At 72.2% G+C, this 112,229-nt stretch carries 114 protein-coding genes and 1 pseudogene; 58 read left to right on the plus strand and 57 right to left on the minus strand.

Annotated features, from left to right (window positions below; genetic code table 11):
- The coding region (locus LNK82_RS16595) for a hypothetical protein (RefSeq protein ID WP_230567888.1) at positions 1-184 on the plus strand (184 nt) is incomplete at its 5' end.
- A gap of 58 nt (positions 185-242) precedes the next feature.
- Here LNK82_RS16595 and LNK82_RS16600 read toward each other — a convergent pair.
- From LNK82_RS16600 to LNK82_RS16610, 3 genes are all read right to left on the minus strand, one after another.
- Positions 243-1,679, minus strand: a complete 1,437-nt coding sequence (locus LNK82_RS16600; RefSeq protein ID WP_230567889.1) for an aldehyde dehydrogenase family protein — start codon at positions 1,677-1,679, stop codon at positions 243-245.
- A 120-nt stretch (positions 1,680-1,799) separates the two neighbouring features.
- Complete coding sequence (locus tag LNK82_RS16605) at positions 1,800-3,242, minus strand: DHA2 family efflux MFS transporter permease subunit (RefSeq protein ID WP_230567890.1); 1,443 nt, start codon at positions 3,240-3,242, stop codon at positions 1,800-1,802.
- Between the two features lie 67 nt (positions 3,243-3,309).
- A complete protein-coding gene (locus LNK82_RS16610) occupies positions 3,310-3,969 on the minus strand; it encodes a DUF899 domain-containing protein (RefSeq protein WP_230567891.1) in 660 nt (219 codons plus the stop codon).
- Positions 3,970-4,102: 133 nt separating this feature from the next.
- Between LNK82_RS16610 and LNK82_RS16615 the strand changes: the two genes are divergently transcribed.
- The 6 genes from LNK82_RS16615 (at position 4,103) to LNK82_RS16640 (ending at position 8,908) form a co-directional block, all read left to right on the plus strand.
- Entirely contained in the window at positions 4,103-4,765 is a 663-nt protein-coding gene (locus tag LNK82_RS16615) for a winged helix-turn-helix transcriptional regulator (protein ID WP_230567892.1), read from the plus strand.
- 97 nt (positions 4,766-4,862) lie between these two features.
- Positions 4,863-6,041, plus strand: a complete 1,179-nt coding sequence (locus LNK82_RS16620; protein ID WP_230567893.1) for an acyl-CoA dehydrogenase family protein — start codon at positions 4,863-4,865, stop codon at positions 6,039-6,041.
- Positions 6,042-6,076: 35 nt separating this feature from the next.
- Positions 6,077-7,234: an epoxide hydrolase family protein gene (locus LNK82_RS16625; RefSeq protein WP_230567894.1), complete on the plus strand. Its 1,158-nt coding sequence runs from the start codon at positions 6,077-6,079 to the stop codon at positions 7,232-7,234.
- A gap of 186 nt (positions 7,235-7,420) precedes the next feature.
- The gene (locus LNK82_RS16630) at positions 7,421-7,897 is read left to right on the plus strand and encodes an SgcJ/EcaC family oxidoreductase (RefSeq protein ID WP_230567895.1); all 477 of its coding nucleotides are present in this window, start codon (positions 7,421-7,423) and stop codon (positions 7,895-7,897) included.
- A 38-nt stretch (positions 7,898-7,935) separates the two neighbouring features.
- Complete coding sequence (locus LNK82_RS16635) at positions 7,936-8,418, plus strand: SgcJ/EcaC family oxidoreductase (protein WP_230567896.1); 483 nt, start codon at positions 7,936-7,938, stop codon at positions 8,416-8,418.
- 25 nt (positions 8,419-8,443) lie between these two features.
- Positions 8,444-8,908 (plus strand): peroxiredoxin, encoded by a 465-nt coding sequence (locus LNK82_RS16640; RefSeq protein ID WP_230567897.1) that lies wholly within the window; start codon positions 8,444-8,446, stop codon positions 8,906-8,908.
- A 252-nt stretch (positions 8,909-9,160) separates the two neighbouring features.
- Here LNK82_RS16640 and LNK82_RS16645 read toward each other — a convergent pair whose 3' ends face one another.
- Both LNK82_RS16645 and LNK82_RS16650 read right to left on the minus strand, forming a co-directional pair.
- Positions 9,161-9,616, minus strand: a complete 456-nt coding sequence (locus LNK82_RS16645; RefSeq protein ID WP_230567898.1) for an SgcJ/EcaC family oxidoreductase — start codon at positions 9,614-9,616, stop codon at positions 9,161-9,163.
- Between the two features lie 94 nt (positions 9,617-9,710).
- Complete coding sequence (locus tag LNK82_RS16650; protein ID WP_372470505.1) at positions 9,711-10,892, minus strand: acyl-CoA dehydrogenase family protein; 1,182 nt, start codon at positions 10,890-10,892, stop codon at positions 9,711-9,713.
- Positions 10,893-11,111: 219 nt separating this feature from the next.
- On the opposite strand from LNK82_RS16650, the gene LNK82_RS16655 reads away from it, so the two are divergent.
- The 4 genes from LNK82_RS16655 to LNK82_RS16670 all read left to right on the plus strand — a co-directional run bounded on the left by LNK82_RS16655 (position 11,112) and on the right by LNK82_RS16670 (position 16,919).
- Positions 11,112-12,476 carry an FAD-dependent oxidoreductase gene (locus tag LNK82_RS16655; RefSeq protein WP_230567899.1) on the plus strand — a complete coding sequence of 455 codons (1,365 nt, stop codon included), beginning with the start codon at positions 11,112-11,114 and terminating at the stop codon, positions 12,474-12,476.
- A 133-nt stretch (positions 12,477-12,609) separates the two neighbouring features.
- Positions 12,610-14,187, plus strand: coding sequence for a GMC family oxidoreductase (locus LNK82_RS16660; RefSeq protein WP_230567900.1), 1,578 nt, complete (start codon positions 12,610-12,612; stop codon positions 14,185-14,187).
- A gap of 34 nt (positions 14,188-14,221) precedes the next feature.
- A complete protein-coding gene (locus LNK82_RS16665; RefSeq protein WP_230567901.1) occupies positions 14,222-15,601 on the plus strand; it encodes an aminotransferase family protein in 1,380 nt (459 codons plus the stop codon).
- Positions 15,602-15,740: 139 nt separating this feature from the next.
- Positions 15,741-16,919 (plus strand): coiled-coil domain-containing protein, encoded by a 1,179-nt coding sequence (locus LNK82_RS16670; RefSeq protein WP_230567902.1) that lies wholly within the window; start codon positions 15,741-15,743, stop codon positions 16,917-16,919.
- A gap of 310 nt (positions 16,920-17,229) precedes the next feature.
- Here LNK82_RS16670 and LNK82_RS16675 read toward each other — a convergent pair whose 3' ends face one another.
- The 5 genes from LNK82_RS16675 to glyA are packed head-to-tail and all read right to left on the minus strand — an operon-like array spanning position 17,230 to position 21,562.
- Positions 17,230-18,357 carry an FAD-dependent monooxygenase gene (locus LNK82_RS16675; RefSeq protein WP_230567903.1) on the minus strand — a complete coding sequence of 376 codons (1,128 nt, stop codon included), beginning with the start codon at positions 18,355-18,357 and terminating at the stop codon, positions 17,230-17,232.
- Positions 18,354-18,875: a TetR/AcrR family transcriptional regulator gene (locus LNK82_RS16680; protein ID WP_230567904.1), complete on the minus strand. Its 522-nt coding sequence runs from the start codon at positions 18,873-18,875 to the stop codon at positions 18,354-18,356. Before LNK82_RS16680 ends, LNK82_RS16675 begins: the two co-directional genes overlap by 4 nt.
- Positions 18,876-18,918: 43 nt before the next feature.
- Positions 18,919-19,974, minus strand: coding sequence for a winged helix DNA-binding domain-containing protein (locus LNK82_RS16685; RefSeq protein WP_230567905.1), 1,056 nt, complete (start codon positions 19,972-19,974; stop codon positions 18,919-18,921).
- 29 nt (positions 19,975-20,003) lie between these two features.
- Positions 20,004-20,249, minus strand: coding sequence for a P-loop nucleotide/nucleoside kinase family protein (locus tag LNK82_RS16690; RefSeq protein ID WP_230567906.1), 246 nt, complete (start codon positions 20,247-20,249; stop codon positions 20,004-20,006).
- The gene (gene glyA / locus LNK82_RS16695) at positions 20,246-21,562 is read right to left on the minus strand and encodes a serine hydroxymethyltransferase (protein WP_230567907.1); all 1,317 of its coding nucleotides are present in this window, start codon (positions 21,560-21,562) and stop codon (positions 20,246-20,248) included. Before glyA ends, LNK82_RS16690 begins: the two co-directional genes overlap by 4 nt.
- A gap of 75 nt (positions 21,563-21,637) precedes the next feature.
- Between glyA and LNK82_RS16700 the strand changes: the two genes are divergently transcribed.
- The 4 genes from LNK82_RS16700 to LNK82_RS16715 all read left to right on the plus strand — a co-directional run bounded on the left by LNK82_RS16700 (position 21,638) and on the right by LNK82_RS16715 (position 24,755).
- A complete protein-coding gene (locus tag LNK82_RS16700; protein ID WP_230567908.1) occupies positions 21,638-22,480 on the plus strand; it encodes a helix-turn-helix domain-containing protein in 843 nt (280 codons plus the stop codon).
- 10 nt (positions 22,481-22,490) lie between these two features.
- Complete coding sequence (locus LNK82_RS16705) at positions 22,491-23,123, plus strand: AAA family ATPase (protein ID WP_230567909.1); 633 nt, start codon at positions 22,491-22,493, stop codon at positions 23,121-23,123.
- A 153-nt stretch (positions 23,124-23,276) separates the two neighbouring features.
- Positions 23,277-24,269 (plus strand): trypsin-like serine peptidase, encoded by a 993-nt coding sequence (locus LNK82_RS16710; RefSeq protein ID WP_230567910.1) that lies wholly within the window; start codon positions 23,277-23,279, stop codon positions 24,267-24,269.
- Between the two features lie 45 nt (positions 24,270-24,314).
- On the plus strand, positions 24,315-24,755 hold the full coding sequence (locus tag LNK82_RS16715; RefSeq protein ID WP_230567911.1) for a MarR family winged helix-turn-helix transcriptional regulator: 441 nt from the start codon (positions 24,315-24,317) through the stop codon (positions 24,753-24,755).
- 731 nt (positions 24,756-25,486) lie between these two features.
- Here the strand turns inward: LNK82_RS16715 and LNK82_RS16720 are convergent.
- The 3 genes from LNK82_RS16720 to LNK82_RS16730 all read right to left on the minus strand — a co-directional run bounded on the left by LNK82_RS16720 (position 25,487) and on the right by LNK82_RS16730 (position 28,157).
- Positions 25,487-25,813 carry a hypothetical protein gene (locus LNK82_RS16720; protein ID WP_230567912.1) on the minus strand — a complete coding sequence of 109 codons (327 nt, stop codon included), beginning with the start codon at positions 25,811-25,813 and terminating at the stop codon, positions 25,487-25,489.
- 237 nt (positions 25,814-26,050) lie between these two features.
- Complete coding sequence (locus LNK82_RS16725; protein WP_230567913.1) at positions 26,051-27,337, minus strand: M20/M25/M40 family metallo-hydrolase; 1,287 nt, start codon at positions 27,335-27,337, stop codon at positions 26,051-26,053.
- Positions 27,330-28,157 (minus strand): M55 family metallopeptidase, encoded by an 828-nt coding sequence (locus LNK82_RS16730; protein WP_230567914.1) that lies wholly within the window; start codon positions 28,155-28,157, stop codon positions 27,330-27,332. Before LNK82_RS16730 ends, LNK82_RS16725 begins: the two co-directional genes overlap by 8 nt.
- A 131-nt stretch (positions 28,158-28,288) precedes the next feature.
- On the opposite strand from LNK82_RS16730, the gene LNK82_RS16735 reads away from it, so the two are divergent.
- The 4 genes and pseudogenes from LNK82_RS16735 to nikE all read left to right on the plus strand — a co-directional run bounded on the left by LNK82_RS16735 (position 28,289) and on the right by nikE (position 33,453).
- Positions 28,289-30,034 (plus strand): ABC transporter substrate-binding protein, encoded by a 1,746-nt coding sequence (locus LNK82_RS16735; RefSeq protein ID WP_230567915.1) that lies wholly within the window; start codon positions 28,289-28,291, stop codon positions 30,032-30,034.
- Positions 29,986-30,986: pseudogene (locus tag LNK82_RS16740) on the plus strand (ABC transporter permease). Before LNK82_RS16735 ends, LNK82_RS16740 begins: the two are co-directional and overlap by 49 nt.
- A complete protein-coding gene (locus LNK82_RS16745) occupies positions 30,983-31,867 on the plus strand; it encodes an ABC transporter permease (protein ID WP_230567916.1) in 885 nt (294 codons plus the stop codon). The pseudogene LNK82_RS16740 and the gene LNK82_RS16745 overlap by 4 nt, the downstream one beginning before the upstream one ends.
- Positions 31,864-33,453 (plus strand): nickel ABC transporter ATP-binding protein NikE, encoded by a 1,590-nt coding sequence (gene nikE / locus LNK82_RS16750; protein ID WP_230567917.1) that lies wholly within the window; start codon positions 31,864-31,866, stop codon positions 33,451-33,453. The genes LNK82_RS16745 and nikE overlap by 4 nt, the downstream gene beginning before the upstream one ends.
- On the opposite strand, the gene LNK82_RS16755 is transcribed toward nikE, so the two are convergent.
- The 7 genes from LNK82_RS16755 to LNK82_RS16785 form a co-directional block, all read right to left on the minus strand.
- Positions 33,408-34,229, minus strand: coding sequence for an SDR family NAD(P)-dependent oxidoreductase (locus LNK82_RS16755; RefSeq protein WP_230567918.1), 822 nt, complete (start codon positions 34,227-34,229; stop codon positions 33,408-33,410). The genes nikE and LNK82_RS16755 overlap by 46 nt on opposite strands.
- Positions 34,230-34,842: 613 nt before the next feature.
- On the minus strand, positions 34,843-35,253 hold the full coding sequence (locus tag LNK82_RS16760) for a winged helix-turn-helix transcriptional regulator (protein WP_230567919.1): 411 nt from the start codon (positions 35,251-35,253) through the stop codon (positions 34,843-34,845).
- A gap of 3 nt (positions 35,254-35,256) precedes the next feature.
- A complete protein-coding gene (locus tag LNK82_RS16765) occupies positions 35,257-36,468 on the minus strand; it encodes an acyl-CoA dehydrogenase family protein (protein WP_230567920.1) in 1,212 nt (403 codons plus the stop codon).
- Positions 36,468-37,475, minus strand: coding sequence for a phosphotransferase family protein (locus LNK82_RS16770; RefSeq protein WP_230567921.1), 1,008 nt, complete (start codon positions 37,473-37,475; stop codon positions 36,468-36,470). Before LNK82_RS16770 ends, LNK82_RS16765 begins: the two co-directional genes overlap by 1 nt.
- Positions 37,472-38,113 carry an HAD family hydrolase gene (locus LNK82_RS16775; RefSeq protein ID WP_230567922.1) on the minus strand — a complete coding sequence of 214 codons (642 nt, stop codon included), beginning with the start codon at positions 38,111-38,113 and terminating at the stop codon, positions 37,472-37,474. The genes LNK82_RS16770 and LNK82_RS16775 overlap by 4 nt, the downstream gene beginning before the upstream one ends.
- A 333-nt stretch (positions 38,114-38,446) precedes the next feature.
- Entirely contained in the window at positions 38,447-38,971 is a 525-nt protein-coding gene (locus LNK82_RS16780; RefSeq protein WP_230567923.1) for a DUF6886 family protein, read from the minus strand.
- A 213-nt stretch (positions 38,972-39,184) separates the two neighbouring features.
- On the minus strand, positions 39,185-39,619 hold the full coding sequence (locus tag LNK82_RS16785; RefSeq protein ID WP_230567924.1) for an Hsp20/alpha crystallin family protein: 435 nt from the start codon (positions 39,617-39,619) through the stop codon (positions 39,185-39,187).
- Between the two features lie 112 nt (positions 39,620-39,731).
- Between LNK82_RS16785 and LNK82_RS16790 the strand changes: the two genes are divergently transcribed.
- Positions 39,732-40,301: a hypothetical protein gene (locus tag LNK82_RS16790; protein WP_230567925.1), complete on the plus strand. Its 570-nt coding sequence runs from the start codon at positions 39,732-39,734 to the stop codon at positions 40,299-40,301.
- Between the two features lie 580 nt (positions 40,302-40,881).
- A complete protein-coding gene (locus tag LNK82_RS16795) occupies positions 40,882-42,492 on the plus strand; it encodes an outer membrane protein assembly factor BamB family protein (protein ID WP_230567926.1) in 1,611 nt (536 codons plus the stop codon).
- A gap of 47 nt (positions 42,493-42,539) precedes the next feature.
- Here the strand turns inward: LNK82_RS16795 and LNK82_RS16800 are convergent, their stop codons facing one another.
- The gene (locus LNK82_RS16800) at positions 42,540-43,421 is read right to left on the minus strand and encodes a S66 peptidase family protein (RefSeq protein WP_230567927.1); all 882 of its coding nucleotides are present in this window, start codon (positions 43,419-43,421) and stop codon (positions 42,540-42,542) included.
- Entirely contained in the window at positions 43,418-45,331 is a 1,914-nt protein-coding gene (locus LNK82_RS16805; protein WP_230567928.1) for a S9 family peptidase, read from the minus strand. The genes LNK82_RS16800 and LNK82_RS16805 overlap by 4 nt, the downstream gene beginning before the upstream one ends.
- Positions 45,332-45,459: 128 nt before the next feature.
- Between LNK82_RS16805 and LNK82_RS16810 the strand changes: the two genes are divergently transcribed.
- From LNK82_RS16810 to LNK82_RS16845, 8 genes are all read left to right on the plus strand, one after another.
- Complete coding sequence (locus LNK82_RS16810) at positions 45,460-46,026, plus strand: DUF3090 domain-containing protein (RefSeq protein WP_230567929.1); 567 nt, start codon at positions 45,460-45,462, stop codon at positions 46,024-46,026.
- 8 nt (positions 46,027-46,034) lie between these two features.
- Positions 46,035-46,829: an SCO1664 family protein gene (locus LNK82_RS16815; RefSeq protein WP_230567930.1), complete on the plus strand. Its 795-nt coding sequence runs from the start codon at positions 46,035-46,037 to the stop codon at positions 46,827-46,829.
- Positions 46,830-46,903: 74 nt separating this feature from the next.
- The gene (locus LNK82_RS16820) at positions 46,904-47,377 is read left to right on the plus strand and encodes a GNAT family N-acetyltransferase (RefSeq protein ID WP_230567931.1); all 474 of its coding nucleotides are present in this window, start codon (positions 46,904-46,906) and stop codon (positions 47,375-47,377) included.
- Positions 47,378-48,139, plus strand: a complete 762-nt coding sequence (locus LNK82_RS16825; RefSeq protein ID WP_230567932.1) for an aminoglycoside phosphotransferase family protein — start codon at positions 47,378-47,380, stop codon at positions 48,137-48,139.
- An 11-nt stretch (positions 48,140-48,150) separates the two neighbouring features.
- Entirely contained in the window at positions 48,151-48,957 is an 807-nt protein-coding gene (locus LNK82_RS16830) for a DUF3097 domain-containing protein (protein ID WP_230567933.1), read from the plus strand.
- Positions 48,958-48,997: 40 nt separating this feature from the next.
- Positions 48,998-49,423: an NfeD family protein gene (locus LNK82_RS16835; protein ID WP_230567934.1), complete on the plus strand. Its 426-nt coding sequence runs from the start codon at positions 48,998-49,000 to the stop codon at positions 49,421-49,423.
- Positions 49,424-49,439: 16 nt separating this feature from the next.
- Entirely contained in the window at positions 49,440-50,651 is a 1,212-nt protein-coding gene (locus LNK82_RS16840) for an SPFH domain-containing protein (RefSeq protein WP_230567935.1), read from the plus strand.
- A 145-nt stretch (positions 50,652-50,796) separates the two neighbouring features.
- The gene (locus tag LNK82_RS16845; RefSeq protein WP_230567936.1) at positions 50,797-51,762 is read left to right on the plus strand and encodes a hypothetical protein; all 966 of its coding nucleotides are present in this window, start codon (positions 50,797-50,799) and stop codon (positions 51,760-51,762) included.
- A 97-nt stretch (positions 51,763-51,859) separates the two neighbouring features.
- On the opposite strand, the gene LNK82_RS16850 is transcribed toward LNK82_RS16845, so the two are convergent.
- Both LNK82_RS16850 and LNK82_RS46770 read right to left on the minus strand, forming a co-directional pair.
- On the minus strand, positions 51,860-53,239 hold the full coding sequence (locus LNK82_RS16850; protein ID WP_230567937.1) for an amidase family protein: 1,380 nt from the start codon (positions 53,237-53,239) through the stop codon (positions 51,860-51,862).
- 36 nt (positions 53,240-53,275) lie between these two features.
- On the minus strand, positions 53,276-53,653 hold the full coding sequence (locus tag LNK82_RS46770) for a DUF1707 SHOCT-like domain-containing protein (protein WP_268996550.1): 378 nt from the start codon (positions 53,651-53,653) through the stop codon (positions 53,276-53,278).
- A 100-nt stretch (positions 53,654-53,753) separates the two neighbouring features.
- Here LNK82_RS46770 and LNK82_RS16860 point away from each other — a divergent pair, with 100 nt between their 5' ends.
- Complete coding sequence (locus tag LNK82_RS16860; RefSeq protein WP_230567938.1) at positions 53,754-54,638, plus strand: pentapeptide repeat-containing protein; 885 nt, start codon at positions 53,754-53,756, stop codon at positions 54,636-54,638.
- Between the two features lie 26 nt (positions 54,639-54,664).
- Here LNK82_RS16860 and LNK82_RS16865 read toward each other — a convergent pair whose 3' ends face one another.
- Positions 54,665-55,177 carry a CGNR zinc finger domain-containing protein gene (locus LNK82_RS16865; protein WP_230567939.1) on the minus strand — a complete coding sequence of 171 codons (513 nt, stop codon included), beginning with the start codon at positions 55,175-55,177 and terminating at the stop codon, positions 54,665-54,667.
- 198 nt (positions 55,178-55,375) lie between these two features.
- Here LNK82_RS16865 and LNK82_RS16870 point away from each other — a divergent pair, with 198 nt between their 5' ends.
- Positions 55,376-56,050 carry a TetR/AcrR family transcriptional regulator gene (locus LNK82_RS16870; protein WP_230567940.1) on the plus strand — a complete coding sequence of 225 codons (675 nt, stop codon included), beginning with the start codon at positions 55,376-55,378 and terminating at the stop codon, positions 56,048-56,050.
- On the opposite strand, the gene LNK82_RS47705 is transcribed toward LNK82_RS16870, so the two are convergent.
- Positions 55,955-56,842, minus strand: coding sequence for a ferredoxin family protein (locus tag LNK82_RS47705; RefSeq protein ID WP_230567941.1), 888 nt, complete (start codon positions 56,840-56,842; stop codon positions 55,955-55,957). The two genes, LNK82_RS16870 and LNK82_RS47705, sit on opposite strands and share 96 nt — an antisense overlap.
- A 143-nt stretch (positions 56,843-56,985) precedes the next feature.
- Between LNK82_RS47705 and LNK82_RS16880 the strand changes: the two genes are divergently transcribed.
- From LNK82_RS16880 to LNK82_RS16890, 3 genes are all read left to right on the plus strand, one after another.
- Positions 56,986-57,684 (plus strand): alpha/beta fold hydrolase, encoded by a 699-nt coding sequence (locus LNK82_RS16880; RefSeq protein ID WP_230567942.1) that lies wholly within the window; start codon positions 56,986-56,988, stop codon positions 57,682-57,684.
- Positions 57,672-58,385: an SDR family oxidoreductase gene (locus tag LNK82_RS16885; RefSeq protein ID WP_230567943.1), complete on the plus strand. Its 714-nt coding sequence runs from the start codon at positions 57,672-57,674 to the stop codon at positions 58,383-58,385. The genes LNK82_RS16880 and LNK82_RS16885 overlap by 13 nt, the downstream gene beginning before the upstream one ends.
- Before the next feature lie 170 nt (positions 58,386-58,555).
- On the plus strand, positions 58,556-59,176 hold the full coding sequence (locus tag LNK82_RS16890) for a class I SAM-dependent methyltransferase (RefSeq protein WP_230567944.1): 621 nt from the start codon (positions 58,556-58,558) through the stop codon (positions 59,174-59,176).
- Between the two features lie 197 nt (positions 59,177-59,373).
- On the opposite strand, the gene pip is transcribed toward LNK82_RS16890, so the two are convergent.
- Positions 59,374-60,318, minus strand: coding sequence for a prolyl aminopeptidase (gene pip / locus LNK82_RS16895; RefSeq protein WP_230567945.1), 945 nt, complete (start codon positions 60,316-60,318; stop codon positions 59,374-59,376).
- Positions 60,319-60,361: 43 nt separating this feature from the next.
- Here pip and LNK82_RS16900 point away from each other — a divergent pair, with 43 nt between their 5' ends.
- Positions 60,362-60,829, plus strand: coding sequence for a MarR family winged helix-turn-helix transcriptional regulator (locus LNK82_RS16900; protein ID WP_230567946.1), 468 nt, complete (start codon positions 60,362-60,364; stop codon positions 60,827-60,829).
- Between the two features lie 30 nt (positions 60,830-60,859).
- Here LNK82_RS16900 and LNK82_RS16905 read toward each other — a convergent pair whose 3' ends face one another.
- Positions 60,860-61,804, minus strand: coding sequence for a helix-turn-helix transcriptional regulator (locus LNK82_RS16905; RefSeq protein WP_230567947.1), 945 nt, complete (start codon positions 61,802-61,804; stop codon positions 60,860-60,862).
- A gap of 91 nt (positions 61,805-61,895) precedes the next feature.
- Here LNK82_RS16905 and LNK82_RS16910 point away from each other — a divergent pair, with 91 nt between their 5' ends.
- The gene (locus LNK82_RS16910; RefSeq protein WP_230567948.1) at positions 61,896-62,309 is read left to right on the plus strand and encodes a VOC family protein; all 414 of its coding nucleotides are present in this window, start codon (positions 61,896-61,898) and stop codon (positions 62,307-62,309) included.
- 96 nt (positions 62,310-62,405) lie between these two features.
- Entirely contained in the window at positions 62,406-63,617 is a 1,212-nt protein-coding gene (locus tag LNK82_RS16915) for a glycosyltransferase family 2 protein (RefSeq protein WP_230567949.1), read from the plus strand.
- A 776-nt stretch (positions 63,618-64,393) separates the two neighbouring features.
- Here the strand turns inward: LNK82_RS16915 and LNK82_RS48595 are convergent.
- Positions 64,394-64,807, minus strand: a complete 414-nt coding sequence (locus LNK82_RS48595; RefSeq protein ID WP_443706259.1) for a CysS/YqeB C-terminal domain-containing protein — start codon at positions 64,805-64,807, stop codon at positions 64,394-64,396.
- 49 nt (positions 64,808-64,856) lie between these two features.
- On the minus strand, positions 64,857-65,462 hold the full coding sequence (locus LNK82_RS16920; RefSeq protein WP_230567950.1) for a TetR/AcrR family transcriptional regulator: 606 nt from the start codon (positions 65,460-65,462) through the stop codon (positions 64,857-64,859).
- A gap of 92 nt (positions 65,463-65,554) precedes the next feature.
- Between LNK82_RS16920 and LNK82_RS16925 the strand changes: the two genes are divergently transcribed.
- Positions 65,555-66,526 (plus strand): tyrosine-type recombinase/integrase, encoded by a 972-nt coding sequence (locus LNK82_RS16925; RefSeq protein ID WP_230567951.1) that lies wholly within the window; start codon positions 65,555-65,557, stop codon positions 66,524-66,526.
- Here LNK82_RS16925 and LNK82_RS16930 read toward each other — a convergent pair.
- Complete coding sequence (locus LNK82_RS16930) at positions 66,436-66,909, minus strand: hypothetical protein (RefSeq protein WP_230567952.1); 474 nt, start codon at positions 66,907-66,909, stop codon at positions 66,436-66,438. The genes LNK82_RS16925 and LNK82_RS16930 overlap by 91 nt on opposite strands.
- Before the next feature lie 533 nt (positions 66,910-67,442).
- Here LNK82_RS16930 and ku (LNK82_RS16935) point away from each other — a divergent pair.
- The 6 genes from ku (LNK82_RS16935) (at position 67,443) to LNK82_RS16960 (ending at position 75,255) form a co-directional block, all read left to right on the plus strand.
- Positions 67,443-68,234, plus strand: a complete 792-nt coding sequence (ku, locus tag LNK82_RS16935; RefSeq protein ID WP_230567953.1) for a non-homologous end joining protein Ku — start codon at positions 67,443-67,445, stop codon at positions 68,232-68,234.
- Positions 68,235-68,328: 94 nt separating this feature from the next.
- Positions 68,329-69,210 carry a non-homologous end joining protein Ku gene (gene ku, locus LNK82_RS16940; protein WP_268996552.1) on the plus strand — a complete coding sequence of 294 codons (882 nt, stop codon included), beginning with the start codon at positions 68,329-68,331 and terminating at the stop codon, positions 69,208-69,210.
- 16 nt (positions 69,211-69,226) lie between these two features.
- Positions 69,227-70,693: a non-homologous end-joining DNA ligase gene (gene ligD, locus LNK82_RS16945; protein WP_230567955.1), complete on the plus strand. Its 1,467-nt coding sequence runs from the start codon at positions 69,227-69,229 to the stop codon at positions 70,691-70,693.
- On the plus strand, positions 70,683-71,588 hold the full coding sequence (gene ligD, locus LNK82_RS16950) for a non-homologous end-joining DNA ligase (protein ID WP_230567956.1): 906 nt from the start codon (positions 70,683-70,685) through the stop codon (positions 71,586-71,588). The genes ligD (LNK82_RS16945) and ligD (LNK82_RS16950) overlap by 11 nt, the downstream gene beginning before the upstream one ends.
- A 35-nt stretch (positions 71,589-71,623) precedes the next feature.
- Entirely contained in the window at positions 71,624-74,623 is a 3,000-nt protein-coding gene (locus LNK82_RS16955) for an AfsR/SARP family transcriptional regulator (RefSeq protein WP_230567957.1), read from the plus strand.
- A gap of 170 nt (positions 74,624-74,793) precedes the next feature.
- Positions 74,794-75,255: a PPOX class F420-dependent oxidoreductase gene (locus LNK82_RS16960; RefSeq protein WP_230567958.1), complete on the plus strand. Its 462-nt coding sequence runs from the start codon at positions 74,794-74,796 to the stop codon at positions 75,253-75,255.
- Between the two features lie 55 nt (positions 75,256-75,310).
- Here the strand turns inward: LNK82_RS16960 and LNK82_RS16965 are convergent, their stop codons facing one another.
- The 4 genes from LNK82_RS16965 to LNK82_RS16980 form a co-directional block, all read right to left on the minus strand.
- Positions 75,311-75,805, minus strand: a complete 495-nt coding sequence (locus LNK82_RS16965; RefSeq protein ID WP_230567959.1) for a GNAT family N-acetyltransferase — start codon at positions 75,803-75,805, stop codon at positions 75,311-75,313.
- Positions 75,806-75,830: 25 nt separating this feature from the next.
- Positions 75,831-76,499: a VOC family protein gene (locus tag LNK82_RS16970; protein WP_230567960.1), complete on the minus strand. Its 669-nt coding sequence runs from the start codon at positions 76,497-76,499 to the stop codon at positions 75,831-75,833.
- Between the two features lie 37 nt (positions 76,500-76,536).
- Positions 76,537-78,588, minus strand: a complete 2,052-nt coding sequence (locus LNK82_RS16975; protein ID WP_230567961.1) for a putative bifunctional diguanylate cyclase/phosphodiesterase — start codon at positions 78,586-78,588, stop codon at positions 76,537-76,539.
- A gap of 68 nt (positions 78,589-78,656) precedes the next feature.
- Positions 78,657-79,013: a hypothetical protein gene (locus LNK82_RS16980; protein WP_053722362.1), complete on the minus strand. Its 357-nt coding sequence runs from the start codon at positions 79,011-79,013 to the stop codon at positions 78,657-78,659.
- 67 nt (positions 79,014-79,080) lie between these two features.
- Here LNK82_RS16980 and LNK82_RS16985 point away from each other — a divergent pair, with 67 nt between their 5' ends.
- Both LNK82_RS16985 and LNK82_RS16990 read left to right on the plus strand, forming a co-directional pair.
- Positions 79,081-79,857, plus strand: a complete 777-nt coding sequence (locus LNK82_RS16985; RefSeq protein ID WP_230567962.1) for a glycerophosphodiester phosphodiesterase family protein — start codon at positions 79,081-79,083, stop codon at positions 79,855-79,857.
- A gap of 88 nt (positions 79,858-79,945) precedes the next feature.
- Positions 79,946-81,343, plus strand: coding sequence for an MFS transporter (locus LNK82_RS16990; protein WP_230567963.1), 1,398 nt, complete (start codon positions 79,946-79,948; stop codon positions 81,341-81,343).
- 45 nt (positions 81,344-81,388) lie between these two features.
- Here the strand turns inward: LNK82_RS16990 and LNK82_RS16995 are convergent, their stop codons facing one another.
- Positions 81,389-82,120, minus strand: a complete 732-nt coding sequence (locus LNK82_RS16995) for a hypothetical protein (RefSeq protein ID WP_230567964.1) — start codon at positions 82,118-82,120, stop codon at positions 81,389-81,391.
- On the minus strand, positions 82,117-82,431 hold the full coding sequence (locus tag LNK82_RS17000; protein ID WP_184929076.1) for a PadR family transcriptional regulator: 315 nt from the start codon (positions 82,429-82,431) through the stop codon (positions 82,117-82,119). The genes LNK82_RS16995 and LNK82_RS17000 overlap by 4 nt, the downstream gene beginning before the upstream one ends.
- A 91-nt stretch (positions 82,432-82,522) precedes the next feature.
- Here LNK82_RS17000 and LNK82_RS17005 point away from each other — a divergent pair, with 91 nt between their 5' ends.
- Both LNK82_RS17005 and LNK82_RS17010 read left to right on the plus strand, forming a co-directional pair.
- Entirely contained in the window at positions 82,523-82,972 is a 450-nt protein-coding gene (locus LNK82_RS17005; protein ID WP_230567965.1) for an RrF2 family transcriptional regulator, read from the plus strand.
- 37 nt (positions 82,973-83,009) lie between these two features.
- Complete coding sequence (locus LNK82_RS17010) at positions 83,010-83,402, plus strand: RidA family protein (RefSeq protein WP_230567966.1); 393 nt, start codon at positions 83,010-83,012, stop codon at positions 83,400-83,402.
- Positions 83,403-83,435: 33 nt separating this feature from the next.
- Here the strand turns inward: LNK82_RS17010 and LNK82_RS17015 are convergent, their stop codons facing one another.
- Positions 83,436-83,957, minus strand: a complete 522-nt coding sequence (locus tag LNK82_RS17015) for a hypothetical protein (RefSeq protein ID WP_230567967.1) — start codon at positions 83,955-83,957, stop codon at positions 83,436-83,438.
- A 139-nt stretch (positions 83,958-84,096) separates the two neighbouring features.
- On the opposite strand from LNK82_RS17015, the gene LNK82_RS17020 reads away from it, so the two are divergent.
- The 4 genes from LNK82_RS17020 to LNK82_RS17035 all read left to right on the plus strand — a co-directional run bounded on the left by LNK82_RS17020 (position 84,097) and on the right by LNK82_RS17035 (position 86,755).
- Positions 84,097-84,816, plus strand: a complete 720-nt coding sequence (locus LNK82_RS17020) for a thymidine kinase (RefSeq protein ID WP_230567968.1) — start codon at positions 84,097-84,099, stop codon at positions 84,814-84,816.
- Positions 84,817-84,885: 69 nt separating this feature from the next.
- Positions 84,886-85,473 (plus strand): helix-turn-helix domain-containing protein, encoded by a 588-nt coding sequence (locus LNK82_RS17025; RefSeq protein WP_230567969.1) that lies wholly within the window; start codon positions 84,886-84,888, stop codon positions 85,471-85,473.
- The gene (locus tag LNK82_RS17030; protein WP_230567970.1) at positions 85,470-85,940 is read left to right on the plus strand and encodes an NUDIX hydrolase; all 471 of its coding nucleotides are present in this window, start codon (positions 85,470-85,472) and stop codon (positions 85,938-85,940) included. The genes LNK82_RS17025 and LNK82_RS17030 overlap by 4 nt, the downstream gene beginning before the upstream one ends.
- A gap of 470 nt (positions 85,941-86,410) precedes the next feature.
- Entirely contained in the window at positions 86,411-86,755 is a 345-nt protein-coding gene (locus LNK82_RS17035) for an RNA polymerase-binding protein RbpA (protein ID WP_053722354.1), read from the plus strand.
- An 81-nt stretch (positions 86,756-86,836) separates the two neighbouring features.
- Here the strand turns inward: LNK82_RS17035 and LNK82_RS17040 are convergent, their stop codons facing one another.
- The 3 genes from LNK82_RS17040 to LNK82_RS17050 form a co-directional block, all read right to left on the minus strand.
- Positions 86,837-87,631 (minus strand): polyprenol monophosphomannose synthase, encoded by a 795-nt coding sequence (locus LNK82_RS17040; protein ID WP_230567971.1) that lies wholly within the window; start codon positions 87,629-87,631, stop codon positions 86,837-86,839.
- On the minus strand, positions 87,606-89,213 hold the full coding sequence (lnt, locus tag LNK82_RS17045) for an apolipoprotein N-acyltransferase (protein WP_230567972.1): 1,608 nt from the start codon (positions 89,211-89,213) through the stop codon (positions 87,606-87,608). The genes LNK82_RS17040 and lnt overlap by 26 nt, the downstream gene beginning before the upstream one ends.
- Before the next feature lie 66 nt (positions 89,214-89,279).
- A complete protein-coding gene (locus LNK82_RS17050; protein ID WP_230567973.1) occupies positions 89,280-90,362 on the minus strand; it encodes an MrcB family domain-containing protein in 1,083 nt (360 codons plus the stop codon).
- Positions 90,363-90,514: 152 nt separating this feature from the next.
- Between LNK82_RS17050 and LNK82_RS17055 the strand changes: the two genes are divergently transcribed.
- The gene (locus tag LNK82_RS17055) at positions 90,515-90,700 is read left to right on the plus strand and encodes a PspC domain-containing protein (protein WP_230567974.1); all 186 of its coding nucleotides are present in this window, start codon (positions 90,515-90,517) and stop codon (positions 90,698-90,700) included.
- Here the strand turns inward: LNK82_RS17055 and LNK82_RS17060 are convergent.
- Complete coding sequence (locus LNK82_RS17060) at positions 90,694-91,440, minus strand: TetR/AcrR family transcriptional regulator (RefSeq protein ID WP_230567975.1); 747 nt, start codon at positions 91,438-91,440, stop codon at positions 90,694-90,696. The two genes, LNK82_RS17055 and LNK82_RS17060, sit on opposite strands and share 7 nt — an antisense overlap.
- Positions 91,441-91,450: 10 nt before the next feature.
- Complete coding sequence (locus tag LNK82_RS17065; protein ID WP_123741469.1) at positions 91,451-91,816, minus strand: GntR family transcriptional regulator; 366 nt, start codon at positions 91,814-91,816, stop codon at positions 91,451-91,453.
- Positions 91,817-91,911: 95 nt separating this feature from the next.
- On the opposite strand from LNK82_RS17065, the gene LNK82_RS17070 reads away from it, so the two are divergent.
- Positions 91,912-92,340: a hypothetical protein gene (locus LNK82_RS17070; protein WP_230567976.1), complete on the plus strand. Its 429-nt coding sequence runs from the start codon at positions 91,912-91,914 to the stop codon at positions 92,338-92,340.
- 34 nt (positions 92,341-92,374) lie between these two features.
- Here LNK82_RS17070 and kal read toward each other — a convergent pair whose 3' ends face one another.
- The 9 genes from kal to LNK82_RS17115 form a co-directional block, all read right to left on the minus strand.
- Positions 92,375-92,779 (minus strand): 3-aminobutyryl-CoA ammonia lyase, encoded by a 405-nt coding sequence (gene kal / locus LNK82_RS17075; protein ID WP_230567977.1) that lies wholly within the window; start codon positions 92,777-92,779, stop codon positions 92,375-92,377.
- Complete coding sequence (gene kamE / locus LNK82_RS17080) at positions 92,776-93,558, minus strand: lysine 5,6-aminomutase subunit beta (RefSeq protein WP_230567978.1); 783 nt, start codon at positions 93,556-93,558, stop codon at positions 92,776-92,778. Before kamE ends, kal begins: the two co-directional genes overlap by 4 nt.
- Positions 93,555-95,123, minus strand: coding sequence for a lysine 5,6-aminomutase subunit alpha (gene kamD, locus LNK82_RS17085; RefSeq protein WP_230567979.1), 1,569 nt, complete (start codon positions 95,121-95,123; stop codon positions 93,555-93,557). The genes kamE and kamD overlap by 4 nt, the downstream gene beginning before the upstream one ends.
- 5 nt (positions 95,124-95,128) lie before the next feature.
- A complete protein-coding gene (locus LNK82_RS47710; RefSeq protein WP_230567980.1) occupies positions 95,129-95,932 on the minus strand; it encodes a sigma factor-like helix-turn-helix DNA-binding protein in 804 nt (267 codons plus the stop codon).
- Position 95,933: 1 nt separating this feature from the next.
- On the minus strand, positions 95,934-97,523 hold the full coding sequence (locus LNK82_RS17095; RefSeq protein WP_230567981.1) for an amidohydrolase: 1,590 nt from the start codon (positions 97,521-97,523) through the stop codon (positions 95,934-95,936).
- Complete coding sequence (kdd, locus tag LNK82_RS17100; protein WP_230567982.1) at positions 97,520-98,536, minus strand: L-erythro-3,5-diaminohexanoate dehydrogenase; 1,017 nt, start codon at positions 98,534-98,536, stop codon at positions 97,520-97,522. Before kdd ends, LNK82_RS17095 begins: the two co-directional genes overlap by 4 nt.
- A 143-nt stretch (positions 98,537-98,679) precedes the next feature.
- Positions 98,680-100,161, minus strand: coding sequence for a tripartite tricarboxylate transporter permease (locus tag LNK82_RS17105; protein WP_230567983.1), 1,482 nt, complete (start codon positions 100,159-100,161; stop codon positions 98,680-98,682).
- Positions 100,154-100,684 carry a tripartite tricarboxylate transporter TctB family protein gene (locus LNK82_RS17110; protein WP_230567984.1) on the minus strand — a complete coding sequence of 177 codons (531 nt, stop codon included), beginning with the start codon at positions 100,682-100,684 and terminating at the stop codon, positions 100,154-100,156. The genes LNK82_RS17105 and LNK82_RS17110 overlap by 8 nt, the downstream gene beginning before the upstream one ends.
- Positions 100,681-101,655, minus strand: coding sequence for a Bug family tripartite tricarboxylate transporter substrate binding protein (locus tag LNK82_RS17115; RefSeq protein WP_230567985.1), 975 nt, complete (start codon positions 101,653-101,655; stop codon positions 100,681-100,683). Before LNK82_RS17115 ends, LNK82_RS17110 begins: the two co-directional genes overlap by 4 nt.
- Before the next feature lie 125 nt (positions 101,656-101,780).
- On the opposite strand from LNK82_RS17115, the gene LNK82_RS17120 reads away from it, so the two are divergent.
- Positions 101,781-103,391, plus strand: a complete 1,611-nt coding sequence (locus LNK82_RS17120) for an ATP-binding protein (protein WP_230567986.1) — start codon at positions 101,781-101,783, stop codon at positions 103,389-103,391.
- Positions 103,388-104,056, plus strand: a complete 669-nt coding sequence (locus LNK82_RS17125) for a response regulator (protein ID WP_230567987.1) — start codon at positions 103,388-103,390, stop codon at positions 104,054-104,056. The genes LNK82_RS17120 and LNK82_RS17125 overlap by 4 nt, the downstream gene beginning before the upstream one ends.
- On the opposite strand, the gene LNK82_RS17130 is transcribed toward LNK82_RS17125, so the two are convergent.
- From LNK82_RS17130 to LNK82_RS17155, 4 genes are all read right to left on the minus strand, one after another.
- Complete coding sequence (locus tag LNK82_RS17130) at positions 104,041-105,588, minus strand: alpha-amylase family protein (RefSeq protein WP_230567988.1); 1,548 nt, start codon at positions 105,586-105,588, stop codon at positions 104,041-104,043. The two genes, LNK82_RS17125 and LNK82_RS17130, sit on opposite strands and share 16 nt — an antisense overlap.
- The gene (locus LNK82_RS17135) at positions 105,585-106,544 is read right to left on the minus strand and encodes a TIGR03885 family FMN-dependent LLM class oxidoreductase (RefSeq protein WP_230567989.1); all 960 of its coding nucleotides are present in this window, start codon (positions 106,542-106,544) and stop codon (positions 105,585-105,587) included. Before LNK82_RS17135 ends, LNK82_RS17130 begins: the two co-directional genes overlap by 4 nt.
- Before the next feature lie 50 nt (positions 106,545-106,594).
- The gene (locus tag LNK82_RS46795; protein ID WP_268996555.1) at positions 106,595-107,140 is read right to left on the minus strand and encodes an EF-hand domain-containing protein; all 546 of its coding nucleotides are present in this window, start codon (positions 107,138-107,140) and stop codon (positions 106,595-106,597) included.
- Between the two features lie 89 nt (positions 107,141-107,229).
- Positions 107,230-107,718 (minus strand): FxsA family protein, encoded by a 489-nt coding sequence (locus tag LNK82_RS17155; protein WP_230567990.1) that lies wholly within the window; start codon positions 107,716-107,718, stop codon positions 107,230-107,232.
- Between the two features lie 108 nt (positions 107,719-107,826).
- Here LNK82_RS17155 and LNK82_RS17160 point away from each other — a divergent pair, with 108 nt between their 5' ends.
- Both LNK82_RS17160 and LNK82_RS17165 read left to right on the plus strand, forming a co-directional pair.
- Positions 107,827-109,215: a KamA family radical SAM protein gene (locus LNK82_RS17160; protein WP_230567991.1), complete on the plus strand. Its 1,389-nt coding sequence runs from the start codon at positions 107,827-107,829 to the stop codon at positions 109,213-109,215.
- Between the two features lie 210 nt (positions 109,216-109,425).
- Positions 109,426-110,643, plus strand: a complete 1,218-nt coding sequence (locus LNK82_RS17165; RefSeq protein ID WP_230567992.1) for a cytochrome P450 — start codon at positions 109,426-109,428, stop codon at positions 110,641-110,643.
- 52 nt (positions 110,644-110,695) lie between these two features.
- Here the strand turns inward: LNK82_RS17165 and LNK82_RS46800 are convergent, their stop codons facing one another.
- The gene (locus LNK82_RS46800; RefSeq protein WP_308257225.1) at positions 110,696-112,015 is read right to left on the minus strand and encodes a hypothetical protein; all 1,320 of its coding nucleotides are present in this window, start codon (positions 112,013-112,015) and stop codon (positions 110,696-110,698) included.
- Positions 112,016-112,229 lie beyond the last annotated feature (214 nt).

The raw sequence follows: 112,229 nt of genomic DNA on the forward strand, positions 1-112,229 counted from the left end.
GGCGCGGGGGGCCCCCCACGCCGGCTGGTACCTCGCCAAGGGGCTGCTCACGGCCGAGCAGGTGCTCGACCTGCCCGAACGGGCCAACGGCATCTGCCGCCGCCTGGCCGGGCACACCGACGCCCTGACCCGGCTGCTGGAGGTCCCCGACGGCCTGCTGGGCGACTTCCCCGACACGGCCTGATCACCGGGTGTCCCGCCGTGCGCGGCGCGCACGACGGGACCGTCCCGATCGGACCGGCTCAGCGGCGGGGCAGGAAGATCGACTTGAAGGTCGAGTAGGACGCGAAGCCCTCCGGGCCCAGGTCGTAGCCGAGGCCGCTGGCGGACAGCCCGCCGAACGGCGCGCCCAGGTCCAGGTCGACGAAGTTGACGCCCATCGCTCCCGTTCGGACGGTCCGCGCCACCTCCAGGCCCCGGTCCACGTCGGAGGTCCAGACGGTGCCGCTGAGCCCGTACTCCGAGTCCTCCGCGATCGCCACCGCCTCCTCCAACGAGCGGTACGGGGTCACGGTCAGGACCGGGCCCAGGATCTCCTCGCGGGCGATCGGCGACGAGCCCTCCACGTCACCGAACACCGCGGGGCTGACGTACCAGCCGCCGTCCAGGTCGGGGCGGTCGCCGCCGGCCGCCAGGGTCGCGCCGGACGCCCGGCCCGCGGACACGAAGGACTCCACGCGGGCGCGGTGGGCCTGCGACACCATCGGGCCCATCTGGGTCGTCGGGTCCGCGGGGTCGCCGATCTTCAACGACGACGCCACCCCCGCCAGGGCCTCCACCAGCTCGTCGTGGTGACGCGCCGGGACCAGCACGCGGGTGCCGGCGTAGCAGGTGTAGCCGTTGGTCATGAAGATCGAGCCGCCCAGCGACCGGCCGACCGACGCGATGTCGGCGTCGTCCAGGACGAGGGCCGCCGAACGGCTGCTCAGCGCGAGGGACACCCGGCGCAGCAGCCGCCCGCACACCTCGCCCACCTCGCGGCCCACGGGTGTCGAACCGGTGAACGCCACGCGGTCCACCCCGGGGTGTGCGACGAGGTGGCGGCCGATGTCGGCGCCGCCGGTGACGACGTTCAGCGCGCCCGCCAGGCCGGCGCGCTCCGCGGCGGCCGCCAGTTCCAAGGCGCCCAGCGGTGTCTGCTCGGCGGGTTTGAGGACCACGGCGCAGCCCGCCGCCAACGCGGCGGCGACCTTGAACATGGCCAGGGGCTGGGGGAAGTTCCACGGGACGACGACGGCCACGACGCCGATCGGCTCGCGCCGCACCACGGTCTCGCCCTCGCCGTCGACCCGGGGTCGGCGGTCCTCCACGGGCGTCGTCGCGGCCAGACCGGCGTGGTAGCGCACGATGGCGACCGGGGCGAAACCCTCGGCCATCGTGGCCACGGTGATCGGGAGACCGTTCTGCGCGCTGGTCAACGCCGCGCGGTCGTGGGCGTTCTTCTCCAGCTCGTCCGCGAAGCGCAAGAGAAGTTCGGCCCGCTCCTCGGGGGTGATGCCACCCCACTCCGGGGAGCGCAGCGCGCGCCGCGCCGCGGCGACCGCGGCGTCCACATCGGACGCCGTTGACACGGGTGCGGCGCCGACCGGTTCACCGGTGGCGGGGGAGACCACCGCCGCCGTGCCCCCGCCGGACCGGACCCATTCCCCTCCGATGTACAGGGAATCCCTCGTCGCCATGCCGCGCCTCCGCAGTCCGTCGCGATCGGAAGCACAGTCTCCCCAGGACTCCGAGCGGAAGCTTCTTCGGGAATGCGGTGGTTCCGCGCGACCGCGGAACCACCGCACGCACCGTCGTTCTTACTTGGCGGTCTCCACGCCGACGGGCTCGGCCGCCGGCGTGGCGGACTGGCCGGCGGGGTTCTTGCCCGGGGCGAACACCGCGGCGATCATGCCGACCACCGAGGCGATCGCGCCGACCACGAAGGCGGCCTGGAAGCCGTCCATGGCCGTGGACGGATCACCGTAGCCGCCGTAGGTGGCGAAGGCCGCGCCGAGGACCACGACACCGAACACGCCGCCGATCTCGCGCACCGAGCTGTTCACGCCCGACGCGACACCGACGTCGTTCTGCGGCACGGACGCGAACACCAGGTTGATCGTCGTCGGCAGGCACATCGCGATGCCGATACCGCCGAGGATCAGCGGCACGATGAACGCGCCGTACCCGGTGTCCGGCGCCGCCACCGCGGCGATCCACGCGAGGCCGACACCCTGCAGCAGCAAGCCGCCGACCATGAACGGCCGGTTGCCCAGCTTGTCGGCGAACCCACCCGCGATCGGGGCGACCAGCAGCGGCATGGCCGTCCACGCGAGCAGCCGCAGACCGGTGCCCATCGGGCCGTTGCCCAGGCCCTCCTGGAACATCTGCCCCAGCATGAACAGCGCGCCGATCAGGGCGAAGTGCTGGAAGAACGCCGAGACGTTGGCGATGGTGAAACCGCGGATGCGGAAGTACTCCATCGGCAGCAGCGGGTGCTCGACGCGCTTCTCCCAGAACACGAACGCGACGAGCAGCGCCAGGCCGATGATGATCGACAGGAGCACCTCGGCGTTGCCCCAGCCCAGGGCGGGCTGCCGGACCGCGGCCCACACCAGCCCGAACAAACCGACCGACGCCAGCGCCAGGCCGACGAGGTCCAGCTTGGGACGCGGGCCGTAGCTCTCCCGCAGCAGCACCGCGGACAGCACGGTGGCGGCGATGCCGAACGGCACATTCAGCCAGAAGATCCAGTGCCAGGACAGGCCCTCGGTGATGAGACCGCCGACCACGGGACCGGCCGCGACGGCCAGACCCGAGACACTGCCCCAGATGCCCATCGCCATGCCCCGCTTCTCCGGCGGGTAGGCGTCGGACAGCAGCGTCAGGCTCACCGGGATCGCGATGCCCGCCGCCACGCCCTGCAGGACGCGGGCGACGATCAGGATGCCGACCGTCGGCGCCACGGCGGCCATCGCCGAGGCGATGGTGAACACCGCCAGGCCGATCACGTAGACCCTCATCCGGCCGTACCGGTCGCCCAGGGCCGCACCGGTCAGCATCAGACAGCCGAACGCCAGGTTGTAGGCGTTGATGGTCCACTCGAGATCGGCGAGGCTGGCGTTCAGGTCCTGCCGGATCGTCGGGATGGCCGTCACCACCACCATCACGTCCAGCGACGTGAGGAAGGCGGCCACCGCGACGAGCGCCAGCGTCCAGCCCGGGCGGGCCGGGCGCTGCGTTGCGGCTGAATCAGACCTCATGGCGTAACTCCCGGCTGTGGTAAGACGCGGTCCGCGTCATCGGAACTCCGTTTCTCAGGTACTGCGGTCAGGCGTCGTACTGGTCGTGGAGCCGCCACCACTGGTAGGGGGGCGTCTGCGGCCAGCCCTCGGGCGAGTCCTCCCAGGTCTCCTGCCGCCCGTAGGGCGTCAGGTCCAGCAGGACGAGGTCGTTGCGGAGGTTGTCGATACCCCGGGCCGCAGTGAAGTAGGTGCGGAACACGCGGTCGTCGTCGGTGCGCAGGAAGACGCTCAGGCCCGCGCCGCCGTGCACGCCGCAGGCGGCGTCGAAGCCGCTGCCCATGGTCGAGTACCAGGGGATGTCCCAGCCCATGCGCACGCGGTAGGGCTCGAACTGCGACACCGGCGCCGGCGAGGTCTGCACGTACGTGGTGTCGCGGGCGTGCAGGTGGGCCAGGTGGGGAGTGCTGTCGGCGGTGGCCGAGCAGCCGGGGCAGCGGTGGTCCGAACCCGGCTCCATCATGAAGTGGTAGACGATGAGCTGGCGGCGCCCGTCGAACAGCTCGACGAGGTTCTTCTTCCCGTCGACGCCTTCGAAGACGTAGTCCGTGTCGAACTCCACCATCGGCATCCGACGCCTGCGCGCGGCGAGGGCGTCCAGCGCGCGGGTCATCTTCTTCTCTTCGACGAGCAGCTCCTCCCGAGCTGCTTCCCACTCCCGCGCGGAGACGATCGGCGGCAGCTTCATGAGCACTCCTGTGGTTCGGCTTTCTTCGACTGGCGCACGCCGGCGAGGCGTGGACGGGGACACAGTAGCAGCTACTCCTAAATAAGGAGTAGCTACACTCCCACTCAGGAGTGAACGGGGTACACTCGGCCGTGTGGCAACCAGGCGCAGGTACGGTGACCGGTGTGGTGTCGCGCACGCGTTGGACGTGCTGGGTGAGCGGTGGGCGCTGCTGATCGTCCGTGACCTGCTGCTGGGTCCGAAGCGGTTCACCGACATCCAGACCGGCCTCACCGGCGCGGGACCCAACGTCCTGACGACCCGCCTCAACGCCCTCCTGGCGGCGGGCGTGGTCCGCAAGCGGACGCTGCCCCCGCCGGCGGGCTCGCGGGTCTACGAGCTGACCGAGTGGGGCGCCGAGCTGGAGCCCATCGTCATAGCGCTGGGCATGTGGGGCGCGCGGTCGCCCGTGCTGCGGCCCGAGGGCGAGCTGCGCGCGGACTCGCTCATGCTGTCGGTGCTCGGCGCGCTCGACCCCGCCTCCGCAGGGCCCGCCGGCGGCGTCTTCGAGGTCCACCTCGGCCAGGACGCCTTCACCGTCACGGTTCGTGACGCCGTACGCGTCACCCGCGGCCAGGCGACCGGTCCGCTGGACGCCACCGTCCACACCGACAGCAACACCCTGGGCGCGCTGATGGCCGGCGAAGTGGACGTGGCCTCGGCGATCACCGCGGGACAGGTCGTCCTGAGCGGTGACGAGGCCGCCGGACGCGCACTGCTGGCCGCCGTCTCCGGGATCGACGTCTCCGTGGCGTGACCAACGATCCCCGCAATTTGGGAGATGCATTATAGACCCCTTGCGGCACATGCTCCTATGCGTCACCGGCTGGTCGGGCCGAGGCACTCGGGAGGACATGGTGTTGCAGACCAAGACGCCGTCGCGCGTCGAACTCGTCAAGCGGGCGGCCGACGTCGTGCCACTGCTGCGAGAGCGATCGCTGTGGATCGACGAGAACCGTCGGCTCCCCGACGACGTCATCGCCGCCCTGGAGGACTCGGGCCTGCTGAAGATGCAGCTCCCCACCCAGTACGGCGGCTACGAGAGCGACGCCCGCAGCCTGGTCGACGTCCACGCCGAACTGGCCAAGGGCGACAACTCCGCCGCGTTCTGCGTCTCGGTGTGGGCCCTGCTGAACTGGATGGCCGGCCTGTGGCCCGACTCGGTCCAGGAAGAGGTCTTCGGCGCCAACCCCAACGCCCGCGTGTGCGGCACCCTCGCCCTGGGCGGCACGGCGGCCCGGGTCGACGGCGGCTGGCTGTTCAACGGCAGCTGGCGCTTCAACAGCGCCGTCCTGCACAGCCACTGGAAGATCACCGCCGCCATGGCCGACGACGGCAGCGGCCCGGTCACCGCCCTCATCCCGGTGCCGGACTTCCGCATCGTCGACGACTGGCACACCAACGGCCTGCCGGGCTCGGGCAGCGTCACCACCGTCGCCGAGAACGTGTTCGTGCCCGCCGAGCGGGTCATCGCGACCATGGACTTCTTCACCGACCAGTGCAAGTCCGAGACGAACAAGGTGAAGCCCGGCTACCAGGTGCCCATGCTCGTCACCTCCACGGCCGCCACCGCCGGCCAGCTGATCGGCTCCGCGAAGTACGTCCTCGAGACCTTCCTCGACCGCCTCGACGGCCGCTCGATCACCTACACGGACTACACCAGCCAGCGCGAGGCCCCGGTCACCCACCTCCAGGTCGGCGAGGCGGCGTTGCTGATCGAGGAAGCCGAGACCCGCGCGCACCTGTTCGCCGACCTCATCACCGAGAAGATGCGCACCAACGAGGAGTGGACGCAGCAGGAGCGCGTGCGCTCTCGCGTGCAGCTCGGCCGGGTGGCCCAGCTCTGCAAGCAGGCCGTCGACATCATCGCGATGGCGAGCGGCGGCTCGTCGATCTTCCGCGAGGTGCCGATCACGCGCGTCCAGCGCGACGTGCACGCGGTCTCCATCCACGCGCTGACCCACCCCGGGACCAACATCGAGCTGTACGGCCGCGTCCTGTGCGGTTTGGAACCCAACACTCCCTACCTGTGATCGACCCGTCGACAACGAACCGCTGTGGAGCAGGTATGAAGCCGTTTCGGATCGATGTACCGCAGAGTGCCCTCGACGACCTGAAAGCCAGGATCGCCAACACCCGGTGGCCGGTCGGGCTGCCCGAGGCGGGCTGGGACCGCGGTGTCCCCGTGGACTACCTCAAAGACCTCGCCGAGTACTGGCGCACCCAGTACGACTGGCGGCGCATCGAGGAGCGCTTGAACTCCACCCCGATGTTCACCACCACGATCGACGGGGCGAACATCCACTTCCTGCACGTCCGCTCGCCCGAGCCCGACGCCGTGCCGATGATCATCACGCACGGCTGGCCCGGCTCGGTCGTGGAGTTCGTCGACGTCCTCGGCCCCCTCACCGACCCGCGCGCGCACGGCGGCGACCCCGCCGACGCCTTCCACCTCGTCATCCCCTCGATGCCGGGCTTCGGCTTCTCCGGCCCCGCCGAGGCGGGCTGGAACACGCAGCGCGTCGGCGCCGCGTGGGCGCAGCTGATGAGCGAGCTGGGCTACGAGCAGTACATCGCGCAGGGCGCGGACTTCGGTTCCGGCGTCGCCCTGGTGCAGGGCCTGCAGGACTCCGAGCACGTGCTCGGAGTGCACGTGAACACCCTCGTGACCGCACCGAGCGACGACCCCGCCGACCTGGAGGGGCTGACCGACGAGGACCGCCGCCGGATGGCGCGCTCCCAGCGGTTCGTCGACATCCTGTCCGGGTCGATGAAGCTGCAGGCGACGCGACCCCACACGGTCGCCTACAGCATCACCGACTCCGCCGTCGGGCAGCTCGCGTGGATCGTCGAGAAGTACATGGACTGGGCGGACACCACCACCGCACCCGAGGACGCCGTCGACCGCGACCGCATCCTCGACATCGTCACGATCTACTGGCTCACCGGGACCGGCGGCTCGTCCGCCCAGTTCTACTACGAGAGCTTCGACTTCCTGCCCATCGGGCCCAACGCGGGCCGGTACTTCCCGCTGTCGGTGCCCGTCGGCGTGGCGGTGTTCCCGGAGCCCCCGTTCGTCCCGGTGCGCCGGTTCGCCGAGCGCGAGTTCGCCACCATCGTGCACTGGAACGAATATGACCGCGGCGGCAACTTCGCCGCGATGGAGGAACCCGACCTGTTCATCGGGGACCTGCGGGAATTCCGCCGCAAGCTGAAGCAAGGTTGAGGTCTGCGCAAGCGTGGAGATGGCAGTCCACAAGGATGCGGAGATGATTGACAGGGCGGCTGCCGAACTGGCACGGACGGTCGTGAACCAGCGGCGTGTCGCTCTTTCCACCCTCGTGGGCGGCAGGTCCCGCCCCAGTTCGGGACCTGTTCCTTCCGCCGTCCACCTAGCAACAAGGAGTCACCGATGACCAGCACGGCATCGAGTGTCGTCGATCGCGAGGCGATGCTGAACTCGTACTACGGTCCGTTCACCAGCGAGAAGGAGAAGGAAGTCCTCGGTGTTCCGCTGCGCCTCGTCGGCGCGTGGGCGAAGAACGACGCCGCCGGCGTGGCGGACACCTTCACCGAGGACGGCATCCTCATCCTGCCGGGCGACGTGTTGAAGAAGGGGCGCGAGGAAATCCGCGCCTTCATGCAGGCGGCCTACTCGGGCCCGTTCAAGGGCACCGGCGTCACCGGCAACCCGGTCGACGTCCGCTTCGTCTCCGACGACGTCGCGCTGCTGCGCACGCACGGCGGCATCCTCGCCCCCGGCGAGACCGAGATCGCGCCCGAGCTCGCGGTGCGGTCGACGTGGGTGTGCGTGAAGCAGGATGGCGAGTGGCGGCTCGCGGGCTACCAGAACAGCCCTCGGGGCGACGGCGCGACCCTGCGCTGGTAACCAGCCGGTAGTTCGGAGCGAACCAAGGAGTGCCAGAAATGCCCACAGCGACCAAGGGGTGGGGCAACGCCTCACAGCTCCTCGCCGAGGCGGGGATCAACGAGGACACGTCCTACTACCGGGGCTTCACCGCCGAGGACGAGAAGGCGGTGCTGACCGTGCCGATGCGCATCCAGGAGGCCTGGGAGCGCAACGACGCCGACATGTTCGCGGACACGTTCGCCGAGAACGGGAGCCTGCTGATGCAGGACACCCAGCTCACCAGTCGTGAGGAGATCCGCCAGTACATGGCGGAGGGCTTCCGCGGTGGTCTCAAGGGAGCCCGGGTCCGCGGTGGCCCACTGGAGATCAAGTTCCTCAGTGACACCACCGCGATGGTGATCAGCGAGGGCGGCATCCAGCTCGCCGGCGAGTCGACGACCGCACCGGAGCGCGCCGTGCGCGTCACCTGGGTGATCGTCAAGCAGGCCGACGGCGGCCTGAAGCTGTTCTCCCACCAGAGCAGCCCCCTCAAGGGCTGACGACCCGCACGACGAGAGGTGAGCCATGGCGGTCGAGGTCGGTTCGCCGGCGCCCGATTTCACCCTGAGCGACCACAACCGCGAAGTGGTGACGGCGTCGTCGCTGTGGCGGGAGAAGAACGTGCTCCTGGTCTTCTACCCGTTCGCGTTCAGCACGATCTGCCAGGACGAGATGTGCCGGGTCAGGGATGACATCGGCGAGTACGCCAACAACGACGTGCAGGTGATCGGTGTCTCCACCGACACACCGTTCGCGCTGAAGGCGTGGGCCGAGCAGCAGGGGTACGACTTCCCCCTGCTGTCGGACTTCTGGCCACACGGCGAGGTCGCCAGGAAGTACGGCGTCCTCATCGAGGAAGCCGGGATCGCGATGCGCGGCACGTTCCTGGTGGACACATCGGGTGTCGTGCGCTTCGCGGAGATCAACGGTCCCCGCGAGGTGCGCGACCAGGCCAAGTGGAAGAAGGCGGTGGCGGAACTGACCGCCTGATCCCACGTCCTGCTTCCCGACGCGTCGCCGGCCACCGGAAGGTGGTCGGCGACGCGTTTTGCGTGCCGCGGGACCACCCGGACCCCCGAGGTGGTCGGCGAACCGTCCCGCACCAACGAAAACCGCACAAGCGAAACCGCGTGGCCCGCTGCACGAGCGACACCGCGCCAGTGCCGGCGGAGACGCACCGTCCCCACACAAGCGAAACCGCGCCGCCCCCACCGAGGGGGACAGCGCGGTCGCGGTCCGGCATCAGCCCCGCATCGGGCTCGTCTGCTGGTTGAGCAGCTTCCACTCGTCGTTCCGGCGCACCGCCACGTACGTGGAGCGCATCACCCGCTCCGGCGCGACCTCCGTCTCACCGGGCAGCAGCACGCCGCCCTCCAGCACCGCCAACCCGACACCGGGCGCGATGATGCGCACCTCGACCGGCTGCTCGACCAGCGTGCTGCCCTTGTAACCGCCGGCGAACACCTCCTCCAGGTACGCGGCGATGTCCTTCGGGCCGGCCAGCGCCAGGTCGCCGATGACCATCACGCCGTCCTCGGCGAAGACCTCGGCCACGGCCGCGGGGTCGTTCGAGTCCCACGCGCCGCGGAAGCGCAGCGCCACCGTGAGCGCCGTCCCCTCCTCACCGAGCGTGTAGTCGCCGTAGTTGGTCGCCCACTGCTTGGCCTGGGCGACCAGTAACGATGCCTTCTCCGTCATAGCTGTGCCTTTCTGCGTAGAGGTGGGACTGGTCAGGCGACCTGACGGACGCGAGGCGGGGACACCCGGCCGAACATCGGCTCACCCCGGCGGATCAGACGTACAGGGTGTTGGGCTCGAGGCCGCTGAGGATCCGGCCGTACAGCTCGTAGGCGGTCGGCGGGTAGACCAGGGCGTGCAGGCCCACCGCGTGGATGTCGCGCGCGATCTTCTGCACCGGGACCTCGTCGTAGATCGACGAGCCGCCACCCGCGCGGGACAGCACGTCGACCGCTTCGGTGGCGAGGTCGCACGCCGCGCTGACGTCCACACGGCACTGCGCGCGCTCCTCCATCGTCCACGGCTCGCCGCCGGCGCCCTTGGAATCGACGAGGTCCGCCACCCGCCGGGCGTGGAACTCCGCCTGGTCGGCCTTCAGCACGGCCTTCGCCAGCTGCAGGTGGGTGATCGGGGCCTCTCGCATGCTCTCGTAGTCGGAATAGGTGATGCGGCGGCCGGGCAAGCGGTCCAGGAACACCTCGATCGCCGCACGCGCCAGACCGATCAGGACACCCACCGTCGACGCGGCGGCCACCGCGTTCAACGGGGCCTTCCACACCGGCGACGAGGCGTTCGCCACGGAGGCGTGCTCGAGCGTCACGGCCGCCGACAGCGGGAGCACCCGGTCCGCGGGCACGAAGACGTCCTCGACCGCGGTCGACACGCTGCCGGTACCGCGAAGTCCCGAAGTCTTCCAGTCGTCGATGATCCGCACGTCCCGCATCGGGACCAGCGCCAGCATCGGCTGCATACCGCCGTCCGGCGTCGGCGCCAGCGCGATCAGCTCCTGCCAGTGGCTGTGCAGCGCGCCGCTGATGAAGCTCCACTGGCCGTTGACCCGGTAGCCGCCGTCGACGGGCGTCAGCATGCCGCTCGGGCTGAGCGTCCCGCACACCCGCACGTTCTCGGTGGCGAACACCTCGTCCTGGACGTGGTCGGGGAACAAACCGACCATCCAGAGAGGAATCCACCACACCTGGGCATTCCAGGCCACCGCGGCGTCACCGCGGGCGAGCTCGGTGGAGACGGCGACCAAGGTCCGCGCCGGCGACTCGAACCCGCCGAGGCGGACCGGCCTGCGCAGCTTGAAGAACTCCGCCTCCTCGAGCCCCGCGATGACGTCGTCGTGCAGCCTGCGGTTCTCCTCGGACCACCGGGAATGCTTGCGCAGCAACGGAACCAGGTCGGTGGCGCGTTGGACCAGTTCGGTGTGAGTAGGTGTTTGCACGATGGTCACCCTGTCCTCCTCGATAAGACCCCGCATAGGCGCATCGTGAGTCCGCCATCGACGGACAGGCGACGGTCGACGACCATCCTGGCCTCGGGGACGAACCGGACGCATCTCTCGAATTGCCCTCTTCTCCGGGTCCGGCCTCCGCAACGTCGAAGATGCGCAGGTCACGCCCCCACTGTGAGCATGTTGTCGTCCCGCCCCCTGACGAGGAGCGATGTCCACATGGGCAACTACATCGGTGGTCGCGCGGTCGTGCTGGGCGGAAGCATCGCGGGCATGCTCGCCGCGAGAGTCTTGTCCGACGCGTACGAGAACGTCGTCATCGTCGACCGCGACGAGCTGTCCGACGTGCGAGACCCTCGGCGCGGTGTGCCGCAGGGACGCCACGCCCACGGCCTCCTCGCCAGGGGCCAGGAAATCCTGGAAGAGCTGTTCCCCGGCTTCCTCGCCGGCCTCGTCGACGACGGCATCCCCGTCGGCGACCTCTGCGGCGACGTCCGGTGGTCCTTCAACGGCTACCGCATCAAGGCCGCGCCGACCGGCCTGCGACTCGTCGGCATCGCCCGCCCGGTCCTCGAACACCACGTGCGGCAACGCGTCGAGGCGATCCCGAACGTCTCCTTCCGCGAAGGCCACGACGTCGTCGGCCTGGTCGCCGAAGGCGGCGTCGTCCGCGCGGCACGCGTGCAGCGCCGCCAACCCGGCGCCGAGGCCGAGCAGATCGACGCCGACCTCGTCGTCGATGCGACCGGCCGCGGCTCACGCGCGCCGGCGTGGCTGGAATCGATGGGCTACCCGCGCGTGCCCGAGGACCGCGTGAAGGTCGGACTGGCCTACACCAGCCGGAAGTACCGCTGGCACACCGACCCGCTGCGCGGCGATATGTCCATCAACCCGGTCGCCACCCCGAAGCACCCGCGCGGCGCGTTCCTGCACACCCTCGGCGGGGACCTCGGCCTGCTGTCCCTGACCGGCACCCTCGGCGACCACCCGCCGACCGACCCGGCCGGGATGCTCGCCTTCGCGAAGTCCCTGCCTGTGCCCGACATCTACGACGCGATCCGGGACGCCGAACCCCTCAGCGACCCCGTGATGTTCCAGTTCCCGGCGAGCCAGCGCCGCCGCTACGAGCGGATGGAGCGCTTCCCCGAGGGCTTCCTCGTCCTCGGCGACGCGGTGTGCTCGTTCAACCCCGTCTACGGGCAGGGCATGGCGGTGGCCGCGCTCCAGGCGCTGGTGCTCGCCGAGCACCTGTCGGCGGGCCGGGCGCCGAACCCGCTGAAGTACTTCGGCGACATCAAGTCCGTCGTCGACGTGCCGTGGGAGATCGCGGCCGGCGGCGACCTCGCGTTCCCCGGAGTGGCGGGCAAGCGCACGCTGAAAGTCCGCATGAGCAACGCCTTCATGGCCCGCCTCCAAGTGGCCGCGACGCACGACCCCGGGCTCTCGGAGGCGTTCCTGCGCGTGGCGGGCCTGGTTGACCCACCGCAGGCGTTGATGAAACCCGCGATGGTGCTGCGGGTGCTGCGCACACCGCGCACCCCCGCGCTCGACTCCGCTCCTTCTTCCCTGGAGCGGTTGCGCTAGGGCGTGACCGCGCAAGCAGGTACGTCCACATCGGCCGTTCGGACGTGAGCCGGGCCGAACTCTCCGAGGATCACCGCGCCTGGACGACCCTCGCACACCCAAGCCGCCGCAAGGCGGATATCAGGAGGACCGGATGTACGATTACGTGATTGTCGGAGCGGGGTCGGCGGGCTGCGTGCTCGCCGCCCGGCTGTCCGAAGACCCCGATGTCACCGTCTGCCTGATCGAGGCCGGTCCCACGGACGACCTGGAGACCATCCACGTCCCCGTAGCCTTCGGCGACCTGTTCCGGACCTCAGTGGACTGGGACTACGACTCGCACGAGGAGCCCCAGCTCAACCGGCGGCGCATCTTCCTGCCCCGCGGCAAGGTCCTGGGCGGCACCAGCTCGATCAACGCCATGCTGTACCTGCGCGGCAACAAGCTCGACTACGACGGCTGGGGCCAGCCCGGCTGGAGCTACGACGAACTGCTGCCGTACTTCAAGCGCTCCGAGGACAACGAGCGCGGCGCCTCGTACTACCACGGCGCCGGCGGCCCGATGAGCGTGTCGGACGGGCGCAGCAAGAACACCCAGTCCGAGGCGTTCCTCGAGTCCGCGGCCCAAGCCGGGTTCGCGTCGAACGACGACTTCAACGGCGAGTCGCAGGACGGCTTCGGCTACTTCCAGCTCACCCAGCGCAACGGCCGCCGGTGCTCGACCGCGGTCGCCTACCTGCACCCGGCCATGGACCGGCCGAACCTGACCGTGCAGACGAACTTCCAGGTGCACCGCATCGTCATCGAGAACGGCCGCGCGGTGGGTGTCGCCGGCCGCCGGTACGACGAGAACCTCACCGTCCACGCCAACCGCGAGGTGATCCTCTCGGCCGGCACGTACAACTCGCCGTTCCTGCTGATGCACTCCGGCATCGGGCCCGCCGACCACCTCGGGCTGCTCGGCATCCCGGTCGTGCACGCCAACGACCAGGTCGGGGCCAACCTCCAGGACCACCCGCTGGTCCCGCTGATCTTCGCCCACGACGAGCCGGTCAGCACCCTGATCGCCGAGCAGCCGCAGTACGTCAAGCAGTTCGAGGAGGAGGGCACCGGGCCGATGACCTCCAACGGCCCCGAAGCGGGCGGCTACGTCCGCACCCGCTCCGGCCTCGCCGCCCCGGACGCGGTGTTCTTCTCCGGTCCCATGATGTTCGCCGACAGCGGTCTCGGCCTGCCCACCGGGCACGCCATCACCTACGGGCCCGTGCTGCTGACGCAACAGGCCAGGGGCGCGGTGACGCTGGACTCCAGCAACCCCACCACGAAACCCAAGATCCAGCACAACTACTACCAGACCGAGGACGACCTCGTCACGGCCGTGGCGGCGACGCGGATCGGCATGGAGATCGCGCGGCAGAAGGCCCTGGCCCGGTTCACCAAGGACTGGTACCACGCCCCGGAGTCCGACTCCGAAGCCGACGTGCGCGCGTACGTCCGCGGCTACACCCACTCCATCTTCCACGGCTCCGGCACCTGCGCCATCGGCAAGGTCGTCGACGCCGAGCTGAAGGTGATCGGCGTCGAGGGCCTTCGCGTGGCCGACGTGTCGGTCATGCCGACCGTCGGCCGCGGCGCCCCCAACGCGTCGGCCATCGCGATCGGCGAGAAGGCCGCGGACCTCGTGCTGGGCAAGGCGCCGCTGACCGAGGGCCAGGCATTCGCCACGGCGTGACTCGGCATCCGCCGACCGGAGTTGAGGAGGAGTGTTGACCATTACCCCCGAGGTCCCGACGTTGACCGACGTGGCGACCGAACTGGAAGATCTCGACCGCAGGCACCTGTTCCGCTCCATGCAGCGAGGCGACATCACCGACCGGGTGGTGATCGTCCGCGGCCAGGGCTGCACCGTCTGGGACGCCAAGGGCAACGAGATGCTGGACGCCGCGGGCGGCGGCGTGTGGCACTCGCACCTCGGCCACGGGCGCCGCGAGCTCGGTGAGGTCGCCGCCCAGCAGATGGGCGAGATCGAGTACTTCACCAGCCTGCTGGAGTTCACCAACGACAAGGCGATCAGGCTCGCGTCCCGCATCGCGAACCTGGCACCCGAGGGCCTCAACCGGGTGTTCTTCACCAGCGGCGGCTCGGAGGCGGTGGAGACGGCGATCAAGGCCGCACGGCTCTACCACCACCGGCGGGGCGACACGGACCGCACGTGGATCATCTCGCGCCACTACTCGTTCCACGGGACCGCCTACGGCAGCGGCTCGGCCACCGGCTTCCCGCCCGTGCACATCGGGGTGGGGCCGAACCTGCCGCACGTCGAACACGTGTCGCCGCCCCACCCCTACCGGGCAGCGGAGCTCTACGGCGGCCGGGACACCACCGACTTCCTGATCGACGAGCTGGAGCAGACGATCCAGCGCCTCGGCCCGACCAACGTGGCCGCGATGATCGGGGAGCCGGTGATGGCGGCCGGCGGCGTGCTCGAACCGCCCGCGGACTACTGGCCGCGGGTGCGGGAGCTGCTGACGCGGCACGGCATCCTGCTGATCGCCGACGAGGTGGTCACCGGGTACGGCCGCATCGGCTCGTGGTTCGACTCGCCGGGGCGGGGCATGCAGGCCGACATGATCACGTTGGCCAAGGGCATCGCCGGCGGGTACGTGCCGCTGGGTGCGACGGTCATGTCGGACGAGGTGTCGGAGACGCTGCTGAGCACCGGCGGCTTCTTCCACGGCTACACCTACCAGGGCCACCCGGTGGCCTGCGCGGTCGGCTTGGCGACGATCGACATCATCGAGCGCGAGAACCTGCTGTCCAAGGCGGGCATGATCGCCGACTGGGCCCGCACCGGCCTGGCGCCCGTGGTCGACCTGCCCGCGGTCGGCGACCTGCGGATCGTGGGGTCGCTGGCGGGTCTGGAGCTCGTGGCCGACCGCACCACCCGCGAGCCGATGGCGTGGGGACCGGTCGAGCAGGTGGCCTTCGAGATCCGCAAGCGGCACGGCGTCATCGCCCGCCCCTACGGCTCGATGCTGGTCATGGCGCCGCCGTTGGTGATCAGCGAGGCCGAGATGGCCCGCGCCACCGCCGCGGTGGTCGACGTGGTGACCCACCTCCGTCCGGACGGCACCATCGCCGGCTGAGCCGGGGTGGACGGTGACAACGGTCCGAAATCCTGGCTTCCGATAAGGTTCACTTATCGGAAGCCAGGATTTCTCCGTTAGTAGCGTTGCGTTGCGACCTATAACGTTTGCTCAAACGGAATAGTGCTACGCTATTGCGGTGACGACGACGGAGACCTCCGCGCTGACCTGCAACTACCCCGGCTGCACGCGACCGGTGTTCCGGGGTACCGGGCCGGGGCGGCCTGCCGAGTACTGCGACCTGCCGGAACACACCCGGTGGCGGGCGTGGCGGGAACGGCAGCGGCTCGCGCAGGCGGCGCAGGGCGAGCAGGAGGTCGTCACCGTGACGAAAGGCCCGCAGGGGATCACCGCGGGCAAGATCAGGGCCGAGGAACTGCTGGAGCGGTTCCGGGTGTTGACCGAGCAGCTGTCGACGACGTTGACCGGGGCCGTGGCGGAGCTGTCCGCGATCGCCGACCCGAGCGTGGCCGAAAGCCAGGTGCAGGCGGTCGAGGCCGAGGCCGCACGGCGGGTCGCCGAGGCGGAGGCCGCCGTCGCGAAGGCGGAACGGCGGCGGCGCGACGCCGAACAGGCCCGACAGGCCGCCGAAGCCACCACCGAGGACGCGGTGCGCGCCGCCGAACAAGCCGAACAGGACGCCGAAGCCGCCTACGCCCAACGTGACGCCGCACGCGCCGAAGCCGACGCCGCCGTGCAACGGGCCGAGGACGAGATCGCCACCATCCGCGTGGAAGCCGCGGCAGCCGTGGACGAGATCCGACGCGACGCCCAGACCCAGGTCGACCAGGCGAAGGCCGACGCGGTCACCCACGCCGAACAGGCACGGCGGCAAGCGGTGCGGGAAGTCGAGCAGGTCCGCGCGGACGCCCAAGCCCAGGTCGACCAAGCCCGGCACGACGCGCAAGCCCAGGTCGACCGCGTCCACGCCGAAGCCCGGACCCAGGTCGAGCAAGCACGAGCGGACGCGCAGAGCCGCGTCGACCAAGCCGTCGCCGAGGCCAGGACGAGCGTCGAGCAGGCCCGAGCCGCCGCACGCGCCGAAGCCGACGCCGCGAACGAGGCGCGGATCAAGGCCGAACGCGCCGAGCAGTCCGCCCACGACGCCCGCGCCGAACTGGACCGCGCCCGAGCCGAGCTGACCGACCAGCGCGAAACCCACCGCGCCCAACTCGACCAGGCCGAACGCGCCGCCCGCGAACGCCTCGCCGCCCTGGAGGAAGCCCGCACCCAGACGCTCGTCCGGGCCGAACGCGCGGAAACCCAACTCGACCGCCTGCAAGCCGAACTGGACGCGCTGCGAGCGCAACGACCCTGAGGCGGGTCAGTGGACGACGGCCCAGGCGCGGGTGGCCGGGTCCACGTCGTCCGACCGCTCGACCCGTTCGGCGTGACGAGACGGCCATGCCCACGACGACGAGAACCGCCACCGCGCCGCACACGGCGATGATCACGGACAGCCGCCAGGAGCCGCTCACCACGACCCCGTAGACGACGAGCCCGGCCATGGCCAGGGCGGACAGCACGCCGACGACCTTCGCGGCCGTCCCCGACCGGCGACTGGTCCGGGGTGTCCGTCGTGTCGCGATCGTAGGCGCGGTGTCGCGGTGTTGTCCCGGCCTTTCGGCTCAGCCGAGGGTGACCGGTTTGCCCACCAGGGTCGTCGCCACCACCCGGTCGACGCCGGGTAGGCCGGACAGCCTCATCGCCACCCGACGGGCCCGCAGCCGCCACGGCGACGCGGGCAGGAACCAGCGGGCGCCCGACCGTGCCACCTGCTGCTTCGCCGCCACGACCGGCCGCCACGCGCGTTCGTACGCGGCGAGGTCGTGCAGGTGCTCGGCCAGTACGTACGCCCCGCCGATCCCGAGCGACGCGCCCTGCCCGGCCAGCAACGACACCGCGCCGCACGCGTCACCCACCAGCACCACGCGCCCGGACGACCACTTCGGCAGCTCCACCTGGGCGACCTGGTCGTAGTAGACGTCCTCCGGGCACCGGTCCAACGCCCGCGGCACGACCCACCCCAGCGACCCGTACACCCGGACGACCTCGGCGCGCGGGTCGGCGGGCAGGTCGGGTGCAGGCGTGCGGTGCACGGTGAACGCCGCCACCCGTCCGTCGCGCAACCCGTAGAACCCGACCTGGCGGCTCGTGGTGTCGGTGACGCAGAACCGCCCGGCGACCAGTTCGTGCACCGACGGGTCGTCGAACGTGAACGCCGCCGTGTGGAACCCCAGGTACCGCACGTGCCCGTCGCCGAACACGAGCCGCCGCACCGCCGAGTGCACGCCGTCCGCGCCGACCAGCAGGTCACCGGACGCCGTGGACCCGTCGGCCAGCCGCACGTGCACCCCGGTCGGGCCGTCCTCGACGCCGACGACGCGGGCGCCGAACCGCAGCGTCACGCCGGCGGGCAGGTCTTCGCGGAACGCGCGCTCGACGTCCGGTCGCATGATGCTCACCAGCCGTCCGTTCACCGCCCGTGCCATGCGGTCGAACCGCAGCCCCGCCACCCGCCGTCCCCGCGCGTCGACGTACGCGGCCTCCTGCACCCGGTAGCCGAGGTCGAGCAGGCGCGGCAGCACGCCCATCCGCTCGGCCGCGTCGTAGCCCGGCCCGAAGAAGTCGATCATGTACCCGGACGTGCGGGGCCCGGCGGCCTGCTCCAGCACGACGACCTCGTGCCCGAGCGTCCCCAACCGGTGCGCGAGCGCCAGTCCGGCGATCCCGGCCCCGCTGATCAGGACCTTCATCGCAGCACCCTCCCCAGCACGGGCACGACGACGTCCGCCGACAGGTCGGGTGACAGGGCGCGGTGCAGCAGCACGCCGTCCACGGCCGCCGCCAGCACCGCGGCGGTGGCCTCCGGTGTCGGCACGTCGCGCGATTCCAGCCACGCGGCGAGCGTGCGGCGGAAGTCCACCAGCACCTCGCCGACGGCGTGGCGGAGTTCGTCGTTGCGGGTCGCGGCGAGGAACGTCTCGGTGAACAGTTCCTGCCCGCCGTGTCCGTCCAACGCGCCCAGCAGCAGCGCCAAGGCGTCCGACGGTGTCGAAGCGCGTTCCAGCACCGACGCGAGACCGTCCACGGCGGACCGCAGGGCGCCGACGGCGGCCTGCACCAGCACGGCCTGCGTGGAGTCGAAGTGGTAGTGCACGACGCCGGATCCGACGCCGGCGCGTTCGGCGAGCACCCGGGTGCTCACCGCACCCCAGCCCTTCTCGGCGATGAGTTCCGCGGCCGCGCGCAGCAGCCGTTCCCGAACCGTCATTGGACGATCGTACTGGACGATCGTACTGGACGATCGTCCAAATCTAGAGTCGGACGTCGCCGCTCACGCCCGCGAACGCCAGCAGCCGGGCGCCTTCGGCCTGCACGTCGGCCTTCTGCGCACGGGTCAGCGGCCGGAACACCTCGATGTCGAGCCCGTCGGCGGCCTGCTTCCAGGTGCCGTGCACGAAGCCGTCCACCAGCAGGGTCGGCTTGCCGCCGATGACGATCCCGCGCCGGTAGTCCTCGTCGGAGATGACGCGGGTGCGGTCGTCGTGGCCGAGCAGCACGTTGTCGAACTCGGGCAGGAACCGCGCCGGCGCGGGCGTGTCGGGGTCGGGCAGGGGCGCGTCCGGCACGTCGTAGAGCGTCCGGCCGCGTTCGTCGGTGAAGACCCGCAGGTCCATCGCCTCGACCACGGGCTTGAGGCGGCTCATGCCGGCCCAGGTCTGCACGTCCTTGACCGAGGCCGGGCCGAACGCGGCGAGGTAGCGGCGCACGAACTCCTCGATCGGCGCGGCCGGCCCGGCGGGGCCGAGCCACCGGGCGGCGGTCGTCCACTTCGCCGCCCCGGACCTGCCCCAGACCGCGCGTGGCGTCGCCTGCACGGTCGGCACCAGGAAGCTGCCCGCGTAACCGAGCGCGTTGGCGTCGCGGTCGGGCCACCGCGGGGCGAGCAGGTCGCCGATCTCGCGCCGGGTGCGCGGCTCTTCGAGCAGCGGGGTGACGGCCTCGGCGAACTCCTCGACGTCGAGCCCGTCCATAACGAACCCGAACGGCGAGGACGCGAACCGTCGGTGCAGGAACGGCCGCAGCAGCGGTTCGAACCGGCCGTGGTCGGCGGCGGTGACCAGGTGGATCGTGCCACGCTGTAGCGACGCCCGGACGACCCGCCGGTCCAGCAGCAACGACCCCAGCTCGTCGGCCTGGAACGACCGGATCCGCGACCACAGGCCGTAGTAGGGCGAGAACGGCTCCTGCGCCTGCATGCCGACCAGGTGCTCCACCACGTCGCACGCGGTCCGGTCCACCCGGTCCAGCAGCAGCTGCCGCTGCAGGGTCGCCCGGTTCAACGCCCGGGTCGTCAGCTTCTCGATCACGACACCAGGCTAGGCGCTATCGCGGACGATTACGGTCCTCGATAGCTGCGGTCGTAGAGGCGCATCTCCGCGTCGTCCGGACAGCCCGTCGGGCGGCGGCTCGAGGTGCACCAGTTCCACCGACGCGCCCAGCTGTCGACGCCCAACGCGGCCGTCCACTCGTCGGGTGAGAGCCGGACGCCGTGCCGTTCCGCGGCCAGTCGCCGCGCGTGGGTGGTCTTGCCGCTGCCGGGAAGCCCGCAGACGATGACGAGGCAGCCGGGCCGGCCGGTCATGGGGACCCGTTGACCTCACGGCGCAGCGCGATGGCGTCCGCCCGGATCCGGTCGGGTGCCTCGCGGTCGATCAGGGCGCGGCGCATCAGGGCGGCGATGCCGGGCTGGTGTTCGGGGGTGAAGCCGCGGCGGGTGATCTCCTGGGTGCCGATGCGCAGGCCGCGCAGCCCTTCGTCGATGCGCTGCCACGGCAGGCTGATGCCGCTGAGGTAGACGCCGGCCTCGCCGAGCAGCACGGCCGCCGCGTCGCCGCCGCCGAGGGTGAGGGCGTCGATCGCGAGGTGGTGGGAGCGGGTGTGGACGCCGTCGTGGCGGGCCACGTCGAAGCCGTTGTCGGCCAGTGCCGCGCCGAGCGCCTGGGCGTTGGCGATGCACGCGCGCGCGTAGTCGGGGCCGTGTTCGGCCAGTTCGGCGGCGGTGACGGCGAGGGCGCCGAGGCGTCCGGCGTCGTAGTTGGCGAGCATGCCGGGGTAGGCGACGTTCGAGACGCGTTCGGCGAGCTCGGGGTCGCGGGTGACGACGCAGCCGCCGGACGGTCCGCCGAACGACTTGTAGGTGGAGAACGTCATCAGGTGCGCGCCCTCGTGCAGTGGCCGCTGGAACTCCTTGCCCGCGACGAGCCCGGCCATGTGGGAGGCGTCGTAGACGAGGATCGCGCCGACCTCGTCGGCCGCCGCCCGGACCGCGGCGACGTCGTGCGGGAACAGCATCAGGCTCGCGCCGATCACCACGATCCGCGGCCGGTGCACCCGGAGGAACCCGGGCAGCGTCCCGTAGTCGAGGTCGAGTTCGTCGGGCAGGTAGGGCAGGTCGACGACGGTGAGGCCGCGGATCGCCGGCACGCCCTGCGCGTGGTGGCTGGCGTGGCCGCCGGCGAACTCGGGCAGCACGGCGATCTTGTCGCCGGCGCGGGCGAACGCAGTGTAGACGGCGAGGTTGGCCAGGGTGGCGCTCTGCAGCCGGACCTCGGCGAACCGGCCTTCCATGAGGGACGCGACGAGCATCGGCGCGAGGACTTCGAGGGTGTCCAGGTGGTCGAGGCCGACCTGGTACTTCTCGCCGGGCCAGCCCATGCTCGGCCTGCTGGACACGGTGGCCCGCACGGCCGCCGCGGCGGTGGGGCTGAGCACGTTGGTGCCCGCGTAGAGCACGATCCCGTCGTCGTCGACCTGGGTGGCGTGCGCTTCGAGGGCCTTGCGGACGGTGGCCGCGACGCCGGCGGCGGTCAGGTCGGCGGAGACGGCGGCCTCGACCTCGGCGAGCCTGCGTTGCGCCTGCGGGGAGGCCCAGGGTGCGATCCTGCTGTTCGTCACGGTCGATCACGCTAGGGCGTGGGCGTCGGGTGGGGCGACCGTCCGGGGACTGGAGTTGTTCCTACAGTTGTCGGAATGCAGGAGCTGCTGGACGAGCTGTCCCGGGTGCTGGGACGCGGGGTGTCGGTGGACGACGTGGCGGGCCGGGTGGTCGCGCACAGCGCCCAGACCGACGACGTGGACCAGGCGCGGGTGCGGGCGATCCTGGCCCGGCGGGTGCCGGCGGACGTCGCGGCGTGGCAGGAGCAGCACGGCCTGGCGACCGCGACCGGGCCGGTGCGGGTGCCGGGGAACGCGGCGTTGGGGTTCGGGCAGCGGGTGGGTTTCCCGTTGCGGCACAACGGGGTGCTGGTCGGCTACCTGTGGGTGCTCGGCGACGTGCCGGAGCTGGACCTGGGTGAGCGGTTGGCGGCGTTGGCGGCGCAGGTGCCGGTCGGTGATCGGACGCCGGTGCGGGTGGTGGTGGCGTTGGAGCCGCGGGTGGTGCGCACGGTGCCGGCCGCCGAGGCGCTGCCGGACCTGCCGGGGCACGTCGGGGTGAGCGACCCGCACCCGCCCGACCGGACCGCCGCGGCCTACCAGCAGGCGTTGGCGGCGGCGGAGCTGGCGCGGCTGGACCCCGCGTTGCCGGATCGGGTGCGGTGGTCCGAACTCGGCGCGTACCGGCTGCTGCTGGGCGCGTCGCCGGACGAGGTGGTGGCGGGGTTGTCGGACGTGCTGCTGCGGACGTTGGAGGTGTACCTGGACTGCGGTTGCGAGGTGCGTGCCGCGGCGGAACGCCTGCACCTGCACCGCACCAGCCTGTACTACCGGCTGGGTCGGATCGCCGAGCTGACCGGCCGCGACCTGGCCGACGGCGGCGCCCGGCTGGAGCTGCACCTGGCGCTCAAGCTCGTCCGGTTGGCGCGGCGTCAGTAGGGTCGGTCTCGTGCTCCTGTGGATCAACGGCCCGTTCGGCGGCGGCAAGACCCAGACCGCGCACGAGATCCGGCGGCGGCTGCCGGGCAGCTTCCTCAGCGATCCCGAGCACGTCGGGTTCGCCCTGCACCGGATGACGCCGCGGGCGCTGCGCGGCGACTTCCAGGACCTGGTGTCGTGGCGGCGGGGCGTGGTCGAGGTGCTGGACCGGGTGGCGACCGGGCACGACGGGGTGATCGTGGTGCCGATGACGGTGGTGGAGCCCGCGTACTTCCGGGAGATCGTCGGCGGGCTGCGCGACCGGGGGCACGACGTGCGGCACTTCGCGTTGCTGGCCGAGCGGGAGACGGTGGTGCGGCGGCTGTGGGAACGCGGGTTCGGGCACGCGGCGCGGGTGGTGCTCGGCAAGGACGCGCCGCTGCGGCGGGAGAGCTTCGCGATGCGGGTGCTGGACCGCTGCCTGGAACGGCTCCGCGAGCCGGAGTTCGCCGAGCACGTGTGGACCGATCACCTCACGGTGGCGCAGGTGGCGGACCGCGTCGCGGCGTCGGCCGGGCTCACGTTGGCGCCGAACACCGACGGCAGGCTGCGCGGCCGGGTGCGGCGGACGTGGACTTCGGTGAAGCACATCCGCTTCGACTAGGGGTGTGCGGAACGTCGCGGTCGGTGGCCGCGCCGCTCGCTCAGTCGAGGACAGCGTCACTCGTTCGTGTCATTTTCCCTCGTCACCGACACGCCTCCCGTCACGGCGACGACGTCATCTACATCCGCGATGACACGAGAGGGGAGCACCGTGATGAACGAGCCGCAACGAGGATCGCCCGAGTACCCGGAACGCTGGGAGGACCTGGTCCGCCGACCGCGCCGGCAGGCGACCGCCCGGCCACCGGATGAGTTCCGCGAACTGTTCGAGGGTTCGCCGCGGCACACCCGCGAGGTCCGCCGCGTCGACCGGGCGCAGGAGTCGTGGGCCCGGCTCGGCACGGACCCGGTGGAGTCCTACCGCCCGGACTGGGTCGAGGCGGCGGGCAAGCCGCGACGGGCCAAGGTGCCGCCGCCTCCGCGGGTGCGCCACCGGGGCGGGGCCGAGCTGGAGCCGCTCGTCATCTGGCACCCCGACGACCGCAAGACCTACAACGACCACGCCTTCCCGTGGGGCTGCGTCTGCCTCATCACGACCGCGTTCGGTTCCCGGGGTTCGGGCGTGATCATCGGTCCCCGTCACGTCCTCACCGCCAGCCACGTCGTCGAGTGGTCCACCGACCAGGCCGAGACCATCGAGGTCCACCGCCACGGGAACGGCTTCCGCGCCCGCACCCACGCGACGTTCGCGATGGCGTTCACCCAGATCGGTGACGTGGGGGCGACCACGCTCGACGAGGACTACGCGGTGCTGGTGACCGAGCAGCGCATCGGCGACGCGTTCGGCTTCCTGGGCACGAGGGAGTACGACAGCGGCTGGGACGACGATCACCTGTGGAACACGATGGGCTACGCGGGCGACTTCCCGCAGGGCTCCGGTCAGGGGCTGATCCCCACGTTCCAGCAGCGGGTGGCGCTGGACGAGGACGAGTTCGACCTCGGCTCCGGACGGGCGATGACCACCACCGCCGATGCCATGCCGCGGCAGTCGGGCTCGCCGATGTTCGGCACGTGGGGAGACCAGACGCAGGTCGTCGCCGTCATCTCCGCGACGGGCCAGGTCTTCCTGTCCGGCACCGAGAACTGGTGCTCGGGCGGCTCCGACCTGAACCGGCTCGTCCGCAAGGCGCGCACCGACTTCCCGTGACCGCCGAGGGGCGCGACACGATAGGGTGATCAACTTCTCTGACCGATGTCAAGGAGTGACGTGCCCGACCTCGGCTTGTTGCTGTACTTACCGCACCGCGAGCTCGAGAACCGGGTGTTCGCCGCCCTGGCGGAGGCTGGGTTCGACGACGTGACGCCCGCGCAGGCGCGGGTGTTCCACCGGATCGCCCCGGACGGGTCGCGGCTGACGGAGCTCGCGGAGGCTGCCCGGATCACCAAGCAGACCGCCGGTTTCCTGGTCGACCAGCTCGAACGCGCCGGTTACGTGGAGCGCGGCCCGGATCCGACCGACGCGCGGGCCAGGCTGATCCGGGTGGCCGAACGCGGGCGCGCCGCGATCCCGGTCTGCCTGGCCGCGATCGCCGAGGTGCAGCGGGAGTGGACCGCGCACCTGGGCCGGCCGCGGATGGTGGCGCTGCTCGACGCGCTGGCCAGGTTGCGGGAGATCACCGACCCGGACCTGTAGCGGCCGGGCAGCCCGGTGGGCGCGCCTGCTCGCCGTGGCCCAGTTCGACACGGGCAGGGGTTCCTCGCAGGCGCCTGGCGCGGTGATGTGCAGGCGTTCCCTGGCGTAGACGACGACGGCGGTCTGCCCGTGCAGGTCGGCGGCGTAGGCGCGGGCGAGGTCGACGCCCCGGACCTCGGCGTAGTTGCCCGCCGACCAGAACAGCGAGAGCGACACGACGGCGAAGACCAGCACCCTGGTCCACGTGGGGTGCGCGTCGGGGCGGCGCAGGCGGCTCGCGTACAGCGACAGCAGGATCCCGCCGCCGACCGCGAGCGGGAACGCGTAGAAGCTGGTGACCGGGAACAGCAGCCCGAGCGCCACGGTGAGGGCGGGCAGGATCAGCCAGGCCAGCGACAGCAGTGCCGACAGCGCCCGTGCGCGGTTGCCCGGTCGGTCGCCCGCCGCGCGGACGCGGGGTTCCAGCCACCGGCAGAGCAGGGCGATCCCCACGACGACCGCCAGCAGCAGGAACACCGGTCCGACGCTGCGCAGCACGTAGTCGGTGGTGGTCATGCCCAGCACGGAGCTGTCGATGCCCAGTTCCCGGGCTTGCACGTCGCTGCGTCGCCAGCCGAAGTACACCAGCAGGCCGGTGAGGACGGTGACGTTGGCCAGCGCCTCGCCGACGCGTTGCACCGCGTCCGGCTGGTCGGAGCCCTTGCCGGGCGCGTCCCGGTCGGCCGGCGAAGTCATGACGTGGTCGTGAGGGTGGTGGTGCCCGTCCGTGTGATCGCGGTGGTGGTGGTGTTGGTGCGAGGGTCGTCGCGGTCGGTGTCGGTCGGCCACGTCGGCGGCCTGCCCTCGGCGCACGCGAAGGTCTCGGACGCCTGCTGCTCCAGGACGCTGCGCACGGCCCGGTAGGTCGCGCAGTCGACCTCGCCGCTGCCGTCGGCGCCGGTGTTCGTCGCCCAGCCGTACCGGGAGGCGCGGTCGTACATCCCGCGGCCGGCCGATCCCTCGCCGCGGCACAGGTGGACCCCGGCTTGGTAGAGCAGCACGTTGCGCGGGCTCGTCATCGAGCTCCACTGCCCGTCCAGGGTGGACTGGGCCTCCGCGCAGGCTGGGACTTCAGCGGCCGGTACAACACCCCGCTCTGGCACGAGGTGACGCCCACGACGACCGCCACCGCCACCGCTCCTCTGGTGATTCGCGCCCACACGTTCCGGCCTCCTCCACCATCACTCCGCGAGCTGGGAGGCTGACGGGAAGGGTGGGGATACGCGGGCCTGTGCACCCGATCGTGTGAAGGGGTGTTACGAGGACAGGAACCGGTCGAGGACGCGGGCGCCGAAGCGGAGCCCGTCCACGGGCACGCGCTCGTCCACGCCGTGCGGCATGGCGCGGTAGTCGTAGCCGGCCGGCAGCGACAGCGGGGCGAAGCCGTAGCAGTCGATGCCCAGCCGGCTGAACGCCTTGGCGTCCGTGCCGCCGCCCATGCAGTAGGGCACGACCACGGCCTCGGGGTCCTCCGCGCGCAGCGCCGCGGCCATCGCGTCGAACCACGGGGAGTCGATCGGCGCCTGCACGGGCGGTTCGTCGGCGATGAACTCGCGCCGCACGTCCGGGCCGAGGGCGACGTCGATCGAGGCCAGCAGCTCGTCGACGGCGCCGGGCAGGGTGCGCACGTCCAGTTCGGCGGTGGCGCTGCCGGGGATGACGTTCACCTTGTACCCGGCTCGCAGCACGGTGGGCGTGACGCTGTTGCGGACGGTGTTCTCGACCAGTTTCGCGGCGGTGCCGAACCGGGCGATGGTGGCGTCGACGTCGGACAGGTCCACCGGCACGTCGAGCGCGGCGCCGACCCGTTCGACGAACGCCCGCACGGTGGGTGTGAGCCGCACGGGGTGCCGGATGGCGGCGACGCGGGCGAGCGCGGCGAGGAGCGTGGCCACGGCGTTGTCGTCGTTGCGGCGTGAGCCGTGCCCGGCGCGCCCGGTGGCGGTGAGCCGCAGGTGGGAGGTGCCGCGCTCGGCCGTCCCGATGGGGTAGACGCGCCGGTGCCCGACGGGGTGGGCGTAGCCGCCGGACTCTCCGATCGCCGTGGCGCAGCCGGCGAAGAAGTCGGCGTGGTGGTCGACCAGCCAGTGCGCGCCGAACTCGCCGCGGTCCTCCTCGTCGGCGACGAACGCGAGCACGATGTCGCGACGCGGCCGTCGCCCTTCGCGGGACCAGGCGCCCAGCACGGCCAGCACCATGGCGATCATGTCCTTCATGTCGACCGCGCCGCGGCCCCACAGGTAGCCGTCGCGCTGGATCCCGGCGAACGGCGGCACGCTCCACTCGGCCGGGTCGGCGGGCACCACGTCCAGGTGCGCCTGCACGAGCAGCGCGGGCAGGTCGGGTTCGGCGCCGGGGACGCGGGCCAGCACGTTGGCGCGGCGTGGCGCGGGTTCGAGCACGGTGGCCCGCACGCCGACGGCGTCCAGGTGGGCGGCGACGAACTCGGCGGCCTCCCGTTCGCCGGCGGACTCGCCGCCGCCGCGGTTGGTGGTGTCGAAGCGCAGCAGCGCGGCGCACAGGTCGACGACGTCCTCAGCCATAGATTCCCTCCACCGCCCCCGCGGCGATCGCGGTGACGACCTTGAACGCCTGCATCGCCAGGGTCATGGACGCCGCGTCGAACCCGACCCGGCGTGCTCCGACCTGCTCCACCGTAGGGATCACCGCCGCGGCGGCGGCCAGGTGGGTGGCGTCGAACTCCACTTCGACCCGGTGCGGCGCGACCGCGCCCGGCCCCCGCCCGGCGCGGCCCATGGCCGTGCGGGCGGCCGCGGTGATCAGCTCGGAGGTCACCTGCGGGGGTGAGCAGACGGCGGCGTAGCGGCTGACGCACTCCTTGACGGCGACGAGTTCGGCGTCGGGCGCGTAGTCACGGGCGTCGTCGCACGCCTTGTCGTCACCGGTCACGAGCAGCACGGGGACGCCGTGCTCGGCGGCCAGCGCGGCGTTGAGCCTGCCCTCGCTCGCGGGCACGCCGTCCAGCCACACGCCGGTGATGGAGTTCTCCAGGTAGGTGTGCGCGAGGACGCCCTCCTGGCCCGCGCCCGCGTGGTAGCCGAGGAACACCACGCCGTCCACGCCGGAGTCGACGCCCTGCATCATCGACAGCGGCTTGTGCCGCCCGGTGAGCAGCCGCGCCCGGGTGTCGAGGTCCTCCAGCAGCAGGTTGCGCTGAGAGGAGTGGGCCTCGTTGACGAGCACGTCGGTCGCGCCGCCCGCGTGCACGCCCGCGACGCAGGCGTTGACGTCGCCGGTGAACAGCCGGCGGAACCGCTGCCACTGCTCGGTCTGCGGGACGACGTCGGCGGTCCAGGTGACCCCCGTCGCCCCTTCCATGTCGGCCGAGATCAAGATCCGCATGCCGTTCACCGTACCGAGCCGATGTCGGTTCTTGACGCATGCCACGACGGAGTGGTTACTTCTTGACTTCCACTCACGGGCGGGAGGCGGTCACTGTGGGTATCCGACGGTTCGGTGCGATCACGGCGGCGATGACGATGGTGGCGGTGCTGGCGCCGACACCGGCGCAGGCGCAACAGGCGGTGACGTTGAGGGTGGCGATCACCCAGCAGGTGGATTCGCTCAACCCGTTCCTGTCGGTCTTCCAGGCGGGCACCGAGGTCGGCAGGCTGATGTACGACTACCTGACCGCCTACGACGTGAAGGACCAGCGCCCGGTGGAGGGCCTGGCCGACCGGTGGGAGTCCTCGGAGGACCGGCTGACGTGGACGTTCCACGTGCCCGAGGGCAAGAAGTGGTCCGACGGGCAGCCGATCACCGCGCGGGACGCGGCGTTCACCTACGACCTGATGATGCGCGACGAGACCGCCGCCACGGCCAACGGCAGCTTCACCGCCGACTTCGAGTCCGTCACCGCGACCGACGACCGCACGCTGGTGATCAAGACCAGGCAGCCGCAGGCGACGATGCTGGCGCTGGACGTGCCGATCGTGCCCGAGCACGTGTGGTCGAAGGTCACCGACATCGGCGAGTACCGCAACGACCAGACCCCGGTGGTGGGCAGCGGGCCGTTCATCCTGACCGAGTACCGGGCCAACGAGTTCATCAAGTTCAAGGCGAACAAGGACTACTGGCGCGGCGCGCCCAAGTACGACGAGCTGACGTTCACCTACTACAAGACCTCGGACGCCGCGGTTCAGGCGTTGGGCAAGGGCGAGGTCGACCTGGTCAACCGGATGGGTCCGGCGCAGTTCGACTCGCTCAAGGACAAGGACGGGATCACGCGCAACCAGGCGCAGGGCCGTCGCTTCAACGAGATCGTGATCAACTCGGGTGCGGCGACGCGCACCGGCGAGCCGATCGGCGACGGCCACCCGGCGCTGAAGGACGTCGTGGTGCGCCGGGCGATCGCCAAGTCGCTGGATCTGGACGGGATCATCGCCAAGGTCAACGGCGGTTACGCGCAGCGCGGCACGGGCCCGATCCCGCCGGTGTTCGGCGACTACCACTTCACGCCGCAACAGGCGCACCCCTACGACCCGGCGGCGGCCAACGCCGACCTGGACCGGGCGGGCTACGCGCGTGGCGCGGACGGCATCCGCGTCTCGCCGGAGGGCAGGCGGCTGGAGCTGCGGCTGCTGGGGCACGCGAGCCGCGCCTACGACGAGCAGACCGGCGAGTTCGTCAAGCGGTCGCTGGCCGACCTGGGCATCGTGGTCGACGTGCAGATCGTCTCGGACAACCAGCTCAACGAGTCCAGCACGGCCGGGACGTTCGACCTGGTGTTCTCCGGGTGGGGCACCAACCCGGACCCGGACTTCATCCTGTCGCTGCACACGTGCGGCCAGCGGCCCAACGCCGACGGCAAGGGCGGCACCACCGACACGTTCTTCTGCGACCCGGAGTACGACGCCCTCTACGCCCGGCAGCGCGCCGAGTTCGACCCGGCGAAGCGGCGCGAGCTGGTGCTGAAGATGCAGCAGCGGTTCTACGACCAGGTGCCGGCCGTGGTCCTGGGCTACGACAACGCGCTGGAGGCCTACCGCAGCGACAAGTTCGCCTCGTTCCCCGTGCAGCCCGACCCGGGCGGCGTGATCATGGCCCAGAACGGCGTGTGGGGCTACTACGGCGCGACACCGGTCGCGTCGGCGGGCGCGGACACGGGCTCGAACACCGGTCTGGTGCTCGGCGTGGTCGGCGGCGCGCTGATCGTGCTGGTCGGCGGCGCGTGGCTGATCGGCCGGCGGCGCGGGCTGCGCGCGGAGGACCGCGAGTGATCCGGCACCTGGCGGGCAAGGTCGGCGGCGCGCTGGTCAGCCTGCTGTTCGTGGTGGCGCTGGGGTTCCTGCTGTTCCGGGTGATCCCCGGCGACCCGGTGGTCGCGATGACCCGCGGCCGGCCGGTGACCGGGACCAGCTCGCCGAGCTGCGCGCGCGGCTGGGCGTGGACAAGCCGTTGGACGAGCAGTTCGTCGACTACCTGACCGCGGCGCTGCGCGGTGACTTCGGCACGTCCTACGTCTACAGCAGGCCGGTGCTGGAGCTGATCGGCGAACGGCTGTGGCCGACCGTGCTGCTGACCGGCACGTCGACGGTGCTGGCCGTGGTGATCGGGCTGTGGCTGGGGATCCGGGGCGCGTGGCGGCGCGGGTCGCGGTCGGACCGGATCTCCACCGGGCTGGCGCTGGCGCAGTGGGCGATGCCGACGTTCTGGCTGGGCATGCTGCTGTCGCTGGCGACCGGCGACCTGTTCCCCAGCGGCGGCATGCGCTACCCGGACACGCCGCCGGACTTCCTGTCGCAGGCGGTGGACGTGGCGCACCACATGGTGCTGCCGTGCCTGACCATGATCGCCGTGGTCTACGCGCAGTACCTGCTGGTGATGCGGTCGTCGTTGCTGGAGGAGATGCACGCCGACTACCTGACCACGGCGCGGGCGAAGGGGTTGCGCGACGACCTGGTGCGCCGGCGGCACGCGGTGCCCAACGCGCTGCTGCCCACCGTGACGCTGGTGTTCCTGCACCTGGGGCTGGTGGTGTCGGGCGCGATCACGGTGGAGACGGTGTTCTCCTGGCCCGGGCTGGGCCTGTTGACCTACGAGGCGCTGACCGGGCCGGACCTGCCGCTGCTGCAGGGCACGTTCGTGGTGCTGGCGGGAGCGGTGATCACCATGAACGTGTTCGCGGACCTGCTGTACCGGGTCCTGGACCCGCGGGTGCGTGCGTCGTGACGGCGATCGCGTGGCAGCGGCGGCGGGCCGCGGCGCGGGCGACGTGGCGGGAGTTCGCCTCCCAGCGCGGCGGCCTGGTCGGGCTGATCGGGTTGGCGGTGATCGCGGTGCTGGCGGTGCTGGCGCCGGTGGTGACCGACGCGTCGGGGTTGGACGTGACGCGGGTGACCGCGCGGCCGTGGGAGCCGCCGTCGGCTTCGCACTGGCTCGGCACGGACCACAACGGGCGGTCGGTGCTGCTGCTGACGTGGTGGGGCACCCGGATCTCGCTGGTCGTGGGCCTCGCGGCCACGGTGTTGTCGGTGCTGATCGGTACCGTGGTCGGGATCGCGGCGGCGCACTTCGGCGGGTGGGTGTCGGCGGTGCTGATGCGGTTCACCGACTTCTTCCTGGTGCTGCCGTCGCTGGTGCTGGCGATCGCGCTGTCGACCGTGCTGCCGCGCGGGCTGGGCACGATCGTGCTGGCGATCGGGGTGACGTCGTGGCCGGCGACGGCGCGGCTGGTGCGGGCGCAGACGCTGGCGGTGGAGGCGCGTCCGTTCATCGAGCGGTCGCGCGCGTTGGGCGGCGGGCACGGGCACGTGATCGGGCGGCACGTGCTGCCCGCCGTGCTGCCGCTGGTGTTCGTGAACACGACGTTGACGGTGGCGAGCGCGATCGTGGCGGAGTCGACCCTGTCGTTCCTGGGGTTGGGCGACCCGACGCGGGTGTCGTGGGGGTCGCTGCTGCACGCGGCGAACATGCACGGCGCCGTGTCGCAGCGGGCGTGGTGGTTCCTGGTGCCGCCGGGGCTGGGCGTGGTGTGCGTGGTGCTGGCGTTCACGCTGTGCGGGCGGGCCCTGGAGACGGTGCTCAACCCGCGGCTGAAGGGGGAGCGGTGAGCAGCCTGCTGGAGTTGCGCGACCTGAGCGTGCACTACCGGACCGCGCGTGGCGAGGCGACCGCGGTGCGGTCGGTGTCGCTGGCGTTGGAGGCGGGGCGGACGCTGGGGTTGGCGGGGGAGTCGGGGTGCGGGAAGTCGACCGTGGCGATGTCGGTGCTGCGGTTGCTGCCGCGCAACGCCCGCGTCGAGGGCCAGGTGCTGCTCGACGGCGAGGACGTGCAGGGCATGTCGTGGGGCCGGCTGCGGGCGGTGCGGTGGGCGGCGGCGTCGGTGGTGTTCCAGGGCGCGATGCACGCGTTGAACCCGGTGCACCGGGTCGGCGAGCAGATCGCCGAGCCGATGCGGCTGCACGGCGTGACCGGGTCGGTGTCGGCGCTGCTGGACCAGGTGGAGCTGCCGGCGCGGGCGGCGCGGGCCTATCCGCACGAGCTGTCGGGTGGGCAGAAGCAGCGGGTGATGATCGCGATGGCGTTGGCGTGCGAGCCGCGCCTGGTGATCGCGGACGAGCCGACCACGGCGCTGGACGTGGTGGTGCAGGCGCAGGTGCTCGACGTGCTCAAGCGGCTGGTGGCCGAGCGCGGGATCGGGCTGGTGATGATCAGCCACGACCTGTCCGTGCTGGCCTCCACGTGCGACCGGCTGGCCGTGATGCGGCACGGGCAGGTGGTGGAGGAAGGGCCGGCGCGGGAGGTGATCGCGTCGCCGACCCACCCGCACACGCAGGCGTTGGCGGCGGCGTTCCCGACCGTGGGCGATCCGGCGTCGCGGCACGTGACGCCGTCCGAGGTCGCGCCGGGCGGGCCGGTGCTGCTGCGGGCGGAGGGCGTGCGGGTGTCGTTCGGCGCGACGGAGGCCGTCGCCGGGGTGGACCTGGAGGTGCGGGCCGGGGAGATCGTCGCGCTGGTCGGCCAGTCCGGCTCGGGCAAGACCACGTTGGCCCGCACGGTGCTGGGACTGCAGAAGCCGACCGCGGGCCGGGTGCTGTTCGAGGACGTCGAACTCCCCCGGTCGGCGGCGGGCCTGCGCGCGTACCGGCGGCAGGTGCAACTGGTGCTGCAGGACCCGACGAGCGCGCTCAACCCGCGGCACTCGGTGTACGAGGCGGTCGCGGAGGGTCTGCGGATCCACCGGGTGCCCGGCGACGAGTCCGCGCGGGTCGCCGAGGCGTTGTCGCAGGCAGAGCTGCGTCCGCCGGAGCTGTTCTTCCCGTCGTTGCCGCACGAGCTGTCCGGCGGCCAGCGCCAACGCGTGGTGATCGCGGGCGCGTTGGCACTGGGTCCGCGGCTGCTGGTCGCCGACGAGCCGGTCGCGTCGCTGGACGCCTCCGTGCGAGGGGAGATCCTGGCGCTGCTGCTGCGGCTGCGCCGTGAGCTGGGCCTGGCGGCGCTGGTGATCACCCACGACCTCGGTCTGGCGTGGACGATCGCCGACCGGGTCGCGGTGATGTACCAGGGGGAGCTGGTGGAGCAGGGCACGGTGGAGCAGGTGCTGCTGTCACCGCGGCACGACTACACGCGCACCCTGCTCGCGGCCGTGCCTCACGACCAGCGCAACACCCGGCCGAACTGGACCAGCTCGCCGTAGTGCTCCGGGCGGCGCGCCCCGAGCGCCAGGTCGAGCACCGGCTTCGCCGCCTCGGCCGGACTGGCCGCGCCGCTCATGTCGGAGAACCACGGGCGGGAGGCGTCGGTGTCGACCAGGCCGGGGCAGACGGCGGCGATCAGCGTGCCGGTGGCGGCGTCGGCGTCACGGCGTTCGGCGGCGACCGCGCGCACGGCGGCGACCTGGCCGACCTTGGAGGGGATGTTGATCCAGTCCGGCCAGCCCTGGTCGGTCGCGGTGCCGTCGAGCACGGCGTCGCGCCAGGCGAGCATCGTGGCGTCGACGTCGTCCAGCGATCGTGCGGCGAAGCGCTCGTGCAGGTGGTGGGGCAGTTGGCGCACGGTGCCGAAGGAGCTGGCCACGACCAGCAGCGCGCCGCCGGGGCGCAGCAGTGGGGTGAACGCGCGCAGCACGTGGGTGGTGCCGAGGTTGTTGGTGGCGACGAAGGGGCCGACCTGGTCGCTCCACGGCGCGCCCGGGGTGAGCCGTGCGGCGGCGTTGGAGAGCACCACGTCCACCCCGCCGTGCCGTTCGCGCAGGTCGTCGGCGAAGGAGGCGACGGAGTGCGCGTCGCTGACGTCGAGCACGTGGGTGCGGATGGCGTCGTGGTCGATGCGGGCCGCGGCGTCGGCGACCCGACCGGCGTCGCGGCCGGTGAGGTAGACGACGTCGGACGGTGCGGCGCGGTGCGCGAGGCCTTCGGCGAGGGCGAAACCCAGGCCCTGGTTGGCGCCGGTGACGACGGAGATGCGGGTCATGTCGGCCATGATCGCGCAGGTCCAGGAACCGATCGGTTCCTCCGGCGACGCCCTGACCAGCGGTTTCTCGCCGGGCGCGTCCACGAACGGGTGATCCTGCCGGCGGCTTTCAAAGAATACGGCGTTATCATTGAACTCGAACGTCGGTTGAAACAACGAGGCCGGCAACCAACCCGTGGCCCCTGAACCCCACCGGAGGCCCCCGGACAGTCACCCCGCGAACATCCCCTGAGGACCGCCACCCCGAGATCCCGACCCCGGATCTCGGCTCCCGACCTCGCTCCGGGATCTCGCCCGAGGATCTCCGCGCCAGGACCTACCCCCGCGCCAGGACCTACCCTCAGCACCTCCGCCCCGGGACGGTTGCACCAGAGCGGTTGCCCGCGGATCGCCGCCCGGGACGTCGGGCGGTCGGGCCGTCCGCCGCCCTACCCGCCGACCCCGGCCGACCGTGCCCCCGCCGATCCTGCCGCCCGCCGTCCAGCACGTGGCCGCGGATCGCGTCGTGCCCATCGATCCGCTTCGCGCGCCGCCCGCCCGCGGCCGACCTAACCGGCAGCGCTCGAGCGCGCCCACGTGCCATGTCGTCACGTGCTGCCGCGTCGCCCGCGGCCTATCCCACCGCGTGCCGCCGGATGTCGAGCGGTTCGTCCCGAGGCTCGACCTGACGTCCCGCGTGGAGCACGTCGGTGTCCACGTCGGCGTCCCGCCGGGCGTCGAGCAGCTCGCCGGTGTGCTCCTCGGCCCACGCGGCGAGCGCGCGGACGGGCGTGAGCAGCGACCGGCCGAGGTCGGTCAACTCGTGCCACCCGTCCACGCTCGTCAGCAGGCCGTTGCCCCGCAGCCGGGCCAGGGTCTGGGTGAGCATCTTGTTGCTGATGCCGCCGATCCGGTCCAGCAGCTCCCCGTACCGCAGCGGCCCGTCGCCGAGGGCGACGACGACCACCACCGACCAGGTGTGCCCGACGACCTCCAGGGTCGTGCGGGCGGGGCAGTCGGCGAGGAACACGTCGAAGTCGCTCACCAGTCACAAATACCGCTTGAGCTCCCGCTTCGCCAACGACATCCGGTGCACCTCGTCGGGGCCGTCGGCCAGGCGCAGGGTCCGCGCCGCCGCCCACAGCTCGGCCAGCGGGAAGTCCTGGCTCACGCCGCCCGCGCCGTGCGCCTGGATCGCCTTGTCCAGCACCCACTCGGCCATGAGCGGCGTGCCGATCTTGATGGCCTGGATCTCGGTGTGCGCGCCCTTGTTGCCGACGGTGTCCATCAGCCACGCCGTCTTGAGCACCAGCAGCCTGGCCTGCTCGATCCGCACCCGCGACTCGGCGATCCACTCCTGCACGACACCCTGGCGCGCGATCGGCTGCCCGAACGCGACGCGCGAGATCGCGCGGCGGCACATCAGCTCCAGCGCGCGTTCGGCGATGCCGATCAGCCGCATGCAGTGGTGGATGCGGCCGGGGCCGAGGCGGGCCTGGGCGATCGCGAAGCCCTCGCCCTCGCCGGCGATCAGGTTGTCGGCGGGCACGCGGACGTTGTCGAAGACGATCTCGGCGTGCCCGCCGTGGGAGGCGTCCGTGTAGCCGAACACGTGCATGCCGCGCTTGACGTGCACGCCCGGCGTGTCGCGCGGCACCAGGATCATCGCCTGCTGGCGGTGCCGTTCGGCGTCGGGGTCGGTCTTGCCCATCACGATGAAGATCGCGCAGTCGGGGTTCATCGCGCCCGACGACCACCACTTGCGGCCGTTGACGACGTACTCGTCGCCGTCGCGGGTGATGCTGGTGGCGATGTTGGTGGCGTCGGAGGACGCCACGTCCGGCTCGGTCATGCAGAACGCCGACCGGATCTCGCCGTCCAGCAGGGGCCGCAGCCACTGCTTCTTCTGCTGCTCGGTGCCGAACATCGCCAGCACCTCCATGTTCCCGGTGTCCGGCGCGGCGCAGTTGAGCGCCTCGGGCGCCAGGTGCGGGCTGCGGCCGGTGATCTCGGCCAGCGGCGCGTACTGCAGGTTCGTCAGGCCACCGCCGTGCTCGGGGTCGGGCAGGAACAGGTTCCACAGACCCTGCCGGCGCGCCTCGGCCTTCAGCTCCTGCAGCACCGCCGGGCGCGCCCACGGGTCCTCGGCGTCGGCCAGCTGCTGTTCGGCGACCGACTCGGCCGGGTAGACGAACTCGTCCATGAACCGCAGCAGCCGGTCGCGCAGGTCCTCGGTCTTGGCGTCGTAGGCGAAGTCCATCAGTGCTCCCCTGAGCTCGCGGCGAGTCCCTGTCGCACCAGCGGCAGGGTGAGTTGGCCGATCTGGTCGAACCCCGCTCCCACGGTCTGGCCGCGGGTGAAGCGGAAGTGGATGCCTTCGAGGATCACGGCGAGCTTGAAGTAGGCGAACGCCGTGTACCAGGCCAGGCCGCCGGTGTCGGCGCCGCTGCGCTCGGCGTAGCGGCGCACCAGCTCGTCGGTGCCCGCGAACCCGGGCAGTGTCGGCACGGTGCCGGTGATCGGATCGTCGTCGCGCGCGCCGATGCCGTTCCAGTACACGCACAGCAGGCCGACGTCGGCGAGCGGATCGCCCAGCGTGGCCATCTCCCAGTCCAGCACCGCGCTGATGTCCAGCGGGTCCTCGGTGACCAGGACGTTGTCCAGCCGGTAGTCGCCGTGCACGATCGTGGCACGGGCGGAGTCGGGGACGCTGTCGGCGAGCCGGTCGCGCAGCTCGTCGATACCGGGCAGCTCACGGCTGCGGGAGGCGTCGAGCTGCTTGCCCCAGCGGGCGACCTGGCGCTTGAGGAAGCCGTCCGGTCGGCCGAAGTCGGTCAGGCCGACCTCCTCCGGGTCGACGGCGTGCAGGTCGGCGAGCACGTCGACCAGCCGTTCGGACAGGGCGCGTGCCTTGTCCGGGGTGAGCCACGGGCACTGGTCGCGGTGCCGCAGCGCCACGCCCGGCACCTCTTCCATCAGGTAGAACGGCGCGCCGATGACGTCGGTGTCCTCGCACAGCAGCTCGACCCGCGGCACCGGCACGGCGGTGTCCGCCAGGGCCTTGATCACGCGGTGCTCGCGGGACATGTCGTGCGCGGTGGCCAGCACGTGGCCCAGCGGCGGTCGGCGCAGCACCCAGCGGTGTTCGCCGTCGGTGACGCGGTAGGTCAGGTTGGACCGTCCGCCGGGGATCAGTTCGCCGGTCAACGGGCCGGCGCCGAGGTGCGCGGCGAGCCGGTCGAGGTCCAGGCCGGGTAGTTCGGTCATGCGGCGACTCCCCTGAGCTGGGCGATCACCGCGCGGGTCGTGTCGGCGTCGGTGTGCCGGTGGGCGTGCAGGCCGACAGCCTGCGCCGCTTCGACGTTGACCGGCGCGTCGTCGAAGAACACGCACCGGTGGGCGGGCAGGCCGATCTGGTCGAGGGTGTGCTGGAAGATGCGCGGGTCGGGCTTGCGCAGTCCGATCCGTCCGCTGATCACGATCGTGTCGAACAGCTCGAGCAGCAGCTCTTCGGGGTAGCCCTCGCCCCAGCTGTTGGACAGCAGCGCGGTCCGCAGGCCGTCGGCGCGCAGTTCGCGGACCAGGTCGACCATCCTCGGGTCGGGATGGGCGCTGCCGAACATGCGGCGCAGCAGGCCCTTCGACGCCACCTCGCGTCCGTCGAGGGTGACCAGTTCGGCGGCCAGAAGCGCTTCGAACTCGGCGGTTCCGAGTTCGCCGGTCTCCAGGCGGGCCACCGGGTTGCCGGGGACCGCGTCACGGCCCATCCAGGTCCGCATGGTCCGGCCGTAGTGGTCCCGGTCGATGTTCTCCGAAGTCAGCCAGTCCTCGATGAAGGCGGGCACGGAGACCGTGAGCACGCCGCCCCAGTCCAACACCACCGCGTCGATGCGCCGTTCGTCCACGTCGCGAGGGTACCGACCGGTCGGTATGTCGGCAACCCCGGTCGTTCGCCCCTTCCTCACCAGGGTCGATGAGTCGTGCTTTCTTGTCCGCCTTGGAGGAAGCGATGCCGATTCCGGTCACCGGTGCGACCGGCGCCGTCGGACCGAGGTGGGCGCCGGGGTGCGGCGGGTGACGCATCCCGGGCGCAACGCCCGAGCCGGTCCGACGACGATCCACTGGAGTCGCGGCTGCGGGTGTACCACTGGGCGATCGGGTCGTCCGGGATGGAGTGGACGTACCTGTTCCCGGGCGAGTTCACGGCCAACACGCGGGAGTGGACGGCTGTGGGTTTGTCAGGCCGGGTCGGGCAGGGCGTTGCGCAGCCGGATCCCGCTGAACCCGAGCGTGCTCGCGACCACCCGTCGCCAGAACGGCCACAGGTTGGCCATCAGCCGCAGCTCGATGCCCGCGTCCTCGTGCAACGCCAGCAGGTCGCCGACAGCTTCAGGTGCGCCGAGGGGTTCGACCGGTTCGGTGGCCACGTGGGCGTTGGTCGGTTCGCCGAACGGCCGGAACGCCCGCGCGTCGAACCGGTAGGCGTACAGGCGCGCGGTCTGCATCCGGCGCAACCAGCCGAACTCGATCGCGTGAACCCGTTCGACACCCAGCCACGCCCGGTCCTCGGCGCTGGTGGTGGGTTCGACCCACGTCAGCGCGCGGGGGCACTGGCGCGGGAACCAGTAGTCGGGCGACCGTGCGTAGTCCACGGCCCACACGTACGCCTCGGGTTGCCGGGCGGTGGCGGCGACGTGCGGCTCGAACCGGGTGATCGTGGGGTCTTCGGAGAAGTGCAGGACTTCCCCCTGCGCCGGTCGCATGGTCGGCGATCCTGTCGGATGCCGGCCGGCGCGATCCACCGATTTCCGCTCCTGCCACGCCGGTGACCGACCGCGTCGCGACGGCACCGCGTCGATGGAACCGTGGTCGGCGTAGCGGAGCTGCGGCGGCGCAGTCGTGGTCGGTGGACGATGTGCACCGGGCCTACCTGCCGTAGACCCGGTGCACATCCGGTATCCGACGGCGTCGATGTGTCAGGCGTTGATCTCCTTCGGGGCGTCGTCGGTGTGGCCGATGGCGATCTTGCGCGGCTTCGCCTTCTCCGCGATCGGGATGCGCAGCGTCAGCACGCCGGAGTCGTAGTCGGCCTTGATCCGCTCGACGTCGAGCGAGTCACCGAGGAACAACTGGCGCGAGAACACGCCCAGCGGTCGCTCCGACAGCTGCATCTCGACGTCGTCGGTGCGGTTGGGGCGACGCTCGGCCTTGACGGTGAGCACGTTGCGCTCGACATCGAGATCGATGGCGTCCGGCGTGACACCCGGCAGGTCGAACTCCACGACGAACTGGTCCCCGGCGCGGTAGGCGTCCATCGGCATGGGTGTGGGCCGCGACCAAGTGCCCGGTCCGCTGAAGAACTGCTGCGCCAGCCGGTCCAGCTCCCGGAACGGGTCCGTGCGCATCAACATCGGGAACACCTCCTGGTCTACGTGGTCAATGCGCTGGTGATTGCGCTGCGATTCAGTTCTACCATGTCGTCATGTGGTTGACAAGACCGAATGTCGTCGGTAAGTTGACGTCATGGCGATCGGGGATTACGAGACCGTCCGAGCGGCGGCGACCGGGGAAGACCTCAGTGCGGGGCAGGTGCTGTCCGCACTGGTCCTCCTGCGGCACTTGCGCGACGAGCTGGCCGGATGGGAACCACAGCTGATCGCCGCAGCGCGCGGGTTGGGCACGAGCTGGGCCGAGCTCGCGCCCGCGCTGGGGGTGGCCAGCAGACAGGCGGCGGAGCGCCGGTACCTGCGGCTGCGCCCGTCGAACCTGGGTGCGACGGCCGAGGGCCGGGTGCGTGCCGAACGGGACAGACGGGCGGCCGACCGCGCGGTGTCGCAGTGGGCGCGCGACAACGCCGCGTCGCTGCGCAGCCTGGCCGGTCAGGTCGGCCGGATGGACGTCGTGGTGCGCGAGGCGCTGGCGGCGGACGACGCCGTGGCGCTGCTGGAGCCGTTGATGGCGGCGCTGGGCAGGATGCGGGCCAGCCACCCGGAGCTGGCCGAGGAGATCCAGGCCGTCGGCGACCGAGCGGAGGAGGTGCGACGCGACACCCAAACATTGCGGGACAACCAGATGCTCCGCGACAACCCCTGACCACGACCTGGCCGCCAGGTCGCAACCACCTCACCGCAACTGACCACCACGTGGCAACCACCGGCCATCACCTGATGCCGGCGGACGATCCTGACGTCCGCTGACGACCTGCCGCCACCTGTAGCGCCCGTGCCGCCCGCTCGACGACGTGACGGGTCCGCTCACGCCACGGCAGGCGGCCGACCTCCTGACAGGCCCGTTGCAGTGGCCGCTCGGACGACCCCGTCAGGTGCACCGGGAACCTCGCGGGTCGCACTCGCCGAGCGACCTGGTCGACCGTCGGGGTGAGCGGCCAGGTCAGCTGCAACGGCGGTCGGAGCTGTCGGTCCGGTCGGGGATCAGGTCGTGGGGCGGTGGGGGTGCGGGGCCGTGCTTCGGCAGGCGGGCGCGGTGCGCACGGTGCCGGTGTCGGCCGTGATGACGCCGGAGGAGGGTAGTCCTTCGCGGGGTGGGTCGGGATCAACCGATCGGCTCGGTCGGGGTGGACCTTCTCCCGATGGGATCCGGTCCTTTCGTGGCTCGTGGTCGTCGGTTTCCGCTGTCACGGTGGAAAGGCTTTCCACAATGGCAGGGGGATGGGATGCCGATCTCTGAACGGGCAGTGGCGTTGGTGGCGGCGGCTTCGGCGGTGGCGTTGGTCGGGGCGGGGGTCACGTCGGCCTCGCCGGGGCGGCCGGACCGGTCGGGTGACTGGGCCACGTGGTCGAAGGACGCGGCCGGGTCGCGGTACGCGGCGGCGGAGTGGCGGATCACGCCTCGCACCGTGTCGAAGCTGAAGGTGAAGTGGGCGTTCGCGTTCCCGAAATCGACGGCTCCGGTGCGGAGCCAGCCCGCCGTGGTCGGCGGGGTGGCGTTCTTCGGCGGCCCGGACGGGAAGTTCTACGCGCGGGACGCCGAGACCGGCGCGGAGGTGTGGACGACGGACCTCTCCGGCATCGCTCCGGGGGCGCGTCCGGCGATCCCGTGGGACAGCCCGTCGGTGTCGGGCGGGCGGGTGTACTTCGGCGACATCCGGGGCTTCGTCTACTCGCTGGACCAGGCCACGGGTCGGGTGGTGTGGGCCGAGCAGGTGGACGCGCACCCGGCGGCGACGGTGACCAGTTCACCGATGGTGCACGACGGGAAGGTGTACGTCGGTACGTCGAGCGGTGAGAACGCGGCCACCGGCCCGGACGGGACCGACGATCCGAACTACCCGTGCTGCACGTTCCGCGGCCACATCGACGCCTTGGACGCGCGCACGGGAGAGCTGGTGTGGCGGCACTACACCGTGCCGGAACCGCAGGCGGTCGGGACGTGGCCCAGTGGCGCGACCAGGTACGAGCCGTCGGGCGCCGGGGTGTGGAGCTCGCCGGTGGTCGACCCGCGCAGCGGCACGGTGTACGTCGGCACTGGCCAGAACTACACGGGCAGCGCGGGCGACTTCGACACGTTGCTGGCGCTGGACCACCGCACGGGCGTGGTGAAGTGGCGCAACCAGGTCACGAAGGCCGACACGTGGCGCGGGTTGTGCAACAGCCCCGACCCGGAGGGCTACTGCCCCGGTCTGAAGGACGGATCGGCGTTGGACTACGACATCGGCGCGACTCCGAACCTGTTCACCGTCGGCGGGCGTCACCTGGTCGGGGTGGGGCAGAAGGTGGGCGTGTACCACGTGTTCGACGCGTCGACCGGCGAGGTGGTGTGGCGTCGGCAGCTGGGTGTGCCGCTGCCCGGCGGCGGCATCTCGGGCATCCAGTGGGGCACGAGCTACGACGGGCACCGGCTCTACATCGCGACCTACTTCGCCGACCCGGGCAAGGTGTTCGCGGTGGACCCGGCCACGGGCCGCGTGCTGTGGGAGACGCCCAACCCGGCGGACGGCTGCACGACCGGCGGCGCGGCGGCCCACCCGGAGATCTGCTCGCTGGGCCACGGCCCGGCGGTGACGAGCAGCCCAGGTCTGGTGTGGGAGGGCGGCAACGACGGCAAGCTGCGGGCGTACTCGGCGCGTGACGGCCGGGTGCTGTGGACCTACGACACGATCCGGGACTTCACCGGGGTGAACGGCCTGCCGGGTCGCGGCGGCACGATCTCCGGCGGCGGCGGTGGCGCGGTCGTGGCCGACGGGATGGTGTACGTGCAGGCGGGCTACTCGCCGGAGTACCCGAACCCGGACGGCGGTGACGTGCTGCTCGCGTTCGGCCTGTGACCGTCGGAGCCTGCGACAAACCTGGTGCCGGCCGGGCGCCGGGGTGGTCACGTCACGACGGTGACCACCCCGGCGCCGCCGTCGATCTCGACCGGCACGCCGAGCGGCACGGTGAGCTGGCCTTCGCAGTGCCCGAACCCGGCGTCGGCGACGATCGGCACACCGAGCCCGCCGAGCCGGTCGGCGAGCACGGCGGACGGGTCGCCGCACCCCGTCCACGAGCCGAGCACGAGCCCGGCGACCTGGTCGAACCACCCGGACCGCAGCAGGTCGGTGAGCATCCGGTCGAGCCGGTAGGGCTCTTCGTTGACGTCTTCGAGCAGCACGACCGCGCCGGGGGGCGGCGGCGCGTCGAGCAGGCTGAGGTTGCCGCCGACGGCGACCCCCCGCGCGACCCCGGGCGCCATGCCGACACCCCGGTAGGACGTCACGCCGCCGAACAGGGCGGCGCGGAGCCGTTCACGGGCGGCGGTGTCCTCGACGAACGCCCTGGTGCCGATCATCGGCCCGAACCACGTGGGCACGCCGTGCGCCCAGAACCGCTGGTGCAGCACGGTGGTGTCGCTGGAGCCCACGAACACCTTGCGACGCCCACCGGCCGCCGTGGCCACCACGGCGTCCCAGTCGACCAGGTCGACCATGCGCAGGCTGCCGTAGCCGCCCCGGGCGCACAGCACCCCGGCCACCGCCGGGTCCAGCCAGGCCCGTTCGAACGAGCGGGCGCGGTCGGCGTCGTGGCCGGCGAGGTAGTCCAGCGTCGGGTGGGTGTCCAGGGCGTGGGCGTCGATCCGCACGTCCAGGCCCCACTTGCGCAGCCACGCGGCGCCCGCGTCGAGGAGTTCGGCCGAGCAGGGTCCGGCCGGGCTGACCACGACGACCCGGTCGCCCGGCCGCAGCAGCCCGGGCCCGGAGGTGGCGTCGGAGGTCACCGGCGCAGCTCCAGGACCGCGATCCCCTCGGGCGTGAAGCCGAACACCTGCCCGTAGAACGACAGCTCGGCCTCCAGCGCCGCGACGATCGTCTCGGCCTTGCGGAACCCGTGCTGCTCGCCCTCGAACGTGAGGTAGGCGTGCGGGATGCCGGTGCCGTCCAGCGCGGAGGCGAACCGGTCGGCCTGGTCGGGCGGGCAGATCTCGTCCTCCAGGCCCTGCAGCAGCAGCACGGGCCCGGCGAGCCGGTCGACGCGGTGGGACGGCGACCGTTCGGCGTACCGGTCGGCCGCCGCGGGCCAGGGCCCGACCAGGCCCTCGACGTAGCGGGACTCGAAGTCGTGGGTCTCGCCGCCCTCGCCGGTCCAGCCGGCCAGGTCGAGGATGGGGAACGCGACCATGCCGCACCGGTAGGTCTTCACCGAGGTCAGCGACGCGGCCGAGGTCCAGCCGCCCGCGCTGCCGCCGCGGATGGCGAGCCGGTCGCCGTCGGCGGTGCCGGAGTCGGCCAGGGCCTGGGCGACGGCGGCGCAGTCCTGCACGTCGACCACGCCCCACTGCTCGCGCAGCCGTTCGCGGAACGCCCGCCCGTAGCCGGTGGAGCCGCCGTAGTTGACCGCGACCACGCCGATGCCGCGGCTGGTCAGGTAGGCCAGTTCGGCGTCGAGCACGGGCGCGGACCGGCCGGTGGGCCCACCGTGGACGTGCACGACGTAGGGCGGTTTCTCGCCCTCGGGGGCGGTGAAGTCGGGGTTGCGCGGCGGGTAGACGTAGGCGGGGACGTCGCCGTCGGGCCCGCTGAACACGCGTTCCTCGGGCACGGGCAGGTAGTCGACCGGCAACGGCGACTCGCCGGAGGTGTGCTCGGTGAGGGCGCCGGTGGACAGGTCCAGCGACACCACGGCGGACTCGGCCAGCGGTCCGGCGGCGCCGCTGACCAGGACGCCGTCGTGCACGGCGAGGTGCGCGTGCCAGACGGGCTGGTCCACGTCGACGTCGGTGACGGTGCCGCTGCGCTCGTCGAGCACGGCCAGCGCGCCGGAGCGCAGCACGGCGTAGCGGCCGGGGCCGATGGCGGCGAACCAGCGGTTGCCCAGCCGCCACATCGGTCCGCCCAGTTCCGCGGCGCACGGCGCGAGGTTCTTGCGGGCGCCGTCCAGGCCGATGCGGAACAGGTTCCACCAGCCGTCGGGGTCGGTCAGCGCCAGCAGGGAGTCGCCCTCCCACTCGACCTGGCACACGGCCTCGGTCTCGCCGCCGGCCAGCACCCGGTGCTCCGAAGAGCCGACCTCGGCGACGCACAGCTCGGTGCCGTCCCACGGCATGCGGGGGTGGTCCCAGCCGATCCAGGCGTAGTGGCGGCCGTCGGGCGAGAGCCGGGGTCCGGTCATGAAGTGGTGGCTGGCGGCGAGCACGCGGGGCGGGGAGCCGTCCAGCGGCAGGGCGACCAGGTCGCGGCGCACGTCGGTGCGGGCGTCGCCGGTCACGGTCTCGCGCACGCACCACACCTCGGCGTGGCCGGGTCCGGCGGTGAGGTCGGCGTAGCGGTGGCCGTGGCGGCGCGCGGGCTCGGGGCTGAGCGGGACGGGCCGGGGGTCGTCGGGGTCGAACAGGTAGACGCGCTGGTCGTCCCAGTTGGTGAACGCCACGCGCGTCCCCTCTGGGGTGTCCAGCACGACCCACGGCCGGCCGCCGTACTCGTGGACGCGGTTGCGCACGTTCCACGGCGGCGGCAGCAGGTCCTGCCCGTCGCGCACGAGCGCGACCCGGCCGCCCTCGGCGGGTCGTCCCTCGGCCCACCAGGGACGACCGTCGTGCAGGTCGACCCACTGCAGGCCCCCGCCGGCCGCGGCGGCGTCGGCCGCGTCGATGGGCGATGTCCACGTTCCGTACGGTGCGATCTTCACCACGCGGCGACCTTATCCGGGTGCGTGCCGGCCGGTCAGCGCCGACCGACGGGGAGTCGTGTTCGCCGGTCGTGGAAAAGCAAGGGGCAGGGCTGCCGATCTTGCTCGCGTGGCCTAGGGTCGTCGTTGTCATGGCACGCGTCATCCACGTATTCCGCCAGCCCGACCGGTTCGTCGCCGGCACAGTCGGGCAGCCTGGCGAGCGCACGTTCTACCTGCAGGCCTCCGAGGAGGCCCGGCTGGTCAGCGTGGCGCTGGAGAAGCAACAGGTCGCCGTACTCGCCGAGCGCATCGGCTCGCTGCTGGAGGAGGTGCACCGGCGGTTCGGCGCCGACGTCCCCGACGCGGTCCCCGAGGACCTCCGGGACACCGAACCGCTGGCGGTGCCGGTCGAGGAGGAGTTCAAGGTCGGCACGATGGGGCTGGGCTGGGACGCCGAGTCCCGCGCGGTGGTCATCGAACTGCTCGCGATCACCGAGGAGGAGGTCGACGAGGCGGTGGTGCTCGACGACACCGAGGAGGGTCCGGACGCGGTGCGGGTGTTCCTGAGCCCGGTGGAGGCGCGGGCGTTCGCCGAGCGCGCGGACCGGGTGGTGCGGGCGGGCCGCAAGCCGTGTCCGCTGTGCGCCGAGCCGCTGGACCCCGAGGGGCACGTGTGCCCGCGGCAGAACGGCTACCGCCGGTCGGACGAGGGCTGAGCGCGGCGGTGGGTCCGGCTGACGACGGGGTGCTCGACTTGCTGCGGCGTGGCCGCATCGACGTCGAGGGCCGGCTGGTGGACGCGTCGAACGCGACGTTGTTCTGCGCGATCAGCCTCGACGGCGTGACCGCGAAGTGCGTGTACAAGCCGGTGCGCGGCGAGCGGCCGTTGTGGGACTTCCCCGACGGCACGCTGGCGGGCCGCGAGGTGGCCACGTACCTGGTGTCGGAGGCGGCCGGGGTGCACGTGGTGCCGCCGACGGTGCTGCGGGAGGGTCCGTTCGGGTCGGGCATGGTCCAGTTGTGGGTGGAGACCCGCGAGGACGACGACCTGGTGGACATCGTGCCGGTGGACGAGGTGCGGCCGGGGTGGCGTTCGGTGTTGCGGGCGCACGACCGGTACGGGGAGCCCGCGGTGCTGGTGCACGCCGACCACCCGCGGGTGCGGTTGATGGCGGCGTTCGACGTGGTGGTGAACAACGCCGACCGCAAGGGCGGTCACGTGCTGCACGCGCTCGACGGCGCGGTGTACGGGGTGGACCACGGGATCTGCCTGCACGGCGACGACAAGCTGCGCACGGTGCTGTGGGGCTGGTTGGGCGAGGAGCTGCCCGGGGAGGCGGTGGAGTCGCTGCGGCGGCTGCGCTCGTGCCTGGACGGGGAGCTGTCGGAGCGGCTGCACGAGCACCTGACGCGCGCGGAGGTGCGGGCGTTGGCCGAGCGGGTGGACAAGCTGCTGGCGGCGGGGGTGTTCCCGGAGCCGTCCAACGACTGGCCGGCGATCCCCTGGCCCGCGTTCTGAGCGGGCGCGACACCGGCGGGCGGTTCTGCGCGGGGATCTTCTGACGTCGCGGGTGCGTGTTGTCTACTTGCCGCGTGGGCGTCGAACTGCGCGAGGTGACCGCTGCCGACGTGTTGGTGTTCTTCGAGCACCAGCGCGATCCGGAGGCGGTCCGGATGGCCGCGTTCACCCCGTCGGACCCGTCGGACCGGGCGGCGTTCCTGGTGCGGTGGGCGCGGATCCTGGCCGACGACTCGGTGGCGGCGCGCACGGTGGTGTTCGACGGCGACGTGGTGGGCCACGTGGGGCGGTTGCGCCAGTTCGGTGAGCCGGAGGTGGTGTGCTGGATCGACCGGGAGCACTGGGGCAAGGGGCTGGCGACGGCGGCGTTGCAGCTGTTCCTGCGGGAGGAGCCGCTGCGCCCGCTGTACGCGCGGGCCGCGGTGGACAACCTGGGGTCGCTGCGGGTGCTGGAGAAGTGCGGGTTCGTGCCGGTCGGCGAGGACGTGGGGTTCGCCGAGGGGCGTGGTGAGGACGTGGAGGAGTTCATCTTGAGGTTGGACGGCTGAATGGCGTCGTTGGCCGACCGCATGACGCGGCGCTTCGGGCCGGGGGTGCGGTCGTGGCTGGACGGGCTGGACGCGCTGGTGGCGGGGTTGTGCCGGGACTGGGGCCTGGAGGTGGTGCGGCCGTTGTCCGGGGGCACCTCGCACGCCCTGATGTGCACGCGCGGCGGTGAGCCGGTGGTGTTGAAGGTGACGCCGGAGCCGGCGATCTCGGTGCAGGAGCACGCGGCGCTGCGGGCGTGGGAGCCGTCGCCGCGGATGGTGCGGGTGCTGCGGGCGGATCCGGCGCGGGGCGCGTTGCTGCTGGAGGGCCTGGTGCCGGGCACGCCCGCCGCGGACGGTCCGGGGCTGGCCGAGGTGCTGCGCGGGCTGCACATCGCGCCGCCGGAGGGGTTCCCGCCGTTGCACGAGCGGGTGGACTTCGTCTTCGACGTGCTGCGCAGGCGGCACCCCGGCGACCACGACGCGGCTCACGCGCGGGCGGCGGCGCTGGCCCGCGACCGGGTGGCGGCGACGTTGCTGCACGGCGACCTGCACTTCGGCAACGTCCTGGACGCGGGCGAGCGCGGGTTGGTGGCGATCGACCCGCGGCCGTGCGTGGGCGACCCGGCGTCGGACGCGGTGGACTTCGCCTACGCCTCGCCCGACCTGCGCGACGGGATCGAGCGCTGGTCGGCGGTGGTGGACGGGGACCGGTTGGCGGCGTGGTGCGAGGTGTTCGCCGGGTTCTTCCCCGATCACCCGTCGGTGGCCGCGGGCCGGTAACGTCGCCGGCCGTGCGATCACACGACTACGGCCGCGACGTGCTGTCGGGCCGCAAGCGCAGGACGGTGCCCGAGGTGGCGGCCGAGGTCGGGCTGGTGGCGGAGGACCCGGCGTCGGGGTTCTGCGGCGCGGTGGTGCGGTTCGAGCACGGTCAGGTGGTGCTGGAGGACCGGCGGGGCCGGCAGCGGCTGTTCCCGCTGCGCCCGGCGGGGTTCCTGGTGGACGGGCGGCCGGTGACGCTGGTGCGGCCCGCGCCGGCGGCGGCGAAGCCCGCGCGGACGGCGTCGGGGTCGGTGAAGGTCGAGGGGCTGCGGGCCCGCACGGCCCGGGACAGCCGGATCTGGGTGGAGGGCCTGCACGACGCGGAGCTGGTGGAGCGGGTGTGGGGGCACGACCTGCGCGTGGAGGGCGTCGTGGTCGAGCCGCTGGACGGGGTGGACGAGCTGGCCGGCCGGATCGCGGAGTTCGGCACGGGACCGGGCAGGCGGCTGGGTGTGCTGGTGGACCACCTGGTGGCGGGCAGCAAGGAGTCGCGGCTGGTCTCGGCGATCCGGGACGACGACGTCCTGGTCACCGGTCACCCGTACGTGGACGTGTGGCAGGCGGTGAAGCCGGCGTCGGTGGGGATCGCGGCGTGGCCGGTGGTGCCGCGGGGCGTGCCGTGGAAGGAAGGGGTGTGCGCGGCGCTGGGCTGGGGTCAGCCCTACGAGGGGTGGCGTCGGGTGTTGGCGGGGGTGTCGGGGTTCCGGGACCTGGAGACGCCGTTGATCGGCGCGGTGGAGCGTCTGATCGACTTCGTGGCGGAGCCGGCGGGCTGAAACCCGCCCCTGGTGGCCCCGGAAGTGCGAGGATGGGTGGGTGGCCGCGCTGATCTGGTTGATCCTCGGTGTCGTCCTGGTGGCGGCCGAGATCCTGTCGGGCGACTTCGTGCTGGTCATGCTGGGCCTGGCGGCGTTGGGCGCGGCGGGCGCGTCGGCGTTGGGCGCGGACGTGGTGCTCAGCGGGATCGTGTTCGGCCTGGTGTCGTTGGGGCTGGTGGTGGGCGCGCGGCCCGCGATCAAGCGCCGGATGGCGCTGGGTTCGGGGCACAAGTCGGGCGTGGAGGCCCTGGTGGGCGCCACGGCCGTCGTCGTGTCCACTGTGGACGGCCACGGCGGTAGGGTGCGGATCGGCGGCGAGGTGTGGTCGGCGCGGTCGTTGGACCGCGAGGTCATCGAGCCCGGCGCCGAAGTCACTGTTGTCGAGATCTCGGGCGCGACCGCAGTGGTGCTGTCCGGGGCCTGAGTGGAGGCTGGGAGAGTTGACCACGACGCTGATCGTCATCGCGGTCCTGGTGCTGTTCGTGCTGGTCGTGACGGTGAAGTCGGTGCTGGTGATCCCGCAGGCCACGGCCGCGGTGATCGAGCGGCTGGGCCGCTACCGCACGACCGCCGCACCGGGGCTCAACATCCTGGTGCCGTTCTTCGACCGGGTGCGGGCGCGGATCGACCTGCGCGAGCAGGTGGTGTCGTTCCCGCCGCAGCCGGTGATCACCCGGGACAACCTGACGGTGTCGATCGACACGGTCGTCTACTTCCAGGTGACCGACCCGCGGGCGGCGGTGTACGAGATCTCGAACTACATCGTGGGTGTGGAGCAGTTGGCGACCACGACGCTGCGCAACCTGGTGGGCGGGATGAGCCTGGAGGAGACGCTGACCTCCCGTGACCAGATCAACAACCAGTTGCGCGGCGTGCTGGACGAGGCGACGGGCCGGTGGGGCATCCGGGTGGCGCGGGTGGAGCTCAAGGCGGTCGACCCGCCGCCCTCGATCCGGGACTCGATGGAGAAGCAGATGCGCGCGGACCGGGAGAAGCGCGCGATGATCCTCAACGCGGAGGGCCAGCGGGAGGCGGCGATCAAGTCCGCGGAGGGGCAGAAGCAGGCGCAGATCCTGTCCGCGGAGGGCGCGAAGCAGGCGGCGATCCTGTCCGCGGAGGCGGAGCGGCAGTCGGCGATCCTGCGGGCGCAGGGTGAGCGGGCGGCCCGGTACCTGCAGGCGCAGGGTCAGGCGAAGGCGATCGAGAAGGTGTTCGCGGCGATCAAGGCGGGCAAGCCGACGCCGGAGGTGCTGGCCTACCAGTACCTGCAGACGTTGCCGCAGATGGCGCAGGGCGACGCGAACAAGGTGTGGCTGGTGCCGTCGGACTACGGCAAGGCGCTGGAGGGTTTCGCGAAGATGCTGGGCGCGCCGGGCGAGGACGGCGTGTTCCGCTACGAGCCGCCGGTCTACGAGAAGCCGGAGACGTCGTCGCCGGAGCAGGACGACGCGTCGGTGGCGGAGTGGTTCGACACGGCGCCGGACCCGGCGGTGGCGGAGGCGGTGCGCGCGGCGGAGGCGGTGGCCCGCAAGGAGGTGCCGGGTCCGTTGGAGCAGGCGTCGGTGGAACGCGGGCCGGAGCGCGGCACGTTGGGGTCGTCGCCGGCGGCGCGGGAGGTCGGGGCCGGGGAGCCGCGGTCGCCGCACGAGTGATCCCCTGGCAGTGATCTTGGACGCAGTGGTGGGGCGTCGGCGGTGGTCGCCGGCGCCCCTTTCGCGTGGTCGGGGCGGGTCCGGCGGGCCGGTGGGCGTCCGAGTGGGTCTCGTGGGGCCGGTCGGTGTGCGGTTGGATGTCGCGGTGGATGCCTTACCCGGTCGTGCGGCGGCCGCCCTGGCCCGTGTCGACGCACCCTGGTCGGTGCGGTGGGACGAGTTGGCGGCGGTGGTGGCGGAGCTGTCGGCTGTGGTGCGGGGCGGGCCGGGCGCGCGGGTGGTGGCGCGGGAGTTGGCCGAGGTGCTGGTGCGGGCCGCGCAGGGCAGCGAGCAGCGGGTGGCGTTGGCGGGGTTGGTGGACCGGGTGCTGGACCTGCACGCGGTGGCGTGCGCGGCCGGGCCGTCGGTGGACGGTCGGGAGTTGGCGGCGTGGTTGTTGTGGGTGCAGACGGACTTCGCCGAGCCGCCGGAGGTGCGGTTGGCGGCGTACGCGTCGGCGTTGGGCGAGGACGGGCTGGCGTTCTACCGGGCGGAGGCGGTGGCGCGGTTCGAGCGGTTGCCGGTGATCGGGTTCGGGGAGACCGGGCGCTACGACCGGGAGCGGTGGGCGTTGCTGCGGGTGATGGAGGAGTTGGCCGAGCACACCGGTGACGTGGACCTGCAGGTGTTGGTGTTGTCGCGGGACCTGTCGTCGGGCTGGCACTACCTGCGGGTGGCGACGGTGCTGCGGGACGCGGGCCGGTCGGCGGAGGCGGTGGCGTGGGTGGAGCGGGGTCTGGCGGCGACGGGTGGGCGTGGCGCGGCGACCCGGTTGGTGGACCTGGGTGTGGACGAGTGCCTGCGCGCGGGGTGGGTGGAGCGGGCGGTGGACCTGCGGCGGCGGGCGTTCCTGGCGCATCCGGTGTGGGAGTCCTACGTGCGGCTGCGGGCGGTGGCGTCGTCGTCGGGTGACTGGCCCGCGGTGCGCGAGGAGGTGCTGGGGCGGGTGGCGGAGGGCGCGGACGACGTGCTGCGGCACGTGGTGGAGGGCGAGTTGGCGGCGGTGTCGGGCGGCGTGGTGCCGGAGTGGTTGCAGCGGTGGCGGTCGGAGTTGGCGTGGCGGGAGCGGTAGCCGGGTGTTCCGAGCGTTCCACTCGGGGGTCGTGAGCGTAGGACACGCGCGTTCCGGGCGTAGGACTCACGCGGGCTGGGCGTAGGACTCTCGCGGGTCAGGGGTGGGCGGGTGGGCGGCGGTCGGCCCAGGGGCGGGCGCGTTCGAGTTGGCCGGCGGCGGTGAGGATGGTGCGGTCGTCGTCGGTGGTGGCGACGAGCTGCACGGCCAGGGGCAGGCCGGTGCGGGTGTGGCCGGCGGGGACGGACGCGGCGGGGTTGCCGGTGATGTTCCACAGGGGCAGGAACGTGGTCATGCGGGCGGCGGCGAGCAGCGCGGCGAGGGTGGGTCGGCGGTTCCACTCGCCCACGCGCAGGGGCGGCCGGGTGAGCACGGGGGTGAGCAGCAGGTCGTGGTGGTCGAAGAGCCGGTTGGCGTGGTCGGTGAGCTTCGCGGTCTGGGAGAGGGCGGCGCGCACGGCGGGCGCGGGCAGGGAGCGGCCGAGGGCGGCGACGGCGCGGGTGCGGGCGTCGAGCCGGTCGGGTCGGTCCAGGGCCCGTTCGGTGGTGGCGGCGCTGTGCAGGTAGCGGGCGGCGAGCACGGCGGGTCCGGCGACGTCGTGCAGGGTGTCGGGGTCGACGCGGGTGACGTCGTGGCCGAGGTCGGCGAGCAGGCCCGCGGTGTCGAGGACGGCGTCGCGGACTTCCGCGTCGACGGGGATGCCGCGGCCCCAGGTGCGCAGGGACACGGCGATGCGCAGGGTGCGGGTGGCGGTGACGGCGGCGGTGTGGTCGTCGCCGGGTGCGAGGACGTCCAGGAGCAGGGCGGCGTCGGCGACGTGGCGGGTGATGGGCCCGGCGGCGACCAGGCCTCCCCAGACGTCGCGGTCGGGGGTCAGCGGCACGTGGCCGCGTTGGGGTTTGAGGCCGAACAGGCCGGTGCAGGCCGAGGGGATGCGGATGGAGCCCGCGCCGTCGGTGCCGACGGCGGCTCCGACGAGGCCGGCGGCGACGGCGGCGGCCGATCCGCCGCTGGACCCGCCGGGCGAGTGGTCGGGTGACCAGGGGTTGCGGGTGGCGCCGGCCCAGGTGGACTCGGTGTAGGGCCACAGGCCGAGTTCGGGCATGCGGGTGCGGCCGACGATGACGGCGCCGGCGTCGCGCAGGCGGCGGACGATCTCGGAGTCGGCGGGCGCGGTGGTGTCGACGGCGGCGGTGCCCTTGGTGGTGGGCAGTCCGGCGATGGCGAGGTCTTCCTTGACCGCGACGGGCACGCCGAGCAGGGGTGCGTCCTCGCCGCGGGCGAGGCGGGCGTCGGCTCCCTCGGCGTCGGCGAGGGCGCGGTCGGTGAACACGAGCCGGAACGCGTTGAGGCTCCGGTCGTGCCGGTCGATGCGGCGCAGGCATTCGGCGACGAGGGCGCGTGAGGTGAGCGCGCCGGATCGCAGCAGTTCGGCCTGTCGGGCGGCGCCCGCGAAGCACGCGTCGGTCAGGTCCATGGGGCGGACTCTAGGGCAGGAGCGGGCGCGGGTGGATCAGGCCGCCGGGGTGATCGGGTCGTGCCGCCGGCGGTGTCGCAGGCCGCGGTGCACGAGCAGGGCGATGAGCAGCAGCGGCCACGGGAACGGCAGGGGTGAGGCGATCCAGGCGACGGCGAGGACGAACAGGACGATCGGCAGCATCGGTGGCCGGTGTCGTGCGGGCGGCGCCGGCGGTGGTGGTGGCGGTGCGGGCAGGTCGGCGGTGAGGGCGGCCAGCTCGTGGTGGTGCACGGCGGTGTAGGCGGCGGCGATGCGGTCGTCGGCTTCGGCGAGGGTGAGGCGGCCTTCGCCGACGGCGTCGCGCAGCCGGGCGGCGGTGTGGTCGCGGTCGGCGTCGGAGGCGCGCGGGGCGGGGGTGTGGGTCGGTTCCATGCCGTCGATGCTCCGCTCCGGGGCGTGTCGCGGCGTCGGGCACGAAGCGGTGACGGGAAGTACGTCCGTGGACGTACGCGGGACGGGCATGATCGGGGGTATGTCGTCGTGGCTGATGCCGTTGGCGGTGGCCGTGGTCATCGTCTGGATTGGCGTGCGTCATGCGCGCGCGTCGCGTTCGGAGACGTTGTTGGACGAGCACGCGCGGCGGCGGGTGGGGCCGGACGCGGGTGCGGCGCCGGCTCCGGTGTCGGTGTGGCGCGAGGCGAACCGGTTGTTCCGGGCCGGTGAGGAGGAGGGGTTGTTGCTGTTGGCCGAGATCGGCCGGCAGGTGCCGCGGCGGCGGCAGGCGGTGGTGACGTCGTGGTTGGCGGCGTTGCGGGGCGGGGTGAGCCTGGGGTTGGACGCGCCGTGGCGCACGGCGGTGCAGCGGGAGTTGGTGTCGCACCTGCGGCCGGGCGCGGATTTCTGGCCGGGGATGGACGTGGTGGCGCCGGGGGCGATCCTGGTGGACTTCGACCTGTCGGGGTGTCGGGTGAACCGGGTGGACCTGATGGGCGCGGTGTTCCTGGGTGACGCGCGGTTCGAGGCGATGACGGTGACGGGTGACGCGAACTTCGCGGGCGCCCGGTTCCTGCGGCACGCGGTGTTCACGGAGGCGTTGTTCGCGCGGTCGGCGTCGTTCGGGTTGGCGGTGTTCGCGGGGAACGTGTCGTTGCGGTCGGCGCAGGTGGCCGACCAGTTGGTGTTCGCGCGGGCGAAGGTGTCGGGTCGGGCGGACCTGCGGCGGGCCGAGGTGTCGGGTCGGGCGGATTTCCGGCACGTGCGGTTCGGCGGCCGGGCGTTGTTCGGTGACGTGGTGTTCCACCAGGACGCGTGGTTCCGGCACGCGTGGTTCCGCGGTCGCACGGACGTGGGGTCGGCGTTGATCGGCGAGGCGGCGGAGTTCGGCAACGCCCGCTTCGGCCGCCGCGTCATGCACTGACCGCGCCGTCCGGGGCTGCCCGGGGGTCAGGCGGTGCGGGTGCGGTGGTCGGCGACGTGGACGCGGTTGGCGCAGCGGGTGGTGCAGAAGCGGCGGCGGCCGTTGCGCGAGGTGTCGACGTAGACGGTGCCGCAGCCGGGTCGTGCGCAGCGGCCGAGGCGGCCGGGGTCGTCGCAGACGACGTGGGCGAGGCCGGCGGCGGTGAAGGCGCGCAGCCGTTGGGGTGTGGGCGCGTGTTCGGGTGCGAAGTGCAGGTGGGGCCGTCGGCCGTCGTGGGTGGAGATGTAGGGCTTGGCGGCGCCTTCGGCGAGCAGGTCGTTGACGAGGGCGATCTGGTCGGGGGTGTGGTCGAAGACGGGTGAGAGGCGGGCGGCCCAGGCGGTGAGGTCGCGGGCCTGGTCGTCGTCGAGGGCGCCGAGGGGTTTGTAGTCGTGCTCGCGCAGCAGGTCGAGCAGCTCGTCGGCGGTGCTGTCGGGGTCGGCGTTGACCAGCGCGGCGGCGAGTTCGGCCGCCGCCCCGCCGTAAGGGTTGAAATGCACTGAACCATGACATCACGCTGGTGGGGTGAACACCAGTTGTCCTTGTTGCGGGTGGCCCAGTGCCGAGCGTGTGTATCCGGTGTCGTCGCACGGCGCGGTGGACTACGTGCGCTGCGTGTGCGGGGTGTGGTTGGTGCTGGAGGCCGGGCGGGTGGTGGCGACGGCGGGCCGGCCTCGATCGACTAGTGTCCCGTCACCGTGACGAGCCGTCGGGACCTGTTGTGCGACTGTGCGATCTCGGTGCTGGCGGCGGAGGGCGGCCGGGGCCTGACGCACCGCGCGGTGGACCGGGCGGCGGGCGTGCCGGAGGGCACGACGAAGAACTACTTCCCGTCGCGGGACGCGTTGCTGGGCGCGGCGGCGGCGCGGATGACGGCGTTGCACGCGGCGGCGGTGCGGCGGTTGCGGGAGACGACGCCGGAGGGCATCACCCCGGCCGAGGTGGCGGAGCTGTACCCGGCGTTGTTGCGCCGCGCGGTGGTGGAGGACCCCACGCAGCTGCTGGCGATGGCGGAGCTGTACCTGGAGGCGGTGCGCCGGCCGGGTGTGCGCGCGGCGCTGGGTCGGATGGCGGTGTCGAACGCGCAGGCGGGCGCGGGGCTGCACGCGGCGGCGGGCCTGCCGAGCACCGCGCGGGACGCGGGCCTGCTGGACGCGTACTTCCTGGGTGTGGCGGTGTCGTTGTTGGCGCTGCCCGCGGACGCGTTGGGCGCGGTGGGCCTGGACGACGCCCGCGCGGTGGGCCTGGGCCTGTTCCGCGCGACGGTGCCGGGACGCTCAGGCGGCGGGGACGAGCCGGCGCACGGCGGTGGCGACGAGCCCGGTGGCCGGGGTGGGGGCCGCGCCGCAACTGGCGGGCCGGGAGGCCGGTAGGTCGCGGCTGTCGACGGTGACGTGCCAGGCGCTGCCGTCGGCGTGGTGGACGGTGTCGCCGTGCACGGTGAGCACGTCGCGGTGTTCGCCGGTGAGGTCGCGGACGGCGAGTTCGGCGACCTGGCCGTGCGGCGGGTGGGTGGAGCGGCCCCGGCACCGCTCGGTGACGACGTGGCCTCGGGCGGCGTGGTCGAGCAGCCGGGCGGCGAAGTCGGTGTCGAGGCGGCCGTAGGTGTAGCCGGTGGGCAGCAGCACGCCGGTGGGCGCGAAGCGGTGCCCGCCGGTGTGGGTGCACTCCCACACGGTGTCGGGTCGGGCGGCGGCGAGGGCTTCGGCCAGTGGCCGGCCGCGCAGGGCGCAGCACACGTCGCGGCGGCTGTTGGCGCACACGAGCAGCAGCGGCCCGGTGACCGGTGTGCCGAGCCCGGTGGGAACGCCCGCGGCGAGGGCGGCGAAGTCGAGGTCGAGCAGGGCCGCGGGGTCGGCGAGGTCGGTCTGCTCCAGCCGCGGCCGGCCGGGGGTGGTGGCGGCGAGGTAGACGCGCCGCGGCGCGTCGTGGTGGGTGTCGGCGTGGCGGCCGGGCCGGCGGATGAGCAGGACGCGGACGCCGGTGTCGGCGGCGCGGCGGGCCAGTTCGGCGCCGAGCGCGGGGTCGAGGCGGCTCTGGGTGAGCGCGTCGCGTCCCCAGGGCCCGGGTTGTTCGAGGCAGATCCAGGCGGCGGCGGTCGCGGCGGTGCCCGCCTGGGGTTCCTCGAGGTCCGCGGAGATCGCGGCGCAACGCGGCTCGGTCACGCCTTCAGAGTGCCCTGGCACGGCCGTTCGAGTGACACCGGGGTACGGGTTCACGCGTTCGGGCGGCTCGTGGTCGCGGTGGGTATGCCGTGTTCGCGACGGGTGGACGCCGTCCGGGCCGGTCGGGACGTAGGTTCGGGGTCATGGTGATCACGGGTGAGGCGGCGGGGGTGCGGTTCGTGGCGACGCCGCCGGTGCGGGGCGGTCGGCGATTGGTGGTCGTGTGGCACCTGATGGGCGAGCCGGGCACGCCGGAGGCGATGGCCGAGGCGCTGCCGCTGACGGGGGTGGACGCCTGGCGGCTGTACGCGGCGCTGCCGGCGTGGGGCGAAGGCCCGGACCAGGTGGTCGACGGGTACTCGGCGATGGTGGAGTCGGGGGTGGCCGCGATGCCCGCCCTGGTCGCGGCGGCGCGGACGGAGTTCGGCTGCGACGACGGGCCGGTGGACCTGGTCGGCGGTTCGGCGGGCGGGCACATCGCGTTGACGACGGCGCTGCGGCGCGTGGTGCCGGTGCGGCGGGTGGCGGTGGTGAACCCGGCGGTGCGGGTGCAGGCGGTGGTGGAGGCGTCGACCGAGGTGGGCGCCCTGGACTCCTACACCTGGACGGACGCGGCACGGGCGGCGGTGGAGCCGTTGGACGTGCTCGCGCGGGCCGGGGAGCTCGACGTGCCGCTGCTGGTGGTGCGCGGCGAGCAGGAGTACCCGGCGTTCCGGCCGGTGCAGGCGCGGTTGTGCGCCGCCGTGCCGGGCGCGCGCCTGGTGGACGTGCCGGGATTGGCGCACATGCTGGTGACCGCGCAGGACGTGGTGGACGCGGAGGTGACGGCGTGGCTGGCCTGATCGTGGTGACGGGCGGGAGCCGGGGCATCGGCGCGGCGGTGGTGCGCCGGGTGGCCGCCGACGGGCACCGGGTGGTGATCGGCTACCGGACCTCGACGGAACAGGCCGAGGCGTTGGCGCGGGAGGTCGGCGGCGTCGCCGTGCGGGCGGAGGTGTCCGACGAGGCGGACGTGGACGCCCTGTTCGACGCCACCGCGGCGCTCGGGCAGGTGACGGGCGTGGTCGTCAACGCCGGGATCACCAGCCCCGTGGGTCCGCTGGCGCAGCTGCGGACCGAGGACCTGCGCCGGGTGGTCGACGTCAACGTGGTGGGCGCCTTGTTGTGCGCGCGGCGGGCGGCACGGGACCTGGTGGCGGGCGGGTCGATCGTGTCGCTGTCCTCGGCCGCGGCCACGGTGGGCTCGCCGGGCGAGTACGTGCACTACGCGGCGACCAAGGCGGCGGTGGACGCGATGACCGTGGGGCTGGCCAAGGAACTGGGGCCGCGGGGGATCCGGGTGAACGCGGTGGCCGCGGGCACGGTCCGCACGGAGATCCACGAGCTGTCCGGGGTGCCGGACCGTCCCGACCGGGTGGCGTCGGCGATCCCGTTGGGCCGGCCCGGCGAACCCGAGGAGATCGCGGAGGCGGTGGCCTGGCTGTTGAGCGACGCGGCGTCGTTCACCACCGGCGCGGTGCTGCGGGTCGCCGGAGGGCTGTGAGCACGTGTCCAACCACCGACGAGCACGCGGACAACCACCGACAGGCCGGCCCGCACGCGGCCCTACCATCACGGCATGGTGCGACCGCCGCTCAGCCAGTCCGAGTCGTCCGAGGCGGTCGGGTCGTCGAGGGACGCGCTGTCCCGGGCGCCCCGAAGGGCGTCATCCCGGTGATCAGCGGCCCGGTGGAGGACTTCGTCCGCTCGGTCACGAGTGCGCGACCGGTCCCGTTGACCCCGGACATCGTGCTGCGCACCGCCGACGACGTGATCGCCCTGTGGGAACGCACCGGCTCGCCGGAGCCACCATTCTGGGCGTTCCCCTGGGCGGGAGGCCAGGCGCTGGCCCGGCACGTGCTCGACCACCCGGAGCTCGTCGCGGGCCGCCGGGTGCTGGACCTGGCGTCGGGCTCCGGGCTGGTGGCGGTCGCGGCGGCCCGCGCGGGCGGCCTGGTCACGGCCAACGACATCGACCCCGTCGCGGTGGCGGCGATCGACCTCAACGCCCGCGCCAACGACGTCACCGTCACCATCGCCGCCGGCGACCTGCTCGACACCGACCCCGAGGTCGACGTGCTGCTGGCCGGCGACGTCTTCTACGACCGCGACATGGCCGCCCGGGTCGAGCCGTTCCTGCTGGCCGCGCACCGCCGCGGCGCCCTGGTGCTGGTGGGCGACCCGCAACGGTCGTTCCTGCCGCGCGGCTGGACCCTCGTCGACGCCTTCCCGGTGCCGGTGCCACCGGACCTGGAAGGCGTCGCGGTCAGGACGACCAGCGTCTGGCGCCTCTAGCGGACCTTCGACGGGCCGGAGGCTGCTCGAACCACCCCGTCGGACGGTTCACCGGACCTTCGGCCCCGGGCAACCCACCGCCCGTCACGACGTGGCCCGGGGAAGGGAGTCCGAAGCACCTCGCGAACGACCTGGCACAGCCGGAATAGGACGGACCTGATCCAGCATCGGACGTGGTCCGGGTCGAGCACAGGCGCTCAGCGCCGCGCGAACCGGTCCGTCGCGGCCAGCACCGCCTCCGCCATCCCCGGGTCCGACACCGCGTGCGACGCGCCCCGCACCACCACCAGCTCCGCGTCCGGCCACGTCCGGGCCAGCTCCCACGCCGTCCACAGCGGGCCCTGCAGGTCCAACCGACCGTGCACCAGGATCGCCGGGATGCCGTGCAACCGCTCCACGTCCCGCAGCACCTGACCGTCCTCCAACCACACCTTGTGGCTGAAGTAGTGCGCGCACAACCGCGCGAACGCCATCCGCCACGCCGGGTCCGCCATCCGCGGCCCCGGCCGGTAATCCGGATCCAGCGACACGATCGAGGACTCCCAGTCCGTCCAGTCCGTCGCCGCCTTCTCCCGCACCGCCGGATCCGGGTCGTTCAGCAACGCGTGGTACGCCGCCACCAGGTCCGTGGCGCCCTCGCCCGCGCCGTCGCGGAACCTCGACCACTGCTCCGGGAACAGCATGCCCAGCCCGTGGTAGAGCCAGTCCAGCTCGGCGTACCGGCCCGACGTGATCGCGACCAGCACGATGTCCGTCACCCGGTGCGGGAACAGCTGCGCGTACCGCAGGCCGAGCGTCGAACCCCACGACCCGCCGAACACCATCCACCGCTCGACGCCCAAGTGCTCCCGCAACCGCTCGATGTCGGCCACCAGGTGCGCCGTCGTGTTCACCGACAGGTCCGTCGCGTACGCGCTCGCGTGCGGCCGACTGCGGCCACTGCCGCGCTGGTCCAGCAGCACGATCCGGTACGCCTCCGGGTCGAACTGCCGACGCATGCCGGGGGAGCAGCCCGTGCCCGGCCCACCGTGCAGGCACACCACCGGCTTGCCCTCCGGGTTGCCGCACACCTCCCAGTACACGAGGTTGCCGTCGCCGACGTCCAACATCCCGTGCTCGTACGGCTCGATCTCCGGGTACATCCACCCCTCCTCACAGATACAACAGCGCTGTTACATTAGGGGAGTGGACCACGCACCCGCCGGCGAATACCTCGGCACCCGCCTCCGCCACCTGCTCGACCTCCTCGAAGGAGACGTCGCCCGCGTCTACACCGACCTCGGCCTACCGGGCTTCCGCCCCCGCTACACCCCGGTCATCCGCCTGGTCCACACCAGAGGACCGCTGTCCATCCGCGACCTCGCCGACACCATCGGCGTCACCCACTCCGCCATCAGCCAGACCGTCAACCAGATGCGCCGCGACGGCCTCGTCGACCTCCACCCCGGCGACGACGCCCGCAGGCGCATCGTCCACCTCACCGACCACGCCCGCGCCATCCTCCCCACCCTCGACGCCGAGTGGAACGCCACCACCGCCGCCGCCCGCGACCTCGACGCCGACCTGCCCTACCCCCTCACCGACCTCGTCGCCGCCGCCCTGCGGGCACTGGGGGAGAAGTCCATGAAAGACCGCATCCACGACCGGATGTGACCATCCCGGGAACCAACCGCGGGAGCGCCCTCACCGCACCGCGTTCCCCGCCACCAACTCCGCACCCAACCGCGCCAACTCCGCCCGCACCTCCTCCGACTCCACCACCTCCACCAACGCACCCCACCCCGCCAACACCTGCGCGATCATCAACGGAGTAGTCGCCGACAACCGCAACCGCACCCGACCACCCACCTCCTCCACCACCTCGCAATGCCGCCCGAACTGATCACCCAACACGTGCGCGAACCGCGACTCCACCGACACCACCGCCGACACCGACGACCGCCGCCGCTCCACCTCCGACACCACCCGCTCCCACGCCACCGACAAGTCGAACCCCTCCGGCCGCACGAACACCTCATCCGTCACCCGCGCCGACACCACCCGATCCACCCGGAACGTCCGCTCACCCGCACCCGTACCCGCCACCAAGTACCAAACCTCGTCCTTGTCCACCAACCCCCACGGCTCCACCACCCGCTCCGACCGCACCCGCCCACGCCCCTCGTACACCAACACCACCCGCCGACGCCCCACCACCGCCTCCTGCAACACACCCACCAACCCCGGCCGCTCCCGACCGACACCACCCCACCCCGCCACATCCACCACCACCGCGTCCGCCGCCGCCTGCGCACCCTCCCGGAACGTCTCCGGCAACGCCCGCACCAACTTCCGCAACGCCGCCCGCACCTCAGGCGACCCCGACGCCGCAGGCCCTACCAACAAGAACAACGCCCGTGCCTCCGACGACGTCAACCCGCTCAGATCCGTCCGCGCACGCCCCACCAACCGCCAACCACCACCACGCCCCGGCTGCGGGTACACCGGCACACCCGCCGACGACAACGCCTCCAGATCCCGCCGCGCCGTCGCCACCGACACCTCCAGCTCACCGGCCAACTCCGCCGCCGTCACCCGCCCCCGCGCCTGCATCAACAACAGGACAGCCACCAACCGGTCCGCACGCATGAACCCAGTCTCGCCCGAAAAGTGCTCACTCGGTGAGCACTTCGACCGCCAAAGTAGGGGACAAGCGACCACCGAACGAACAGGAACCACCATGCTCCGCGGACTCACCACCACCAGCTTCTTCGCCGACGACCTCGACGCCGCCGCCACCTGGTACACCGAGTTCTTCGGCATCGAGCCCTACTTCACCGTCCCCGGCGGCTACATCGAATTCCGCATCGGCGACTACGAACACGAGTTCGGCATCGTCAAGAGCGACTACGCACCCCACGACACCCGCACCGCCCCCGCCGGCGCCATCACCTACTGGGCCGTCGACGACCTCCACGCCACCCTCGACCGCCTCACCGAACTCGGCGCCACACCCCACGACGACCCCAAGGTCCGCGGCGAGGGCTACGTCACCGCCAGCGTCCTCGACCCCTTCGGCAACGTCCTCGGCATCATGGCCAACGCCCACTACCACGACATCCTCGACCGCCTGACCACCACCCGAACCGCCTGAACCGACACCGAAGCGCGGGGGCTGTATCGGTTCCGCGAACCCGATACAGTCCGCTCCTTCCCAGCGCCCGCACCACCAGCGCCCCAAGGAGCCCGGATGCCGCCGCGGATCTCCGTCGTGATCCCCACCTACAACCGCGCCGAACTCCTCCGCCGCACCCTCGACAGCCTCACCGACCAAACCCTCCCGCCCGACGACTACGAAGTCATCGTCGCCGACGACGGCTCGAACGACCACACCGCCGACGTCGTCAAGACCTTCCACGACCGCCTCCACCTGCACTACCACCACCAACCCGACCTCGGCCGCCGCGTCGCACACGCCCGCAACGCCGGCGCCCGCCACGCCACCGCGCCCGTCCTCGCCTTCCTCGACTGCGGCACCCTCGCCGGACCCGACCTCACCCGCGCGCACGCCGACGCCCACACCGCACACCCCACCCTCAACCTCGGCTACGTCCACGGCTACCGCCCCTGGGACCCCACACCCGGCCTCGCCGAAGCCATCGCCACCGGAACCCCGAAGCAGGTCCACCACGACTTCCAAGACCACCCCGGCTTCCGCGACATCCGCCACGAACCCCTCGCCGCCGTCGACTTCCAACCCGACCGGCTCGCCTTCCCCTGGCTCTTCGCCTGGGGCATGAACCTCTCCGTGCGCAGCACCGACTTCGACGCCGTCGGCGGCTTCGACGAACGCTTCGTCACCTGGGGCACCGAAGACATCGAACTCGGCTACCGCCTGCGCCGACACGGCCTCGCCACCCACTTCGACCTGAGCGCCTGGGCCGTCGAACCACCACACGAACGCGACACGGGGGAGATGCTCGCCAGCGCCAAGCGCACCATGCGGCAATTCCTCGACAAGACCCACGAGCCGGACGTCGAACTCGTCTGGGCCTCCCTGGAACGCGACGACCCGCTCATCGCCGAAGCCGAGCACCGCACCCTGACCACCTGGACCGACCAGGCCCGCGACCTCGACGTTCGAACGGAGATCGACCAGCACACCGCCGACGCCGGGGGACCGGTGTGCGTCGTCGGCTGCGGCGACGACATCCCGGACACCCTGCCCGAGGGCAGCGTCCTGATCGACTTCGACGCCGAACTCCTGGCGAAGGCCGGCGGCACGCACGCGCGACACCACGCGATCGGCCTGCAGATCCCGCTGCCGGACAACGCGGTGCAACGCGTCGTCGTCACCTCACGGCTCGACGGCATGTGGCGCACGTGGGGCGACACCATCACCGCGGAGGCCAGGCGCGTGGGCAGGGAAGCGCCCCGGACGCTCCCCGAACGTTCTACTTAACATAATGTAGATTATCGGCGTTACGGACAGCCTGGTCGGCAGGGGTCACGGACGCCGCGAGCCGCAGGTCGGCCACACCGGTGCGACGCGACGTTCACGCGTGACGTTCGCCCGCTCGCCGTCTCACGAACCGTCGTTGCCGCTGTCCGTCCGCACCGTCGTTCATCGGGACGACGCGGCCCACGACCTACCGGTGGGAGCCCCCAGGTCGGGAAGGCCGGGACAGCAAAGTCGAGACAGCACCGAGTCGCCGGTGAGCCTGTCACCGTAGAAACGTCACAGTGACGGATCGCGGGTGGTGTCAGTGGATGTCGGACCAACGCGCATGCCGGGCGCACGTCGGCAGTTGATCATCGAGGCGGGCCGTCAGGGGTCCTCGGCGGGAACCCCGGTCCGGCTCGCCGGGCTCCCTGGACGCACGGCATCACGGTCGCGCGCATCGCACGCAAATGTGCGTTCCAGGGGCGGATCGGGCCGTCGACGAAGCCTTCGAGAGTGGCATCCCCCAGCCGGGGCCCGAACCCCTTCCGGATCCCCTTTTGATGGATAATCCCCATTATCCATCAGTCATGGGATTCTCCGTCGGTTGCCGGCACGAGCTGCGGATCTTGCGGCCCCTGATGTCGACCTGGACGCCCGGATCACCACCGCTCCACTGCACGAAGGGCTTCGCCGCCTGGGCCGACCACAGCCGTCACCTGCCCCGTTGAAGCGTCCCCGCGGGTAGCCCCCTCCCCCGAGGAAGACGGCGTGGCCCTCCCCTACCACGACACCTATTACGACGACTCTCCCGCACGCCGGCGGTACTGCTGCTCGCCGTCCCGGTCCCGGACGGCGAGCCCTTTCGCGCGGAGCTCGTCGAGTGCTTCGGCCGCGGCGCCGGCCTTCTTGTCGGTGAGGGCGCGGTGGCGGGTGCGGAGCAGGGTGTGGGTGGCCGGGTCGAGGTCGGGTGTGCCGTCGATCCAGCGGGTGAACTCGGTTTCGTGCGGGTCGGTCGTGCCGTGCCAGGGGTAGCGGAACCGTTCGAACGCCTCGCGCAGTGCTCTGGTCGGGAGGTCGGTGGCCCGGACTCGGGCGAGTTCGCCCGTGTCGTGGTCCAGGACGACGAGGTCCCGGCCGTCGGTGAAGACGGCGTTGGTCCGGTCGCGCAGCCGAGTGCGGTGCCGCCGGGTCGGAGGAGCCAGAGCCAGGTGGCGGGCATGGTGACGGTGGCGGTGTCGTGGTCGGTGGTTGTCCCCATCAGGTGTCCTCCGGGTCCGGCGGTGGTGGTGCGAGGTAGTGGGTGACGGTGCGGTGGAGTGCGGGGCGGGGGTCGTGGGCGGGGTCGGCGTTGAGGAAGACGGCGTCGACGATCGCGAGGAGCCAGCGGGCGGTGTGGTCGGGGTCGAGGGCGGGGTCGACGGTTCCGTCCTGGATGCCGCGGGTGATGAGGTGTGCGAGTCCTTCGTGGAGGATGCGGGCGTTGCGGGCGACGATGTCGACGAGTTCGGGGTCGCGGCCTGCTTGGCGGAGGAGTTCGACGAGCAGGCCGGGTGCGCTGGGGTCTTGGGCGTCGGCGGCGAGTTCGGTGACGAGTGCGGTGATGGCGGTGACGGGGTGCGGGGTGTGGGTGTGGCGGGCGACGAGGTCTTGGGATCGGGGTAGGTCGCGTTCGAAGACGGAGCGGAAGACGGCTTGTTTGTCGGGGAAGTAGTAGAAGACGGTGGCGGGGCTGAGTCCGGCGGCGCGGGCGATCTGGGCGACGGTGGTCTGGTCGAAGCCGTGGGCTGCGAAGAGGCGGGCGGCGGCGAGGGTGATGGCTTGTCGGCGTTGGGCGACCTGTTGGGTGTCGACGGTGCGTGCCACGGCGCGCCCTTTCATTGACTGATCGGTCAATCGAACTATCCTCCGGGGGCGGTCCCCCGGTTTTGTCGGTGGTGTTTGGTAGGAAGATCGACATGCTGGTGCTTGCCGCTCAGGAGTCGTTCTTCCTCGCTCGTCGGCCGCGGAAGGATTCGCCGCACACGACGGCGGCGTACCGGCGCGACCTGGCGGGTGTCACGGCGTTGTTGTCGGAGGTGACGGGTACTCCCCCGGAGTCGCTGGTGATGGCGGAGTTGACGGCGCGGAACCTGCGTGAGGCGTTCGGGGTGTTCGCGGACTCGCACGCGAAGTCGTCGGTGTTGCGGGCGTGGTCGACGTGGAACCAGTTCCTGACGTTCTGCGTGGCGGAGGAGTTGGTGGCGGGCAATCCGATGGGTGCGGTGGCGCGGCCGAAGACCCCTCCCCTGGTGCCGAAGCCGTTGCGGGGTGAGGACACGCCGGAGCGGTTGTTGGCGGCGGCGGCGGAGGGTGCGCGTCAGGCTCGTGATCCGTGGCCGGAGCGGGATGTGCTGGTGTTGGCGTTGGGGTTGGTGGCGGGGTTGCGGTCGGCGGAGATGCGGACGTTGACGCACGGGTCGGTGGTGGGTCGGCCGGGTGAGCGGCGGCTGCACGTGGCGGGGAAGGGCAATCGGGATCGGTCGGTGCCGATCGAGCCGGCGATGGACCGGATCATCGAGCAGTACGTGGTGTCGTGTCGGCGGCGTTTTCCGCGGGGGCGGTTCGATCGGGGGTCGGCGTTGTTGCGTGATCGGCATGGCGAGCCGATCGGGCGTGGTGGGTTGGAGTACTTGGTGCGGTCGTGCTTCCGGTGGGCGGGGTTGCACGACCGGGTGCCGTCGGGGGCGAACCTGCACGCGTTGCGGCACACGTTCGCGACGCGGTTGGCGGAGGACGGCGCGACGGCGTCGGAGATCATGGCGTTGTTGGGGCACGCGTCGTTGGCGACGTCGCAGAACTACATCGAGGCGACGGCGCGGGAGCGGCGGGCGGCGGTGGCGGGCAATCGGACGTACGCGTCGTTGGCGCGGTTGCCGCGCGGGGAGTAGGTGTTCGAGCCGGGTGGGGCCGTCGGGTCGACCGTCGCGGGTGCTCGGCGGCGTCCGCTCTCCACGTCCGGATCGCTGGGAGGTGGAGAGCGGACGCCGCCCGCGTTCGAGGCGGGGATCAGGGCTTCGTTCTGGCCGAAGTAGCGCCGGGCACGGATGTTCGGGACGTTGTCGAGGTTGCCGGGGTCGCGCCACTCCAGGACGAGCGGGTAGTAGTCGCCCGGCACGTCGGTTCCCCACGGGACGAGGCATCCGCCGAAGGCCCTGTTCCACAGCATCACCCAGCCGTTCTTGCCCCTTGCGTCCCGGCGACTTTCCACTCCGGTGCAGTCGCCCAGGTCGATCCAGCCCGCAGAACGAGCGACGAGGCAGTTGCCGGACACGGCGTGTTCCAGCTGGAGGTTGTCGGCCCCGTCGCCGTCCAGGCACCAGCCCGGGTTTCCGACGTTCTCGTAGTGGGTGTCCCGGAGGTGGCGGACGCCGGGGTGGGGCCGGCTGTCGTCGTCAACGCCGCGGCCAGGACCGCGGTGACCACCAGCCGCCCGAGTTTTCCGATTCGCGACGTTCTGATCATTCGCTTCTCCGTTCTCCACCGGCGACGGGTCGGCGCGTCCGCCCGGACATCTCCACCACGAGTGCGTCGAGCCGGGCTTCCAGCCTGACTTTGGGTGTGGAAGTGGTGACTGCGTGTGCCACCCTGACAGCTCAGTCGCTGGTCGGGGCCGTGTGGGTGACGTCGGTCGGGACCGGTGAGGCCGCGTGTTCGGCAGTCGCGGGTCCCCGCTGTCGTCACGGTGAGTGATGCCCGGGTGCGTATCGGCTCCAGGTCGTGCCGGTCTGCTCGGGAACGTGCTGCCGGGTAGTCCGTGCGGGTGACTTGGGTGAGTCGATGTTCGCACAGGTGTACGCAGGGGTCATGAGGGCTGTGTGGCGTGGTTCGGTGTCGTTCGGGTTGGTGGTGTTCCCGGTGCGGTTGTTCGGGGCCGCGCGGGATCGTGGTGTGCGGTTCCACGAGGTGCACCGGCTGGATGGTGGGCGGGTGCGGCATCGGCGGGTGTGTTCGGTGTGCGGTGCGGGGGTGGAGTTGTCGGAGGTGGCGAAGGGGTTCGTGTTGCCGGATGGTCGGTTGGTGATGGTGGAGGCGGAGGATTTGGCGGGGTTGTCGGCGGGGGTGGAGCCGGCGATCGAGGTGGTGCAGTTCGTGGGTGCGGACGAGGTGGATCCGGTGTTGTGGGGTCGGTCGTACTTCGTGGAGCCGGAGCGGGTGGCGGTGGGGTCGTACGTGGTGTTGCGGGATGTGTTGGTGCGGTTGTCGCGGGTGGCGGTGGTGCGGGCGGGTATGAGGGGTCGGGAGGTGTTGGGTGTGCTGCGGCCTCGGGGTGGGGGTTTGGTGTTGCAGACGTTGGTGTGGCCGGAGTGGGTGCGGGAGCCGGATTCGGATTTCTCGGGTGTGGTGTCGGGTGGTGCGGAGTTGGCGGTGGCGGAGTCGTTGGTGGAGTCGATGACGGCGCCGTTCGACGGGTCGGTGTTCTCCGACGGGTACGGGGAGCGGTTGGAGGGGTTGATCGAGGCGAAGGCGGCGGGTGCGGCGGAGGTGCCGGTGGCGCGGGGGCCGGAGGAGACGGGTGGTGGGGTGGATCTGTTGGGTGCGCTGCGGCGGAGTGTGGAGCGGGTGCGGTCGGGGCGGTCGCGGCGGGAGGGTGGTTGAGGGTTGCGGTGTTTGGTCGCGGAGCCCGCTGATTGTTAGCCCGTTCGAGTGACGCCCTGGTGCGGATCGCGCTGTTCGCGGGTAGTCACGTGGCATGAGGTCCGTGTGGCGTGGCGCGATTTCCTTCGGGTTGGTGACGATCGGTGTCCGGTTGTACACGGCCACGGAGGAGCACGACGTCCGGTTCCACCAGGTGCACCGTGAGGACGGTGGGCGGGTCCGCTACAAGCGGGTGTGCCAGGTGTGCGGCGAGGAGGTCGCCTACGCCGACATCTCGAAGGGGTACGAGCTGGACGACGGTCGGGTCGTGGTGATGGAGGCGGAGGACTTCGACAAGTTGCCGGTGAACACCGATCGGGCGATCGAGGTGTTGGAGTTCGTGCCGGTGGAGGAAGTGGATCCGATCTATCTCCAGAAGTCGTACTACCTGGAGCCGGACAAGGCGGCGACGCGTCCTTACGTGTTGTTGCGGACGGCGTTGGAGCGCAGTGGGCAGTTGGCGGTGGTGAAGATCGCGATTCGTCAGCGGGAGACGTTGGCGTTGTTGCGGGCGCGGGACGACCTGTTGGTGATGCACACGATGTTGTGGCCGGACGAGGTGCGCAAGCCGGAGTTCGAGTTCTTGGACGCGGACGTGGAGGTCCGGCCGCAGGAGTTGAAGATGGCGTCGTCGTTGGTGGAGAGCATGGCGGGGTCGTTCGACCCGGGTGATTTCTCGGATGACTACACGGTGGCGTTGGAGAAGGTGATCGAGGCGAAGGCGGAGGGTGCGGAGTTGCCGGAGCGGCCGGAGGTGGAGGAGGCCGGTGAGGTGATCGACCTGATGACGGCGTTGGAGCGGAGCGTGGAGCAGGCGAAGTCGGCGCGGGGTGGGCGGTCGGCGGCGCGGAAGCCGGCGGCGAAGAAGTCCGCGTCGGGGTCGTCGGGTTCGGGGGCGCGGAAGGCTCCGGCGAAGAAGAAGGCGAAGCCCGCCTGAGGGCGTGGCGGCGGGGATGGGTGGGGATCTTTCGGAGTACCGGCGCAAGCGGGATGCGGGGCGGACGCCGGAGCCGGTGCCGGGTGACGATGCGGTGGTGCCCCGCGGTGGTGACGACACGTTCGTGATCCAGGAGCACCACGCGTCGCGGCTGCACTGGGACGTGCGGTTGGAGCGGGGTGGGGTGTTGGTCTCGTGGGCGGTGCCGAAGGGGTTGCCGCCGGAGCCGGGGACGATCCGGTTGGCGGTGCGGACCGAGGATCACCCGTTGGAGTACGCGTCGTTCTCGGGGGTGATCCCGAAGGGCGAGTACGGCGCGGGTGAGATGGTGATCTGGGATCGGGGTCGGTACGAGACGGTGAAGTGGTCCGACCGCGAGGTGGACGTGGTGTTGCACGGTTCGCGGGTGGAGGGCGAGTTCGTGTTCTTCCGCCGTGAGTCGGGCGGCGGGGCGGACGGGGCGGGCAAGGACTGGATGGTGCGGCGGCGGCACGAGGCGGCGCGCCCGGATTGGGCGCCGTTGCCGGAGTCGCTGTCCCCCATGTTGGCGACGCCCGCGGCGGAGTTGCCGGGGCCGGCGGCGAAGTGGGCGTTCGAGTTCAAGTGGGACGGGGTGCGGGCGATCGCCCGGGTCGAGGGTGGTCGGGTGCGGTTGACGAGCCGGTTGGGCAACGACGTGACGTCGACGTATCCGGAGTTGCAGGGGTTGGGTGCGCAGTTGGGTGTCACGCAGGTGTTGTTGGACGGCGAGATCGTGGCGTTGGAGGGTGGGCGGCCGAGTTTCGGGGCGTTGCAGCAGCGGATGCACGCCTCGGCGGCGCAGGCGCGGCGGTTGGTGGCGGGGACGCCGGTGACGTTCCTGGTGTTCGACGTGTTGCACCTGGACGGCTCCCCCACGCTGGAGTTGCCGTACGCGCGGCGTCGTGAGCTGTTGGAGGGGTTGGGGTTGGCGGGGGCCCATTGGTTGACGCCGAAGGCGTTCCCGGGTCAGGGGGCGGCGGTGTTGGCGGCGAGCCGGGAGCAGGGGTTGGAGGGGGTGGTGGCGAAGCGGCTGGATTCGCGGTACGTGCCGGGTCGGCGGTCGCCGCAGTGGGTGAAGGTGACGGCGGTGGCGACGCAGGAGGTGGTGATCGGGGGGTGGCGGCCGGGTGAGGGCAAGCGCAAGGGCGTGGTGGGGTCGTTGCTGCTGGGCATCCCGGACGGGCGGGGCGGGTTGGTGTTCGCGGGGTCGGTGGGCACGGGGTTCGACCAGGCGGAGTTGGAGCGGTTGACGGCGCGGTTGTCGGCGTCGGGGGTGGCGGGGTCGCCGTTCACGTCGGAGGTGCCGCGGGAGCGGGCGCGGGGTGCGCGGTGGGTGCGTCCGGAGTTGGTGGGTGAGGTGGCGTACCGGCAGTGGACGGCGGACGGTCGGTTGCGGTTCCCGACGTGGCGGGGGTTGCGGCCGGACCGGCTGCCCGGGGAGGTGCGTCGTGGTGACGGGTGAGGCGGTGGTGCGGGTGGAGGGTCGTCGGTTGAAGCTGACGAACCTGGACAAGGTGCTGTACCCGGAGGTGGGGTTCACCAAGGCCGAGGTGATCGACTACTACACGCGGATCGCGCCGGTGTTGTTGCCGCACGTGGCGGGCCGGCCGATGACGGTGCGGCGGTATCCGGACGGGGTGGACGGGAAGTCGTTCTTCGAGAAGAACGCGCCGTCGCACGCGCCGGAGTGGGTGCGGACGGTGCGGGTGGGGACGCCGGGGTCGTCGCGGGGCGCGGAGTACGCGGACTTCGTGGTGGTGGACGACCTGGCGACGGTGGTGTGGTTGGCGAACCTGGCGGCGTTGGAGCTGCACGTGCCGCAGTGGGCGGTGGGTGCGCGGGGTGGGCGGCACTCCCCCGATCTGCTGGTGTTCGACCTGGATCCGGGTGAGCCGGCGACGGTGGTGCAGTGCTGTCGGGTGGCGTGCCGGGTGCGGGAGGTGCTGGAGGGTGACGGGTTGGTGCCGGTGGTGAAGACGTCGGGGTCGAAGGGGTTGCAGGTGTACGCGGCGGTGTCGGTGTCGTCGGCGGAGCGGACGTCGGAGTACGCGAAGGGTGTGGCGCAGCGGTTGGCGCGGGAGTGGCCGGAGGAGGTGGTGTGGCGGATGGCGAAGGCGCAGCGGACGGGGAAGGTGTTGATCGACTGGTCGCAGAACAACCCGGCGAAGACGACGGTGGCGCCGTACTCGCTGCGCGCCCGGCCGCGGCCGTCGGTGTCGACGCCGGTGTCGTGGGACGAGGTGGAGGCGTGCCGGGTGGTGGAGGACCTGGTGTTCCTGGCCGACGAGGTGCGGGAGCGGGTGGACGAGGGGGGTGACCTGTTCGCGGTGGGTGAGCCGTCGCCTCTCCCCCGCTGACCACTCGGCCCGGCCCGGTGCGGGAGGATCCGCGGGTGCGGTTCGGGGTGTTGGGTCCGATGGTGGTGCGGCGTGCGGACGGGACGGAGGTCCGGGTCGGTGGGCCGCGGTTGCGGGCGTTGTTGGCGGTGTTGGTGGTGGACGCGGGCCGGGTGGTGGGTGTCGACCGGCTGAGCGAGGCCCTGTACGGGCCGTGTCCGCCGGCGGGGGTGGGCAACGCGATCCAGTCGCAGGTGTCGCGGCTGCGGTCGGTGCTCGACGTGGAGGTGGAGCGGTCGGCGGCCGGGTACCGGCTGGTGGTGGATCCGGGTGAGGTGGACGCGCTGCGGTTCGAGGAGCTGGTGGCGCGGGGGTTGCCGGGTGAGGCGCTGGCGCTGTGGCGTGGTCCGGCGTTGCGGGACGTGGGTGACGCGCCGTTCGCGGCGGTGTGCGCGGCGCGGTGGGAGGAGTTGCGGCTGCGGGCGGTGGAGGACCACGAGGGCGCGTCGGTGGGGTTGTTGCGGGAGTTGGTGGCGGCGCACCCGACGCGGGAGCGGTTGGTGGCGCGGTTGGTGCGGGTACTGCACCGGGAGGGGCGGCAGGCGGAGGCGTTGGGGCTGTTCGAGCGGACGCGCCGGTTGTTGGCCGAGGAGCTGGGCGCGGACCCCTCCCCCGGGTTGCTGGCGGCGCACGGCGAGGTGGTGCGGGGTGAGGGGCCGGTGGCGCGGCGGGTGTTGCCGGCGCAGTTGACGAGTTTCGTGGGCCGTGAGGAGGAGGTGCGGCTGGTCGGGGCGGCGTTGGGGGCGTCGCGGTTGGTGACGTTGACGGGTCCGGGTGGTGCGGGCAAGACGCGGTTGGCGGTGGAGGCCGCGGCCCGGGAGCCGGGTGAGGTGTTCTTCGTCGACCTGGCGCCGTTGGCGGTGGGCGGGGACGTGCCGCGGGCGGTGGTGTCGGCGTTGGGGTTGCGGGAGGACGGGATGCGGCCGGTGACGGCGCCGGTGGCGCGGTTGGTGGCGGCGTTGCGGGACCGGCCGGTGCTGGTGGTGTTGGACAACTGCGAGCACGTGGTGGACGACGCGGCGGCGTTGGCGGCCGGGTTGTTGGTGCGGTGCGCGGGGTTGCGGGTGTTGGCGACGTCGCGGGAGGCGTTGGGGGTGACCGGGGAGGTGGTGCGGCCGGTGCCGCCGTTGGAGTCGGGTGGGGTGGGTTCGGCGGCGGTGCGGTTGTTCGCGGACCGGGCGGTGGCGGTGAACCCGTCGTTCCGGCTGGACCCGGGTGCGGCGGAGCTGGTGGTGGGGATCTGCCGGGCGTTGGACGGGTTGCCGTTGGCGATCGAGCTGGCGGCGGCGCGGGTGCGGTCGTTGCCGGTGGCGGAGGTCGCGGCGCGGTTGGGCGACCGGTTCCGGTTGTTGTCGCGGGGCAGTCGGGCGGCGGTGGCGCGGCATCGGACGTTGCACGCGGTGGTGGAGTGGAGTTGGGGGTTGCTGGATGACGACGAGCGGGTGGTGGCGCGGCGGTTGACGGTGTTGCGGGGCGGGGCGACGTTGGCCGCCGCAGCGGCGGTGTGCGGGGTGGCGGGGGTGGACGAGGTGTTGCCGTCGTTGGCGGACAAGTCGTTGGTGGAGGTGTCCGGGGACCGGTACCGGATGTCGGAGACGATCCGGGCGTTCTGCGCGGCCCGGTTGGCGGAGTCGGGTGAGGAGCAGGGGGTGTTGCGGGCGCACGCGGAGCACTTCGCGCAGGTGGCGGCCGAGGCGGCGCCGCACCTGTACGGGGCGGGGCAGCTGGTGTGGTTGGGGCGGTTGGCGGCGGAGCACGAGAACCTGACGGCGGCGGTGCGGTGGGCGGCGGGGCGTGATCACGGGTTGGCGTTGCGGTTGGCGGCGGACCTGGGGTGGCCGTGGTGGTTGCGGGGGTTGCGCGCGGAGGGCGCGTCGTTGGCGGCGGAGGTGGTGCGGGCGGTGGGTCCGACGCCGCCCGCCGGGTTGGCCGAGGAGTACCTGTTGTGCCTGGTGAACGCGTCGTCGACGGGTGCGGCGGGGTTGCCGGGGTCGCCGTCGCCGCGCGATCCGCTGCCGGCGGGGCTCGCCGGTCCGCCGGCGCGGCCGTACCTGACGGTGCTGTGGGGCATGGCGCACGGGGTGCCGAAGCTGGACCTGGCGGAGATGGAGGCGTTGCGGGATCGGCTGCTGGGGTCGGATCCGTGGAGTCGGGCGCTGGGCCGGTTGGGGTCGGGGATGGGGTTGCAGTACTCGGGGCGGGTGCGGGAGGCGTGGGAGGAGCACGCGGCGGCGTTGGCGGGTTTCCGGGCGGTGGGTGAGCGGTGGGGCATGGCGTTGGCGTTGGCGCAGTTGGCCGAGTTGGCGCGGGCGGCCGGTCGGGTGGCGGAGGCGATGGGGTTCCTGGACGAGGCGTTGGCGTTGTCGCGGTCGTTCGGGGCGACCGAGCACACGGCGAGCCTGCTGTGCCGCCGGTCGGAGTGGGCGTGCCAGTCCGGTGACCTGGACGGCGCGGCGGCCGACGTGGAGGAGGCGGCGGTGTTGGCGCGGTCGCAGGGCACGGTGGAGACGTTGGCGCAGGCGTGGCTGGGTGCGGCGGAGGTGGCGCGGCGGCGCGGTGACCTGGCGGGTGCGCGGCGGTGGTGCGAGGAGGCGTTGCGGGTGTGCCCGCGGGGTTGGTTCGGGCCCGAGGAGGTGCGGGCGTCGATACTGGTGGCGGTGGGCCGGGTGGAGTCGGCGTGCGGTGACCGCGGGGCGGCGGTGCGGGCGTGGGCGTCCGCGGCGGCGTCGGCCCGGGAGTGGGGCAACCAGGTGGTGTCGGCGCGGGTGGTGGAGGCGCACGCGGAGTTGGCGGTGGCGGAGGGTGACGGGGTGCGGGCGGCGTTGCTGGTGGGCGCGGCGCGGGGGTTGCGCGGCGAGGTGGCGGTGGTGGATCCGGAGGTGCTCGCGGTGGAGGCGGCGGCGCGGGCGGTGCTGGGTGACGCGGTGTTCGGGGAGGTGTCGGCGCGGGGCGCCGGGTTGGGGGCGGACGAGGTGGCCGCCCTGCTCGACGCGTGACGTCGACTCCACCCGCAGCCGCGCCACGTGGTCGGCGGGGTGGGATCGGTGGGGCCGGCTGGTGGGAGGGCGGCAGTGATAGGTGCTGGCGAGGTCGGCGGGCGGTGGCGTGGTGGGCGTGGGTGGTGGCGTCGGGTGCGGTCGGGGCGCTTTCTCCTAGGCTGGTGGGCATGCCGAGAATCGCCACCGCCGACACCGTGTCCCGTGACGAGTTGGTCGAGTTCCTGCGGCCACGCCACCGCGCCCTGCTGGTCACCGCGCGCGCCGACGGGCGTCCGCAGGTGTCGCCGGTGACGTGCGGGGTGGACGACGAGGGGCGGGTGGTGGTGTCGACCTATCCGCAGCGGGCGAAGTCGCGCAACGCGCGGCGGGACGACCGGGTGACGGTGTGCGTGCTGTCCGACGACTGGGACGGCCCCTACGTCCAGGTGGACGGACGGGCGGAGGTGCTGGACCTGCCGGAGGCGTTGGAGCCGCTGGTGGACTACTACCGGTGCATCGCGGGTGAGCACCCGGACTGGGACGAGTACCGGGCCGCGATGCGCCGGCAGGGCAAGTCCCTGATCCGCGTCACGATCGACCGGTGGGGTCCGATCGCGACCGGCGGGTTCCCGCCCGGGCTGGCCGGCTGACCACTCCCCTGCTCGCCGCTCCCCCGGCGTGCCCGGATCACTGAGTGCCGGCGGGTCACCGCAGGGTGCGGGCCCGCCACACCACCGCGAGCGCGGGGTCCCCGGTGGGGTCCGGTTCGACCCGCCGCACGGTGAAGCCCTCGCGCTCGTAGAACGCGCCCGCGCGTGCGTTGGCCGCGTAGTGCTCGATCCACAGCCGGTCGGCGTCGGCGGGCAGCCGGCGGGTGATCGCGTCGAGCAGCCGCGGTCCCAGTCCTCGGCCGCGCAGGGCGGGGTGGACGTAGAGCTTGTAGACGACGTGGTCGGTTCCCAGGCGGCCGCGCTGCCCGACGCCGACCAGTCGTCCGTCGAGCTCGGCGACGACGAGCAGCCCGTCGGCCACGGCCGCGGCGAGTCGCGTCTCGTCCCACCACAGGCGGACCTGCCCGGACGCGGCTTCGGGGCCGATCAGCGGGGTGTAGTGGGCGGGGATGTGCTCCTCGCCGAAGCGGCGGACGGCGGCGACGTCGTCGGGTCCGGCGTCCCGCACGACCGGTTCGGTTCCCGCCACCGCGCGCTCCTCGCCCACCGCGGTCCTAGGCGTGGGCCTGGTGGGCGACGCACCACGCCCCGCCCCAGCCGGCCGGGTTCTCCAGCAGGGCGAACACCGTGCCGGCGGGGTCGGCGACGGCCGCGACGACACCGGTGGGGACGTCCCGGGGGCCGACGAGGACCGTGCCGCCCATGTCGGTGGCCTCGGTGAGGGCCGCGGCGACGTCGGGGACGGCGAAGTAGCAGGTCCAGCCGCCCTGGGCGGTGAGGCGGCCGGCGACGGGGCGGCGGTCGTCGGCGACGGCGGCGTCGTAGAGGGTGAACTCGCCGTCGGGGTCGCGGACCTGCCAGCCGAGCGCGCCGGCCCAGTGGTCGTCGTCGGTGGCGGCGCCCATGAGTTCCACCCAGCACGGTTCGCCGGGGCGTGGTTGCGGCGCCCACGGGCCGTGCAGGACGCGGCCGGCGTCGACGGCGGCGCCGCCGCCGAGGTCGCGGGGTCCGGCGCCGGCGAACACGACGCGCCAGGCGGGGTCGCCGGGGTGCACGCGGGCGGCCAGGCGGTCGCCGACCCAGCCGGTGAACGCGCCGTCGGGTTCGGCGATGAGCACCCAGCCGAGCAGGTGGGCGTAGAACTCGGCGATCGGTTCGGGGCGGGTGGTGCTCAGCTCGACGCGGCGGACACCGCGTGCGGGGCTGTCGGGGGTACCGGGCACGTCGGTGGCTTCCCATCGGGGGGCGGGGCGGCGGTGATCAGGAACGCGCCCCATCCTCCGCACCGGCCATGCGTGGCGACAATGCGCCGTTCGGCGGCTGCGACTGGGCCGAGAGGACCTTCTCGAGCGGTTGGGGGCGGCCGAGGTGGAAGCCCTGGCCGCTCTGCACGCCCAGCCGGACGAGGGCGTCGACCTGGGCGGGCCGCTCGACCCACTCGGCGACGGCGGTCAGGCCGAGGCCCTGGGCGATCTGCACGATGCCGGCGACGAGGACGGCGTCGGTGGAGCGTTCGTCGATGCCGCGCACGAACTCGCCGTCGATCTTGATGCCGGTGATGGGCAGGTGCTTGAGGTGGACGAACGAGCCGAACCCGGAGCCGAAGTCGTCGAGGATGATGCGGCAGCCGAACGCGCGCAGCTGCAGCGACAGGGCGCGGGCGGCGTCGAGGTTGGTCACGGCGGCGGTCTCGGTGATCTCCAGGCCGAGCCGGCCGGGCGCGACGCCCGCGGTGGCGAGCCGGTCGAGCACGAACCCGCCGAAGTCCTCGTCCTCCAGGGTGCGGCCGGAGATGTTGACGTTGAACCGCAGCCGCGGGTCGGGGTGGCCTACGAGGGCGTCGATCGCGGTGGACAGCACCCACCGGTCGATGTCGAGCACGAGGTCGGAGCGTTCGGCCTCGGGCAGGAACTCCGCCGGGCCCAGGTACGGGTCCCGGCCGTCCTCCAGCCGCAGCAGCAGCTCGTGGCCGAGGGTGGTGCCGGTGGCCAGCTGCACCATGGGCATGGCGTGCAGGGCCAGGCCGCCGCCGTCGAGGGCGGCGCGCAGCCGATCCAGCACGGAGACGCGTTTCGCGGTGTCGGCGTAGTGGCCGGGCTCGTAGACGGTGACGCGGTTGCGGCCGGCGGCCTTGGAGGCGTAGAGGGCGAGGTCGGCGTTGGCCAGGACGAGTTCCCAGGTGTCGCCGGGCCCGTACTCGGCCACGCCGGTCGAGACGGTGATGCTGCGGGCGGCGCCGACGAGCGGCAACGCCGCTACGGCATCGCGCAGTCCCTCGGCGACCCGGGCGGCGTCGCCGGGGGTCGCGCCGGGCAGCACGACGGCGAACTCGTCGCCGCCGAGCCGGCCGATCAGCTGCGACGTCGACAGCCGTGACCGCAGCGTCGAGGCCAGCGCCTTCATCAGCCGGTCGCCGACGGCGTGGCCGCGCAGGTCGTTGACGTCCTTGAAGTTGTCCAGGTCCAGCAGCAGCATCGCGCCGGGCCCGCCGCCGGCGAGCTGCCGTTCCAGCTCACGGGTCACCGCACGCCGGTTCGCCAGCCCGGTGAGCGGGTCCTGCTCGGCCAGCGCGAGCAGTTCGTCGTGCACGCGGCGGGCGCGGGTGATGTCGTGCGCGGTGCCCAGCACCCGCAGCGGCGAGCCGTCCTCGTCGGTGACGACCTCGCCGAAGCACTCGAACCACCGCTCGGTGCGGTCCTGCCCCAGCAGCATGCGGTGGGTGTAGGAGAACCCGGCGCCCGACCGCATGGCCTCCTCGAGGGTGGCCTGGATCATCGACAGGTCCTCGGGGTGCACCACGGCGGCGTAGCCGTCGAAGTCCAGTTCCGTGTCGGGGCCGAACCCGAACATCTCCAGCAGCGTGTCCGACCACACCACGCGGTCCTCGGCGATGTGCCACTCCCACGTGCCCATGCGGCCCAGCACCTGCGCGCGGCGCAGCGCGTCGGCCTCGTGGGTCGCCTCCAGCTCCCGGTCGCGCCACGCGGTGACGTCCACCACCCGGTACAGCAGCCGCTCCTCGGCGTCGGGTCCGGTCGCGGCGGCGGGGAGGGTCTGGCAGGTGACCTCCAGCCAGCGGTGCCCCTTGCGGTAGGCGCTGGGGGTCAGCAGCGCCAGCCCGGCCCGGGGTCGTTCGGGCGCGCCGGGCAGCAGCGCGGGCAGCGACCGGCCGACCACGTGGTCCACCGGCACGCCCAGGATCTCCGCCAGCGCGGGGTTCACCCAGGCCAGCGTGCCGTTCGCGTCCGTCACACCGAAACCGACGTCGGCCCGGTCGAGCACCTCGCGGTGCAACGCGCCGTTGCCGTTCACGCGCTCCTCCTCGCCCACCCGCGGGCCATGATGGTCGAGACCACGCGCGGGGGGCAAGCCGACGGAATTCAGCGCAACCGCTCCAGCCCACGCGCGGTGTCCACCAGTTCCCCCGCCAGCCGCCGCAACTCCGCGCCGTCGGCGCCGTCCGCGGCGGCGGTGGCGACGTCCTCCGCGGCGCACCGCAGCTGGAACAGCCGGTCCTGCAGGTCGGCCAACTCCCCCGCGGACAGCACCACGGCGTCCTCTGGCAGCCCGCCCCGCTGCACGGCGGCGCGGCGTTCGTAGGCGCGCTGCCGGCAGGGCTGCGCGCAGTACCGGCGCGGCCGCCCGATCCGGCCGCTGTCGGGCAGACGGCGTCCGCACCAGGCGCAGTGCCTGGCTTCCTCACGGCGTGCCGCGACGGGCTCGGTCACCAGCTCCATGGCGCGCGACGGTATCCCGCTACCCACCGGTCACCGCCGCGCCACGCCGCCAGGGCAGACTCCGGGTGTGACCGCGAAGCACCCGTACCTGTCCGGACCGCACCCGCGCGCGTTCGCGCACCGGGGCTGGCACCTCGACGAGCTGTCGGGGATGGAGAACTCGCTGGCCGCGTTCCGCCGCGCCCACCAGGAGGGCTACCGGTACCTGGAGACCGACGTGCACGCCACGTCCGACGGCGTGGTGGTGGTCCACCACGACGCGACCCTGGACCGCACCACCGACGCGACCGGGCCGGTGGCCGCGCAGCCGTGGTCGGCGGTGCGGCGGGCCAACGTGGGCGGGCGCGAGCCGGTCACCAGGCTGGAGGACCTGCTGGAGGACCTGCCGGACGCGTGGGTGAACATCGACGTCAAGGCCGACTCGGCGGTGGTGCCGGTGCTGGAGGCGCTGCGTCGCACCGACTCGCTGCACCGGGTGTGCCTGGCGTCGTTCTCGGAGAAGCGGCTGGCCCGGCTGCGGCGCCTGGGCGGCCCGGGGTTGCTGACCTCGATGGGGCCGCGGTCGGCGGGCGCGCTGTGGGCGGCCGGGCGGGTGCCGCTGGTGGGGCTGCCGGTGCGGGGCATGGTCGCGCAGGTGCCGGTGCGGCAGGGCCGGCTGCTGGTGGTCGACGGCCGGTTCGTGGCCGCCGCGCACCGCCGCGGCCTGGAGGTGCACGTGTGGACCATCGACGACGAGCGGGAGATGCGGCGGCTGCTGGACCTGGGCGTCGACGGGCTGGTCACCGACCGGCCCGACCGGCTGCGCGACGTGCTGGTCGACCGCCGCGCCTGGGCGGGCGGCTGACGCGCCGCGTGGCGTGCGGGCGGACGGTTGGCAACAGCTTGGTGGTGATCACCACCCACGGATGGCGGGCGATATACAGTCCGCCCCCATGAGCGTGGCCGACAGCACCGCACCCGCCGTGGACCGCAAGCGGGAACAGCGCGGGTGGACCTGGTACGACTGGGCGAACTCGGTGTTCCCCACCTCGGTGGTCACCGTGTTCCTCTCCGGCTACCTCACCGCGGTCGCCAAGGAGGCCGCGGTCGCCGACACCGCCCGCAACGGCCCGAACGCGTGTGCGGACGGGTCGCTGCGGCAGTGCGACATCTCCCTGTTCGGCGCCTACTTCCCCGCCGGGTCCCTGTGGGGCTACCTGCTGTCCATCGCCACCCTCGTGCAGGTCGTGGTGCTGCCGGTGATGGGCGCGATCGCCGACCGCACCCAGAACAAGCGCCGCATGCTCGGCGGGCTGGCGTTCACCGGGTCGGTCGCCACGGTCGCGCTGGCCGCGGTCGGCGGCGACGACTGGCACCTCGGCGTCGCGCTGTTCGTGCTGGGCAATATCTGCTACGGCGCGTCGGTCGTCGTGTACTACGCGTTCCTGCCGGAGATCGCGGCCCCCGACGAGCGCGACGCGGTGTCCACCCGCGGCTGGGCGTTCGGCTACCTCGGCGGCGGGTTGGCGTTGGCGGTGCAGTTGGCGCTGTTCGTGGGCCACGACGCGGTCGGGTTGAGCGAGGGCGCGGCGGTGCGGGTCGGGTTCGTGTTCTCGGGTCTGTGGTGGGCGGGGTTCACGCTCATCCCGCTGGCGCGGCTCAAGCGGCACCAGCCGCCCCACGGCTCGGAGTCGGGCGCGTCGGTGATCACCGCCGGGTTCGCCGAGCTGCGCCAGACGATCCGGCAGGCGCGGCTGTTCCCGCTGACGCTGGCGTTCCTGGGCACCTACCTCATCTACACCGACGGCATCGCCACCGTCGCGAACGTCTCGGCCCAGTACGGGCGCGACGAGCTGCTGCTCGACGAGACGGTGCTGATCACCACGATCCTGATCGTGCAGTTCGTCGCGTTCCTGGGCGGGATGCTGCACGGGCGGGTGGCGAAGTCATGGGGCGCGAAGCGCACGATCATGGTGAGCCTGTGCGTGTGGATCGTGGTGGTCGGGGCGGCGTTCTTCGTGCAGGCCGGCCAGCAGCTGCAGTTCTACGGGCTCGCGGTGGGCATCGGGCTGGTGCTGGGCGGCACGAACGCGTTGTCGCGGTCGCTGTTCAGCCAGATGATCCCGCCCGGCCGCGAGGCCCAGTACTTCTCGCTCTACGAGGTCGGCGAGCGGTCCACGTCGTGGCTGGGCCCGATGGTGTTCGCCGGTGTCGGCCAGGCCACCGGGTCGTTCCGGCTGGCGATCATCTCGCTGGTGATCTTCTTCGTGGCCGGGTTCGTGCTGATGATCTTCGTGCCGGTGCGCAAGGCGATCGCCGCCTCGGGCAACCCGGTGCCCGCCAAGGTGTGACCGACCCCCGCCCGGGGCCGCACCGGCCCCGGGCGGGCGCGTGGTTCAGGTGGCGGGCACGGGCGTGCGGGCCGACCAGGGCCGGAACGCCGCCGCCACGACCGCGGCGATCAGCCACGCCGCCAGCAGCGTCCCCGTCGACAGCCACGGCGTGAACACCACCGACGCCACGCCCGCCGCCACCGCGACCGGCGCGACCGCCCACCACACCCGTGACGGGGCCGGCGCCTCCCGGTGGAACGCGGCCACCGCCACGACCGCCGTCACCAGCGCGGGCGCGTGCCAGGCCAGCGCGAGCCACGCCGGGGCCCCCGACACCACCGCCCACACCACCGGCGCCAGCGACACCACACCCGACACCGCGGCCGCGACCCGGCCCAGGGCACGCCGGCCCGCGACCAGCGCCGCGAACGCCACCAGGGCCGCCACGTCGTACCACCAGCCCTGCACGTCGACGGCCGGGCCGAGCCGGGCGATCACCGTCCACGACTGCGCCGAGGACACCAGCTGCCCGAGCAGCCCGGTCAACGCCAGCACCCGCAGGACGGTGCCCGCGGCGCGCCGCGCACCCAGCCGCACCCGCACCGCCAGCGCCAGCGTCGCGCCCGCCTCGCCCCAGCCCGGCCAGCCGTGCTCCAGGTCCAGGTCGTCGCCGCGGCCGGCCAGGAAGATGCCGACCATCTCCTCCTCCCGCTCCGCCCGGTACCGGGCGGGCAGCACCCGCAGCAACGCCCGGTACCGGCGTTCCAGGTTCGACTTCCCGGCGTCCGATCTCACAGCGCACCCCTCGCCTTCAGCACCGACGACGCGGCGCGCACGTTGGCCGACAACCGGGCCACCTCCGCCGACAACACCCGCACCCCGGCGTCGGTCAGCCGGTAGTAGCGGCGCAGCCGGCCCTGGTGGACCTCCTCGCGGTCCCGCTCGGCCAGTCCTTCGGCGACCAGTCGGTCCAGCACCCCGTACAGCGTGCCGACCCGCAACCGCATCCGGCCCTCCGACAGCCCGTCGACCGCGCGCACGATCGCGTAACCGTGCAACGGCTCCTCCGCCAACGCGGTGAGCACCAGGAACACCTGCTCCGACATACCTCTCACACCGCACGTTATACCGCTTCGCGATATATCTCGGCAATAAACCTGGATATGGGATGTCCAGGATTTGGGTAGGGTGGCGACCGTGAAGATGGCCGAGGGCGTCGAATGGGCCCTGCACTGCTGCCTGGACCTGTCGTGGGCGGGCGACACCCCCGTCCCCGCCGCCCGCCTCGCCGCGCTGCACGGCCTGCCCGCCGCCTACCTGACCAAGCAGTTGCAGGCCCTCGGCCGCGCCGGCATCGTGCGCTCCACCCCCGGCCCGCGCGGCGGCTACCTGCTCGACCGGCCGCCGCACGCCGTGACCCTCCTGGACGTCGTCACGGCCGTCGACGGCGCCGACCCCGCGTTCCGCTGCACCGAGATCCGCGCCGGCGGCCCCCACACCACCCGCTGCGCCATCGACTCCGCCATGACCCGCGCCGACCTGGCCTGGCGGCGCGAGCTGGCCGGCCGCACCCTCGCCGACCTCGACGCCGACGTGCGCCGCGCCGACCCCGACGCCCCGGCCGCCACCCGCGCCCGACTCACCTGACACAGACAACAGCCCCGACCGACGGAAGAGGACGACCGTGCCGCACACCCTGAGCAACCCCGACGAGCTGCACGACCCCACCGGCTACGGCTACAGCCACGTCGCCGCCACCACCGGCGACCTGGTGTTCGTCGCGGGCCAGTACGGCTCCGGCCCCGACGGTCGCGTCGTGTCCGACGACTTCGCCGACCAGGTCGCCCGCTCCTTCGCCAACCTCGGCGTCGCGCTGCGCGCCGCGGGCCTGGACTACCGGCACGTCGCCCGCCTGGGCACCTACGTCGTCGACCACGACGCCGACCGGCTCGCCGTGCTGCTGGAGCACGTCACCCGCATCTGGGGCGACCGGCCGCCCGCGCAGACCCTGCTCGGCGTCGCCACCCTCGCCCTGCCGGGGATGCTGTTCGAGGTCGACGCCGTCGCCGTGCGCTGACCGCACGGCGACGGCGCCACCCCGCGGCGCCGCCTACGGGCAGCGCGCCGCCGTCACACCCCAGTGCAGCAACGTCGACGTGGACGTGGTGGTGCGCCAGTACCGCCACGTCGTGCCGAACGCCGTGCGGCTGCCGACGTGGGCGTAGGAGGTGGTGCCCGCCGTGAACGCCGCCGTGCCGCACCGCAGGTCGAACGACGTCAGCGTCTGCTCGGGGGTGCGGGTGAGGTCCACCTCGGCGCCGGCGGTGCCGTCGGGGGCGCAGCGCACCGCGTAGGCGCCCTCGTAGACGGCGAACAGCCCGCCGTCGGCCCGGTAGGTCACGTGCCAGATGCGGTAGCTGCCGACGCCGGCCATCGCCGAGCCGACGTAGCCGTGGTGGTAGGTGCCGACCGGCTCCAGGTAGCCGTTGCCGTTCGGCGCCCACTTGAGCTGCTCGATGGTGGTGGTCGACGTGCACGCCCCGGCGGGCGCGGCACCGGCGGTCCCCGGTGACAGCACGGCGAACCCCAGCACCGCCAGGGGTGACGCGAGCAACGCGACGATCCTGCGCATGACTCCTCCTCGGACGTCGTCGACCGGCCCGGCGCGGACCGGCCGCCGGTGTCGGGCCGCCCCTCGCCGGGCCGGTTCCCCCACCGCACGGAGGAGGTCGCGGCGGCCGCGCTGATACCGCGCACTAGGGTGGCCCGCCGTGGAACCGATCACTCCCTCCCCCGACCCGACCGACGCGCTGTCCTCCGTGCCCGCCGCCGGCGCCGGTCGCGGTCTGACGCCCACGGGGCGGCTGCGGTTCTTCTTCGGGCCGATGGACTGCGGCAAGTCGACGCTGGCCCTGCAGATCGACCACAACCAGGCCCGGCAGGGCCGCCGCGGGCTGCTGCTCGTGCGCCACGACCGCTCCGGCACCCCCACCATCTCCAGCCGCATGGGCCTGGTCCGCCACGCGCTGGAGGTCCACGAGGGCATGGACCTGTGCGCGCTGGTGCGGGAGCACTGGTCGCGGGGCAGCCGGGTCGACTACGTCATCGTCGACGAGGCCCAGTTCCTCTCCGCCGAGCAGGTCGACCAGCTCGCCGAGCTCGCCGACGACGCCCACCTGGAGGTGTACTGCTTCGGCCTGGCCACCGACTTCCGCAGCTGCCTGTTCCCGGGGTCGCGGCGGCTGTTCGAGCTGGCCGACGAGCTCAACGCGATCCAGGTCGAGGTGCTGTGCTGGTGCGGGCGGCCGGGCCGGTTCAACGCCCGCGTCCACGACGGCGACGTGGTGCGCGCCGGGGACACGGTGCTGGTCGCCGACACGGTCGCGGCGGACACCGCGGAGGTCCGCTACCAGGTGCTGTGCCGCACGCACTACCGCACCGGCGACCTCGGCCCGCACACCGTGGACGACCGGCAGCTCAGCCTCACCTGACCCGGCTGGACGCCCGCCCTCCCGGCGTCCCACAATGGGCAATCCCTGTTGCCGGACCCGGGACGAGCCATGAGCGACGACACCGCCGACGACCCGACCGACGAGGTGCTGGACAAGGTCGGCGAGCGGCTGCGCCACATCCGCACGAGCCGCGGCGCGACGCTGGCCGACCTGGCGGAGGCGACGGGGATCTCCAAGAGCACCCTGTCACGCCTGGAGTCGGGGCAGCGGCGGCCGAGCCTGGAACTGCTGCTGCCGATCGCGCGGGCGCACCGCGTGCCGCTGGACGAGCTGGTGGGCGCGCCGCCGGTCGGCGATCCGCGGATCAGGCCGGTGCCGATCCGCCGCAACGGCATGACGGTGCTGCCGCTGACGCAGCAGCCGGGCGGCCTGCAGGCGTTCAAGATGATCATCCCGGACCGGGGCGAGCCGGATCCGCGCACGCACACCGGCTACGAGTGGCTCTACGTGCTGTCGGGGCGGCTGCGGCTGATCCTGGCCGACCACGACGTGGTGCTGGGGCCCGGCGAGGCGGCGGAGTTCGACACGCGGCTGCCGCACTGGTTCGGCCCGGCGGGTCCGGAGCCGGTGGAGATCCTGAGCCTGTTCGGCAAGCAGGGCGAGCAGATCCACATGCGCACGGGGCGTCGGGCGTGACGGGCGGGCGCAGTGCCGGGATCCTGCTGCACCGGGTGGTCGACGGCGAGCGGCAGGTGCTGCTGGGGCACATGGGCGGCCCGTTCTGGGCGCGCAAGGACGAGGGCGCGTGGTCGATCCCGAAGGGCGAGCCGGAGGGCGACGAGGACCTGGAGGCGACGGCCCGCCGGGAGTTCGCCGAGGAGCTGGGGCTGCCGGTGCCCGAGGGCGAACTGGTGCCGTTGGGCGAGGTGCGGCAGTCCGGCGGCAAGGTCGTGACCGCATGGGCCCTGGAAGGCGATCTGGACCCCGAACGGGTGGTTCCGGGGACGTTCACCCTGGAGTGGCCGCGCGGGTCCGGGACGGTGCGGGAGTTCCCCGAGGTGGACCGGGTGGCCTGGTTTCCTCTCGTCCAGGCGCGGGTAAAGCTGGTGAAGGCCCAACGCGAGCTGCTCGACCGACTCGTCGAAAAGCACTCTTTCGGGTGACACTGAAGTCATCGAACGGATAAAGCGTCCGATTGGACGTTTGGGTGCGGTCCGGACGGGTGATTCATCCTCATGTCCGCCACCGAGCACACTCGTCCGGCCACCCAGAGTGGTGAGGTCCCCCGAACTTTATGAAATAACTTTGCGTAACCGTAACCATGATGGACGTCACTACCGGCGAGTTAAACCCGCCGTAACGTCGCCCTGTGTGGTCGGTCTAAGCTGTCGCAGCCGCACGACTTCTGCCAGGACTGCTCCATCAGTGTGATGGGGTCGCCCGGTAGCTTGATAACGCGTCACGATCCGGCCGCGATTGCATCCCTTAGGAGGAAGCCTTCGTTGACGGGTGAAAGACGTCACTGTGGGCGACGATGACCGTGAAGCCGGGAACGAACGGAGCAGTCCGATCGTTGCACTCGGTGAGCAACAAGCCTGGGCCCCGGCCCTGAGCCGAGCGAAAGGACACCGCCATGGCCGACCGCGTTCTACGGGGTAGCCGGCTCGGAGCAGTCAGCTACGAGACCGACCGCAATCACGACCTCGCCCCGCGCCGGTCGGTGCGGTACGCCTGCCCCAAGGGCCACGACTTCGAGGTCCCGTTCTCCGACGACGCCGAGATCCCGCACACCTGGGAGTGCCGTCTGCACGGCCAGGAGTCGAAGATCATCGACGGCGCCGAGCCGGAGGCGAAGAAGGTCAAGCCGCCGCGCACGCACTGGGACATGCTCCTGGAGCGGCGCACGATCCCGGAGCTCGAGGAGCTGCTGGACGAGCGGCTGGAGGAGCTGAAGGGGCGGCGCACCCGCACCGCCTGACCGCGTCGACGTGCGAGGGGCCCGCCGGAATCCGTTCCGGCGGGCCCCTCCGCGTGCGCGGGGTCCAGCGGTTGCCGCGTCTCAGCGGTTGCTGGGGGTCTTCGCCTTCTTGGGGGCGATGAGGTCCCGCAGTTGGGTGCCGCGGCGGCGCAGGCCCCACTTGGTGACGCGGATGAGCGCTTCGCGGACGATGTCGCCGCTCATCTTGGACACGCCGATCTCACGCTCGGTGAACGTGATGGGCACTTCGACGACCCGGTAGCCGAGTTCGATGGTGCGCCAGCCGAGGTCGATCTGGAAGCAGTAGCCGGCCGAGGCGACGTTGTGCAGGTTGAGGTTGCGCAGCACGTCGGTGCGGTAGGCGCGGAAGCCCGCGGTGATGTCCTTGACCGACGCGCCCAGCGCGAGCCTCGAGTACAGGTTGGCGCCGCGGGAGAGGAACTCGCGCTTCTTGGGCCAGTTGACCACGGTGCCGCCGGGCACGTAGCGGGAGCCGATCACGAGGTCGGCGTCGTGCAGGGCGTCGAGCATGCGGGGCAGGTCCTCGGGGGCGTGGGAGCCGTCGGCGTCCATCTCCACGAGGACCTGGTAGCCGCGTTCCATCCCCCAGCCGAAGCCGGCGATGTAGGCCGCGCCGAGTCCGGCTTTCTCCGTGCGGTGCAGCACGTGCACGCGGTCGTCGGCGGCGGCCAGCTCGTCGGCCAGCTGTCCTGTGCCGTCCGGGCTGCCGTCGTCGACCACGAGGGCGTGCACCTGCGGCAGCGCGGTGTGCAGCCGCTGCACGATCTTCCCGATGTTGTCCCGCTCGTTGTAGGTCGGGATCACCACCAGCACCGGCCCGAGCTCGCGGTCAGGCTGCGCCTGCTGGTCCGCCATCCGTGTCCTCCTCGCCGACTCCCGCACCAGGGGTCGGACGCGTCCGTCGTCGTGTCACTGTCAAGGCGATCGCCACGGCCATCAGGCCCAGAGCGGTCATCACCCACTCGGGCCATGCGCCGAGCCGGGTGGCCAGCGTAGCCTCCCCCCGCAGCGGGACCGTGGCCACCAGCGCGTCGGCGGTGAACAGGCCGGTCCGCTGGGTGACGGACCCGTCCGGCCGCACGATGGCGGACACGCCGCTCGTGGCGGAGACGATCACGGATTTGCCGTGTTCGACGGCGCGGACGCGGGACATGGCCAGTTGCTGGTAGGTCATCTCGGTGTAGCCGAAGGTGGCGTTGTTGGTGGGGATGGCGATGAGGTTCGCGCCTTCGGTGATGGAGTCGCGCACCACGCCGTCGAACGCGACCTCGTAGCAGGTGTCGATGGCGACCTTGGCGGGGCCCATGGTGAAGCCCTCGGGGTCGGTGCCGGGTTGGAACGTGCCGGCGCGGTCGACGGTGTCGGTGAAGATCCGGAAGAACTCGCGGTAGGGCATGGTCTCGCCGAAGGGCTGCAGCTGTCGTTTGGTGTAGGTGTCGGTGGGGCCGACGCCGGGTTCGTAGAGCACGACGGTGTTGCGGGGCAGCTTGTCGTCGGGGTCGATGACGACGGCGCCGACGGCGATGGGCGCGCCGATGGCCTCGGTGGCGCGTTGGATCTGGTTGGCGGCGTCGACGTTGCGGAAGGGGTCGATGTCGGAGGAGTTCTCGGGCCAGATGACCAGGTCGGGCTGCTCGGCGCGGCCGGCGCGGATGTCCTCGGCGAGTTGCAGGGTGCGGGCGACGTGGTTGTCGAGCACGGCGCGGCGTTGGGCGTTGAAGTCGAGGCCGGCGCGGGGCACGTTGCCCTGGATGGCGGCGACGGTGGCGGTGCCCTGGTCGGGGTCGGTGTGCACGAGGGCGGTGGCGGCGATGCCGGCGGCCAGCGGCAGCACGAGGGCGGGCACGCCGAGCTTCCAGTTCCGGAGCAGGTGGGCGGCGCCGAGGCCGGTGAGGGCGACGGCGAACCCGATCAGGGGCGCGCCGCCGAGGGAGGCCAGCGGCAGGTACCAGCCTTCGGGTTGGCCGAAGGCGATCTTGCCCCAGGGGAAGCCGCCGAAGGGCACGACGGCGCGCAGGGCCTCGTCGGCGACCCACACCAGCGCCATCCACACCGGCGCGCCGGGCAGCCGGGACACCGCGGCCATGGCGGCCGTGCCGACGGCGACGAGGACCGCGCACAGCAGGGCGAGCGGGAGCCAGGCGATGAGGCCGACGAACTCGCCGGTCCAGCGCAGCAGGGGCGCCATGAACGCCAGCCCCCAGACCAGGCCGAGGCCGAACCCGGCGCGGGCGCGGCGGCCGTGCAGGAGCAGGCCGAGGACGGCGAACCCGAGGGGCGCGAGCCACCAGGTGGTGCGCGGGGGGAAGCTGAGGAACACCGCGGCTCCGCCCGCGGCGGCGGCGAGCGTGCGCAGCAGCGTGCCGCGCACGTCCCGGCGGCGGGCGGGGGGCGTGTCGGCGACGGGTTGATCCGGCGTCACGGGGGCTGCGACCACCGGATCAGCCTACGAGCCGCCGGTCACGAACCGGCAGCCCGGTCACCGACCGCCGCCCGGCCCGCGTCACCCGACGCGGTACCGGTAGGACAGGGGCGTGAGGTCCTCCCCCGCCACCGCCCACGGCTGCACGACCCGCATCCGGCCGCCGGTGGCGCGTGGCGGTGTCGTGCTCCGGTCCAGTGCGATGTCGGCGACGACGACGAGCATGGTGTGCGGGTAGCGGTCGGCGTTGAGCCGGACCTCGTTGCGGGTGAGGACGACCTCGCCGCCGGTCGAGGTGGTGCCTTTGACCTCGACGTAGAGCCGTTCGCCGGGTCGGGTGGCGTCGAGGTCATAGGACTCGGTCGCGCCGACGTCGAGGACGGTGAAGCCCTGGGCCTGCAGGTATCGGCGGGCGCGGGCCACGGCGTGGGTCTCGATCGCGACGCGTTCGGCCTGGCCGAGCCCGAAACCCTGGCCGGTGTCGCGGCGGCCGGCGGCGCGTGCGGCGGAGGCGACGGCGTCGGCGACCTCGGGCGCCTGCTCGTCCTCGGGGTGGGTGGTGGCTTCTTCCACCGCGTGCAGCCGTCCCAGCACGGAGACGAGGAACCTCAGGTCGGTGTCCAGGACATCGTCGGTCGGGAGGGCGTCGCGCCGGTAGTCGAACGCCGCCACGGTGCCGTGCTCGTAGCCTCGTGCGCGTTTGCCGCGGCTGCCGTTGAGTGCGATCGCGGGCAGCAGGTCGGGTCGTCTGGCCAGTTCGCGGGCGAGCGCGGCGCGGGCCCGGTCAGCGCGGGCGCGCAGTTCGGCGACGGGGCGGTCGACGGGCGAGTTGCCGTTCCAGGTGGTGGTGCCCTGCATGAGGGTGAGGTAGACGCTCTCGCCGCGGGCGTCGAACAGGTACACGACGTACCAGCCGTCGCGGGGTTTGGGTGAGCGGCTCGCGGAGTGGACGCGGGCCCAGGGGATCTCGGCGCGGCGGCCGATGCCGTCACTGGCGTCGACGTCGAGGTCGTCGACCGACACGGCGCGCAGGTCGGGCAGGCGGGCCCGCAGCCAGGCGGTCATCCGGTCGCGGACGAGTTCGCCGCGTCGCCGCATCGTGTCGGTGTACTCGTCGGTGAATTCCCGTTGGGCGTCGAGCACGCCCTGCAAGACCTCGCGCACCCCCGAAGCATCACACGGACGGGTGACCGTGTGGGTGGGGGTGACGTGTGAGGGCGGCCGGGGTTGCCCGGGGATTGGGTTGTGGCTGGTGGGGGTAGGAAATCAGGGTTCCCACCGATGTGGGGTGGGGCGGGCGCGGGGAGGGTGGAGGCATGACCACGTTGACCAGGCCTCAGGACCGGAAGATCATCGCGGGTGTGTGTGCGGGGCTGGCGGCCCGCTACGGGTGGAGGGCGAGCACGGTGCGGTGGGTGTTCGTGTTGTCCTGCCTGTTGCCGGGGCCGCAGTTCCTGATCTACCTGGTGTTGTGGGTGATGATGCCGAAGCGGCCTTATTGACGGCTGTCGACGAGGGCCTGGATGCCGTCCAGGACGCGGTCCAGGCCGAAGGTGAAGGCGTGGTCGCCGTCGTAGGCGGCGCCGTGGGACTCGCCGGCGGCGGCGCCGACGCGGGCGGCGACGGGGAACCGCGCGGGGTCGAGGACCTGGGCGAGCAGCGGCGCGGCGGTCTGCCACCACTGGTCGTCGGTGAGGCCGGTGCGGTCGCGGGTGCGGTCGGCGTCGACGGTGATCTGGACGGCGGCGCGGACGTGGGCCAGGACGAGGGTGAGGACGGAGTCCATCTCCAGGTCGGTGAGGCCGATGCCGTCGACGGCGCGCAGTTCGTAGTCGTACTTGGCGACGACGTGGGGTCCGAGGACGGCGCGGTTGGCGGGGACCTGGAGCAGCCAGGGGTGGCGCAGGTGCAGGTCGCGGTTGTCGCGGGCGATGCGGGCGAGTCGGCCGCGCCACCCGCCGGGCACGTCGGCGGGGCGGGGTGTCTCGCCGTGCACGGCGTCGACCATGGCGTCGAGGAGTTCGGCTTTGCCGGGGACGTGGGTGTAGAGGGACATGGTGCCGACGCCGAGGGCGTCGGCGACGCGGCGCATGGACAGCGCGGCGAGTCCTTCGGTGTCGGCGAGGTGGACGGCGGCGGCGACGATGCGGTCCACGCCGAGGTCCTTGCGGCCGCGGTGGGCGCCGGTGCGCCACAGCACCGCGAGGGTCCGGGCGGGGTCGCCGGCGGGTTCGGTGGCCACGCGCGTCACCCTACGGGTGGTGGGTGTCGGTGAGGGCGGCGCGGACGATGTCGAGCGCTTCGTCGCCGGTGAGGCCTTGTTCGCGGGCGGTGGCGGCGTAGGCGCGGGCGGCGCGCAGGACGCGTTCGCGGCCGCGTTGGCCGGCGGCGCTGACGACGGTGCCGGCGCGGCCGCGGGTTTCGATGAGGCCGGCTTCCTCGAGTTCGCGGTAGGCGCGGGCGACGGTGTTGACGGCGAGGCCGAGGTCGGCGGCCAGGGCGCGCACGGTGGGCAGGCGGGTGCCCACGGCCAGGTCGCGGTCGGTGATCCGGCGGGCGAACTGGGACCGCACCTGTTCGTAGGGCGGCACGGGCGAGGCCGGGTCGATGCTGATCACGGGTCGATAGTGGCAGAGGTCGGGGCGGGGGCGCGTGCGGGCGTGGGGTGACGTCGGGTCGCCGGTCGGGCACGGGGCGTGGCAGGGTGGTGGTCGTGTCGCGCGGACCGCTGCTGCCGACCGTGGCCTTGGCGTTGGTCACGGGTGTGGTCGTGGCGTCGGCGTTGTTCGCGCCGGGCCGTCACGTCCCGGGCTCCCCGTCGCCGCAGTGCGCGGCGTTGCAGGTGTTGTTGGACACCGACGAGGAGATGCGGCGGGTGGCGGGCGAGTTGCGCGGTGACGCTCGGGTGCGCGAGGTGCTCGACGAGCGGACGCAGGCGGACAACCACGCCCGGTTGACCGCGCAGTTGCGGGCGTCGGGGCGGGACGACCTGGCGGACGCGGCGCGGGTGGAGGGGACACCGGCGTCGTTGCGGGTGGTGGAGGCGTTCGGGGTGGACGCCGCGGAGTTGGCCGAGGAGTTGCGGCTGGAGCACCGGGTGAACCTGGTGGACGTGTGCGCGGACCCCGGGGACGGCGACTGAGGGGACGGTCACCCCGCGTGGTCGCCGAGCCTGGTCACCGGGAGTGGTCGGTGGGTTTCTTGGGGGCGACGACGGTGCCGCGGGCGCGGGTGACGACGAGGGGCGGGTCGAGGACGTCGGCGGCCGAGGGGCCGCGGTCGGGGGCGCTGCGGCACACGACGCGGGCTTCGAAGTCGATCTCGCGGGAGCGGGTGCCGACGCGGACGAGGGTGGCGGTGGCCTCGATGACGTCGCCGGCGTGGACGGGTGCGAGGAACTCGACGGCGGAGTAGGCGGCGAAGAGCCCTTCGTCGCCGTCGGTGCGGATGAGCAGTTCGGTGGCGACGTCGCCGAACAGGCCGAGCCCGTAGGCGCCGTCGACGAGGGCGCCGCCGTAGTGGGCGTGGGAGTGGGGCACGTAGCGGCGGTGGGTGACGGTGAATCCCTCGGTGAGGCTCACGCGTTCTCCTTGCGTGCGGCGGTGGTCCGCGCGGTCGTGGTGTGGGTGGTGGTTCTGGTCCGGATGGCGTGGGTGAGGTAGCTGGCGACCTCGCCGGGGGTGGTGCCGCGGCCGAAGACGCGGTCCACGCCCAGTTCGGCCGCCATGAGCGGGTCGAAGCGGGGTCCGCCGGCGATGAGCAGCGGTCGCCGCTCCCCCATGGCCTCGCGGAACGCGGCGGACATCTCGCGGGTGTTGAGGATGTGCGCGTCGCGTTGGGTGACGACCTGGGAGACGAGGACGGCGTCGGCTTTCTCGGCGCGGGCGCGGCGGACGAGGTCGGGCACGGAGACCTGCGCGCCGAGGTTCACGACCTTGAGCTCGCGGTAGTACTCGAGGCCTTTCTCACCGGCGAAGCCCTTGATGTTGAGGATGGCGTCGATGCCGACGGTGTGGGCGTCGGTGCCGATGCAGGCGCCGACGACGACGAGTTTGCGGCGCAGCAGCTTCTTGAGGGTGGTGTTGATCTCGGCGGGTGGCAGCAGCGGGTATTCGCGTTCGACGACGCGCACGTCGTCGAGGTCGACGATGTGGCGGACGGAGCCGTAGACGACGAAGAAGGTGAAGTCGTCGCCGATGGGGTGGGAGTGCACGACCATGGCGGGGTCGATGCCCATCTTGTTCGCCAGTTGCTGGGCGGCGCCGTCGGCGTGGGGTCCGGCGGGGATGGGCAGGGTGAACGAGGTCTGCACCATGCCGTCGCCGGTGGTGTCGCCGTAGGGGCGGACGTGGCGCTTCACGGGTGTGCCTCCAGCAGGTCCGCGGCGGGGTTGAGGTAGTCGTCGGCTTTCTCCACGACGCCGTCGGCGCCCTTGCCGCCGTGGGCGGGGCGTTTCATGAGGCCGAAGGTGCCGTCGGCGATGGCGTCGAGCAGGCCGTCGTCGACGATGCGGGCGAGCAGGTCGACGGCTTCGCCGAGGACCTGGTGGGCGCGTGTGACGATGAGCCCGTCGGGTGCGGGCCGGAAGTCCTCGCGCAGTCCGCCGGCGGCGTCGAGGACGTAGCGGACGTTGCGCAGGGCGAGGTCGCGGTCGGACAGGAACGGGGTGACGACGGCTTCGGTCATCATGCCGACGAGCAGGATGGACTGGCCGGTGAGCAGGCCCGCGAGGGTGAAGAACCCGTCGAGCAGGTAGCCGTGGAACACGTCGCCGGTCATGTGCTTGGTGGGTGGCATCCACTTCAGCGGCGCGTCGGGGAACAGTTCGCGGGCGAGCAGGGCGTGGGCGAGTTCGAGGCGGAACGACTCGGGCACGGCGGGGTTGATCTCGAAGGCGTGGCCGAGTCCGAGGAGGTGGTCGGGCAGGCCGGCTTCGTGGGCGAAGTGCTCGTTGAGCAGTTGGGACACGGTGACGGTGTGGGCGGCGTCGACGGCGTCGGCGGTGGTGAGGTAGTTGTCCTCGCCGGTGTTGATGACGATGCCGGCGCGGGCGTGGACCTGCCGGGAGAAGCGCTGGTCGACGAAGGTGCGGATCGGGTTGATGTCGCGGAACAGGATGCCGTACATGGAGTCGTTGAGCATCATGTCTAGGCGTTGCAGGCCGGCGAGGACGGCGATCTCGGGCATGCACAGCCCGGAGGCGTAGTTGGTGAGCCGCACGTACCGGCCGACTTCGCGGGACACCTCGTCGAGGGCCGCGCGCATGATGCGGAAGTTCTCCTGGGTGGCGTAGGTGCCGGCGAAGCCGTGGTGGGTGGCGCCTTCGGGGACGTAGTCGAGCAGGGACTGGCCGGTGGAGCGGATGACGGCGATGATGTCGGCGCCGGCGCGGGCGGCGTTGCGGGCCTGCACGACGTCCTCGTCGATGTCGCCGGTGGCGACGATGAGGTAGATCCAGGGCCGTCGGGGCGGGTCGCCGAGCCTGGCGACGAGCTTGTCGCGTTGGGCGCGGTTGCGGTCGACGGTGCGCAGGCCGGTGGTGACGGCGGCGGTGGCGGCTTTGCGGGCCCGTTCCCGGTCGCGGCCGGTGGGCAGGGTGTAGCGGACCTGTCCGGCGGCGGTGGCCTCGGCGAGGTCGGTGAGGGTGGCGAGGTCGTGGTGGCGCAGGGCGTGGAAGACGGGCAGGGCGACGCCGTGTTCGAGGCCGCAGTGCTCCCGCACGGTGTCGACGACCCGGTTGACCCAGGGGACGTCGCCGGCGCGGTGGGTGGTGTCGGCGCCGGTGATGCCGGCCAGGCGGAGCGTGGCGCGCTCGACGGCCACCGTGGTGTGGGCCTTGGCGATGGCCACCACCGGTTCGGCGGCCTTGGCGGCGAGTTCCCGCGCCGTGGCGACCACCTTCGGGTCGAGGTCGAGCAACGCCATCGGGTTCACTCCTGTTCTTCGGGGCGGTTCTGGGCGCGGATCTCCGCTCGTGCGCGCACGAGTTGCGGGTACACGGCGGAGGGGGAGATGCCGAGGGTCGCCGCGACCTCGGCCACGGACAGTCCTTCGATCTCGCGCAGCACGTAGACCGCGCGCAGGCCGGGCCGCAGCCGGTCGAGGGCCCGGGTCTCGGCCTCGGTGGGAGCGTGGGGGCGCGTGCTGGGCACGGTCGGCAGTGGGACCGGTGTGGCGCGTCGGAGTCCGCGGGTCAGTTCGAGGATCTCGTTGAGCACGTCGCGGTCGGAGCGGACCGGCCCGTGGCCGGGTGCGGTGGCGCGGAAGTCCGCCACGGTGGCGGTGAAGTCGTCCCACTCGCGGTCGAGGAACCTGCCGAGGCGTGGCGCGGCGAGGGGTTCGGGCAGTGCGGCGTTGACCGCGTCGAGCAGGGCGAGGACGTCGGTCTTCTCCCCCGCGTCGACGGCCTGGAACTGGCTGAGCGGCCCGGTGACGTCGGTCTTGGCGAGATCCAGCAGCAGCGGGATCACCTTGGCCTGGCCGACGCTCTTGGAGAGGGCGCCTGCTTCGAAGTTGATCCACGGCGAGTGCTGGTTGGCCGCGGACAGCACGACGATCCCGAAGCTGGTGCCGTCGAGCGCGCCGCCGAGTTCGGCCATGCTCAGCGAGCCCTTGGCGATGTCCTTGTCCGACATCCACGGTTTGACGGCCTGGACGACCAGCTGCAGCCATTCCCGCAGGAACAGCGCGAACCGCCGTTCGGCCTCCCCCGACCAGGAGAGGAAGACCTTCACCTCACGCCTCCCTCTCGTAGACGGTGCGGCCGCGCAGGACGGTGCGCAGGCACGTCGGGGCGGGGCCGTCCAGGGCGGGCAGGGCGGGGACGCGGGAGCGCGGGTCGGTGGACCAGCGCTGCACGCGGCTGTCGGGGGCGGCGACCTCCAGCTCCCCCGCCTCCCACACGGCGTAGGTGGCGGGCGCGCCGGGTTGCAGGGTGCCGGTGACGCCGTCGTCGACGCCGGCGGCGCGCCAGCCGCCGCGGGTGTGGGCGGTGAACGCGGCACGCGGGGAGAGGCCGTGGCCGTCGGTGCGGTGGTGCACGGCGGCCTTGATCGCGGCCCAGGGGTCGACGGCGGTGACGGGGGCGTCGGAGCCCAGGGCGAGGATCATGCCGGCGGCGGCGAGGCGGGAGAACGGGTTGAGCGCGGTCCCCCGCTCGACGCCGAGGCGCTGGGCGTACATGCCGTCCGCCCCGCCCCATTCGCGGTCGAACAGGGGTTGCACGGAGGCGACGACGCCCCAGGAGGCCAGGCGCGCGGCCTGCTCGCCGGTGATCATCTCGAGGTGTTCGAGGCGGTGCCTGCGGGCCGCCAGGGCGGGGACGCCGACGGTCGCGGCGGCTTTGGCGAAGCCGTCGACGACGGCGGCGACGGCGGCGTCGCCGATGACGTGGAACCCGCCCTGGATGCCGGCGCGGGTGCAGGTGATCAGGTGCTCGGCGACGGCGTCGGCGTCGAGGTAGAGGGCGCCGGTGGTGTCGGCGTCGGCGTAGGGCTCGCACAGGGCGGCGGTGCGGGAGCCGAGCGCGCCGTCGACGAACAGGTCGCCGGCCAGGCCGCGCACGGGCAGGTCTATCGGGTCGGGGCCGCCCCAGTAGCCGGCGACGTCGAGCAGGTCGGTGGCGAGCAGGTCGGCGAGGTCGTCGCGGCTGGAGATGTCGGGTCCGGCGCATTCGTGCACCGACGCGATGCCGCGTGACGCGGCGTGCCGCAGGAACGCCTGCTGGGCGGCGCGGCGCCGGTGCACGGGGATGGCGTCCTTCGCGGCGCGGCGCACGTGGTGGTGCGCGGCGCGCGAGAGGGGCCCGTCGGGGTGCCAGCCGTCGGCGTCGCGGGCGTCGGGGGCGAGGTCGAGCAGCGCGGTGGACGCCAGGGCGGAGTGCACGTCGATGCGGGAGAGGTAGACCCGGGCGCCGCGGGCGGCGTCGTCGAGTTCGGCGCGGGTCGGGGGCCGGTTCTCCGGCCAGCGTGTCTCGTCCCAGCCGTGTCCCCAGATCAGCGGGCCCTCCGCCGCGCGCACGGCGTCGAGCAGGTCCGTCAGCGACCGGCAGCCGGTGAGGTCCAGGCCGGTGAGCAGCAGCCCGGCGGAGGTGGCGTGCACGTGGGCGTCGACGAACGCGGGGGCGACGAACGCGCCGTCCAGGTCGACGACCTCGGCGTCGGGGTGCAGGGCGCGGCCCGCGCCGTCCTGGCCCAGCCACACCACGGTGCCGTCGGTGATCGCCATCGCGGTGGCGTCGGGAGCGGTCGGGGAGTGGATCCGTCCACCCACGAGCAGGCGCGTCGACGGGGGCGTCGACGCCGGGTCGCCGTTCACTGTAGTCACGTCCGGTGAGTCTGCCGGTGCTCGAACAGGGCCCGCACGGCAGGTTCGCCGCGCAGCAGGTCCAGGGCGAACGCGGCGTGACCGGGCACGTAGCCGTTGCCGACGAGCATCTCCACGTCGGCGGCGAGCCCTTCGGCGCCCAGCGCGGCGGCGGGGAACGAGGTGGCCATGGAGAAGAACACGACGGTGCCGCCGTCGGCGGTGGCCAGGATCGCGCCGTGCTCGCAGCCGGGCACGTCCACGCACACCACGGTCACGTCCACGCGGTCGCCGACCGCCTCGGCCACGGCGACGGGGTCGCGGGCGTCGGCGACGACCACGGTGTCGGCCAGGCCCGCGGCGCGGACGGCGTCGGCCTCGCGCGCGGTGGGGACGAGGGCGACGAGCCGGGACGCGCCGGCGCGGCGGGCGGCGGCCAGCGACAGCGACCCCGACTTGCCGCCGCCGCCCAGGACCAGCACCGACGGCGCGGGGCGGCGGCGCACGACCCGGTCGGTCAGCGCGGGCGCGCCGCACACGTCCAGCACCGACAGGGCGAGCTGCTCGGGCAGGTCGTCGGGCAGCACGGCGGCGATGGAGCGGCCGAACAGCACCGCGGTGCCCTCGCACGGCGCCTGCTCGTCGGTCCCGTCCCACGCGGCGAGGCCGTCGGTGATGCGCAGCGGCGTGAGGGTGAGCGAGACCAGCGTCGCGATCCGGTCGCCGACGCGCAGGCCCAGCGGCGAGTCGGGGCCGACCTCGCGGACGGCGCCCAGCAGCATGCCGCCCGATCCGGTGACGGGGTTCTGCATCTTGCCGCGGGCGGCGACGATGTCCAGCACTGCGCGGCGGACGCCAGCGACGCCGTGCTCCTCGCGCAGCTGCCGGTAGGAGGCGGCGTCGAGGTTGAGCCGGGAGACGTCGACCAGGACCTCGTCGGGTCCGCACACGGGGGTGGCGTCCAGCCGGTGGGCCTGCTGCGGCAGCACCCCGGCGGGTTCGAGGACGCGGTGCAGACCGTACGGCGACGTCATGGAAATCCTCCGGTCGACAGGGCTCTTGACCGGGATATCTTCACGTGAACGGGCGAGATTCCGCAAGGGACACGCTCCCAGGGGCCGGACGTGACCGTGCCCGACCCAAGGGGGTTCCACCGTGCCGGGCACGCGGACACCGGTCAGACCCTGCGGCGGACCCGCAGCACCGCCGTCGACACCAGCGCCACCGCCAGCACCCCGTAGGCCACCGCCGCGAACGGGCTCGCCACCAGCGCCACCGGGTCGCCCTCGCCGATCTGCAACGTCCGACGCACCTGCTCCTCGGCCATCGGCCCCAGGATGAGCCCCACCACCAGCGGCGCGACCGGGTAGCCGTGCCGGCGCATGAAGAACCCCGCCACGCCGATGACCAGCAGCACCACCAGGTCCTCGACGACGAAGTTCACCGCGTAGGTGCCCAACGCGGCGAACAGCAGGATCCCCGCGTACAGGTAGGGCCGCGGGATCCGCAGCACCTTCACCCAGATCCTCGCCAGCGGCAGGTTCAGCACCAGCAGCATCACGTTGCCGATGTACAGCGACGCGATCAGCGCCCACACCAGTTCCGAGTCGGTGGTGAACAGCAGCGGACCCGGTTGGATGCCGTAGCTCTGGAACCCGGCCACGATCACCGCCGCCGTCGCCGTGGTCGGCAGGCCCAGCGTCAGCAGCGGCACCAGCACCCCGGCCGCCGCGGCGTTGTTCGCCGCCTCCGGCCCGGCCACCCCCTCGATCGCGCCCTTCCCGAACTCCTCCGGCCGCTTCGCGAGCTTCTTCTCCACCGCGTAGGACAGGAACGTGGACACGTCCGCGCCACCCGCGGGGATGGTGCCGACGGGGAAGCCGATGGCGGTGCCGCGCAGCCACGGCTTCCACGACCGCCGCCAGAACTCGCCGGTCATCCACTTCCCGCCCACCGGCACCACCTCGACCGGGCCGTGCCGCATCCGGGCCGCCACGTACAGGGCCTCCCCGACCGCGAACACCCCCACCGCGACCACGACCACGTCGATGCCGTCCGACAGCGTCGGCACACCCAGCGTGAACCGCTGCTGCCCGGTGAGGGTGTCGGTGCCGACCAGCCCGACGAACAACCCCAGGCCCAGCGACGCCAACCCGCGCACCGGCGACGCGCCCAGCAGCGCCGCGACCGTCGTGAACGCCACCACCATCAACGCCACGTAGTCCGCCGGCCCCAGCGTGACCGCCACCTCGGCGATCGTCGGCGCCAACGCGGTGAGCAGGACCGTGGCGATCGTGCCCGCGACGAACGAGCCGATCGCCGCCGTCGCCAACGCCGCCGCGCCCCGTCCGGCACGCGCCATCCGGTTGCCCTCCAGCGCCGTCACCACCGACGACGACTCGCCCGGCGTGTTGAGCAGGATCGACGTGGTCGACCCGCCGTACATGCCGCCGTAGTAGATGCCCGCGAAGATGATCAACGCGGCGGTGGGTTCCAGCGAGTACGTCAACGGCAGCAGCAACGCCACCGTCATCGCCGGGCCGATACCGGGCAGCACGCCGACGGCGGTGCCGAGGGTGACGCCCAGCAGGGCATAGAGCAGGTACTCGGGCTGCGCGGCGGTCGCGAAACCCTCCCACAGGGCGGCGAGGCTACCCATCGAGCAACGGCACCCCCTCGAACACCCCGGCCGGCAGCGACAGGCCCAGCCCCGAGGCGAACAGCACCTGCACCACCAGCGCCAGCACCACCGCGACGAGCAGCGCCTTCCACCACACCGCGCCCAACGTCCACGCCGCGCCGAAGAACACCACCGCCCCCGCGACCGGCCACCCGGCCACGTCGATCAACGCCAGGTGCGCCACCAGCACCGCGACCAGCTTCGCCACCGTCACCCAGTCGGTGCGCACGGTGGTGTCCACGTCCTCGGCGTCCTGCGCCGCGCCCAGCCGGCCGCGCGCGGTCGCGACGATCGCCGCCACCCCCGTCACCACCAGCAGCACACCCACCGCGTAGGGGAACGCGCGCGGACCCACCGCGCCCAGCGAGCCCCGCGTCGCGATCGTGGACGCGTCCACCAGCGTGAACACCCCCAACGCCACCACCAGGCCGCCGAAGACGTACTCCTCCACCCGCGCCGACCGCGCCTGGGTCGGGGTCGGGGTCGTGTCCGCGGAGGTCACTGGACCAGGCCGATCTCCTGCAACACCGGCTTGATCCGGCCGATCTCCATCGTCAGGAACGTCGAGAAGTCGTGCCCGGTCTGGAACGTGTCCGTCCAACCCTTCTTCGTCAACTCCTGCTGCCACTGCGGGCTCGCGTGCATGTCCGTGACCAACTTGACCAGCCGGTCCTTCGCCGCCACCGAGATCGACCCCGGCGCCACCACACCACGCCAGTTGATCAACTCCACGCCCGTGCCCAGGTTCTTGAACGTCGGCACCTTCAACTCCGGGTGCTCCTTCGGCCCCGACGTGCCCAACGCCCGCAGCTTGCCCGCCTTGATCTGCTCCACGTACTCGCCCACACCCGAGATCCCCGCGTCGACCTTCCCGCCCAACAACGCCGCCAACGACTCACCACCACCGGAATACGGCACGTAGTTCAGCTTCGCCGGATCGATCTCCAACGCCTGCAACAACATCCCGGCCAGGATGTGGTCCGTGCCGCCCGCCGAACCACCCGTGATCGTCACCCCCTGCCCCTCGGCGTCCACCGCCGCCAACAGGTCCTCGATCGTCCGGTACGGCGACTCCGCCGGCACGACCACCACCTCGTCCTCGGCGGTCAACCGGGCGATCGGCGTCGTGTCCTCCAACCGCTTGTCCGCCCCGTTGGTCTCCACCGCGCCGACCATCACCAGCCCGGTCACCATCAGGTAGCTCTCCGACCGCTCGGTGGCCAACTTCTGCAACCCCACCGTGCCGCCCGCGCCACCCACGTTGCTGACCTGCACCGAATCGGCCAACCCCGCGCCGTCGATCGCCGCCTGCATCGCCCGCGCCGTCTGATCCCAACCACCGCCCGGATCCGCCGGCGCCATGATCTCCAACCGGCCGACCTCACCCCCCGCACCGCCGCCGCCCCCACACCCCGCGAGCACCACGCCCGCGGCGGCCACCACCGCGAGAAGTCGGGTGTGCCGTCCTGCCATCAGATCCTCCACCGCATGTCCGACCGAACCCCGCGGCGCCGTCGCCCCGGTGCGCCGGAACGCTAGGAGCACACCCGCCACCCGACCCGGCAAAGGTCGTAAAAGCCGTATTGGTCGTTTAGGTCGTGGCCCGGCTCACACGCGTTAGGCCAGAATGCTCAGCCATGCGCCGCCGCTCCATACCCCTCGGTGTCACCCTGCTCGTCCTGCAGGTGGTCATCGTCCTCGCCACCACCTGCGCGGCGGGCCTGCTGGCGGCCAAGATGCAAAGCGACCGCATCCGCGAGGCCTACAAGGACCGCATGCTGTCCGTCGCCGACAGCGTCGCCCGCCTCCCCACCGTCGTCGACGCCTTCGACTCACCCGACCCCGCCGCCACCATCCAGCCCCTCGCCGGACTCCTCCGCCACGCCTCCGGCGTCACCTACGTCGTCGTCACCGACCGCGACGGCGTCCGCTACGCCCACCCCGACCCCCACCGCATCGGCGAACGCGTCTCCACCGACCCCAGCGGCGCCCTCTCCGGCCACGTCTTCGTCGGCACCGAGACCGGCACCCTCGGCACCTCCCTGCGCGCCAAAGTCCCCGTCCGCTCCCCCGCCGGCGACATCATCGGCATGGCGTCGGTCGGCATCCTCGAAAGCGAACTCGACGCCGACCTCGCCGAAGACCTCCCCGAACTCATCGGCTGGCTCGCCGCCGCCGCCCTCGTCGGCGTCCTCGGCGCCGCCCTCGTCACCCGCATGGTCCGCAAACGCACCTTCCGCCTCGAACCCGACGAGATCGCCCACCTCCTCGAAACCCGCCACGCCATGCTCCACGGCATCCGCGAAGGCGTCGTCGCCCTCGACGAGAACGAACGCCTCGTCCTCGTCAACGACGAAGCCCTCCGCCTCCTCGGCCTCACCGACGACCCCACCGGCCACCCCGCCGACACCGTCCTCGAAGACGGCGGCCTGCTCGACCTCGCCCGCACCCACGACGACGTCGCCGACCGCCTCGTCCTCGCCGGCGAACGCGTCCTCGTCGCCAACCGCACCACCGCCAGGACCCACGGCCGCCCCGTCGGCGTCGTCCTCACCCTCCGCGACCGCACCGAACTCCACGACGCCCTGCGCGAACTCGACGGCCAACGCACCGTCACCGAAGTCCTCCGCGCCCAAGCCCACGAATTCACCAACCACCTGCACGTCATCAGCGGCCTCGTCGAACTCGACCGCCGCGACGACGCCGTCGCCTACATCGAACGCGTCGGCGGCGCCGGCACCCACACCTCCGACATCATCGGCGGCGCCGGCACCGACCCCGCCCTCGCCGCCCTCCTGCTCGCCAAATCCTCCACCGCCCACGAACGCGGCGTCGCCCTCCGCCTCGACCCCGCCTCCACCATCGACACCCGCACCGGCGACGACGCCCTCACCGTCCTGGGCAACCTCCTCGACAACGCCGTCGACGCCGTCCACCCCGGCGGCGCCGTCACCGTCCTCGTCCACGCCGACACCACCGGCGTCCGCGTCGTGGTCGACGACGACGGACCCGGCGTCGACCACGCCGAACGCGACCGCATCTTCACCCTCGGCGTCAGCACCAAAGCACCCCGCGGCGCACACGGACGCGGCATCGGACTCGCCCTCGTCTCCCGCGTCGTCACCCGACGCGGCGGACACGTCCACCTCACCGACTCCGCACTCGGCGGCGCCTCGTTCGACGTCTGGCTCCCGGAGGCCGCCCGATGACCATCCGCACCCTCGTCGTCGACGACGACTTCGCCGTCGCCGCCGTCCACCGCGGCTTCCTCGACGCACTACCCGACTTCACCGTCGTCGGCGAAGCACACGGCGGCGGCGAAGCCCTCCGCGCCGTCGACACCCTCCACCCCGACCTCGTCCTGCTCGACATCCACCTCCCCGACATCTCCGGACTGGAGGTGCTGGCACGGCTGCGCGCCAGGTCCGGACCACCCGTCGACGTCATCGCCGTCACCGCCGCCCGCGAGCGCGACACCGTCCGCCAAGCCATGTCCCGCGGCGTCGACCACTACCTCGTCAAACCCTTCACCCGCGCCGCGTTCCTCGACCGCATGCGCGAATACCTCGCCCGCCGCACCGAGGTCCAACGCCTCGGCCCCTGGCTCGACCAGGACGAAGTCGACCACCTCCTGCACCACCGACCACGAGCCGCCCTCCCCAAAGGACTCTCACCCCTCACCCTCAAACTCGTCGTCGACGCCCTCAAGACCACCCACCACGACCTCTCCGCCCAAGAAGTCGCCGACCGCGCCGGCCTCTCCCGCGTCAGCGCACGCCGCTACCTCGAACACCTCGTCACCACCGGCAAAGCCGAAGTCCTCCCCCGCTACGGCATGGCCAACCGGCCCGCCCACGGCTACCGGCTCACCTGACGGAACCACCGACACCCGTACGGACCCAGCTCCACCGTCGCCGTGCCGTCCTTCTTCGGCGTCACCGTGCCGTCCACCAACAGGTCGGTGAGCACACCCTCCACCTTCGGCACCTGCACCACCACGTCCCGATCGGCGAAGTTGTGCACCGCGATCACCGTCCCACCGTCGATCTCGCACCGGTGCGCGAACACCGCCGGATCCGCCGTGTCGATCGTCGAGAACGACCCCCACGCCAACTCCGGGCACTCCCGATACCGCTCCACCAACAACCGGGTCCACCCCAACAACGACTCCGGATCACGACGCTGCCCGTCCACCGCGTCCCACCACATCGGCGTCCGCACCGCCAACCTGCCCTCCAACGACAGGTCCTCGGTCATCCCGACCTCCTCGCCGTAGAACAACACCGGAGTCCCCGGCAACGAGAACAACAAGCTGTACACCATCTTGATCCGACCCAAATCCCCCTCGAGCATCGACGGCAACCGCCGCCGCAGACCACGCCCGTACAGCTGCATGTCCTCCTCCGGACCGAACGCCGCGAACACCTCCTGCCGCTCCGGCTCCGTCAACTTGTCCAACGTCAACTCGTCGTGATTGCGCACGAACGTCGCCCAATGACAATCCCGCGGCGGCTCCGGCCGCTCCTTCAACGCATGCGTCAGAGGACTCGCGTCCCCACGCGCCAACGACAAGTACATCTGCTGCATCCCGACGAAGTCGAAACACATGTGCAACTCGTCGCCCACACCGTCCGCCCCGCCGAAGAACGCCATCGCCTCGGTGTACGGCAGGTTCACCTCACCCAACAGGATCGCCTCACCGTTGCGCCGCGACAGGAACGCCCGCAGATCCGCCAGGTAGTCGTGCGGATCCGGCAACGCCTCGATCGGCGCCTCCAACAGGAACGGCACCGCGTCCACCCGGAACCCCGACAACCCCAACTCCATCCAGAACCCCATCACCCGCGCGATCTCGTCCCGCACCGCCGGGTTCGCCACGTTCAGATCAGGCTGGTGCCGGTAGAACCGGTGCAGGTAGTACCGCTTCGCCTTCCGGTCATACGTCCACAGCGACTTCTCCTTGTCCGGGAACACCACCCCCTCCCCCGCGTCCGCCGGCGGCTCGTCCGCCCACACGTACCAGTCGTGGAACGGGCTCTCCCGATCACGCGCCGCCTGGAACCACGGGTGCTGATCCGACGTGTGGTTCACCACCAGGTCCGCGATCACCCGCATCCCCCGGTCACGCGCCGTGCGCACGAACTCCACGAAATCACCCAACGTCCCCAACCGCGGGTCCACCCCGTAGAAATCCGTGATGTCGTACCCGTCATCCCGATCCGGCGTCGGGAAGAACGGCATCAACCACACACACGTCACACCCAACTGGTGCAAGTGGTCGATCTTGTCGATCAACCCCCGGAAATCACCGTGCCCGTCACCGTTCGAATCGTGGAACGTCTCCACGTCCAAGCAGTACACGACAGCGTTCTTCCACCACAGGTCCGCGGTCCTGGTCAACTTCACGACCGCACCCCCGGCAGCACCCGCTCGCCGAACACGTCCAGGAACCGCTCCTGCTCACGACCCACGTGATGCAGGTAGACCTCCTCGAACCCCAACTCCACGTACTCCCGGATCGTCTTCGCGTGCCACCCCAGGTCCGACGACACGTTCACCACCCCGGCCACCCGCTCCACCGACACGTCCTCCGACACCACGTCGAAGTGCTCCGCCGTCTCCAAGTCCCAGCACACCGGCGGCCCGAACACGTTGCTCCGCCACTGCTCGTGCGCGACCGACCGCGCCTCGTCATCGGTCTCCGCCCAACTCAAATGCACCTGCAGGCGCAACGTCCCCCGCCCACCCGCGTCCCGGTACGCCCCCACCACCCGCTCCAACCGCTCCGGCGGCGCGTTCACCGTGATCAACCCATCAGCCCACTCCGCACACCACCGCGCCGTCGCCTCACTCACCGCCGCACCGATCAACAACGGAGGCTCCTCCGGCCGGGTCCACAACCGCGCCCGATCCACCGTCACCAGACCGTCGTGACTGACCTCCTCCCCCGCCAACAACGCCCGGATCACATCCACGCACTCACGCAACCGGGCGTTGCGCACCTCCTTGCGCGGCCACGCACCACCCGTGATGTGCTCGTTGCTCGCCTCACCACTGCCCAACGCCGCCCAGAACCGACCCGGGTACATCGCACCCAACGTCCCGATCGCCTGCGCGATGATCGCCGGGTGATACCGCTGACCAGGCGCGTTCACCACCCCGAACGGCAACCCCGTCGCCTCCAACGCGGCACCCAACCACGACCACGCGAATCCGCTCTGCCCCTGCCGCGCACTCCACGGCGAGAAGTGGTCCGAACTCATCCCCGCGTCGAACCCCACCTCCTCCGCCCGCCGCACCGCAGCCAACAACGCGGAAGGGTGAACCTGCTCATGAGACGCGTGCACACCGATGACGGTCATGCCGTCTCACGTACCCAAGCCACCCCCCGACGACACCACCACCCGACCGCTCAGCCCTCGCTGAGCATCCGCGCGCCCTTCACCGACCCGTCCTCCGCGGTGAAGAAACCCCGCACGTTCGTCAAGAACTCCGCCCGATCCACCCGCCCGTTCCCATCCACGTCCATCCCCGCGAACGCGATCGCCGCCACCTGCGGATCCGTCACCCCCGACCCCCGGTAGATCCCCGCGAACTCACTCCCGTCCAGAAAACCGTCACCATCCCGATCCGCCACCTCGAAATTCCGACCCGCCACCACCAACCACTTCTCCACCAACTCACCGGTCGACAACCGCCCCGACTCGTGAGCACCCCGGAACTCCGCCCGACTCACCGAACCATCCGCGTCCAGATCCGCCCCGACGATGTACCCCCACACCGCCCGATACGCCCCCACCAAGGCCCTGACCTCCGACGACTCCACCCCCAACCCGAACTCCCGCCCCACACCCCGAGCCGCCGCCGAGAAATCCTCCCAGCTGATCCCACCATCACCGTCCACGTCGAACACCGCGAAAGCCCGATCGACGTTGTCCATCCGCAGATCACCCGACATGACCACACCTCTCCCTAGGAACAAAACCCGGGGCGAAGCGTAGGAACAGCACAACCACCCGGCAGCGCGAAACCCGCCACCACACCCGATCAGGTCAACTCCGGCCGAGTCGACGGCGACTCCGGCCGCACATCCACCACATCACCCTCGACCACCGCACCGTCCACCACCACACCACCCGCCATCGGGTGCTGCCCGTACCGCACGTTCAACGCCATCGCCCGCTCCCGCTCCTCCGCACGCCGCGCGATTCGCCTGCTCATCAACCGCCGCGTCGGCGGGAACAGCAGGAACAACCCCACCACGTCGCTCACGAACCCCGGCACGATGATCAAGAACGCCGCCGCCGCGATCAACACACCGTCCGCGAGCTCCTGGTGCGGCGCACGACGCGTCCGCACCGCCTCCGAGAACGCCGCCACGGTCCGCGCGCCCTCACGACGCAGCAACACCGAACCCACCACCCCGCCCAGCACCAGCAGCCCCAGGGTCGGCAACAGACCCCACGCCCCGAACGCCGCCACCAGAGCGGTGACCTCCACAGCCAAGCCCACCAGCAGTACCGCGAACACACGCATACCCATCCCAACGCACGAACGACCCGAAACGCTCCCTGCCGTAATATTTACGGCCAACCGGCCATCTGGCAGCATATCTTCACGCCACTCGACCGACAGGGAGCATGGATGACTGCGCTGCACGAGGTCACCCCCACGCACCACAGGGCTGACCTCCAGCCCTACACCTACGTGCGCCAAGAGCTGGTCGAACCCGACTGGCGCCGCTTCCCCGGCTGGCGCGACACCACCGACGCCCAATGGCGCGACGCCCAGTGGCAACGCGCCAACTGCGTCAAGAACCCCAAACAACTCCGCACCCTCATGGGCGACCTGCTCACCGACCGGTTCTACGACGACCTGGCCGCCGACCAGCAGCAATCCGCCACCATGTCCATGCTCGTGCCACCCCAGATGCTCAACACCATGGCACCCGACGCCCCGCTCGACCCCGAGGCGTTCACCGAAGCCTTCTTCGCCGACCCCATCCGCCGCTACATGATCCCCGTGCGATCCGACCGCGACCCGGACTGGCCCAGCCACCCCCACTCCGCCCGCGACTCGCTGCACGAAGCCGAGATGTGGGTCGTCGAAGGCCTCACCCACCGCTACCCCACCAAAGTCCTCGCCGAACTCGTCTCCACCTGCCCCCAGTACTGCGGCCACTGCACCCGCATGGACCTCGTCGGCAACTCCACCCCCCAGGTCCAGAAGCACAAGCTCGCGCTCAAACCGGTCGACCGCCAAGAACAGATGATCGACTACCTCAAGCGCACACCCGGCGTCCGCGACGTCGTCGTCTCCGGCGGCGACGTCGCCAACGTCCCCTGGCCCCAACTCGAGTCGTTCCTCATGCGACTGCTCGACATCGACACCGTCCGCGACGTCCGCCTCGCCACCAAAGCCCTCGCCGGACTACCCCAGCACTGGCTGCAACCCAAAGTCGTCGAAGGCCTCGAACGCGTCGCCCGCACCGCCGGCCGCCGCGGCGTCAACCTCGCCATCCACACCCACGTCAACCACGTGCAGACCGTCACGCCGCTCGTCGCCGAAGCCGCCCGCACCGCCCTCGAAGTCGGCGTCCGCGACGTCCGCAACCAGGGCGTGCTCATGAAGGGCGTCAACGCCACCCCGGAAGACCTGCTCGACCTCTGCTTCGCGCTCCAAGGCGAAGCGAACATCCTGCCGTACTACTTCTACATGTGCGACATGATCCCCAACGCCGAGCACTGGCGCGTCGCCGTCTGGGAAGCCCAGGAACTCCAGCACGCGATCATGGGCTACCTGCCCGGCTACGCCACCCCGCGCATCGTCTGCGACGTCCCCTACGTCGGCAAGAGGTGGGTCCACCAGCTCCACGAGTACGACCGCGAACTCGGCATCTCCTACTGGACCAAGAACTACCGCACCGGCATCGAACTCGAAGACCCCGAAGCCCTCGACCGCCGCTACCCCTACTACGACCCGATCTCCACCCTGCCCGAAACCGGCCGCCGCTGGTGGTCCGAGCAGCCGTAGCCCGACCAGGAGAGCCCCGGCGCCCGGACCAGGTCCCCTGGTCCGGGCTGCTTTTGCGGTTTCGGTGTTGACGGGTGATGACGGGTGGCGTAGGTTAATTTTGGTCGACACTGAAGTTATCGAGATACTCGAAGTACGAAGATTGCTCGACTACGCCATTCCGCTGATGATCGTGGTCCGCCGTCATGGCGGCGGGACAGACTGGCCGCCATGAGCGATTCAGCCGTTGCCGTCCAGTCCTACGACCTGTTCGCGCCAGAGGTGACGGCGAACCCGATGCCGCTGCTGCACCGCATCCGCGCCGAGAGCCCGGTCAGCCACCTCCCCCAGCTCGACGCCTACCTGCTCACCCGGCACGCCGACATCATGGCCGCGCTCAAGGACCGCCGCCTCTCCCCCGCCAACATGGCCCAGGCCCTGTCCACGTTCACCCAGGACGAGCAGGACCGACTGCTCCCGCTGCGCGACTCCATGCACCGCTGGATGGGGCACACCGTCGAAGCCGACCACGTGCGGTTCCAGCAGCTGCTCAAGCGCTACTTCACCCCCGCCACCGTCAACGGCTTACGGCCCAGGATCCGCGAGCTCACCACCGAGCTGCTCGACGCCGCGGCGGAACGCGGCCGGATGGACGTCGTCGCCGACCTCGCGTACCCGTTGCCCGCCAACGTGATCGCCGAGATGCTCGGCATGCCCACGTCGGAACGCGAGCAGCTCCAGGTGTGGTCGCGCGACATCCTGGCGATCTTCCAGCTCGCCGGCTTCGAGCAGTTGCTGCAGTCCCAGCGCAGCGTGCTGGAGATGGAGGAGTACGTCCGCGGCCTCGTCCGGCAACGTCGCGCGGAGCCGCGCGAAGACCTGATCAGCATGTTCGTCGACGCCGAGCGCGAGGGTCTGGTCGACGAGGACGAGATCGTGGCCAACTGCGTGCTGCTGCTGTTCGCGGGGCACGAGACGACCGCGGGCCTCATCGCCAACGGCCTCGTGCTGCTGCTGGAGCACCCCGACGAGCTGGCCCGGCTCAAGGCCGACCCGGACCTCACCCCCGCCGCGGTCGAGGAGATGTTGCGCTGCGACGGGCCGGCGTCCCTGATCGTCCGCGTGAGCACCGCGCCGGTCGAGGTCGGCGGCCACGAGCTGCCCGCGGGCAAGCGGCTCTACCTGGCGATGATGGCGGGCAACCGCGACCCCGAGGTGTTCGACGACCCGGACCGGTTCGACATCACCCGCAGGCCCAACCGCCACACCGCGTTCGGGCTCGGCGCGTTCTACTGCCTCGGCGCGGCCCTGGCCCGGACCGAGGCCGACGAGTGCTTCCGCGCCCTGCTCGACCGCTTCCCCGACATCCGCCCCGCCTACGACGTGCTCGACCGCTCCCCCGTGCCACCGCTCGGACACCGGCTGCACTCGTTGAACGTGGAGTTCTGACGCGGTGGCGTCCCGTGCCCGACCACCCTGTCCGGCACGGGACGCCGTCCGACTACCTCACCGCCACCGACGCGGCCCGTGCCACGTGGGAGCGGTCTTCGGCCTGGCGGCCCTGACCAGCCACGTTCCCGGTGCTCCGCTGAGCCCGGACGGTGACCGGGACGTTGGTGCAACCGGGCACGTCGGCCACGGTGGCGCAGTTGTTCGGCCGGTTGGCGGTCACCACGGTCCCGTTGACCAGCGTGACCTGCGCGTACAAGGTGTCGATACCGCCGCCGGAGCCCGGCCAGGGTGACGAACCCGCGCCGGCCTCGCCCGCGGCGTTGTCGCTGACCCAACTGCGGGCGAGGGTGAGGGTTTCGCGGTACACCGCGACGCCGCCACCGCCGCCGCCGAAACCGGCCCACCCGGCGTAGCCGCCAGGCCCCGCGGGGCCGGCGTCACCACCCCGGCCCGCCCGGTTGCCCGTGATCCGGACGCTGGTGACGGACGGGCTCAACGACTGGCCCTCACGGCCGCCGACGTCCACCCCACCGCCGGTGCCACCACTGCCGCCGTCTCCTCCCCCACCGCCGTCGAGGCCACCGGACCCGCCCACGCCACCGTCGGCGGCGACGTTCCCGCGGACGATGCCGCCGCTGATGCGCAGCGCGGCACCGGCGACGGTGTGCACGCCACCACCGAAACCGCCCGAGCCACCCCGGCCGCCCGCCACCTTGCCGATGCCGTTGCCGCCCCGACCACCGGGGCCGCTGGCGTTGCCGGTGATCGTGCTGTCGGTGATGATCAGCGTCGACGAAGTGGTGCTGTAGGAGGAGATGGCACCACCGGAACCGCCGAGCCCGCCGCGACCCGCCTGCGCGGTCGTGGCGGTGGCGTCCGCGCCGGGAGCTCCCGCACCGGCGGCGTTGCCGGTGAGCACGCTGTCGCTGATGGTCAGCGGACCCCAGTTCTGGATGGCCCCGCCGGAGTCGCCCTGGTTCCCCTCCCCGTAGGAGTCAGTGCCGACCGCATCCGGGGCGCGGCCACCGGTGAGCGTGACGTGGTCGAGGCTCAGGTCGCCCCAGTTGGAGATGAGCCGGAACGGCGGCGCGTCCGCGGCCCGGGCGATGGTGGCGCCGTTGCCGTGGATCGTGAGCTTCCCGGAGATGGCGGGCAGCCCGTCCTCTCCCCCGGCGACGGCGGGCGCGGTGAGCGTGTAGACGCAGTTCGCGGCCAGGGACAAGGTGTCCGGAACCGTCGATGCGTTGGCCGCGGCGACCGCTGCGACCAGCGCGGACGGATCACAGGGCACGTCGGTGTCGGCGGCGTTGGCCGGTGGGGCGATCAGGACGAGCGCGCCCAGCGTGGTGACGGCGGTGGCGACGGGCACGGGGGAACGTCTCAGTAACGCGCGGTTTCGTGGCATGGAGCAGCCTTTCCTGGAGCTGGTTGGGTGGTATGAGTCGATCACGTTCCTTATATCGCGAAGCACGCGGGGACAGCTTCTGATTTTCAGTCAACACTGAAGCTACAGAGGTAAGCATGATAGAACTTGCAGCGGGGACCCGGACGTCGTTGGCCGATGTGTTGATCACCCCTCACAC

Source organism: Saccharothrix luteola, assembly GCF_020859565.1.
In the GTDB taxonomy this organism is placed as follows: Bacteria; Actinomycetota; Actinomycetes; order Mycobacteriales; family Pseudonocardiaceae; genus Actinosynnema; species Actinosynnema luteola.

What these genes read in the sequence shown, in the direction of transcription:
- LNK82_RS16600 (WP_230567889.1), bottom strand. Translation starts at nt 1,679, where the DNA reads ATGGCGACGAGGGATTCCCTGTACATCGGAGGGGAATGGGTCCGGTCC.
- LNK82_RS16605 (WP_230567890.1), bottom strand. Translation starts at nt 3,242, where the DNA reads ATGAGGTCTGATTCAGCCGCAACGCAGCGCCCGGCCCGCCCGGGCTGG.
- LNK82_RS16610 (WP_230567891.1), bottom strand. Translation starts at nt 3,969, where the DNA reads ATGAAGCTGCCGCCGATCGTCTCCGCGCGGGAGTGGGAAGCAGCTCGG.
- LNK82_RS16620 (WP_230567893.1), top strand. Translation starts at nt 4,863, where the DNA reads ATGGTGTTGCAGACCAAGACGCCGTCGCGCGTCGAACTCGTCAAGCGG.
- LNK82_RS16625 (WP_230567894.1), top strand. Translation starts at nt 6,077, where the DNA reads ATGAAGCCGTTTCGGATCGATGTACCGCAGAGTGCCCTCGACGACCTG.
- LNK82_RS16630 (WP_230567895.1), top strand. Translation starts at nt 7,421, where the DNA reads ATGACCAGCACGGCATCGAGTGTCGTCGATCGCGAGGCGATGCTGAAC.
- LNK82_RS16635 (WP_230567896.1), top strand. Translation starts at nt 7,936, where the DNA reads ATGCCCACAGCGACCAAGGGGTGGGGCAACGCCTCACAGCTCCTCGCC.
- LNK82_RS16640 (WP_230567897.1), top strand. Translation starts at nt 8,444, where the DNA reads ATGGCGGTCGAGGTCGGTTCGCCGGCGCCCGATTTCACCCTGAGCGAC.
- LNK82_RS16645 (WP_230567898.1), bottom strand. Translation starts at nt 9,616, where the DNA reads ATGACGGAGAAGGCATCGTTACTGGTCGCCCAGGCCAAGCAGTGGGCG.
- LNK82_RS16655 (WP_230567899.1), top strand. Translation starts at nt 11,112, where the DNA reads ATGGGCAACTACATCGGTGGTCGCGCGGTCGTGCTGGGCGGAAGCATC.
- LNK82_RS16660 (WP_230567900.1), top strand. Translation starts at nt 12,610, where the DNA reads ATGTACGATTACGTGATTGTCGGAGCGGGGTCGGCGGGCTGCGTGCTC.
- LNK82_RS16675 (WP_230567903.1), bottom strand. Translation starts at nt 18,357, where the DNA reads ATGAAGGTCCTGATCAGCGGGGCCGGGATCGCCGGACTGGCGCTCGCG.
- LNK82_RS16680 (WP_230567904.1), bottom strand. Translation starts at nt 18,875, where the DNA reads ATGACGGTTCGGGAACGGCTGCTGCGCGCGGCCGCGGAACTCATCGCC.
- LNK82_RS16690 (WP_230567906.1), bottom strand. Translation starts at nt 20,249, where the DNA reads ATGACCGGCCGGCCCGGCTGCCTCGTCATCGTCTGCGGGCTTCCCGGC.
- LNK82_RS16700 (WP_230567908.1), top strand. Translation starts at nt 21,638, where the DNA reads ATGCAGGAGCTGCTGGACGAGCTGTCCCGGGTGCTGGGACGCGGGGTG.
- LNK82_RS16710 (WP_230567910.1), top strand. Translation starts at nt 23,277, where the DNA reads ATGAACGAGCCGCAACGAGGATCGCCCGAGTACCCGGAACGCTGGGAG.
- LNK82_RS16715 (WP_230567911.1), top strand. Translation starts at nt 24,315, where the DNA reads ATGTCAAGGAGTGACGTGCCCGACCTCGGCTTGTTGCTGTACTTACCG.
- LNK82_RS16720 (WP_230567912.1), bottom strand. Translation starts at nt 25,813, where the DNA reads ATGACGAGCCCGCGCAACGTGCTGCTCTACCAAGCCGGGGTCCACCTG.
- LNK82_RS16725 (WP_230567913.1), bottom strand. Translation starts at nt 27,337, where the DNA reads ATGGCTGAGGACGTCGTCGACCTGTGCGCCGCGCTGCTGCGCTTCGAC.
- LNK82_RS16730 (WP_230567914.1), bottom strand. Translation starts at nt 28,157, where the DNA reads ATGCGGATCTTGATCTCGGCCGACATGGAAGGGGCGACGGGGGTCACC.
- LNK82_RS16735 (WP_230567915.1), top strand. Translation starts at nt 28,289, where the DNA reads ATGACGATGGTGGCGGTGCTGGCGCCGACACCGGCGCAGGCGCAACAG.
- LNK82_RS16755 (WP_230567918.1), bottom strand. Translation starts at nt 34,229, where the DNA reads ATGACCCGCATCTCCGTCGTCACCGGCGCCAACCAGGGCCTGGGTTTC.
- LNK82_RS16765 (WP_230567920.1), bottom strand. Translation starts at nt 36,468, where the DNA reads ATGGACTTCGCCTACGACGCCAAGACCGAGGACCTGCGCGACCGGCTG.
- LNK82_RS16770 (WP_230567921.1), bottom strand. Translation starts at nt 37,475, where the DNA reads ATGACCGAACTACCCGGCCTGGACCTCGACCGGCTCGCCGCGCACCTC.
- LNK82_RS16780 (WP_230567923.1), bottom strand. Translation starts at nt 38,971, where the DNA reads ATGCGACCGGCGCAGGGGGAAGTCCTGCACTTCTCCGAAGACCCCACG.
- LNK82_RS16785 (WP_230567924.1), bottom strand. Translation starts at nt 39,619, where the DNA reads ATGTTGATGCGCACGGACCCGTTCCGGGAGCTGGACCGGCTGGCGCAG.
- LNK82_RS16790 (WP_230567925.1), top strand. Translation starts at nt 39,732, where the DNA reads ATGGCGATCGGGGATTACGAGACCGTCCGAGCGGCGGCGACCGGGGAA.
- LNK82_RS16795 (WP_230567926.1), top strand. Translation starts at nt 40,882, where the DNA reads ATGCCGATCTCTGAACGGGCAGTGGCGTTGGTGGCGGCGGCTTCGGCG.
- LNK82_RS16810 (WP_230567929.1), top strand. Translation starts at nt 45,460, where the DNA reads ATGGCACGCGTCATCCACGTATTCCGCCAGCCCGACCGGTTCGTCGCC.
- LNK82_RS16825 (WP_230567932.1), top strand. Translation starts at nt 47,378, where the DNA reads ATGGCGTCGTTGGCCGACCGCATGACGCGGCGCTTCGGGCCGGGGGTG.
- LNK82_RS16850 (WP_230567937.1), bottom strand. Translation starts at nt 53,239, where the DNA reads ATGGACCTGACCGACGCGTGCTTCGCGGGCGCCGCCCGACAGGCCGAA.
- LNK82_RS46770 (WP_268996550.1), bottom strand. Translation starts at nt 53,653, where the DNA reads ATGGAACCGACCCACACCCCCGCCCCGCGCGCCTCCGACGCCGACCGC.
- LNK82_RS16860 (WP_230567938.1), top strand. Translation starts at nt 53,754, where the DNA reads ATGTCGTCGTGGCTGATGCCGTTGGCGGTGGCCGTGGTCATCGTCTGG.
- LNK82_RS16880 (WP_230567942.1), top strand. Translation starts at nt 56,986, where the DNA reads ATGGTGATCACGGGTGAGGCGGCGGGGGTGCGGTTCGTGGCGACGCCG.
- pip (WP_230567945.1), bottom strand. Translation starts at nt 60,318, where the DNA reads ATGTACCCGGAGATCGAGCCGTACGAGCACGGGATGTTGGACGTCGGC.
- LNK82_RS16905 (WP_230567947.1), bottom strand. Translation starts at nt 61,804, where the DNA reads ATGCGTGCGGACCGGTTGGTGGCTGTCCTGTTGTTGATGCAGGCGCGG.
- LNK82_RS16910 (WP_230567948.1), top strand. Translation starts at nt 61,896, where the DNA reads ATGCTCCGCGGACTCACCACCACCAGCTTCTTCGCCGACGACCTCGAC.
- LNK82_RS16915 (WP_230567949.1), top strand. Translation starts at nt 62,406, where the DNA reads ATGCCGCCGCGGATCTCCGTCGTGATCCCCACCTACAACCGCGCCGAA.
- LNK82_RS16925 (WP_230567951.1), top strand. Translation starts at nt 65,555, where the DNA reads ATGCTGGTGCTTGCCGCTCAGGAGTCGTTCTTCCTCGCTCGTCGGCCG.
- ku (WP_230567953.1), top strand. Translation starts at nt 67,443, where the DNA reads ATGAGGGCTGTGTGGCGTGGTTCGGTGTCGTTCGGGTTGGTGGTGTTC.
- ku (WP_268996552.1), top strand. Translation starts at nt 68,329, where the DNA reads ATGAGGTCCGTGTGGCGTGGCGCGATTTCCTTCGGGTTGGTGACGATC.
- ligD (WP_230567955.1), top strand. Translation starts at nt 69,227, where the DNA reads ATGGGTGGGGATCTTTCGGAGTACCGGCGCAAGCGGGATGCGGGGCGG.
- LNK82_RS16960 (WP_230567958.1), top strand. Translation starts at nt 74,794, where the DNA reads ATGCCGAGAATCGCCACCGCCGACACCGTGTCCCGTGACGAGTTGGTC.
- LNK82_RS16980 (WP_053722362.1), bottom strand. Translation starts at nt 79,013, where the DNA reads ATGGAGCTGGTGACCGAGCCCGTCGCGGCACGCCGTGAGGAAGCCAGG.
- LNK82_RS16990 (WP_230567963.1), top strand. Translation starts at nt 79,946, where the DNA reads ATGAGCGTGGCCGACAGCACCGCACCCGCCGTGGACCGCAAGCGGGAA.
- LNK82_RS17000 (WP_184929076.1), bottom strand. Translation starts at nt 82,431, where the DNA reads ATGTCGGAGCAGGTGTTCCTGGTGCTCACCGCGTTGGCGGAGGAGCCG.
- LNK82_RS17015 (WP_230567967.1), bottom strand. Translation starts at nt 83,957, where the DNA reads ATGCGCAGGATCGTCGCGTTGCTCGCGTCACCCCTGGCGGTGCTGGGG.
- LNK82_RS17025 (WP_230567969.1), top strand. Translation starts at nt 84,886, where the DNA reads ATGAGCGACGACACCGCCGACGACCCGACCGACGAGGTGCTGGACAAG.
- LNK82_RS17035 (WP_053722354.1), top strand. Translation starts at nt 86,411, where the DNA reads ATGGCCGACCGCGTTCTACGGGGTAGCCGGCTCGGAGCAGTCAGCTAC.
- LNK82_RS17040 (WP_230567971.1), bottom strand. Translation starts at nt 87,631, where the DNA reads ATGGCGGACCAGCAGGCGCAGCCTGACCGCGAGCTCGGGCCGGTGCTG.
- LNK82_RS17055 (WP_230567974.1), top strand. Translation starts at nt 90,515, where the DNA reads ATGACCACGTTGACCAGGCCTCAGGACCGGAAGATCATCGCGGGTGTG.
- kamD (WP_230567979.1), bottom strand. Translation starts at nt 95,123, where the DNA reads ATGGCGTTGCTCGACCTCGACCCGAAGGTGGTCGCCACGGCGCGGGAA.
- kdd (WP_230567982.1), bottom strand. Translation starts at nt 98,536, where the DNA reads ATGACGTCGCCGTACGGTCTGCACCGCGTCCTCGAACCCGCCGGGGTG.
- LNK82_RS17105 (WP_230567983.1), bottom strand. Translation starts at nt 100,161, where the DNA reads ATGGGTAGCCTCGCCGCCCTGTGGGAGGGTTTCGCGACCGCCGCGCAG.
- LNK82_RS17115 (WP_230567985.1), bottom strand. Translation starts at nt 101,655, where the DNA reads ATGGCAGGACGGCACACCCGACTTCTCGCGGTGGTGGCCGCCGCGGGC.
- LNK82_RS17125 (WP_230567987.1), top strand. Translation starts at nt 103,388, where the DNA reads ATGACCATCCGCACCCTCGTCGTCGACGACGACTTCGCCGTCGCCGCC.
- LNK82_RS17135 (WP_230567989.1), bottom strand. Translation starts at nt 106,544, where the DNA reads ATGACCGTCATCGGTGTGCACGCGTCTCATGAGCAGGTTCACCCTTCC.
- LNK82_RS46795 (WP_268996555.1), bottom strand. Translation starts at nt 107,140, where the DNA reads ATGTCGGGTGATCTGCGGATGGACAACGTCGATCGGGCTTTCGCGGTG.
- LNK82_RS17155 (WP_230567990.1), bottom strand. Translation starts at nt 107,718, where the DNA reads ATGCGTGTGTTCGCGGTACTGCTGGTGGGCTTGGCTGTGGAGGTCACC.
- LNK82_RS17160 (WP_230567991.1), top strand. Translation starts at nt 107,827, where the DNA reads ATGACTGCGCTGCACGAGGTCACCCCCACGCACCACAGGGCTGACCTC.
- LNK82_RS17165 (WP_230567992.1), top strand. Translation starts at nt 109,426, where the DNA reads ATGAGCGATTCAGCCGTTGCCGTCCAGTCCTACGACCTGTTCGCGCCA.